This is a genomic window from Aeromonas sp. 604282 (assembly GCF_049170575.1).
In the GTDB taxonomy this organism is placed as follows: Bacteria; Pseudomonadota; Gammaproteobacteria; order Enterobacterales; family Aeromonadaceae; genus Aeromonas; species Aeromonas veronii_A.
Window position 1 is genome coordinate 171,350 of the sequence record NZ_JAAKMV010000003.1, and the last position, 115,343, is coordinate 286,692.

At 57.3% G+C, this 115,343-nt stretch carries 102 protein-coding genes, 1 tRNA gene, 1 other RNA gene, 1 pseudogene and 2 riboswitches (2 of these 107 running past the window's edge); of the genes and pseudogenes, 64 read left to right on the plus strand and 41 right to left on the minus strand.

Translation table 11 applies throughout. The features are described from left to right. The 7 genes from dndD to smpB all read right to left on the minus strand — a co-directional run. A protein-coding gene (gene dndD, locus G5367_RS06120) for a DNA sulfur modification protein DndD (RefSeq protein ID WP_201989033.1) crosses the window boundary here: on the minus strand, positions 1-822 show its 5' end (the start). Its footprint begins 1,197 nt before the window's first position; only the first 822 of its 2,019 coding nucleotides appear in the window; the start codon lies at positions 820-822; its stop codon lies off the left edge, out of view. Further along, positions 812-2,446 (minus strand): DNA phosphorothioation system sulfurtransferase DndC, encoded by a 1,635-nt coding sequence (gene dndC / locus G5367_RS06125; protein ID WP_201989043.1) that lies wholly within the window; start codon positions 2,444-2,446, stop codon positions 812-814. The genes dndD and dndC overlap by 11 nt, the downstream gene beginning before the upstream one ends. Beyond that, positions 2,443-3,528, minus strand: coding sequence for a DNA sulfur modification protein DndB (gene dndB, locus G5367_RS06130; RefSeq protein ID WP_041209432.1), 1,086 nt, complete (start codon positions 3,526-3,528; stop codon positions 2,443-2,445). Before dndB ends, dndC begins: the two co-directional genes overlap by 4 nt. A 134-nt stretch (positions 3,529-3,662) precedes the next feature. Then, positions 3,663-5,687: a DNA phosphorothioation-associated putative methyltransferase gene (locus tag G5367_RS06135; protein ID WP_421244111.1), complete on the minus strand. Its 2,025-nt coding sequence runs from the start codon at positions 5,685-5,687 to the stop codon at positions 3,663-3,665. Next, complete coding sequence (locus G5367_RS06140) at positions 5,687-6,226, minus strand: hypothetical protein (protein WP_421244110.1); 540 nt, start codon at positions 6,224-6,226, stop codon at positions 5,687-5,689. The genes G5367_RS06135 and G5367_RS06140 overlap by 1 nt, the downstream gene beginning before the upstream one ends. 163 nt (positions 6,227-6,389) lie before the next feature. Then, positions 6,390-6,749, minus strand: a transfer-messenger RNA (tmRNA) gene (gene ssrA / locus G5367_RS06145). Between the two features lie 162 nt (positions 6,750-6,911). Next, the gene (gene smpB, locus G5367_RS06150) at positions 6,912-7,400 is read right to left on the minus strand and encodes an SsrA-binding protein SmpB (protein ID WP_005344095.1); all 489 of its coding nucleotides are present in this window, start codon (positions 7,398-7,400) and stop codon (positions 6,912-6,914) included. A gap of 169 nt (positions 7,401-7,569) precedes the next feature. Between smpB and G5367_RS06155 the strand changes: the two genes are divergently transcribed. Then, positions 7,570-8,004 (plus strand): SRPBCC family protein, encoded by a 435-nt coding sequence (locus G5367_RS06155; protein ID WP_005344096.1) that lies wholly within the window; start codon positions 7,570-7,572, stop codon positions 8,002-8,004. After that, positions 7,997-8,359 (plus strand): RnfH family protein, encoded by a 363-nt coding sequence (locus tag G5367_RS06160; protein ID WP_005344097.1) that lies wholly within the window; start codon positions 7,997-7,999, stop codon positions 8,357-8,359. The genes G5367_RS06155 and G5367_RS06160 overlap by 8 nt, the downstream gene beginning before the upstream one ends. 97 nt (positions 8,360-8,456) lie before the next feature. Here the strand turns inward: G5367_RS06160 and G5367_RS06165 are convergent, their stop codons facing one another. Both G5367_RS06165 and fadE read right to left on the minus strand, forming a co-directional pair. Continuing rightward, positions 8,457-9,731 carry an amidohydrolase gene (locus tag G5367_RS06165; RefSeq protein ID WP_421244109.1) on the minus strand — a complete coding sequence of 425 codons (1,275 nt, stop codon included), beginning with the start codon at positions 9,729-9,731 and terminating at the stop codon, positions 8,457-8,459. 156 nt (positions 9,732-9,887) lie between these two features. Then, on the minus strand, positions 9,888-12,344 hold the full coding sequence (gene fadE / locus G5367_RS06170; protein ID WP_421244108.1) for an acyl-CoA dehydrogenase FadE: 2,457 nt from the start codon (positions 12,342-12,344) through the stop codon (positions 9,888-9,890). A gap of 256 nt (positions 12,345-12,600) precedes the next feature. Here fadE and lpcA point away from each other — a divergent pair, with 256 nt between their 5' ends. The 3 genes from lpcA (at position 12,601) to G5367_RS06185 (ending at position 14,774) form a co-directional block, all read left to right on the plus strand. After that, a complete protein-coding gene (lpcA, locus tag G5367_RS06175; protein ID WP_005334485.1) occupies positions 12,601-13,179 on the plus strand; it encodes a D-sedoheptulose 7-phosphate isomerase in 579 nt (192 codons plus the stop codon). Positions 13,180-13,337: 158 nt separating this feature from the next. Next, positions 13,338-14,147 carry a class II glutamine amidotransferase gene (locus tag G5367_RS06180; RefSeq protein WP_201995912.1) on the plus strand — a complete coding sequence of 270 codons (810 nt, stop codon included), beginning with the start codon at positions 13,338-13,340 and terminating at the stop codon, positions 14,145-14,147. 291 nt (positions 14,148-14,438) lie between these two features. Then, a complete protein-coding gene (locus tag G5367_RS06185; RefSeq protein WP_337072673.1) occupies positions 14,439-14,774 on the plus strand; it encodes an Hpt domain-containing protein in 336 nt (111 codons plus the stop codon). Positions 14,775-14,813: 39 nt separating this feature from the next. On the opposite strand, the gene G5367_RS06190 is transcribed toward G5367_RS06185, so the two are convergent. After that, complete coding sequence (locus G5367_RS06190; protein ID WP_047438497.1) at positions 14,814-15,728, minus strand: gluconeogenesis factor YvcK family protein; 915 nt, start codon at positions 15,726-15,728, stop codon at positions 14,814-14,816. A 113-nt stretch (positions 15,729-15,841) separates the two neighbouring features. Here G5367_RS06190 and G5367_RS06195 point away from each other — a divergent pair, with 113 nt between their 5' ends. Further along, a complete protein-coding gene (locus G5367_RS06195; RefSeq protein ID WP_421244107.1) occupies positions 15,842-17,026 on the plus strand; it encodes an FIST signal transduction protein in 1,185 nt (394 codons plus the stop codon). A 31-nt stretch (positions 17,027-17,057) separates the two neighbouring features. Then, the gene (locus G5367_RS06200) at positions 17,058-19,154 is read left to right on the plus strand and encodes an ATP-binding protein (protein WP_421244106.1); all 2,097 of its coding nucleotides are present in this window, start codon (positions 17,058-17,060) and stop codon (positions 19,152-19,154) included. Between the two features lie 249 nt (positions 19,155-19,403). Here G5367_RS06200 and G5367_RS06205 read toward each other — a convergent pair whose 3' ends face one another. The 3 genes from G5367_RS06205 to narQ all read right to left on the minus strand — a co-directional run bounded on the left by G5367_RS06205 (position 19,404) and on the right by narQ (position 22,433). After that, positions 19,404-19,979, minus strand: coding sequence for an LON peptidase substrate-binding domain-containing protein (locus G5367_RS06205; protein ID WP_005334473.1), 576 nt, complete (start codon positions 19,977-19,979; stop codon positions 19,404-19,406). 103 nt (positions 19,980-20,082) lie between these two features. After that, entirely contained in the window at positions 20,083-20,721 is a 639-nt protein-coding gene (gene narL / locus G5367_RS06210) for a two-component system response regulator NarL (RefSeq protein WP_005334471.1), read from the minus strand. Further along, positions 20,721-22,433 (minus strand): nitrate/nitrite two-component system sensor histidine kinase NarQ, encoded by a 1,713-nt coding sequence (gene narQ / locus G5367_RS06215; protein ID WP_421244105.1) that lies wholly within the window; start codon positions 22,431-22,433, stop codon positions 20,721-20,723. Before narQ ends, narL begins: the two co-directional genes overlap by 1 nt. Before the next feature lie 78 nt (positions 22,434-22,511). Beyond that, positions 22,512-22,652, plus strand: a riboswitch (molybdenum cofactor riboswitch). On the opposite strand from narQ, the gene moaA reads away from it, so the two are divergent. The 16 genes from moaA (at position 22,640) to G5367_RS06295 (ending at position 35,555) form a co-directional block, all read left to right on the plus strand. Further along, positions 22,640-23,635: a GTP 3',8-cyclase MoaA gene (gene moaA / locus G5367_RS06220; RefSeq protein WP_421244104.1), complete on the plus strand. Its 996-nt coding sequence runs from the start codon at positions 22,640-22,642 to the stop codon at positions 23,633-23,635. It overlaps the preceding riboswitch by 13 nt. Before the next feature lie 239 nt (positions 23,636-23,874). After that, the gene (gene napF, locus G5367_RS06225; protein WP_421244103.1) at positions 23,875-24,417 is read left to right on the plus strand and encodes a ferredoxin-type protein NapF; all 543 of its coding nucleotides are present in this window, start codon (positions 23,875-23,877) and stop codon (positions 24,415-24,417) included. A gap of 29 nt (positions 24,418-24,446) precedes the next feature. After that, positions 24,447-24,710 (plus strand): chaperone NapD, encoded by a 264-nt coding sequence (locus G5367_RS06230; RefSeq protein ID WP_421244171.1) that lies wholly within the window; start codon positions 24,447-24,449, stop codon positions 24,708-24,710. Positions 24,711-24,802: 92 nt separating this feature from the next. After that, positions 24,803-27,292 carry a nitrate reductase catalytic subunit NapA gene (napA, locus tag G5367_RS06235; RefSeq protein ID WP_421244102.1) on the plus strand — a complete coding sequence of 830 codons (2,490 nt, stop codon included), beginning with the start codon at positions 24,803-24,805 and terminating at the stop codon, positions 27,290-27,292. 16 nt (positions 27,293-27,308) lie between these two features. Then, positions 27,309-28,046: a ferredoxin-type protein NapG gene (gene napG, locus G5367_RS06240; RefSeq protein WP_236319247.1), complete on the plus strand. Its 738-nt coding sequence runs from the start codon at positions 27,309-27,311 to the stop codon at positions 28,044-28,046. After that, positions 28,043-28,918 (plus strand): quinol dehydrogenase ferredoxin subunit NapH, encoded by an 876-nt coding sequence (napH, locus tag G5367_RS06245; protein WP_421244101.1) that lies wholly within the window; start codon positions 28,043-28,045, stop codon positions 28,916-28,918. Before napG ends, napH begins: the two co-directional genes overlap by 4 nt. Beyond that, the gene (locus tag G5367_RS06250; RefSeq protein ID WP_421244100.1) at positions 28,918-29,373 is read left to right on the plus strand and encodes a nitrate reductase cytochrome c-type subunit; all 456 of its coding nucleotides are present in this window, start codon (positions 28,918-28,920) and stop codon (positions 29,371-29,373) included. Before napH ends, G5367_RS06250 begins: the two co-directional genes overlap by 1 nt. Positions 29,374-29,384: 11 nt before the next feature. Then, positions 29,385-29,978, plus strand: coding sequence for a cytochrome c3 family protein (locus G5367_RS06255; protein ID WP_216979206.1), 594 nt, complete (start codon positions 29,385-29,387; stop codon positions 29,976-29,978). Positions 29,979-30,219: 241 nt separating this feature from the next. Further along, complete coding sequence (moaB, locus tag G5367_RS06260; RefSeq protein WP_331378060.1) at positions 30,220-30,726, plus strand: molybdenum cofactor biosynthesis protein B; 507 nt, start codon at positions 30,220-30,222, stop codon at positions 30,724-30,726. 9 nt (positions 30,727-30,735) lie between these two features. Continuing rightward, on the plus strand, positions 30,736-31,260 hold the full coding sequence (moaC, locus tag G5367_RS06265; RefSeq protein WP_421244099.1) for a cyclic pyranopterin monophosphate synthase MoaC: 525 nt from the start codon (positions 30,736-30,738) through the stop codon (positions 31,258-31,260). Then, positions 31,257-31,502, plus strand: a complete 246-nt coding sequence (moaD, locus tag G5367_RS06270; RefSeq protein ID WP_323914774.1) for a molybdopterin synthase sulfur carrier subunit — start codon at positions 31,257-31,259, stop codon at positions 31,500-31,502. The genes moaC and moaD overlap by 4 nt, the downstream gene beginning before the upstream one ends. 2 nt (positions 31,503-31,504) lie before the next feature. Beyond that, positions 31,505-31,978, plus strand: coding sequence for a molybdopterin synthase catalytic subunit MoaE (moaE, locus tag G5367_RS06275; protein ID WP_139407100.1), 474 nt, complete (start codon positions 31,505-31,507; stop codon positions 31,976-31,978). Between the two features lie 91 nt (positions 31,979-32,069). After that, a complete protein-coding gene (modA, locus tag G5367_RS06280) occupies positions 32,070-32,798 on the plus strand; it encodes a molybdate ABC transporter substrate-binding protein (RefSeq protein WP_421244097.1) in 729 nt (242 codons plus the stop codon). Positions 32,799-32,909: 111 nt separating this feature from the next. Further along, on the plus strand, positions 32,910-33,590 hold the full coding sequence (modB, locus tag G5367_RS06285) for a molybdate ABC transporter permease subunit (RefSeq protein ID WP_421244096.1): 681 nt from the start codon (positions 32,910-32,912) through the stop codon (positions 33,588-33,590). Continuing rightward, positions 33,587-34,687: a molybdenum ABC transporter ATP-binding protein gene (gene modC / locus G5367_RS06290; protein WP_421244095.1), complete on the plus strand. Its 1,101-nt coding sequence runs from the start codon at positions 33,587-33,589 to the stop codon at positions 34,685-34,687. The genes modB and modC overlap by 4 nt, the downstream gene beginning before the upstream one ends. A gap of 91 nt (positions 34,688-34,778) precedes the next feature. Then, positions 34,779-35,555 (plus strand): alpha/beta fold hydrolase, encoded by a 777-nt coding sequence (locus G5367_RS06295; RefSeq protein WP_421244094.1) that lies wholly within the window; start codon positions 34,779-34,781, stop codon positions 35,553-35,555. A 70-nt stretch (positions 35,556-35,625) separates the two neighbouring features. Here the strand turns inward: G5367_RS06295 and moeB are convergent, their stop codons facing one another. Continuing rightward, positions 35,626-36,381, minus strand: coding sequence for a molybdopterin-synthase adenylyltransferase MoeB (gene moeB, locus G5367_RS06300; protein ID WP_421293986.1), 756 nt, complete (start codon positions 36,379-36,381; stop codon positions 35,626-35,628). Further along, complete coding sequence (moeA, locus tag G5367_RS06305; RefSeq protein WP_421245131.1) at positions 36,378-37,604, minus strand: molybdopterin molybdotransferase MoeA; 1,227 nt, start codon at positions 37,602-37,604, stop codon at positions 36,378-36,380. Before moeA ends, moeB begins: the two co-directional genes overlap by 4 nt. 309 nt (positions 37,605-37,913) lie before the next feature. Here moeA and folE point away from each other — a divergent pair, with 309 nt between their 5' ends. Together folE and G5367_RS06315 are read left to right on the plus strand one after the other, a co-directional pair. Then, positions 37,914-38,570 carry a GTP cyclohydrolase I FolE gene (gene folE / locus G5367_RS06310; protein WP_182969390.1) on the plus strand — a complete coding sequence of 219 codons (657 nt, stop codon included), beginning with the start codon at positions 37,914-37,916 and terminating at the stop codon, positions 38,568-38,570. A 411-nt stretch (positions 38,571-38,981) separates the two neighbouring features. Continuing rightward, positions 38,982-40,637, plus strand: coding sequence for a methyl-accepting chemotaxis protein (locus G5367_RS06315; RefSeq protein WP_421245130.1), 1,656 nt, complete (start codon positions 38,982-38,984; stop codon positions 40,635-40,637). A 72-nt stretch (positions 40,638-40,709) separates the two neighbouring features. Here G5367_RS06315 and G5367_RS06320 read toward each other — a convergent pair whose 3' ends face one another. Continuing rightward, a complete protein-coding gene (locus tag G5367_RS06320; protein WP_421245129.1) occupies positions 40,710-42,440 on the minus strand; it encodes a formate--tetrahydrofolate ligase in 1,731 nt (576 codons plus the stop codon). A 67-nt stretch (positions 42,441-42,507) separates the two neighbouring features. Between G5367_RS06320 and G5367_RS06325 the strand changes: the two genes are divergently transcribed. Further along, positions 42,508-42,936: a hypothetical protein gene (locus tag G5367_RS06325; RefSeq protein WP_019445938.1), complete on the plus strand. Its 429-nt coding sequence runs from the start codon at positions 42,508-42,510 to the stop codon at positions 42,934-42,936. Between the two features lie 3 nt (positions 42,937-42,939). Here the strand turns inward: G5367_RS06325 and G5367_RS06330 are convergent, their stop codons facing one another. Then, positions 42,940-43,881 carry a LysR family transcriptional regulator gene (locus tag G5367_RS06330; protein ID WP_421245128.1) on the minus strand — a complete coding sequence of 314 codons (942 nt, stop codon included), beginning with the start codon at positions 43,879-43,881 and terminating at the stop codon, positions 42,940-42,942. A 109-nt stretch (positions 43,882-43,990) separates the two neighbouring features. On the opposite strand from G5367_RS06330, the gene G5367_RS06335 reads away from it, so the two are divergent. From G5367_RS06335 to G5367_RS06350, 4 genes are all read left to right on the plus strand, one after another. After that, positions 43,991-44,551: a YceI family protein gene (locus G5367_RS06335; protein ID WP_005334411.1), complete on the plus strand. Its 561-nt coding sequence runs from the start codon at positions 43,991-43,993 to the stop codon at positions 44,549-44,551. Next, entirely contained in the window at positions 44,551-45,288 is a 738-nt protein-coding gene (locus G5367_RS06340) for a hypothetical protein (protein ID WP_421245127.1), read from the plus strand. The genes G5367_RS06335 and G5367_RS06340 overlap by 1 nt, the downstream gene beginning before the upstream one ends. A gap of 182 nt (positions 45,289-45,470) precedes the next feature. Then, entirely contained in the window at positions 45,471-46,595 is a 1,125-nt protein-coding gene (locus tag G5367_RS06345) for an adenosylhomocysteinase (protein ID WP_421245126.1), read from the plus strand. 76 nt (positions 46,596-46,671) lie between these two features. Then, on the plus strand, positions 46,672-46,980 hold the full coding sequence (locus G5367_RS06350) for a SelT/SelW/SelH family protein (protein WP_043821170.1): 309 nt from the start codon (positions 46,672-46,674) through the stop codon (positions 46,978-46,980). Positions 46,981-47,094: 114 nt separating this feature from the next. Here G5367_RS06350 and G5367_RS06355 read toward each other — a convergent pair whose 3' ends face one another. Then, a complete protein-coding gene (locus G5367_RS06355) occupies positions 47,095-48,804 on the minus strand; it encodes a lysophospholipid acyltransferase family protein (protein WP_421245125.1) in 1,710 nt (569 codons plus the stop codon). Between the two features lie 212 nt (positions 48,805-49,016). Beyond that, positions 49,017-50,240 (minus strand): peptidase T, encoded by a 1,224-nt coding sequence (gene pepT, locus G5367_RS06360; protein ID WP_421245124.1) that lies wholly within the window; start codon positions 50,238-50,240, stop codon positions 49,017-49,019. A gap of 978 nt (positions 50,241-51,218) precedes the next feature. Here pepT and speA point away from each other — a divergent pair. Both speA and G5367_RS06370 read left to right on the plus strand, forming a co-directional pair. Beyond that, positions 51,219-53,120: a biosynthetic arginine decarboxylase gene (gene speA / locus G5367_RS06365; protein ID WP_421245123.1), complete on the plus strand. Its 1,902-nt coding sequence runs from the start codon at positions 51,219-51,221 to the stop codon at positions 53,118-53,120. A 269-nt stretch (positions 53,121-53,389) separates the two neighbouring features. Then, positions 53,390-53,578, plus strand: coding sequence for a hypothetical protein (locus G5367_RS06370; protein WP_033115019.1), 189 nt, complete (start codon positions 53,390-53,392; stop codon positions 53,576-53,578). Between the two features lie 50 nt (positions 53,579-53,628). Here G5367_RS06370 and G5367_RS06375 read toward each other — a convergent pair whose 3' ends face one another. From G5367_RS06375 to G5367_RS06385, 3 genes are all read right to left on the minus strand, one after another. After that, positions 53,629-53,919 carry a hypothetical protein gene (locus G5367_RS06375; RefSeq protein WP_156853344.1) on the minus strand — a complete coding sequence of 97 codons (291 nt, stop codon included), beginning with the start codon at positions 53,917-53,919 and terminating at the stop codon, positions 53,629-53,631. 276 nt (positions 53,920-54,195) lie between these two features. Beyond that, on the minus strand, positions 54,196-56,202 hold the full coding sequence (locus G5367_RS06380) for a methyl-accepting chemotaxis protein (RefSeq protein ID WP_421245122.1): 2,007 nt from the start codon (positions 56,200-56,202) through the stop codon (positions 54,196-54,198). 192 nt (positions 56,203-56,394) lie between these two features. Further along, positions 56,395-57,690, minus strand: coding sequence for a hypothetical protein (locus G5367_RS06385; protein WP_421245121.1), 1,296 nt, complete (start codon positions 57,688-57,690; stop codon positions 56,395-56,397). 251 nt (positions 57,691-57,941) lie between these two features. On the opposite strand from G5367_RS06385, the gene G5367_RS06390 reads away from it, so the two are divergent. From G5367_RS06390 to G5367_RS06415, 6 genes are all read left to right on the plus strand, one after another. Beyond that, positions 57,942-58,325, plus strand: coding sequence for a Rid family detoxifying hydrolase (locus G5367_RS06390; protein WP_101530446.1), 384 nt, complete (start codon positions 57,942-57,944; stop codon positions 58,323-58,325). 22 nt (positions 58,326-58,347) lie between these two features. Continuing rightward, entirely contained in the window at positions 58,348-59,637 is a 1,290-nt protein-coding gene (locus G5367_RS06395; RefSeq protein ID WP_128815871.1) for a serine dehydratase subunit alpha family protein, read from the plus strand. A 64-nt stretch (positions 59,638-59,701) separates the two neighbouring features. Further along, positions 59,702-60,355, plus strand: a complete 654-nt coding sequence (locus G5367_RS06400; RefSeq protein ID WP_368192310.1) for a transcriptional regulator — start codon at positions 59,702-59,704, stop codon at positions 60,353-60,355. Between the two features lie 154 nt (positions 60,356-60,509). Continuing rightward, positions 60,510-61,106, plus strand: coding sequence for a histidine phosphatase family protein (locus G5367_RS06405; protein ID WP_421245119.1), 597 nt, complete (start codon positions 60,510-60,512; stop codon positions 61,104-61,106). A gap of 141 nt (positions 61,107-61,247) precedes the next feature. Beyond that, entirely contained in the window at positions 61,248-62,441 is a 1,194-nt protein-coding gene (gene fabV, locus G5367_RS06410) for an enoyl-ACP reductase FabV (RefSeq protein WP_219276821.1), read from the plus strand. Between the two features lie 162 nt (positions 62,442-62,603). Further along, a complete protein-coding gene (locus tag G5367_RS06415; protein WP_127005744.1) occupies positions 62,604-64,079 on the plus strand; it encodes a YfcC family protein in 1,476 nt (491 codons plus the stop codon). A gap of 63 nt (positions 64,080-64,142) precedes the next feature. Here G5367_RS06415 and G5367_RS06420 read toward each other — a convergent pair whose 3' ends face one another. Beyond that, positions 64,143-65,357, minus strand: a complete 1,215-nt coding sequence (locus G5367_RS06420; protein WP_005334367.1) for a pyridoxal phosphate-dependent aminotransferase — start codon at positions 65,355-65,357, stop codon at positions 64,143-64,145. 387 nt (positions 65,358-65,744) lie between these two features. Here G5367_RS06420 and G5367_RS06425 point away from each other — a divergent pair, with 387 nt between their 5' ends. Together G5367_RS06425 and aqpZ are read left to right on the plus strand one after the other, a co-directional pair. Beyond that, positions 65,745-65,957 (plus strand): DUF1653 domain-containing protein, encoded by a 213-nt coding sequence (locus tag G5367_RS06425; protein ID WP_005344176.1) that lies wholly within the window; start codon positions 65,745-65,747, stop codon positions 65,955-65,957. A 270-nt stretch (positions 65,958-66,227) separates the two neighbouring features. Next, positions 66,228-66,917 carry an aquaporin Z gene (gene aqpZ / locus G5367_RS06430; protein WP_005361747.1) on the plus strand — a complete coding sequence of 230 codons (690 nt, stop codon included), beginning with the start codon at positions 66,228-66,230 and terminating at the stop codon, positions 66,915-66,917. Positions 66,918-67,009: 92 nt separating this feature from the next. Here the strand turns inward: aqpZ and G5367_RS06435 are convergent, their stop codons facing one another. Continuing rightward, the gene (locus G5367_RS06435; RefSeq protein ID WP_421245118.1) at positions 67,010-67,759 is read right to left on the minus strand and encodes a lytic transglycosylase domain-containing protein; all 750 of its coding nucleotides are present in this window, start codon (positions 67,757-67,759) and stop codon (positions 67,010-67,012) included. A 324-nt stretch (positions 67,760-68,083) separates the two neighbouring features. On the opposite strand from G5367_RS06435, the gene G5367_RS06440 reads away from it, so the two are divergent. After that, a complete protein-coding gene (locus tag G5367_RS06440) occupies positions 68,084-68,524 on the plus strand; it encodes a GNAT family N-acetyltransferase (RefSeq protein ID WP_005344181.1) in 441 nt (146 codons plus the stop codon). 5 nt (positions 68,525-68,529) lie between these two features. On the opposite strand, the gene G5367_RS06445 is transcribed toward G5367_RS06440, so the two are convergent. Next, a complete protein-coding gene (locus G5367_RS06445; protein ID WP_005344183.1) occupies positions 68,530-69,072 on the minus strand; it encodes a DUF1439 domain-containing protein in 543 nt (180 codons plus the stop codon). A gap of 95 nt (positions 69,073-69,167) precedes the next feature. On the opposite strand from G5367_RS06445, the gene cls reads away from it, so the two are divergent. Both cls and G5367_RS06455 read left to right on the plus strand, forming a co-directional pair. After that, positions 69,168-70,649, plus strand: coding sequence for a cardiolipin synthase (gene cls / locus G5367_RS06450; protein WP_421245117.1), 1,482 nt, complete (start codon positions 69,168-69,170; stop codon positions 70,647-70,649). Between the two features lie 107 nt (positions 70,650-70,756). Next, a complete protein-coding gene (locus G5367_RS06455) occupies positions 70,757-72,019 on the plus strand; it encodes a DUF945 family protein (RefSeq protein ID WP_236344447.1) in 1,263 nt (420 codons plus the stop codon). 79 nt (positions 72,020-72,098) lie between these two features. On the opposite strand, the gene purU is transcribed toward G5367_RS06455, so the two are convergent. Continuing rightward, on the minus strand, positions 72,099-72,935 hold the full coding sequence (gene purU / locus G5367_RS06460) for a formyltetrahydrofolate deformylase (RefSeq protein WP_115544112.1): 837 nt from the start codon (positions 72,933-72,935) through the stop codon (positions 72,099-72,101). A gap of 264 nt (positions 72,936-73,199) precedes the next feature. After that, positions 73,200-73,356: riboswitch (FMN riboswitch) on the plus strand. A gap of 104 nt (positions 73,357-73,460) precedes the next feature. On the opposite strand from purU, the gene ribB reads away from it, so the two are divergent. Then, complete coding sequence (ribB, locus tag G5367_RS06465; protein WP_421245116.1) at positions 73,461-74,114, plus strand: 3,4-dihydroxy-2-butanone-4-phosphate synthase; 654 nt, start codon at positions 73,461-73,463, stop codon at positions 74,112-74,114. Between the two features lie 225 nt (positions 74,115-74,339). Beyond that, positions 74,340-74,582 carry an Lpp/OprI family alanine-zipper lipoprotein gene (locus G5367_RS06470; RefSeq protein ID WP_005334342.1) on the plus strand — a complete coding sequence of 81 codons (243 nt, stop codon included), beginning with the start codon at positions 74,340-74,342 and terminating at the stop codon, positions 74,580-74,582. Positions 74,583-74,738: 156 nt separating this feature from the next. Here G5367_RS06470 and G5367_RS06475 read toward each other — a convergent pair whose 3' ends face one another. Both G5367_RS06475 and G5367_RS06480 read right to left on the minus strand, forming a co-directional pair. Beyond that, positions 74,739-75,587, minus strand: a complete 849-nt coding sequence (locus G5367_RS06475; RefSeq protein ID WP_421245231.1) for a tetratricopeptide repeat protein — start codon at positions 75,585-75,587, stop codon at positions 74,739-74,741. Beyond that, entirely contained in the window at positions 75,584-76,306 is a 723-nt protein-coding gene (locus G5367_RS06480; protein ID WP_421245230.1) for a 4'-phosphopantetheinyl transferase family protein, read from the minus strand. Before G5367_RS06480 ends, G5367_RS06475 begins: the two co-directional genes overlap by 4 nt. Before the next feature lie 275 nt (positions 76,307-76,581). Between G5367_RS06480 and G5367_RS06485 the strand changes: the two genes are divergently transcribed. The 4 genes from G5367_RS06485 (at position 76,582) to G5367_RS06500 (ending at position 80,820) form a co-directional block, all read left to right on the plus strand. Beyond that, complete coding sequence (locus G5367_RS06485) at positions 76,582-77,070, plus strand: C40 family peptidase (protein WP_005334331.1); 489 nt, start codon at positions 76,582-76,584, stop codon at positions 77,068-77,070. 148 nt (positions 77,071-77,218) lie between these two features. Next, positions 77,219-78,190 (plus strand): 23S rRNA (adenine(1618)-N(6))-methyltransferase RlmF, encoded by a 972-nt coding sequence (gene rlmF, locus G5367_RS06490; RefSeq protein WP_421245232.1) that lies wholly within the window; start codon positions 77,219-77,221, stop codon positions 78,188-78,190. 244 nt (positions 78,191-78,434) lie between these two features. Next, entirely contained in the window at positions 78,435-79,160 is a 726-nt protein-coding gene (locus G5367_RS06495) for a MaoC family dehydratase (protein ID WP_064339778.1), read from the plus strand. 244 nt (positions 79,161-79,404) lie between these two features. Next, positions 79,405-80,820, plus strand: coding sequence for an SLC13 family permease (locus G5367_RS06500; protein WP_421245134.1), 1,416 nt, complete (start codon positions 79,405-79,407; stop codon positions 80,818-80,820). A gap of 66 nt (positions 80,821-80,886) precedes the next feature. Here the strand turns inward: G5367_RS06500 and G5367_RS06505 are convergent, their stop codons facing one another. Together G5367_RS06505 and G5367_RS06510 are read right to left on the minus strand one after the other, a co-directional pair. Continuing rightward, positions 80,887-81,876: a DUF481 domain-containing protein gene (locus G5367_RS06505; RefSeq protein WP_421245135.1), complete on the minus strand. Its 990-nt coding sequence runs from the start codon at positions 81,874-81,876 to the stop codon at positions 80,887-80,889. 39 nt (positions 81,877-81,915) lie between these two features. Continuing rightward, on the minus strand, positions 81,916-82,872 hold the full coding sequence (locus G5367_RS06510; RefSeq protein WP_421245136.1) for a L,D-transpeptidase family protein: 957 nt from the start codon (positions 82,870-82,872) through the stop codon (positions 81,916-81,918). Between the two features lie 527 nt (positions 82,873-83,399). On the opposite strand from G5367_RS06510, the gene G5367_RS06515 reads away from it, so the two are divergent. The 7 genes and pseudogenes from G5367_RS06515 to G5367_RS06545 all read left to right on the plus strand — a co-directional run bounded on the left by G5367_RS06515 (position 83,400) and on the right by G5367_RS06545 (position 94,179). Further along, positions 83,400-83,489, plus strand: a tRNA-Ser gene (locus G5367_RS06515). Between the two features lie 204 nt (positions 83,490-83,693). Beyond that, positions 83,694-84,844: pseudogene (locus tag G5367_RS06520) on the plus strand (IS3 family transposase). Between the two features lie 1,077 nt (positions 84,845-85,921). After that, a complete protein-coding gene (locus G5367_RS06525) occupies positions 85,922-88,177 on the plus strand; it encodes an inverse autotransporter beta domain-containing protein (protein ID WP_421245137.1) in 2,256 nt (751 codons plus the stop codon). Positions 88,178-88,245: 68 nt separating this feature from the next. After that, positions 88,246-88,950 (plus strand): ZirU family protein, encoded by a 705-nt coding sequence (locus tag G5367_RS06530; RefSeq protein ID WP_270906224.1) that lies wholly within the window; start codon positions 88,246-88,248, stop codon positions 88,948-88,950. A 243-nt stretch (positions 88,951-89,193) separates the two neighbouring features. After that, a complete protein-coding gene (locus tag G5367_RS06535) occupies positions 89,194-90,870 on the plus strand; it encodes an Ig-like domain-containing protein (protein WP_421245138.1) in 1,677 nt (558 codons plus the stop codon). Between the two features lie 349 nt (positions 90,871-91,219). Next, positions 91,220-91,966, plus strand: a complete 747-nt coding sequence (locus tag G5367_RS06540) for a hypothetical protein (protein ID WP_421245139.1) — start codon at positions 91,220-91,222, stop codon at positions 91,964-91,966. Continuing rightward, entirely contained in the window at positions 91,963-94,179 is a 2,217-nt protein-coding gene (locus G5367_RS06545; protein WP_421245140.1) for an EAL domain-containing protein, read from the plus strand. Before G5367_RS06540 ends, G5367_RS06545 begins: the two co-directional genes overlap by 4 nt. A gap of 24 nt (positions 94,180-94,203) precedes the next feature. Here the strand turns inward: G5367_RS06545 and G5367_RS06550 are convergent, their stop codons facing one another. Both G5367_RS06550 and G5367_RS06555 read right to left on the minus strand, forming a co-directional pair. Continuing rightward, positions 94,204-94,635 carry a hypothetical protein gene (locus tag G5367_RS06550; protein ID WP_421294013.1) on the minus strand — a complete coding sequence of 144 codons (432 nt, stop codon included), beginning with the start codon at positions 94,633-94,635 and terminating at the stop codon, positions 94,204-94,206. Then, on the minus strand, positions 94,601-95,362 hold the full coding sequence (locus G5367_RS06555; protein ID WP_421245142.1) for a winged helix-turn-helix domain-containing protein: 762 nt from the start codon (positions 95,360-95,362) through the stop codon (positions 94,601-94,603). Before G5367_RS06555 ends, G5367_RS06550 begins: the two co-directional genes overlap by 35 nt. A gap of 914 nt (positions 95,363-96,276) precedes the next feature. Here G5367_RS06555 and G5367_RS06560 point away from each other — a divergent pair. Further along, on the plus strand, positions 96,277-96,654 hold the full coding sequence (locus tag G5367_RS06560; protein WP_421245143.1) for a winged helix-turn-helix domain-containing protein: 378 nt from the start codon (positions 96,277-96,279) through the stop codon (positions 96,652-96,654). Positions 96,655-96,836: 182 nt separating this feature from the next. Next, entirely contained in the window at positions 96,837-98,477 is a 1,641-nt protein-coding gene (locus tag G5367_RS06565) for a methyl-accepting chemotaxis protein (protein ID WP_421245144.1), read from the plus strand. Positions 98,478-99,370: 893 nt separating this feature from the next. Here the strand turns inward: G5367_RS06565 and G5367_RS06570 are convergent. Beyond that, the gene (locus tag G5367_RS06570; protein ID WP_421245145.1) at positions 99,371-99,484 is read right to left on the minus strand and encodes a hypothetical protein; all 114 of its coding nucleotides are present in this window, start codon (positions 99,482-99,484) and stop codon (positions 99,371-99,373) included. Positions 99,485-100,310: 826 nt separating this feature from the next. Between G5367_RS06570 and G5367_RS06575 the strand changes: the two genes are divergently transcribed. The 3 genes from G5367_RS06575 to tsgA all read left to right on the plus strand — a co-directional run bounded on the left by G5367_RS06575 (position 100,311) and on the right by tsgA (position 103,138). Next, positions 100,311-100,892, plus strand: coding sequence for a DUF1349 domain-containing protein (locus G5367_RS06575; protein ID WP_421245146.1), 582 nt, complete (start codon positions 100,311-100,313; stop codon positions 100,890-100,892). A gap of 327 nt (positions 100,893-101,219) precedes the next feature. Next, positions 101,220-101,921 carry a purine-nucleoside phosphorylase gene (gene deoD, locus G5367_RS06580; RefSeq protein ID WP_005303072.1) on the plus strand — a complete coding sequence of 234 codons (702 nt, stop codon included), beginning with the start codon at positions 101,220-101,222 and terminating at the stop codon, positions 101,919-101,921. 53 nt (positions 101,922-101,974) lie between these two features. Then, on the plus strand, positions 101,975-103,138 hold the full coding sequence (gene tsgA, locus G5367_RS06585) for an MFS transporter TsgA (RefSeq protein ID WP_421294002.1): 1,164 nt from the start codon (positions 101,975-101,977) through the stop codon (positions 103,136-103,138). Between the two features lie 97 nt (positions 103,139-103,235). Here tsgA and G5367_RS06590 read toward each other — a convergent pair whose 3' ends face one another. Continuing rightward, entirely contained in the window at positions 103,236-103,913 is a 678-nt protein-coding gene (locus G5367_RS06590; RefSeq protein ID WP_421245147.1) for a Crp/Fnr family transcriptional regulator, read from the minus strand. 163 nt (positions 103,914-104,076) lie between these two features. Beyond that, a complete protein-coding gene (gene rimO, locus G5367_RS06595) occupies positions 104,077-105,405 on the minus strand; it encodes a 30S ribosomal protein S12 methylthiotransferase RimO (protein ID WP_201951934.1) in 1,329 nt (442 codons plus the stop codon). A gap of 292 nt (positions 105,406-105,697) precedes the next feature. On the opposite strand from rimO, the gene G5367_RS06600 reads away from it, so the two are divergent. Continuing rightward, positions 105,698-106,822 carry an HD-GYP domain-containing protein gene (locus G5367_RS06600; RefSeq protein ID WP_106842517.1) on the plus strand — a complete coding sequence of 375 codons (1,125 nt, stop codon included), beginning with the start codon at positions 105,698-105,700 and terminating at the stop codon, positions 106,820-106,822. A 164-nt stretch (positions 106,823-106,986) separates the two neighbouring features. Here the strand turns inward: G5367_RS06600 and G5367_RS06605 are convergent, their stop codons facing one another. From G5367_RS06605 to G5367_RS06630, 6 genes are all read right to left on the minus strand, one after another. Then, positions 106,987-107,172 (minus strand): hypothetical protein, encoded by a 186-nt coding sequence (locus G5367_RS06605; RefSeq protein ID WP_005338109.1) that lies wholly within the window; start codon positions 107,170-107,172, stop codon positions 106,987-106,989. A 42-nt stretch (positions 107,173-107,214) separates the two neighbouring features. Continuing rightward, positions 107,215-107,796 (minus strand): NifB/NifX family molybdenum-iron cluster-binding protein, encoded by a 582-nt coding sequence (locus G5367_RS06610; protein ID WP_421245148.1) that lies wholly within the window; start codon positions 107,794-107,796, stop codon positions 107,215-107,217. Continuing rightward, positions 107,793-108,107, minus strand: coding sequence for a DUF134 domain-containing protein (locus G5367_RS06615; protein WP_005338107.1), 315 nt, complete (start codon positions 108,105-108,107; stop codon positions 107,793-107,795). The genes G5367_RS06610 and G5367_RS06615 overlap by 4 nt, the downstream gene beginning before the upstream one ends. 223 nt (positions 108,108-108,330) lie before the next feature. Beyond that, complete coding sequence (locus G5367_RS06620) at positions 108,331-109,512, minus strand: dicarboxylate/amino acid:cation symporter (protein WP_421245149.1); 1,182 nt, start codon at positions 109,510-109,512, stop codon at positions 108,331-108,333. A 192-nt stretch (positions 109,513-109,704) separates the two neighbouring features. Continuing rightward, entirely contained in the window at positions 109,705-110,268 is a 564-nt protein-coding gene (locus G5367_RS06625) for a hypothetical protein (protein ID WP_421245150.1), read from the minus strand. A gap of 105 nt (positions 110,269-110,373) precedes the next feature. Beyond that, positions 110,374-111,012 (minus strand): TetR family transcriptional regulator, encoded by a 639-nt coding sequence (locus G5367_RS06630; protein ID WP_337072713.1) that lies wholly within the window; start codon positions 111,010-111,012, stop codon positions 110,374-110,376. A gap of 140 nt (positions 111,013-111,152) precedes the next feature. Here G5367_RS06630 and G5367_RS06635 point away from each other — a divergent pair, with 140 nt between their 5' ends. Continuing rightward, complete coding sequence (locus G5367_RS06635; RefSeq protein ID WP_421294006.1) at positions 111,153-112,346, plus strand: efflux RND transporter periplasmic adaptor subunit; 1,194 nt, start codon at positions 111,153-111,155, stop codon at positions 112,344-112,346. A 17-nt stretch (positions 112,347-112,363) separates the two neighbouring features. Beyond that, on the plus strand, positions 112,364-115,343 hold the 5' portion of the coding sequence (locus G5367_RS06640; protein ID WP_421245151.1) for an efflux RND transporter permease subunit. 170 nt of this gene lie beyond the right edge of the window; the window shows 2,980 of its 3,150 coding nt (coding positions 1-2,980); its start codon is at positions 112,364-112,366; its stop codon lies off the right edge, out of view.

A 115,343-nucleotide genomic window follows, 5' to 3' on the forward strand; every position in this document is an offset into this window, starting at 1 on the left:
CTGCTCCTGATTTTTTGTCCGCGCAAATGCACCACCTTGTGCTGCCAGCATGGCTTCATATTTCTGAATATCCTGGGTAATCAGGCCAATCCTTGCCATCACCAAGTCAGCTTCAAATCGATAATGCTCGGCCTGTTTGGCAAACTGCTTTTTATTCTGCTCCAGCTCGGCTAATTTGTGCTGTTGTTGGGTACCCAGCTCTTTGGCTCCTTGCTGCTTTAAATAGATGCCAAGGTCGGTGCGCAGTTTGGCGATCAGGTCAAGGCCCAGCAGGCGGCGTACCGCGGTCTGCAGAATCTTGCCCGATTCATCTTCTGCCAATGAGGCTATCTTCTCGCCATCAAAAAAGAAGAGATCAGCAATACCGTGCGGGATTAACTCATTGAGAAAACCCTGGCACTGCTCATAGTTAAGCTCGTCCAGCTCGACCCCGTTTTGCAGCAGTTTTAGCCTATCTTTTTTATTGCGATTCCAGCTGCGAATAACGGTAAATTCAGACTCAGTGCCCCCTTGGTTATAGGTAAACACGAGTTCAATCGAGGCATCTTTAGGTTGCTGAGAGACGCTGACGCCGTTATGGATCAGTGCAGTAAGTTGGTCAATATAGTCCTGATTGTGGATGAGGTTATCAAAGGCCAGACGTCCATATAGTGCTAAACGGATGGCTGACAAAATCGACGTTTTGCCTGCGCCGTTGAGGCCACCAAACAGCACGATAGGCCTATCATGTCGCTCATATTCGCGTTTTTGTGGGGTCAGCTCTATTTCGTGGTGACCACGAAATACACGAAAGTTATGCAAGACCAACTTCTTAATGATCATTTTTTACTGCCTCACTAAACAGTGCTGCCATATCGTCGGCTTGTGCCAATTGCTTTTGCAATTCAGCAAGCGACTGTTCAATTTGTTCCACTTCTTCTTGATAGAGATCGCGCTCATTGCGCTTTTGTAATTGTGCCTGTTTCTGCTCTATGGCTTCGAGGCTGCCCCAATCCTGTTTCAGGATGGTTCCTATTTTGGCGAAGACGCCTTGGCGGCGGCTAAGCCCTTCAAGGGATATTTCGAGCTCTATCAGCTTCATCACCATCTCGGGCTCGACATCATAGCCCTGGCTTAGTTGCGCCAGCAGCTCAGCATCGCTGGCGTTAAAGCGTGACTGATCGTCGATTAGCCAGTCGAGGTCTTCGCCATACACTTCCCGATATATAGCTGGCAGTGAGTCATTCCAATCCGGTTCGTTAGGGTCAGTTAACCACTCTTGGCGAATCGCATGCAGCTCCGGCTTGGTGATCAGAGTAATGGTGTGGCCACGCAGGTTGAGGTCACGTTCCATCTCGAGCAGCTCTTTAAGCCACTCTTGGCGGTATTTCAGCCAATAAGGGCCGGGGACGTGCTTGCGTTCTGCGCTAAGCTCTTCACCCTCTTTGGCGTATTGGTAGCTCACCTTGCCGGTGCGGCGCTTGTAGTTACGGTAGGTATCTTTTTGCGCAGGGTCTGTCGTCAGAGCTAGCTGATTACGAAACTTGAGCAGGGGGAGCATCCAGTCTTCGCCGTTTTGGATCAGGCTCTCCATGGCTCGGTCTTTGGTGACCACGGTACAGGTCCAACACCCAAAGCGTGAATTACCACAAGAGGGGGTGCTGTCATCAATGACCAATGGACACTCACCCTGACCTGAGGAGTCCATATAAAGAGTCCAGAGCGGGCGGTTATTGCCGCCCCAGGGATTTTCCCACTCCTCCACATCATCTGGCGCGTATTTGAAGGCGCCGCGCAGCAGTTTCCAGACATCCTCAACATCCCAAGTGTCGATAGGGGTGTAGATGAAGGCATTAGCCAGCGTGGTATGGCGGGCAAGACGGGTTCCATCAATCTTGTGCTTGGCAATGACCTGGGCACGGGAAGCACTCTCGCTGCTGCGAGAGCCGAGCACAACGATCACCTCTTCAAACTGGCTGACCTTGTCTTTGATAAAGTCACTGACCGGGTTGATCTTCATTCGCTCGGTACACCAGCGAAAGCTGCGAGTCGGGGCAGGGTAGCCTTTGCCGAGCAGGTTTACCCAAAACGTCTCATGGGTTTTGGGTACGACAGGGTGAGAGGTAATGGGTAACGCATCGCGTTTGGCGCCCTTTTCGATTTGATCCATGGTCCGAATGATCAAATCGACGACAACAGGGGTCTCGACCAGGGTGTCTGATGACACGACAAAGACATCTTTGTGGCGCATTTCGGGCGGTAACCCCAGCAGTGCCAGATAGACCAGCGTCAGCACAGCAGAAGAGTCTTTACCTCCGCTATAACCAATGACCCAGGGTCGTTTGTCAGCGCAGTAGATACGTTGTACTTCAGCTACATACTCGGCCAGTGGGCGGCCGGCAAAGGGCTCGGTATTGATGAAATCTTCGTAATCGGCCAGATCATGGGCCTGAATCAAGGGGTTCATTGAGAGACAACCTGAGCTTCAAGTACCTTCTCCTCGGGGGTGAGGGGAAGGTTGAGTGATGTTTTAAGGGCGTTACAGGTAAGCTGGAGCGCTGTGGTGGATTTGCTTAGCTTGCCATGTGACATGGTTCTGCGAATCCATTCCGGGTTGGTTTTGCGCCAATCAATGGTCTTGAGCTTACCAAGGTCTGCTTGCCAGGTATCAGGATGCTCGCTTATCAAAAAGCGGCCGAGCATACCGAGAGCTTGCAGGCCGACGCCGTGAGCATGTACATACTCCTGCCGGAGTTGGGCTGGCGATACTTCTTTGCGACTGGCCATCTGCCAATCCGGCATCTGGTCGTAGACCGCTTTCCAATAGAGAGCCGCCAGCTTGGCCTCTTCATCTGTGCAGCCCTCTTTAGGTCCCTTGCCCAGTAGGGCTCGGGTTGCCTGCTTGATGCTACTTAAGGTGAAGAGCTTGCTGGAGAGCTGGGAGATGCTCGACTTTTCCATCTCAGTAAGCCCGACGAAGGGCTCCATGCTGGTAGCTAGATGGCGAGCAAGCTCAGAGCCTTGATCTCTATGGTCATAGAGCGTTGACAGTGACGGACTGGGTTTGACCGCGTACTTGTTGAGATCAGCAAACATTTGCTGGCTTCGGGTTAACCCTTCGTCGACAAAGAACAAGACAGGGATGTTGTCCTGACCCAGTTCGGGGCGCTCTACCAACGCCTCTTCGATAGCTTTGCGGCGGTGCTGACCATCGTTGATCAGGATCTGTGCATCCATGGGCACCCGTAAAGTGCCCAGATTGTTGGAGCCGGGGTGCTCAGCAAACTCGACGTCAACAGCTATTGACGCAGTTAAGGCAGAGAAGACGTAATCCTTGGGATTCTCCAAGAGGTATCGCACCATTTCCGGGATCCGGGATTTGTTCAATGTGCGTTGCGCCCGCAATTCAGGGGGGACTTCGCTCTCATCGAAGTTGAAAATTTTGGGGATGATGCGCATCGGGCAGGTCGCGATATAGAAGGGGCGACCGGCTTGTATCCCACGCACTGCGGGGAATGAGTAGCAGTAGTCAGCGTCGAAGTGGTTCATGATGATGCTCCTGGCTAGTCCTGTTTTAAGTCTAGGGTTACGTCAAAATTAACGTAATCACATATTTTCATAAGACTATTGATTGGGTTTTAGCGAGGAATAAGTGGTTTTTACGTTATTTTGGGGCGCTAATTTTACTCTTTTACGCTACAAATACGAAAGCCTGAAATTCGCCTTTTTTGCTCTTTGAGAGCTGATTCATATTGTTGGCGACTCAAGTGATGCTCTGTTTCCAGGTCCATCCCAAGCAGTTTGCTCAATCTTTGCTCCAGCGCTCGTTGTGCCTTGAAGCTCGGATCATCCGGTGTCATCAGATAGCTTTTGTTGAGTAGTGGTGGCCGGGTCTGCTCATTGATGTAGTCAAAGAAGTCGACCTCCTGCTCGGCCATCTTGATCTTGACCCGCTCCACCAGATGGGGGATGGGCTTGCTGAAGTCGTCATACCCCATCAGGCTCACCTTGCCGGAGCGGATGTGCAGCTTGATCACGTCGATATCGGTCAAGTCACCATAGAGCTGGCAAGCCGCTCCTAGGTAGACACGCAGCAGCGGCGGTAATTGTGCAATAAAGCATTTGTGCAGCAGCAGTGAATGGTTGGGATAGAGTAGGCTGTTGGGTAGCTGTTGATGGGCCAGCTCGCAGGCCTGGTTGATAAGGGCGATATCCGCAATCTGGTAGAGCAGTGCTTTGGCTGTCTGTTGTGCCTGCGGGTTGCCACCGAAAAAGGCTTTGATATCCCGCTGCAGCTCGCTGGGGTATTGGGTATAGGCTTGGCGTTTGCCAAACAGGTTGAGCGCCAGGTAGACCTGCAAATCTTGCTGCCGCTCCAGCTCGGCCTGCTTTAACTGGGCAAGGTCAAAATGCTGGCCAAGCAGGGTCATGGCTTTGCGATGACTGCCAGCGATCTCTCTTAGCTCGTCGCTTTGTTCAAATTCGTCATTGGCCGGGATTCGGCCAAGGGTCAGCGCCCGCTGCCAGAAGGCTTCAAACAGCGGTTGATGGCGAGCGATCAGCAGTGCTGCAGTAGCCTGATGGTTGGGGGTGGGCGAGGTCAGCTGCTGCCAGCTGTGGCTTCGGCGTTGGCGCTGCGCCAAAAAGCGCTGCTCTTCGAGCTTGTCTTTGAACACATAGAAGATGCCTGGCCCCACGGCGATGGCATTTTCATCCAGTGTTTTGTCTATGTAGTGCTTGAGCTCGCTTTGGTTGTAGTAGCGCTGAAAGGTGTTGCGCGAGGTGATAACGCCATCTTTATAAGGGGTGAACTGGGCAATAAAGCTGTCGTTGGCCAGCATGGCCGAGACGACCAGCAGGGTTTGGGTCAGCTCCCAGGCGCCGAGCAGTGCCTCCATTCGCTCATCTTGATCCTCAATCACGTTGATCACAAAACCGAGATTGACCAGATGGGAGACCACCTTCTCCCCATCCGGGCGAAAGTTCGGGTCCCAGCCCAGCGTGTCAATACCGTGTGCTTCCAGCTCCCGCAGGTCATCCCCCCGGCCGCAACCGTAATCAAACAGCGCATAGTCGCCGTTGAGATAACCATGGCGTGCCAGCATCTTCATGGGGGCTGAGAGTTCATGGCGAACCAACGCGGTTTTATGGCGATCAATTTGTGGGCCCCCCTCTTCGGGCGGCAGGGCGGAGGTGCGAAACAGGCGCCCATCAACCAGTTGGTATCCATGTCTTGCGATAAGCCGCTCCCACGATGCTTTGAAGCCAATCATGCGGGGATGATCGTAAAGCCCTGCCAACACCCCCTCTTCGGTGATCTGGCGACAGCTCTCTGCCTGTGGGTGATCGGGGGTCAGCATGCACTCTTTGCGATGCAGAATGGGCGGATTGTCCAGGCTGTCGTAGCGGGTAACGGTATGGCTTAGTTTGGCCAGATCAACGGTCACGCTCTGCTTGAGGCTGGGGTAGGCCTCTTCGAAGAAGGTGGGGTAGTTGAGCAGTGACAGCCGAAACTCCTGCTTTGCCAACTTGACCAGATCCCATTCACACTCCGGGAGTTTGAGCGCTTGTGCCACCGCACAGACAAAACGGTAGAGCTGTGGGCTGGTCGTGGCCAGGGTCTCTTTGTGCAGATAGACCGCGTCGGGCAGTACTTTTTTGTATGGCAGAGCAGCGACCAGTTGCGTGAAGCGCTCGGGGGTCAGCATCAGCACATTCCTTTGAGTTGGGTGAGTGTCAGCCGCTTGGGCATTCGTCTTCCATGGTGAGTGGTGAGTTCGACCAAGACGCGGTTTTGTTCGGGCCCATAGCTGATATGCAGTGGCCGGTCTGGGCCATAGAGATAGAGACGATCAAACGGGGTGTGCTGCGCCAACCAAAGGGCTACCTGATAGCTGTTCTTCCCTGGGTATATCAGATCAACCGCGGCCCCTTGCCGAGGACAGACAACTCTTCCTCGCTGATTGAGTTCACAGGCCGCATGTTGATCCAGTGTGGGGGCTATACCGGGGGAGGCGTTGGAAAGAATAGCTTTGCGCAGTGTTACCCCACAAAACCCATAGGTCAGCAATGGGTGACCAAATGTTTCTACTAGCGGATCGAGAATATGCGTTGCCAGTTCACGGTAGGCCAGCCAGCTCTCGGTTTGTTCAGGCAAGTTTGGGCATTGGATGCGTTGCCAAGTTTCACCACAGTGAAACAGCATCTCGAAGGTGAAATGTTGGCTGCAGGCATCCTCTAAGCGCATGACGAATCCTTATGAACCAGTGCGTTATATTACTGGTTTTGCCTCCACAGTAGAGCCGTCAATCCGTGAGAGTGATCGCGAAAAGCCAACAGGTTGGATCTTTGTGAACCAGATGAACAAATAAAAAGGGCCACCTCTTGCGAGGTGGCCCTTTCCAAACGTTTGGTGGAGCTGGGGGGATTTGAACCCCCGTCCAAAATTACTACATCCTTGGCACTACATGCTTAGTCACTCTTTACATTCGCCAACCCGCTGCGGAGAGACACGCCACGAATTGACTAGCTCGATTGGTTTTAATGCTTCCGCCCCGAGCAGGACTTCCACACGATCCTGTGAAGGATGACCTTCCGATTCCCTAGGACACAGGCAAGCTAGGGTAGAAGGGCTCAGCGCAGGTTATTAAGCTGCGAGTGCGTAGTTTTCGTCGTTTGCGACTATTTTTTTGCGGTTTATTAACGAGGCCTACCGCACCTCGGCATGCACCTTGGGTTTCGTGAATCTTGTCGAATCCAGAATCAGCCCCAAGTTGTTAAGAGCGATTGTACGCAAAAATGCTGGTATGGCAAGGCGTTGATGGCTATTCCCGCCAGCTGGTCGTCTGTTTGCCGATTTATTGTGCGCAGTGGCCGGGGGAGGGGAACCGGAAGTGAGGTGTCCGGACGGGAATCGTCCGGACATCAGAGGGTTAGCCGCGGTACTTGTTCTTCATGATGCGGGCTTTTTCCCGATCCCACTCGCGGGCCTTGGTATCTTCGCGCTTGTCGTGCTCTTTCTTGCCCTTCACCAGACCGATCTCGACCTTGACCCAGCACTGTTTCCAGTAGAGGGCGAGGGGGACGACGGTATAGCCCTGACGGGCAATCAGGCTTTCGAGTTTGTCGAGTTCACGACGGCTCAGCAGCAGTTTGCGGGTACGGGTCGGGTCACACACCACATGGCTGGAGGCCGCTTGCAGTGGCAGGAAGCTGGAGCCGAACAGGTAGGCTTCGCCATCGCGGAAGATGACATAGGCTTCGCTGATGTTGGCCTTGCCCGCCCGCAGGGATTTGACTTCCCACCCTTGCAGGGACAGACCCGCTTCGATCTTCTCTTCGATGAAGTATTCGTGGCGCGCGGTTCTGTTGAGTGCAATGGTGCTGGACCCGGCTTTGTTTTTACTGTTTTTTTTGCTCATGACGGGCGATTTCCGGCAATGACTAGGAGGCTCGTATTATACGTAGGCGGGGGCGGCTGTAAAACGCACGACGGGTCAAGTGGCCGCTTTCTGAGCAGTTTGGCCGAGGTTTTACCTCCAAAAGCGCCAACATGGTGATAAAATCGCGGCGATTGGATGAGGAAAAGCCATGCCCCGTATTACTCGCAGTGCCCTGGTAATGTTCAGTGCCGAACAGATGTTCAAGTTGGTCAACGATGTGAATGCCTATCCGCAGTTTTTGCCCGGCTGTGTCGGCAGCCGCGTGCATGAGGCAGGTGACGATTACATGATGGCGTCGGTCGATGTGGCCAAGGCGGGCATCGCCAAAACCTTTACTACCCGCAACCAGCTGGATGTAAACCGCCAGATCAGGATGGAGCTGGTGGACGGCCCCTTCAGCAAGCTGGCAGGCTGGTGGACCTTTACTCCCCTCGACGTGGATGCCTGCAAGGTGGAGTTTGACCTCGATTTCGAATTTACCTCCAAGCTCATCGAAGTGGCCTTTGGCCAGGTGTTCCGCGATCTGGTGAGCTCCATGGTCTCCGCCTTCTCCAACCGGGCCAAGGTGGTGTACGGTGCCTGATCAGCTCAATATCGAAGTGGTCTATGCTCTGCCGCAGCGCCAGACGGTGATTGCGCTGCGGGTTTCTCCCGAGACCTGCGTACAGGCTGCCATCGAGCAGTCCGGCATCGTGCAAAAACACCCCGAGATCGACTTGTCGGTCAACAAGTTCGGCATCTATAGCCGTCCGGTAAAAGGGAGCGATCTGCTGCAGGATGGCGATCGCATCGAGATCTATCGTCCGCTCATCGCCGATCCGCGCGAGATGCGCAAAAAGCGCGCCGAGAAGGCCAAGGAGGAGGGGCGTGCCGATGCTGTGACCGGCGGTCGTCCCAATACCAACCGCAAGCGCGGTGATGGCCAACCGGCTGAGTGACATTGCGCCGCGGCAAGCGGTTAGCAAATAAAAAGGCGCTGATAGGCGCCTTTTTTGATCCTGTTTGCTCAGGTTTCCGAGCTGATAGCCACCGGGTTTATCCCTTGATATGAGCGGAATTCCCCAGTCTGGCGTGGGCCCACGCCGCCAGCAGATCAACCCCGCTCTGCATCACCCGCTCGTCGAAATCGAAGGCGTTGTGGTGGTGCGGCGCTGCCAGATCGGCGCCAAGGATCAGGTAAGCCGCTTCGCCACCCTGCTTTTGCACCCGCTCCATCAGAAAACCGGCATCTTCGCTGGCGCCAAAGCGGCGAGTCTGGATGGTGGCGAGCCCCTGCTTGCGAGCCAGCGCCGCCAGCTCGGCCTGTAGCGCCGGGCTGTTGTCGAGCGCGATGGCCTCACCCTGCTTGATGATGCGGTAGGTGACGCCGTGGGCAAGGGCAGTGCCTTCGACGATGCGTTGCACCTGGCTGAACATGTAGTCGTTGAGGGCGCTGTCGGCGCCGCGGGTTTCACCGTGCAGTTCGGCATGATCGGGGATGACGTTGCGCCCGCTGCCGGCGTGGAGCTGGCCGATGTTGATGCGGGTCATGCCGTCGCGGTGGCGCGGAATGCCGAGCATGGCGGTGGTAGCCATGCAAGCGGCAGCCAGCGCATTGCTGCCGGCATTGGGCTCGAGCCCGGCGTGGGCGGCGGTGCCCATGAAATGGACGTCGAACTTGGTTGAACAGAGGAACTCGGTGGGGTTGATCACCAGCTCGCCGCTGCCGGCGTGAATGCCGATATGGAGCGAGAGCAGGGCATCCACATCATCGAGGGCCCCGCCTGCGGCCAGCGCCTTGCCACCGCGGCACCCCTCTTCTGCGGGTTGGAAGAAGAGCTTGATGCGCCCGCACAGCTCCTTTTTCATCGCCATCAGGCGGCTGGCCAGCCCCAGGCCGATGGCAGTATGGCCATCGTGGGCGCAGGCGTGCATCCACCCCTTGTTGTGAGAAGCAAAGCCCTCCTGCTGCGGCAGGTGCTGCTCGGCGGCAGACTCCTCCACCTCGACTGCGTCGATATCGAAGCGAAAGGCCAGAGTCGGGCCGGGGCGGCCGGTATCCAGTTCTCCCATCAGCCCGGTCACGTCGCCAATGCGCTCCAGCCAGTCGGGATGGGCTCCCTGACGGCGGGCGCGGGCTTTCTCGGCGGCCACATCGACATCGCGCCCCATCATCAGATTGCTGGCCAGCAGCTTGTCGCCAAGCACGATGTGATAGCCAAGTTCATTCAGATGGTGGGCAATCAGGCTGGTGGTACGAAACTCTTTCCAGGCCGCTTCCGGCAGGCGGTGCAGGTCACGGCGCCACTGGATCAGGTGCTCAAGGGTCATCCTGGCTTCCTTTGTGATTCGGTTTGCCGGCTATTGTGCACTGTTTTGCGGGCGAGGACACGGGGAAGGGCGCTGGTCGGGGGAGCTGGCCAAGCTGTTGCAGCCATGAAATAAAAAACGCCTCCACAAGAGAGGCGTTGTCAGAATGCCTTGATATCAGGCGGCGCGATGGTAAGCCGAGGCTTCAAACAGCTTCTTGTTGGCCACCAGCTCGATGGGGTCAAAGTCATCGACGTTGATGGTGCGCAGGCGACTCACTTCGGCGCGGCGCAGCAGCTCCGCTTCGCTCTGGCTCAGCACGCCAGCCGCGAGGCCGATGTCGGCCACCTTGTCCAGTGCCAGGAAGGGGCGCTTGACGCCGTCAGCCTTGCACACCTTGTCAAACAGCGGTTCGGCGGCCAGCACGTCCTCGAGCGCCTGCTCTAGTAGACCGAAGGGGTTACCCTCTTCGCGGGTCAGGTACTGGCCCTTGGCCAGGCGGCTGCGGGTCTCGCTCGGGGTTTGCAGCAGGCGGGCAACCTGGTTGTCCAGTTTGTCGCTCGGACGCTTCATGTCGCGACCCAGCGGCAGCACCACGGCGCGCAGGGCAAGGCCAATCCAGCGGTTCGGGAAGTTACGCAGCAGCTCGTCGATCGCCTCTTGGGCCTTGAACAGGGCATCTTGCAGTGCCCAGTGCAGCAGCGGCAGGTCGGCCTGCTGGCGTCCCTCATCCTGATAGCGCTTGAGGGCGCTGGAGGCCAGATAGAGCTGGCTCAGCACGTCGCCAAGGCGGGCGGAGACCCGCTCCTTGCGCTTGAGCTCGCCACCCAGGGTGCCCATCGCCATGTCTGACAGGAACGCCAGGTTGGCCGAAAGGCGGGAGAGCTGCTGGTAGTAGCCCTTGGTCTGATCCTTGTACGGTGAAGCGGCAAAGCGTGCGCCGGTGATACCGAGCCAGAAGCTGCGCACCAGGTTGCTGATGGCAAAGCCGACGTGGCTGAATACTGCCTTGTCGAAATCTTTCAGCGCCTGCTCTTTATCCGGGTGGCTGGCAGCCAGCATCTCCGGCAGTACATACGGGTGGCAGCGGATAGCGCCCTGACCATAGATGATCATGCTGCGTGTCAGGATGTTGGCCCCTTCTACCGTAACGGCGATGGGCGCACCCTGATAGCCACGGGCCAGATAGTTGTTGGGGCCCATGCAGATGGCTTTGCCGCCGTGGATGTCCATGGCATCGATGATGCACTTCTGGGCACGGTCGGTGAGGTGGTATTTGACGATGGCGGAGACGACCGAGGGCTTCTCGCCAAGGTCGATGCCGGTCACGGTCAGGTTGGCTGCGGCGCCCATGATGTAGGCGTTGCCACCGATGCGGGCCAGCGGCTCTTCAATCCCTTCCATCTTGCCGATGGGCAGCTTGAACTGGCGACGGATGCGGCTGTAGGCGCCGCTTGCCAGGGCCAGCATCTTGACGCCACCTGTGCTGTTGGAGGGCAATGTGATACCGCGGCCAACCGACAGACACTCGACCAGCATGCGCCAGCCCTGACCAGCCATGGCCGGGCCACCGATGATGAAATCGAGCGGGACGAACACATCCTTGCCCTGGGTCGGGCCGTTCTGGAACGGCACGTTGAGCGGGAAGTGGCGACGGCCGATGCCGACCCCCTTGATGTGAGTGGGAATGAGGGCGCAGGTGATGCCAAGCTCTTCCTCATCCCCCAACAGGTGTTCCGGATCACGCAGTTTGAAGGCGAGACCCAAGACGGTGGCGATAGGGGCGAGCGTGATGTAGCGCTTGTTCCAGGTGAGGCGCATACCGAGCACCTCTTTTCCTTCCCACTCACCCTTGCAGACGATACCGAAGTCGGGGATGGAGCCAGCGTCAGAGCCCGCTTCCGGGCTGGTCAGGGCGAAGCAGGGGATCTCTTTACCTACCGCCAGGCGGGGCAGGTAGTAATCTTTCTGCTCGTCGGTGCCATAGTGCTGCAGCAGTTCGCCCGGGCCCAGCGAGTTGGGCACGCCGACGGTGGAGGCGAGCACGGCGCTGGCTCCGCACAGTTTTTGCAGGACGCAGGACTGGGCGTAGGCCGAGAACTCCAGACCGCCATATTTCTTCTTGATGATCATGGCGAAGAACTTGTTGTCCTTCAGGTATTGCCACACCTCGGGGGAGAGATCCGCGCGCTCGTGGGTCACTTCCCAGTCGCTCACCATGCGGCACACTTCCTCGACCGGACCATCCATAAAGGCCTGTTCTTCGGCAGATAGGGTGCTGACCGGAATGGCGTGCAGTTTTTTCCAGTCCGGGTTGCCCGCGAACAGATCGGCTTCCCACCAGGTTGTGCCCGCTTCGATCGCTTCTTTCTCGGTGCGGGACATCTCCGGCATGATCGATTTGTAGATCTTGAACAGCGGCTTGGTTATTTGATTGCGGCGAAATTCCACCAGATTGAGCGGGATGGCGATCACCGCGAACAGCGCCCATACCAGCAAGGGCACATGACCATAGATGGCGCCAAGCGCCAGGGCGGCGCCGGTGACCAGGGTGGAGATGAACAGGGATGCCCGGCGATAGGCCAGGGCTCCGATAACCAGGATCACCCCGAGCAGAGTGAGGGTCGTCGTCATTGCTTGCTCCTTGCGTGTATAAATGTGCCAACTTGGTGTAACTCATCCAGAGGTCTGACCTGTTGGATATGGCCCCTGTTGTAATTCATACGCACAAAGTTATCAAGCTGTTTACATCTTCATTACCTTCTCTCTGTGATCCCCATAACGCTCACGCGCCGCCAGCGCTGTGGCTCGCAGGGGGGCGACTGTGCGATTCGCTTGTGCGAGAATAGCTGCGATCTACACGCACACTAAAAACAGTGGAAGAGACATCATGTACCAAGAATTGATCCGCAATGAACTGACCGAAGCTGCCAGCGTGCTGCAGGCCTTCCTGGCTGATGAGCAGAACCTGAAAAACATCGAAGCGGCCGCCAAACTGCTGGCTGACTCTTTCAAGGAAGAGGGCAAGGTGCTCTCTTGTGGCAACGGTGGTTCCCACTGTGACGCCATGCACTTTGCCGAAGAGCTGACCGGTCGCTATCGCGAGAACCGCCCGGGTTACGCCGGTATCGCCATCTCCGATCCGAGCCACCTCTCCTGCGTCTCCAACGACTTTGGCTATGACTATGTCTTCTCCCGTTACGTAGAAGCGGTCGGCCGCCGTGGCGACGTGCTGCTTGGTATCTCCACCAGCGGCAACTCCGGCAATATCCTGAAAGCCATCGAGGCTGCCCGCGCCAAAGGGATGAAAGTGATCGCCCTGACCGGCAAGGATGGCGGCAAGATGGCAGGCCTGGCGGATGTCGAGATCCGGGTTCCGCACTTTGGCTATGCCGACCGTATTCAGGAAGTGCACATCAAGGTGATCCACATCCTGATCCAGCTGGTCGAAAAAGAGATGGCCAAGTAATCAGGCCACGCTACCGGACAAGGGCATCACAGGTTAATGGTTTGTCATCGACCGGTTGCTGCCACAGGGGAAGGAATTGCGCTTTCCCCTGCTGTCTGTCGAACCAGTGTGCTGGTCGAACATGACACAAGCCAAATCATGAAAGGAGTCTGCCGGATATGTGCGAACTGCTCGGCATGAGTGCCAATGTGCCGACCGATATCTGCTTCAGCTTTACTGGGTTGATGCTGCGCGGCGGCAAGACAGGGCCCCACAAGGATGGCTGGGGGATCACCTTCTACGAGGGGAAGGGCTTTCGCACCTTCAAGGATCCCGAGCCCAGTGCCCAATCTCCCATCGCCAGACTGGTACAGGCGTTGCCCATCAAGAGCTGCGCCGTGGTCAGCCACATTCGGCAGGCCAACCGTGGCTGCGTGTCGCTGGAAAATACCCACCCCTTTACCCGTGAGCTGTGGGGCCGTTACTGGACCTTCGCTCACAACGGTCAGCTGACCGGTTACAAGAAGCTGCCAACCGGTCGCCACCGTCCGGTAGGGGATACCGACAGCGAGCACGCCTTCTGCTGGCTGCTCGACCGGCTGGAGCAAAAATATCCCAAGCGTCCGGCCAACTTTCCCGCCATGTTTCGCTATCTCGCCACTTTGTGTGACGAGCTCAGAGCGTTCGGGGTATTCAACATGCTGCTCTCGGACGGGGAGTATGTGATGAGCTACTGCACCAACAACCTGCATTGGCTGACCCGTTGTGCGCCATTTGGCGAGGCGAGCCTGCTGGATGAGGAGGTGGTGATCGACTTTCAAAGCGAGACCACCCCCAACGATGTGGTGACCCTGATCACCACCCGTCCGCTGACCGGCAATGAGAATTGGGTCAAAATGGCGCCCGGCGAATTCAATCTGTTTCGCATGGGGGAGCGGGTGGCGACCAATCGGGTTGCGCTTGAGCAAGATAAAAAAATACCAGGGTAGATACCTACCCTGGTTCTTCGCAGCAGCCATAAAAGGCAAAAGGGATGAGAGGTGTTGCTGAGCATCATCACTCTGACGGCATTGAGTGTTGATCAATTGTTAATTTGTGGCAATCAAGTTGTTGTCTTGACGGGCGTTTTAGCATCGCTATTTCGATACTGATCACGTTTTTTGCCATTTTATTCCCTGAGCCATCCAATCGGGTGCTTCATCACAGCCTGGTCGTGCGCCACGACATCGAAAACTATCTATAGTATGGTCTGTTTGAATACCGTTCAGGAGGAGCCTCGCATGGAGTGGGTGGATCGCAAGGTGTTGCAGCAGCTGGCAGAGGATATCGGTCCGGATATGCTGCCCGTGGTCATCGCAGTCTTTATTGAAGAGGTGGGCGAGCAGCTGAGTCAGCTCAGGCCCCTCTATGAGCAGGGGGAGTGGGAGGCGCTGGCTCGGGTGGCGCACAGCATGAAATCATCCTGTGGCAGCTACGGCGCCATGCCGAGCTATCAGCAGGTGATGGCACTTGAGATGGCCAGCAAGCAGGCGGATGTGGCCGAGGCAGAGCGCCAGTTGCAAATGCTTGAGGCCTCCTTGCCTCAGGTGCTCGCGTTTCTTGCCGATTATCAGTAACGGCACCATGCAGGGATGCCGGGGCGCCGTGACCGTTGCCTAACGCTGGTTGAGCAGTTGCTGGATGATCCGGTCCAGCGCCAGTTTCAGCTTCAACCGATCGTGCCGATGGGGCAGCTCAAGCTCGCCCAGCTCGGCTTCGATCACTCGCCCTTGCCAGTCCCCCGCATCACCTGCGCCCTGTGGGGCCAGGATGGCATCCAGCCGACCCTGGCCGACCCGGGATTCCAGCCAGCGACACTGACTCATCAGATCCAGCTGGCTGGCAGGGCCGTTTTCCGCCACCAGATTGCAAACGAAAACCAGCATGGCGCTGCTCTCGTTGATGGCCTGGGCGATCTCGGCCAGCAGCAGTGGCGGCATGATGGAGGTGAGAAAACTGCCCGGCCCAAGAATGATCATGTCCGCTTGCTGCAGTGCCAGCACCGCTTCGCGGGTCGCTTGCACCTCCGGCATCAGGCCGAGAGAGAGGGGCGGTGTTGCAAGTTGATCGATGGATACCTCTCCCAGGATCTGGGTGCCACACTCCATATGGGCGCAGAGATCGGTGGGAAATTCAGACATGGGTAGCAATTGTGACTCGATTTTGAGCATGTCACTGATCAGCTTGATAGCATCAAGAGGACGGACACAGAGATTATCGAGCGCCAGCAGCATCAGGTTGCCAAGGTTGTGGCCCGCCAGCTCGCCTTTGCCGGCGAAGCGGTACTCGAACAACAGGCTGCCGATGCTGGGATCGGTCACCAGCTGGTTCAGGCAGTTGCGCAGATCGCCCCAGGCGATGCACTCCTGACTCTTGCGCAGGCGTCCGGTCGAGCCACCATCATCTGTGGTGGCGACGATGCCGGTGAGCCGTTGACCGAGAAACGAGAGGGACGAAAGCACTCGCCCCATGCCGTGGCCACCACCGATGGCAACGACCCGATCGAAGTCATTGATGTTTTTTTGCCACATATGGGCGTCCTGTTATTGGTCTCAGTTGACCGCTATGTTAGCAAGCGAAGCGAGATAATTGTTTGATAAAGGTATGATTTTTGCTTGAGGCTGCCATTCGATAAAACAAGGAGATGGTGTTGAAATTTCTGACCGTTCACTCCCTCGCCCAGAATTCATCGCTGGCGGCCCAAGATATCTGCGCGCAGCTGCGCCACCATGCCGATCAGGCCCCCTCCCTGCTGTTACTCTATTTTACCCAAGCCCATGACGGGGCGATACTGCGCGAAGCGCTCAAATGCCAGTTCCCGACGACCCGTCTGTTGGGTTGCAGCTCTTGCGGTGGTGTCATGACCGAGATGGGACACCACGCCCGAGACGGATATGGGCTGGCGGTGGCGGCTCTGTATGACGAGAAAGGGGCCTTCGGGGTAGCCGGTGCCAGCGGTGACGGGGTGGATGTGCGGCAGTTGCTGCGCCGAGCCATGAGCGACTGTGGTCGGCCGGGCGAGCTGCCCCAGTTGATCCTGTTTCATGCCAGTCCCGGCAAGGAGGAGGGGCTGCTGGCCGGAATCGAGGCAGAACTCGGTGCCTCGGTGCCGGTGGTCGGTGGATCCGCGGCAGATAACAGTGTCAGCGGTGACTGGCAGCTCTGCTGGGATGAGGCGGTGGCTCAGGATGGCATCGGTCTGGCGGTGCTCTATCCCGATTGCCAGCTGGCTTTTCAGTTTCACTCCGGTTATGTGCCTGCCGAATTCAGCGGCGAGATCACAGCCTGCAATGGGCGGGAGGTACTCACCATCGATCACCAGCCTGCTGCCGAGGTCTATGCCCGCTGGTGCGGGCGCGAGCAGCCCTGGCCGGTGGGGGCTATTTTGCGCGAGACCACGCTCACCCCGCTGGCTCGTCAGGTGGGGGCGCTGGATGGCATTCCTTACTACAAACTCTCCCATCCCGAAGCGGTGACCGAACAGGGCGGGCTGCGGCTCTTTACCGATGTGGTGCAAGGGGAGCGTCTGCTGTTGATGTACAGCAGTCAGGAAGGGTTGTTGCAGCGCAGCCTCAATGCCATGCGCGTCGAGCCCGGGTATGGGGTCGATGTGGAATTGCAGCCTATCGGCGCGCTCATCATCTTTTGTGCTGGTTGCCGTTTGGCGCTAGGTGATATGTTGTGCCAATTTGCCGAGCAGAGCCAGGCTCGCCTCGGCAAGATCCCTTTTATTACCCCCTTTACCTTCGGCGAGCAGGGGCGGCTGCCCAATGGCGAGCTGGCCCACGGCAACTTGATGGTATCGAGCGTGATTTTCCTGACCCGTTGAGTCGGCAGAACATAACAGAGCAGGCAACAAGATGATTGGCAACAGTGAACTGGAAGCCCTCGGCGACAAATTGCAGACCACGCTGGTCGACCTTATGCGTTGCCGCGAGCGCGAGGCCAAGTATCGTCACGAGTCCCAGACCCTGCTGGGTGGGGTTGCCACCCTCGCCGATGCCAAGACGCTGGAGCAGGTGTTGGAGAGCCTTATCCAGGTGCTCAAACCCTTTATCGGCTTTGAGCACGCGGATGTGGTGGCCTGGGAAGGGGAGCTGGGAAGTACCCACCTCAGTACCGAACTGATGCGCGCTGCCCGCAGCTGGCACATGACCCCGGCCTTTGCCCGCGCCATCGCCGGTGAAACCCTGGTGATTTACGATCCCGCCCAGCTCCCTGAGCTGGCGCCGCTGGCGAGCGAGCCGGGCTGGGCCAGCGTGATGTTGACCGGGCTGCAGGCCCCCGGTTTTACCGCCACCCTCATCTGCCGACACGCTCGGGCGGGCACCTTCGATCTTACCAGCAAGGCCGCCATGGAGCGTTGCCGTCCGCTTATCGCCCAGGCGCTGGTCAACATCACTTATCGGGCCCGGTTGCAGGAGCAAGTCGCGGTAAAAACCGAGGCGCTGCAGGCCAGCGAACGCCGTTTTCGCAGCTTCGCCGCCATGGCCTCTGACTGGTTCTGGGAGACAGATGCCGAGCATCGCCTCAGTTATGCCTCAGAGCCGGGTTATCTGGATGAGATGACCCCGCAAGCGACCCGGCCGACCCTCTATGACTACGTCTGCAACAAGCAGAGCTGCGATGCCCAGAAATATCTGCAGCTTTTGGAGCTGCGCCAGCCGGTGCGAGGGGTGCGGATGCTGGTTGCGCTGCAACACGGCCCCTGCTGGATGGAAGTGAGCGCCGAGCCCTGTTTTGACCATGATGGCCTGTTTATCGGTTATCGCGGCACAGCCCGGGATATCAGCAACCAGATCCGTAGGGAAGAGGAGCTGGCGCGGGCGCGGGATGAGGCCGAAGCGGCCAACCGTGCCAAGTCCCAGTTTCTCGCCATGATGACCCACGAGATCCGCTCGCCCATGAATGCGGTGTTGGGGATGCTCGATCTGGTGCAGCATGCCGAGCTGGCGCCGGAGCAACAGAGCCTGCTGCGCCATGCCACCCACTCGGCCAGATTGCTGCAAACCATCATCGACGACGTGCTCGATTTTTCGAAAATCGAGTCGCAAACCCTGGTGTTTCACTGCGAGACCCTGCAACCCGTCCAGCTGTGCCAATCTCTGGTCGAGCCGCTGCAAGCTCGCGCGACCGCCAAGGGGATCGCGCTGGTTTATCGGGTCGATGAGTCGGTCCCCCGGGAGTTGCAGGGGGATCCGATGCGTCTGTCGCAGGTGATGGGCAATCTGCTGGACAACGCCCTCAAATTTACCGAACAGGGGCAGGTGACACTGCACCTGGGTTGGCAGGATGAGAGGCTGCTGATCTCGGTCTCCGACACCGGGATCGGGATCGCTGATGCGGATCAGGCGCTGCTGTTTGAACCCTTCTCCCAGGTCGACAACTCGGCCACCCGGCGTTTTTCTGGTACCGGCCTCGGTCTTGCCATCAGCAAGCGTCTGGTGACGCTTATGGGGGGAGAGATCCACCTGAAGAGCGAGCCGGGCAAGGGAAGCTGTTTTTGGTTCGAACTGCCCGGTATGGCGTTGCCTTGCCATAGCCAGCCGCAGCGGGAGGAGGGGGCTTCGGCACTGCTGCCACTGGATGTGCTGGTGGTGGAGGACAGCCCGGTGAACCAGCTGGTGGTGTCGCTGATGCTGCAAAAACTGGTGGGCAAGGTACGGCTGGCTGCCAATGGTCTGGAGGCGCTGGCGCAGGTGGATGAGCAGCTCCCGGATCTGATCCTGATGGATATGCGGATGCCCCTGATGGACGGACTGGAAGCCACCCGGCGCTTGCGTGAGTTGGGATGCACCATGCCTATCGTCGCCCTGACAGCCAATGCGATGGCGGAGGACAAGGCCTGCTGTCTGGCGCAGGGGATGGATGACTTTCTCGCCAAGCCTATCACCTTGTCACGGTTGAGAGAGTGTTTGCAGCGTCACTTTGGTCAGCGATTGCCGACGCGCGGATAAAAAAAATGGTCAACTTTGTGGGTTGACCAGTTCTTCAGCAAATACTGAAGAGAGCACGGGATAAATCGGGTTGTATCAATCTATATGAAAAATCTGTGCCAACTTTTTTAGGACTCTTTTGTGTTCAATTTTGGCCGTTTAGCGCAGCGGCTCTCTCTTGTTATGGCGTTTTGCGTTCCTACTCACTCGCAAAATGCGAATTTCAAATTTTCATTGTTGGAATAATTGCATTTTGCAACGCTGTTTTTGTCATTGTGAAATCAGGCGATGCAGGAATTTACGGGCCGCTTCGCTGTTTTGTTTGGCAATCAGCATCTGCTTTTCATAAATCGGCATCGGCAATATCTCGAGCCAGCGTTGGCAGAGCCAGGCGGCATCTTCAAAGCGCTTATCCGGATAGAGCTCATCAAGCTCCGGATACTGCTCGAACACTTCCCGCAGGCGATTGACCAGCAGCTTGTCGTTGAAATCTGAGTGGGTGCTCGGCCAGTTGGGCAGCATCTCCACCTTGGCCCGGCGCAGGCCCATCTCGTCTGTTTCCATCTCGTGGATGCAGAAGCGCTCCAGTCCCAGCACCGTCACCCCCAGCAGGCCATCATTGAGGGTGTAGAAGTCGGTCACCTTGACCCGGGTGCCCACCGGCAGAATGCGGCCGGATTGTCCCGAGGTGGTCGACTCTTCCATCACGATGCCAAAGCCCTGATCGTTGATGAATGACTCCTTGAGCATCTGCAGGTGGCGTGGCTCGAACAGACGCAGAGGAAGCTTGCCGCCCGGCAGTATGTGGGAAGGCAAGGGGAACAGTGCCAAAGGTTGTAGTTTCATGTTCCATCCTCCATTGAGTAGTTGCTGAATATGACAATGCAGCGACTGTGCCAGAGAATGAAAAAAGCCACCGGAGGGTGGCTTTTCGGGCGGTTGAGGGCGCTTAGTTGCGCTGCTCCAGATACATGACAGCCGCTTCCACGCGGCTTTGTGCCTCGAGTTTCTTCAGCAGGCTCTTCACGTGAACCTTGACCGTTCCCTCGGAGATATGGAGTACCGAGGCGACCTGTTTGTTGGAGAGGCCTTTTGCAATTTCGCGCAGGATTTGCATTTCGCGACGCGTTAAGCTTTCCAGCTTCTGCTGCAAGTGATCCAGCTCGTAGATGTTTTCGAGATAGGGGCGCAGCGGTTCGCTCAGGATCTGCTTGCCGGTCATCACGTCGGCCAGCTGTGCCAGCAGCAGATCAGGCTCGGTATCCTTGAGCAGGTAGCCGTCAGCACCTGCCTTGAGCAAAGCCACCACATCTTGACGGGCATCGGAGACGGTGAGGATCACCACCCGGGAGGTGATCTCTTCGGCCCGCAGCGCCTTGAGGGTATCGAGGCCGGAGAGCCCCTTCATATTGAGGTCGAGCAGGATCAGGTCCGGCTCGGACTCTTTGGCCAGCGCCACGGCATCTGTGCCGTTGGAGGCTTCACCGGTCACCTCCATGTTCTCTTCCAGAGCCAGCAACTGCACAATCCCTTTGCGCATGAGGGGATGGTCATCTACGACCAGAACTGTGTATTTCATCTCGTCCATCAGGCGTCTCTCGCTAGACTGGTGGGAAAGGTCAGATGCACGCAGGTGCCTTGTGGTTGCTGCTCGTTGATGGTCAGCAGACCGTGCAGTTTGCTGGCGCGCTCGTTCATGATGCTCAACCCGTAATGGTTGATCGCCGAGCTGGCGAGTCCGATCCCGACACCGTCATCTGAAATCTGAACCTCAATGTTACCACTGGCGAGGGTCTCACAGCTAACATCAATCACTTGCGCATTGGCATGTTTGATGGCATTGAGCACTGCCTCACGGATCAGCTGCAAAATGTGGATATGCTGGCCCGCCTCCAGGTCGTTGTCGGCCAGCCCGTAATGGAACCGGATTTCGGCCTGGGTCTGAGGTTGCAGTTGATCAAGCATGACGCGGATCGCTTCCCCCAGATTGGCATCGCCAATGGTGAGACGGAAGGTACCGAGCAGTTCGCGCAACTGGGTATAGGCATTGCTAAGCCCCTCGTCGATCTGCTGCATCGCCTCCTGCGCCTTGTCATGTTGCCCCTTGGCGTAAGAGCGCTTGAGCAGGGTGGACTGGATCTTGAGATAGGAGAGGGCCTGCGCCAGCGAGTCGTGCAGCTCGCGGGCGATCACCGCCCGCTCCTCCATCAGCAGCAGTCGCTGCTGCTGCAGCAGGGTCTGGTCTTTGTGCAGCACTTGAGCCAGCAGCATGGTGAAGTTTTTAATCAACCGCTCATCGATGGGGTGTTGGCTGATGATGTCGAGGCGACCAAACTCCTGCTCATCCATCTGCAGATAGAAGCTGGCGACCGCATCGAGATCGCCGGGCCAGCCGGTACGCCCCGAGATATAGACCGGCATGGCATTGTGCTCGAAGCGGGTCAGCCGGATATGGTCGATATGTTGGTGGGCGGCGGCGCGGTCCAGCAGTTTGATGAGGGTGCGGGTGCTGAGCGGGGCGGCGTGCAGCTTCTGGGCGGTCGAGTAGAGAAACGAGAGGGTGTCGTTGGCCTGTTGCAGCTTGGCGGTTTTCTCTTCCACCTTGTTTTCCAGCTCCCGATAGAGCTTACCCAGCTCGTCTGCCATGGTGACGAAGGCGCGCGAGAGCTCCCCCAGCTCGTTTTCGCCGTGGGCGGGCAGCTTAAGATCGAAATCCTGCCGCTGGATCTGGCGGGCACAGTAGACCAGCTGGTTGAGGGGGGCGACCACCTGCTGACGGGTGAAGCGCACCGTGAACCAGGCGATGGTGATGATGGCCAGCAGGCCGAGCCCCTCCGCAAGCGCCAGCATCCGCACCTTGAATTCCACGTGGTACTGCATCTGATTGACGAAATTGTCGATGGCCGCCACAAACTGCTCGGTGTTATCGGTGTACCGTCTGGGGGTGCGATCCTCGATGTGCTGGCGCATCACCTGCCACTGGCCGAGCACCTCGCCATAGGTGCGACGCAGGGAGGCAGGCGTGATCCAGCGTTGGGTCTCCTGTAGCTCCGCAGCATGAAGTGTCTCTTCAAACTGGCTCAGACGGCCCAGTACGCTGTCGCCCCGCTCGATTTCGTAGGCCATCCGGTAGGCCTGCATCCGCAGCGAACCGGAGAGGTTGATCGCCTTGGCATCGGGTACCGAGTAGAAGAGGGTGACCATGGCGACCAGCGCGATCAGGCTGGCCATGAAGAGGATCAACACCATGGCGCGGCCAATGGCACTGCTGACCGAATGGACCCTGAACCGTTTTCCCATACTGATGCGCACCTCTGAATAGTGATAAGGACCCCGCAAGATGCGTGGGAGTGTACTCCAACTTGTGTTAGCATCGAAAAACTAGATGAACTCCGAGCGGTTTTGCCTAAGTCCTAGCGATAGGGGGAAACCAGCCGTCAGCCGACGTTCGAGCTGTAAGGGTCAGGAAAGAAATGCCCTGGCCTCCCGTATTTGGAAAGGTGTTTATGTTGCCACTTGAAGATGGTTTTTCCCGTCGTTTTTACTATTTGCGTCTGTCAGTGACCGATGTGTGCAATTTCCGTTGCACCTATTGCCTGCCTGACGGCTATCGCCCCCCCGAAGGTCACAAAGCGGGGCGTCAACCCTTTCTCTCGATTGACGAGATCCGCCGTGTGGTCAGCGGTTTTGCCGCCATGGGCACCCGCAAGGTGCGCATCACGGGGGGCGAGCCCTCCCTGCGCCGCGATTTCACCGAGATCGTCAGGGTGATTGCCTCTACCCCGGGTATCGAGAAGGTCGCCATGACTACCAACGGCTATCGCCTCAAGGAGCGGGCCCAGGAGTGGTTTGATGCCGGACTCAACGCGCTGAATGTCAGTGTCGACAGTCTCGACCCGCGCCAGTTTCACCAGATCACCGGTGAGAACAAGCTGGCGGAGGTGATGGAGGGGATCGAAGCGGCACTGGCCGCCGGTTTCAAATCGGTGAAGATTAATGCGGTGCTGCTCAAGGGGCTCAACGACTACCAGCTTGATGCCTTTCTCGGCTGGATCAGGCACAAGCCCATCGAGTTGCGCTTTATCGAACTGATGCAGACCGGCGAGATGGATACCCTGTTTCGTGACCACCATGTCAGCGGCGAACAGATTAAACAGCGCTTGCTGGAGAGCGGCTGGGTGCAGCAGTTGCGGGGCACGGATGACGGTCCGGCGCAGGTATTCATGCATCCGGAATCGCAGGGTGGGGTGGGGCTTATCATGCCCTACAGCAAGGATTTCTGTGCCGGTTGCAACCGGCTGCGGGTCTCCTCGCTGGGGAAGCTGCATCTGTGCCTGTTTGGCGACAACGGCATCGACTTGCGGGATCTGCTCGATGCAGATGCACAATCCGATGAGCTGCAACAGCGCATTCGCGCGGCACTGGCGGGCAAGAGTGCCACCCATCGGCTTCATGAAGGCAATGCCGGCATCACTCCTCATCTCGCCTCGATCGGTGGATAAACGCAAAAAATCGCCAACGATTAAATAGCAATCCTCACATGGAGGTATTTTAACCGATACCTCCATTTTTATTGCGCTGCAAGGCTTTGATCTGGCGCAAGAATCCCCCCTGTTTATCTCCCTGGTGGTATATCCCTTACCTTGTCAGGGCCGCAATATACACCCACTCTTATAATTGGTATCAAGAATGCCAATCATGGACTCGCACTGTCCCCTTCTTCACCAGAACAGGAGTCAACATGCCGGATGAGATCGATCTTGCCCGCCGCGGCCTGTTCCGGGGGCGGCTGAGAACCGCCGAACCGCCGGTACAGTTGCCCTGGTCAGTCAACTGGTCGGCATTTGTCGCCGACTGCACCCGCTGCGGGGACTGTCTGGCCGCCTGTCCGGAGCAGATCCTGGTGAATGGCGAGGGCGGTTTTCCGGTGGTCGATTTCCAGCGTGGCGAATGCACCTTCTGCACCGAGTGCGTCACTGTCTGCAAGGCGCCGCTGTTTCGCCCGACCAGCGAGTCTCCCTGGCACTACAAGGCCCATATCGAGGCCAACTGTCTGGCCAATGGTCAGGTGTTCTGCCAGCGCTGTCAGGACAGCTGCGAGCCCAATGCCATTCGCTTTATTCCGGTGCTGGGGCGCGTGCCCACCCCGACGGTCGAGCCGGATCGCTGTAACGGCTGCGGCGCCTGTGTGCAGGATTGTCCGGTTGGCAGCATCAAGGTCGACGGGCGAGCCGCCCCATCCGGTGGTGCGAGCCAGTACACCCTCAAGCAGGAGTCAGAATGAGTCAGAAGCCGTGTGACACAGAAGCAACAATGGATCAGGAGTTCCATGTATCGAGTCTGGTGGTGCTGACCCAGCCCCCCTTGCGCCATCAGCTCGCCGGGCAGATTGGCGCCTTGGAAGGGGCCGAGATCCACGCCGTCAGTGACGAGGGCAAGCTGGTCGTGACCCTGGAAGGTCCGAGCCAGCGACCGATCATGGCGGCCATTGATGCGATACAGGCGATGCCGGGTGTGCTCTCAGCCGCCCTGATTTACCACCAGTTCGATGAACTGGGCGATCACCGAAAAGAGTGATGGGATGCCGGGCGTGCCCTCTACTGCTGATGGCTGGCTCCCGTTCGACAGATTCGACAACTATTACGCGATAAGCAATGTGAGGATATGCCATGAAGCTGAGTCGACGCGACTTTATGAAGGCCAACGCGGTAGCAGCTGCTGCTGCCGTGGCCGGTGTCAGTGCCCCCACGCTGGCAGCCAATCTCATCACCAGTACCGACAAGACTGCCATCCATTGGGATAAGGCTCCCTGCCGCTTCTGCGGTACCGGCTGTTCCGTGCTGGTGGGCTCTCAGGATGGTCGGGTCGTGGCGACTCAGGGCGACCCCGATGCACCGGTCAACCGTGGCCTCAACTGCATCAAGGGCTACTTCCTCTCCAAGATCATGTACGGCCAGGATCGCCTGACCCAGCCGATGTTGCGGATGAAGAACGGCCAGTTCGACAAGGATGGCGACTTCGCCCCCATCAGCTGGGATCAGGCGTTCGACATCATGGCCGAGAAGTTCAAGGCAACTCTGAAAGAGAAGGGGCCGACCGCTGTCGGCATGTTCGGCTCCGGCCAGTGGACAGTCTGGGAAGGCTATGCCGCCGCCAAGCTGATGAAGGCCGGTTTCCGCTCCAACAACATTGACCCCAATGCCCGCCACTGCATGGCATCTGCGGTTGTCGGCTTCATGCGTACCTTCGGTATGGATGAACCGATGGGCTGCTACGACGATATCGAGCAGGCCGATGCGTTCGTGCTGTGGGGCTCCAACATGGCCGAGATGCACCCCATCCTCTGGTCGCGGATGTCTGATCGCCGTCTCTCCAACCCGGACGTGCAGGTGCACGTGCTCTCGACCTTTGAGCACCGCAGCTTCGAACTAGCGGACAACGGCATTGTATTTACCCCCCAGACCGATCTGGCGATCCTCAACTATGTCGCCAACTACATCATCCAGAACGACAAGGTGAACTGGGACTTCGTCAACAAGCACACCGTGTTCAAGAAAGGTGTCACCGACATCGGTTACGGTCTGCGTCCGACCGATCCGCTGCAGCAGAAAGCGAAGAACCCGGACAGCGGCGATGCCACTCCGATGACCTTCGAGGAATTCGCCAAGTTCGTGGCGGATTACGATCTGGAGTCCGTCTCCAAGCTCTCTGGCGTACCCAAGGACAAGCTCGAGAAGCTGGCACAGCTTTATGCCGATCCAAGCAAGAAGGTGGTCTCCTACTGGACCATGGGTTTCAACCAGCATACCCGTGGCGTCTGGGCCAACAACCTCTGCTACAACATCCACCTGCTGACCGGCAAGATCTCCGAGCCGGGTAATGGTCCTTTCTCACTGACCGGTCAGCCCTCTGCCTGTGGCACCGCCCGTGAAGTGGGTACCTTTGCTCACCGTCTGCCTGCCGACATGGTGGTGACCGAGCCCAAGCACCGCGCCATTGCCGAGCAGATCTGGAAACTGCCGGAGGGGACCATTCCCGACAAGGTGGGTTTCCACGCCGTGCTGCAAGACCGAATGCTCAAGGACGGCAAGCTCAATGCCTACTGGGTGATGTGTAACAACAACATGCAGGCCGGCCCCAACATGAATACCGATCGCCTGCCTGGCTATCGCGATCCGCGCAACTTCATCGTGGTCTCCGACCCGTACCCGACCGTCACTGCCCAGGCCGCTGACCTCATCCTGCCCACCGCCATGTGGGTGGAGAAAGAGGGAGCCTACGGCAACGCCGAGCGCCGTACCCAGTTCTGGCACCAGCAGGTGAAAGCGCCGGAAGGGGCCAAGTCCGACCTGTGGCAGCTGATGGAGTTCTCCAAGCGCTTCAAGGTCGAGGAAGTGTGGCCAGCTGAGCTGATTGCCAAGATGCCGGAAGTGAAGGGCAAAACCCTGTTCGACGTGCTCTATGCCAACGGTCAGGTCAACCAGTTCCCGAAAGAGCAGAGCAAAGGGCTGCTGAACGACGAAGCCGAGCACTTCGGTTTCTACGTCCAGAAGGGTCTGTTTGAGGAGTACGCCACCTTTGGTCGCGGCCATGGCCACGATCTGGCGCCGTTCGATCAGTACCACGAAGCGCGCGGTCTGCGCTGGCCGGTGGTGGATGGCAAAGAGACCCTATGGCGATATCGCGAAGGGTTTGACCCCTATGTGAAAGCGGGCGAGGGGGTGCGTTTTTATGGCAAGCCCGATGGCAAGGCGGTCATCTTCGCCCTGCCGTTCGAGCCCGCCGCCGAGTCGCCGGATAAAGAGTACGACCTGTGGCTCTCCACCGGCCGCGTGCTGGAGCACTGGCACACCGGCACCATGACCCGTCGGGTGCCCGAGCTCTATCGTGCCTTCCCGGATGCGGTGCTCTTCATGCACCCGGACGATGCCAAGGCCCGTGGCGTGCGTCGTGGCGAAGAGGTGATCGTCTCCTCCCGCCGTGGCGAGGTGAAGACCCGGGTCGAGACCCGTGGTCGCAACCGTCCGCCGAAAGGACTGGTCTTCATGCCCTTCTTTGATGCGAGCCAGCTGGTCAACAAGCTGACCCTGGACGCCACCGATCCGCTCTCGAAAGAGACCGATTACAAGAAGTGCGCCGTCAAGGTGATGAAGGCTTAAGGCGGGGGAGTGCGAGATGAGTCGTAGTCGTCGCCAGTTTCTGGTCGACATGGCCAAGGGGGCCTGCGGTGTGGGCCTGCTTGGCGTGGGGCTTGGTGGCGTGGCCCGCCAGCAGGCACAAGCTGTGCCTGCCCAGGCGCTGCGTCCGCCCGCCGCCCTCGATGAAGCGGAGTTTCTCGGTGCCTGCGTGCGTTGCGGGCTCTGCGTTGAGGCCTGCCCCTACGACACCCTCAAGCTCGCCCGGCTGTTTGACCCTGTGACCACTGGTACCCCTTATTTCAAGGCGCGTGCCGTGCCCTGCGAGATGTGTGATGACATCCCTTGTGTGGTGGCCTGTCCGAGCGGGGCGCTGGATCAGCAGATGACCGACATCGATCAGGCCCGGATGGGGGTGGCAGTGCTCATCGATCACGAGACCTGTCTCAACTATCTGGGTCTGCGCTGCGATGTCTGTTATCGGGTCTGTCCGCTGATTGACAAGGCGATCACTCTTGAGCTGCAGCATAACCAGCGTACCGGCAAGCACGCCATGTTCCTGCCCACGGTACACAGCGATGTCTGTACCGGCTGTGGCAAGTGTGAGCACGCCTGCGTGCTGGAGAAGGCCGCCATCAAGGTGGTGCCACGCCAGCTTGCCAAAGGTGAGCTGGGTCATCACTACCGGCTCGGCTGGGAAGAGAAGGCCAAGGCGGGGAACAAGTCGATCATCGGCGACAGGCTCACCCTGCCCACCCGCAAACCGGAGGGACTATGAGTCGTTATCCGGGAGAGGAGGCTCGTATCAAGCTGGGGTGGTGGCGTTCCCACCGCTTCCTGTTGCTGCGTCGGCTCAGCCAGTTCAGCGTGCTCGGGCTGTTTTTGCTGGGGCCGCTGGCGGGCATCTGGATCCTCAAGGGCAACCTCTCCAGCTCCCTGTTGCTGGAGACGGTGCCGCTCACCGATCCCCTCACGCTGTTGCAGTCGCTGGCGGCGGGTCACTGGCCCATCACCACTCTCTGGCTGGGGGCTGCCATTGTGCTGGCCGGTTACTGGCTGGTCGGGGGGAGGGTGTTCTGCTCCTGGGTCTGTCCGGTCAACCTCATCACGGATGCCGCAGCTTGGCTCAGGGGGCGACTTGGCCTCAAGGGCAATGGCCAGTTCAGCCGTGCGACCCGCTACTGGCTGCTGGCCATGGTGCTGGTGGTGCCAGCGGTGGTCGGGGTGATGGCGTGGGAGTTGGTCAATCCTGTGTCCTTGGCCATGCGCGGTTTGTTGTTTGGCATGGGGGCGGGCTGGGCTCTGCTGGTGGCGCTGTTCCTGTTCGATCTTTTCGTGGTTGAGCGGGGCTGGTGTGGTCATCTCTGTCCAGTGGGGGCTTTCTATGCCCTGGTCAATCGGGTCGGATTTATCAAGATTTCTGCCAAGGGGCGCGAGCGGTGCAACAACTGCATGGATTGTTATGCGGTCTGCCCGGAGCGTCCCATCCTGCGCGGGCCTGTTCACGGTGCCAAGCGCGGTCACGGGCCCTTGATTGCGGCTCAGGAGTGTACCAACTGTGGCCGCTGCATTGATGTTTGCGCGGAACAAGTTTTTGAAATCACTGTAGGTTTTGCCGTCAAGGCAGAAAAAACGTCGGAGAAAAAATAATGAAAAAGCTGATTGGAGCAATGCTGGCCTGCCTGATGGCGGGATCCTTGATGGCAGCGGCCCCCGAGATCACCAACAGTACCGGTGGCCTCAAGTCCGAGCGGGGCGCCACCGATCTGGTGACCGATTCCACCACTGCGCCGCTGAAAAACTTCCGCAAGGATGGCGCGCCCTACGACCGCCAGTACATGCATCAGCCGCCGCTGATCCCCCACGACATTCGCAACTACGAAGTGGATACCAAGGTCAACAAGTGCCTGGCCTGCCACAGCTTCAAGAATGCCAGCGCCATGAAGGCACCCAAGATCAGCCCGACTCACTTCGAGACCCGCGATGGCATGACGCTGGGTGAAGTCTCCCCCCGTCGTTACTTCTGCTTGCAATGCCACGTGCCGCAAACAGATGCCAAGCCCTTGGTGGAGAATACCTTCAAGCCCGTTGAAGCGCTGAACTAAGGAGCCCATAGATGAAATTACCCGGTTTTGTGCAGCGTCTGTGGACCACCTTCAAGTCACCGTCGAAGGCGGCTCTCTGGGTCATTCTGCTGATGGGCTTCTTCGGCGGCGTGATTTTCTGGGGTGGTTTCAACACCGCCATGGAAGCGTCTAATACCGAGGCCTTCTGTACCAGCTGTCACGAGATGAAAGACAATGTGTTCGAGGAGTATCGCGATACCATCCACTACGCCAACCGCTCCGGTGTACGGGCCAGCTGCCCGGATTGCCATGTGCCCCATGAGTGGACCTACAAGATCATCCGCAAGGTGCAGGCTTCTAAGGAGCTGTGGGGCATGATCACCGGAAAGGTGGATACCCGCGAGAAGTTCGAGGCACACCGACGCGAGATGGCGGAGCGGGAGTGGCAGCGGATGAAGGAGAGCGATTCGCGCGAGTGCCGCAACTGCCACAACTTCGAGTACATGGACTTCTCCCTGCAAGGACAGCGTGCCGTCCAGATGCACTCTGCCAACCTCGGCAAGGAGGGGCAGGCTACCTGTATCGATTGTCACAAGGGGATTGCTCACCAGTTGCCCGACATGACCGGGGTGAAAGGGTTCTGATCTTGCAAAGACAGGCCGGGGTTCCCCGGCCTGTCTTTGCTCATATATGGGACAAGCATCAGATTTGTGCGTCTTTTAAATCCCATATCTCGTGAAACCTTTGATAGAATCAGCCCGCCGTCACATGCTTGAGCAAGTTGGTCACCCCTGTCTGCGTCCGTTTTTGCGCCCTGACAGCTGGCCTCTCATACCCCTTCTCTTCCTGCCTCGTTGACGGCCCATAGCCACAAGGAGCTGCCCGATGGGACAGAAAAACAACGTATTTATTCCCCTCAAGATCGCCGTGCTGACGGTCTCCGACAGCCGCACTGCCGCCGATGACAGCTCGGGTGACTATCTGGTCTCGGCCCTTACCGATGCAGGCCATCAGCTGGCCGATCGGGCGCTCTGCCCGGACAACTTGTTTCGCATCCGGGCACGGGTGAGCGAGTGGATCGCTGATGAAGGGGTGCAGGTGGTGCTGATTAACGGCGGTACCGGCTTCAATGAACAGAACCGGGTACCGGAAGCTGTCGGTGTGCTGTTCGAGCGCACAGTACAGGGTTTTGGCGAGATGTTCCGTCAACTCTCTTTTGCCGAGATTAAAGGCTCCGCCATGCAGAGCCGTGCGCTGGCGGGACTCGCCAATCGCACCCTGATCTGCTGCCTGCCCGGCTCCACCGGCGCCTGTCAGCTGGGTTGGGAGCAACTGATCCGCGATCAGCTTGATGCCCGCACCAAGCCGTGCAACTTTGTCTCCCACCTCTGAGAGCAAACGATGAACCAGACCGATCCCAAGCAGACCCAGCCCAGCCTGACGCATCTTAACCAGAGCGGCGAAGCCCATATGGTGGATGTGACCGACAAGCATGTGACCGAGCGCGAAGCCCGCGCCGAGGCGTTTGTTGCCATGGCCCCCGAGACGCTGGCGCTGATCCTGAGCGGCCAGCACCACAAGGGGGACGTGTTCGCCACCGCCCGTATCGCCGGCATCATGGCCGCCAAGAAGACCTCCGATCTCATCCCCCTCTGCCATCCGCTGGCCTTGACCAAAGTCGAGGTGGAGATAGTGCCGCTGCCCGAGCAGAATCGGGTGCATATCCGCACTCTCTGCAAGCTCTCCGGCAAGACTGGTGTCGAGATGGAGGCGCTAACCGCCGCGTCGGTAGCGGCGCTGACCATCTACGACATGTGCAAGGCGGTACAAAAGGACATGGTGATCGAACAGGTGCGGCTGGTAGAGAAAAAAGGCGGCAAGTCTGGCCATTTTCAGCTGGGGTCAAATAGCGGGGAGCAAGCATGATCAAGGTACTGTTTTTTGCGCAAGTAAGAGAGCTGGTGGCCTGCGATGAGCTGAGCCTGCCCTGCGACTATGCCACTGCCGAAGCGCTGCGTGCGGCGCTCTGTGAACGCGGCGACAAGTGGGCGTTGGCGCTGGAAGCAGGCAAGCTCTTGGTCGCGGTCAATCAGACCCTGGTGTCCCTCGATACCCCCATCAATGATGGCGATGAGGTGGCCTTCTTCCCGCCGGTGACCGGAGGTTAAGGATGAGCGAGGCAACCATGACCGATCGCATTATGGTCCAGCGGGAGGATTTCTCGCTGGCGGACGAATATGCCCGTCTCGCCACCCGCCCCGACAGTGGCGCCATCGTCACCTTCGTTGGCAAGGTGCGCGACTTCAATCAGGGGGAGGAGGTGAAGGGGTTGGCCCTCGAGCACTACCCCGGCATGACCGAGAAGGCGCTGGCAGATATCGTGCAGGAGGCCCGTCGCCGCTGGCCGCTGCAGGAGTGTACCCTCATTCATCGTATCGGCGAGTTGTGGCTTGGCGATCAGATCGTGCTGGTGGCGGTGAGCAGTGCCCACCGCGACGCCGCCTTTGACGCCTGTCACTTCATCATGGATTTCTTGAAAACCCGGGCGCCGTTCTGGAAAAAAGAGCTGACCGCCGAGGGTGTGCAACGCTGGGTCGAGGCCAAGGAGAGCGACAACGCCGCCGCTGCCCGCTGGCAAGCCTGACCTACCTGTTCATCACGAGGGGCGCAGGTTCAACGGGAACCACGGCCCCGCCAAGGGGCGCGGATGTGCGGGCCCCATCAGGAGAAAGGGAATGAAACCGCTGTTATCTGTTGTCATCGCCGGCGTCTGCGCCGCCACCTTGCACACTGGTGCCGTGCAGGCCGATGAAGTGAAAGTGGCCGTGGCGGCCAACTTCAAGGGCTCCATAGATCGTATTGGCAAGGAGTTCACCGCCAAGACCGGCCATACCTTGGCCATCTCGTCTGCCGCCACCGGAGTGCTCTACACCCAGATCAGTCACGGCGCGCCGTTCGATCTCTTCCTCTCCGCCGATGCGGCGACCCCCGAGAAGCTGGAAAAAGAGGGCAAGGGGAGCGATCGCTTCACCTACGCCATCGGCCAGCTGGGGCTGTGGAAGAAGGGGGGCCCGGCCCCTGACGAAGCGACCCTGCGCAGCTGGAAAGGCAACCTCGCCATCGCCAATGCCCGCACCGCCCCCTATGGTGCGGCCGCCATGGCGACCCTCACCCATCTCAAGATCGATCCCAAGCAGTACCGGTTGCTGACCGGCGCCAACATCGGCCAGACCTGGCAATTTGTCGACACCGGCAATGCTGAACTGGGCTTTGTCGCCTGGGCCAATCTGGTGGAAGCGGGCAAGACTGGCGAAGCCTGGGCAGTGCCTGCGAGCTTCTATCCCCCCATCGAGCAGCAGGGGCTGGTATTGAAGAAAGGCGCCGCGGTCGAGGCTCTGGTCGCCTGGCTCAAGGGGCCGGGTCAGGCGCAGATCAAGGCGGCGGGTTATGCCTTGCCCCAATAAGGGGATGGGCCTTATGCGATACCCTGAGTGGTCGGCCTTCGGGTCGGCCACTCTTTGCAATAAGGATGGATACCATGCCGTTGGGGGCATTTATCAACCGGGAGGTCGGCAATGAGTGAAGGGGATCTGCTGGCGGTCTGGCTCACAATGAAGCTTGCGGCCTGCACCACAGCGATTTTGCTGTTGCTGGCACCGCCGCTGGCCTGGTGGCTGTCGCGCAGTCAGAACCGGCTGCGGCCGCTGGTGGAGGCGCTGGTGGCGCTGCCGCTGGTGCTGCCCCCCACTGTGCTGGGTTTTTATCTGCTGCTCGCCTTCTCCCCCGAATATGGCTTCGGCGCCTGGTGGCGCGACACTTTTGGTGCCCCCCTTGCCTTCAGCTTTCCCGGCCTGCTGTTTGCCTCCATCCTCTATTCGCTGCCGTTTGTGGTGCAGCCGCTCACCTCCGCCTTCGTCAACATGGGCAACAAGGAATTGGAGGCCGCCGCTACCCTGGGGCTAGGCCCGCTGGAACGCTTCTTCCACATCATCTTGCCGATGACCCTGCCCAGCTTCGTGATGGCGGCGGCCCTCGGCTTTGCCCACACCCTGGGGGAGTTTGGCGTAGTGCTGATGATTGGCGGCAATATCCCGGGTGAGACCCAGGTACTCTCCATCGCCCTGTTTGATCATGTGGAGGCGATGGATTACCGACAAGCCCACTATCTGGCGGGCGGTTTGATGGCCTTCTCGCTGGTGATGCTGGTGCTGGTCTATGGTGTGCTGCAGCGTAGACAGCGGAGAGTGTTTGGATGAACCAGCCCGCCACTATGCCGCCAGTGAACGAGCCGCACCGCCATGCCCTGAACCTCTATGTTCGGCGCGAGTTTGGCTCCTTTACCCTCGATTGCGCACTGACCCTCGAGCTGGGGGGGATCCTCGGCCTGTTCGGCCCCTCCGGCTGCGGCAAGAGCACACTGCTGCGCATCATCGTCGGACTCGATCGCCGAAGTGGGGATCGCTTGCGGTGGCGCGATCGGGAGTATGCTCAACTTCTGCCCGAAGCGCGCCGGATCGGATTGGTGTTTCAGGACTCGCGCCTCTTCCCCCATCTGACGGTGCTCGGCAATCTGCAACTGGCGGCCCGCAAGGGGCGAGGGCGCTGGCAGCCCGAAGCGCTGGCGGCGCGACTCGGTTTTGCCGATCTGCTGGGGCAGCCTGCCCATGCGCTTTCTGGCGGTCAACGCCAGCGGGTATCGCTGGGGCGGGCGCTGCTGGCCGAGCCTGATCTGCTGCTGCTCGATGAGCCTTTCTCGGCGCTCGATCGGCGCAGCCGCATCCATCAGGCCCATGTGCTCAAGGGGTTGCAGCAGGAGAGCGGCATCCCGATGATCTTCGTCAGCCACGCTATGGAGGAGGTGAGTTTGCTCTGCGATCAGCTGGTGCTGCTGGAAGGTGGCAGGGTAGAGGCGCAAGGCAGGCCGAGGGAGATTTTCGCCCGCACCGATCTCTCGCTCGCCAGTCGCGACGATGCCGGGGTGATGCTGGCGGCGACCCTCTCTCACTACGATGAAGAGGAGCAGATGGCGACCCTGCAGCTTGGTGAGCAGCAACTGCGGGTCACCATGACCCATGTGCCGGACGAGAGCGGCCCCTTGCAGATCAAGGTGGCCGGGCGCGATGTGGTGATCGCCACCGCCCCCATCGAGCACTCCAGCCTTTCCAACTGTCTCGTCACCCGTCTGCTGGCGGTGCGCGAGGTGCGCCCCGGCCAGACCCTGTTGCAGTTGGCGCTGGGTGAGCAGATACTGCTGGCCCGGATCACCAGCCGCTCCGCCAGGCGGCTGGCGCTGGTGCCGGAGCAGCAGATCTACGCTTACATCAAGGCGGTGAGTCTGGTCAGCGAAGGCTGATTGGGCGCCGTGCTGATAACGTGGCAGGATGACCACGGGCAATATAACAACGAGAGATGGTTCAGGTGATGAGTCGAGAGGCAATACACTGATGCGCCGCAATCAGGTGATGAAATTCAACGGTCTTGCCCTGCGCAGTGCGGGGGAGGGCCCCTTACTGTTGCTGCTGCACGGGCTGGGCTCCTCCAGCCTCGACTGGCAGGCGCAGATCGAACGGTTTTCCGAACAGTACCGGGTGGTGGCGCTGGACTTGCGCGGCCACGGCCAGAGCATGCAGGAGGGGCCGTTCGATGTGGCGACCCTGGCAGCCGATGTGGTGAACTGGCTCGATGCACAGCAAGAACCCGCCTGGGTGGTGGGATTGTCACTGGGGGCCATGGTGGCGCTGGAGCTGGCGCTGCAACTGCCCCACAAGGTGCAGGGGCTGGTGCTGGTCAACGGTGTTAGCGAGTTTCTGCTAGAGACCCCCAAAGAGCAGGAGCGTTACGCCCAGCGCCTCAAGTGGCTGCGCTGGTTTGGCATGCGGCCGCTCGCCTGGTGGCTGGGGCGCGAGCTTTTTCCCGGCCCGGAGCTGGCTCAGGTGCGCCACACCTTCCGGCTGCGTTTCGTGCGCAATAAAAAGAAAACCTACAAGGCGCTGCTGGAGGCGTTACCCGGCTGGTCGGTGCGCGCCCGGCTCGGCTCAATCTGGCAGCCGGTGGCCATCATCTCCACCAGTCACGACTACCTGCCGCTGGCCAAACGGGTAGAGCAGTTTGCCGCCTTGCCCAACGCCACCATCCACACCCCCAACGGCCACCACGCCTGGCCTGCTGAAGACCCCTCGGGCTTTAACCACCTGTTGCAACGGATCCTCACGACCCATTAAAGAAGGGGTTGTTAGGTGCAGATACCAAAAAGCCGAACCACAGGGTTCGGCTTTTTTGATCCCGTTTGCGTCAAGGATGGGAGCAGACCGGGCAGTCGGGGCGCTTGGGCAGCTTCATCTCGCGGAAAGTGCCGCTCAGGCCATCGATCATCAGCAGGCGGCCGCTGTAGCTCTTGCCCATGCTGGCCAGTAGCTTGATGGCTTCCAGTGCCTGCAGGCTACCCACCAATCCCACCACGGGGGCGAGTACGCCCGCCTCGACGCAGGTGAGGGCCTGCTCGCCAAACAGGGCGCTGAGGCAGGCGTAGCAGGGCTCATCTTCCTGCCAGGTGAAGCTGCAGAGCTGGCCCTCCAGCCGGATGGCGGCGCCACTGACCAGCGGCACCCTGTGCTGGCGTGCTTTTTGATTCAGCAGGTTGCGAATGGTCAGGTTGTCGGTGCAGTCGAGAACCAGCTGATGCCGTGGCAGTAGGGTATCGAGCAGTGCCTCATCGGCCACGGCAGCGTGGGTCTCGATGTTGAGCCAGGGATTGAGGGCACGTAGCGACTGGGCGGCAGAGTCTACTTTGTAGTGGCCAATGCGCTCATCGTTGTGCAGCACCTGACGCTGCAGGTTGGAGAGCTCCACCTTGTCGAAATCGACCAGGGTGAGCTGGCCAACCCCGGCCACCGCCAGATACTGGCTGGCGGCGCAGCCAAGGCCACCGGCGCCGATCACCAGCACACGGGCCTGCTTGAGCGCCTCCTGTCCCTCGAAGTCGAAGGATTTGAGGATGATCTGGCGGTTGTAGCGCAGCAGTTCGGCGTCGCTGAGGATCTTGCTCACAGCAGCAATCCCCCGAATGGCTCCACGGTTACCGTCTCGCCTGCGGCGACGCGGCCCCGTTCCCGTTCAAGAACGATGTAGCAGTTGGCTCGCGACAGGGAGCTGAACACGGCAGAGTCCTGCGAGCCGGTGCTGCGCACCTCGAGGCCGTTCGTTCCCTGACTCAGAATGCCGCGCTGGAAGTCGAGTCGGCCCGGGCTCTTTTTGAGTGGCTCGGCCGCAAGGGCTTGCAGCTGGAGCGGGCGCTCGAAGTGCTGGCCCGCCAGCTTGGCCAGCGCCGGTTGCACCAGCTGATCGAAGGTGACCATGGCGGAGACGGGGTTGCCCGGCAGGCCGAAGAACCAGGCGCGGGGTAGGCGACCGAAGGCAAACGGCTTGCCCGGCTTGATGGCCAGCTTCCAGAAGCCAATCTCGCCGAGCTCGTCCAGCAGCTGTTTGGTGAAGTCCGCTTCCCCTACCGAAACGCCGCCGGTGGTGATCAGCACATCGGCCTCGTCATCGGCACGGATAAAGGCGGCACGCAGCTGGGCGGGATCGTCCGGGATGATGCCAAGGTCGAGGCAGTCGCAGCCCAGCCGTGCCAGCATGGCCCGCACGCCGTAGCGGTTGGAGTCATAGATATCGCCGTGGGCAAGCGGGGTGCCGACCGGTTTGAGCTCGTCACCAGTGCTGAAAATAGCCACTTTCAGCGGGCGGCGCACCGCGACGGTAGCCACGCCAAGGGAGGCCAGCAGTGGCATTTCGCGCGGGGTGAGGCGAGTACCGGCTGGTAGCACGCAGGCGCCTTTGCCGATATCGCTGCCGGCGCGGCGGATATTCTGGCCCGGTTCGGGTTGTGCCAGAAAAGTGATCCGATCGCCATCGGCCTGCGTTTCTTCCTGCATCACCACTGCATCTGTCCCTGCGGGTATCGGGGCGCCTGTCATGATCCGCACGCAGTGGCCAGCGGGCCACTCGCCCTGATAGGGCTGACCGGCAAACGCCTTGCCCGCCATGATGAGCGGGGTGCCGCTGGCGAGATCCGAAAGGCGCACGGCGTAACCGTCCATGGCGGAGTTGTCGAAGGGGGGCACGGCGAGGGGAGAGGCGATATCACAGGCCAGTACCCGGCCAAGGGCCTCTGGCAGGGGCAGCTGCTCGCTGTCGCAGCAGCAGGCGAGTTGTTCCAGCATCCCTTGCAGGGCATCGCTTAAGGGGAGTAGTCCGCTGGTATCAAATCCCATCGTCATGACCTCTTTCTATGATTGAAGGCGGGATTATCACAAAAATCCCCGGGTATGGGCAGGTTATCTCGAGGGAATCTCGAGGTAATCGGCGCTGAAACGGGGTGAGATGGTCATAAAGTATGAGGTGACGCACAAGTTGACTTGAATCTTGGTGGCAATGGCCGTTTACTATGCCGCCATAACAGATGGCCACCACATCTCATGTGGCTACCATTACAGCGATGCCGTCGGCCCTGTGCGCCGCCATAACATAAGGGGTTGCTCGATGAGCTGCCCTCACCGTCCCTGAGCGTGGGAGAGAAGATAATGACAACCTTAAGTCCGGAAGCCTTGCTGGTCAGGGCTGCCCTCGAAGCCCAGGGACTGGAAACCCCCCTGGTCGCCAACGAGCTGAACAGCCAGCAGAAGCGGGAGAAGATCGAAGGCCATATGCGCTCCATCATGGAGACGCTGGGGCTCGATCTGACCGATGACAGTCTGGCTGAGACGCCGCACCGCATCGCCAAGATGTACGTCAACGAGATTTTCTCCGGACTCGATTACTCCACCTTCCCCAAGGTGACGGTGATCGAGAACAAGATGCAGGTGGACGAGATGATCATGGTGCGGGACATCAGCCTCACCAGCACCTGCGAACACCACTTCGTCACCATCGACGGGATGGCCCATGTGGCCTATATCCCTCGTGGCAAGGTGATTGGCCTGTCGAAGATCAACCGCATCGTGCAGTTCTTCGCTCGCCGTCCCCAGGTGCAGGAGCGGCTGACCCAGCAGATCCTGCTGGCGCTGCAGACCCTGCTAGGTACCAAGGACGTGGCTATCAGCATCAAGGCGACCCACTACTGCGTCAAGGCGCGCGGAGTGATGGACTCCACCTCCTATACCACAACCACCTCCCTCGGCGGGGTGTTCAAGACCCAGCCCGATACCCGGGCCGAATTTCTGGGTGGCCTGCGCGGATAAGATGGCGGTTGTTTTGTAACCGCCATGCTGAATAAACGAGACGCCAGCTGCCATTGCTGGCGTTTTTCATTGGTTCAGGATGAGAGTGGCGGTCTGCCACTGCTTGGCCCGCGTGGCTTGCCCTATGCAAACGTTATGCATTTTTTCGATTTATTCATCTGAGCGATATATTTAATCGAACACGAAAAAAACCTCGCTTTCACCTTACAAAAAGTAACCGGACAGACTCTTTCCGAACCGCCACGATCCGGTTACTCTAGCGCCCCCTCACGGCTCTCGCTGCCGCTCATGGAATTCAGAGATATTCATCAAGGTTGGATGGTGCGCCACTGAACAAGTGGCCAGATAGTTCATGCCAGAAGTGCGTGAACCGGACGAGTGCTACGAATTTAACGACCACCAGGATATCCCATGAATACCAGTTCCATGACCATAGGCAAAAAACTCACCGCCGGCTTTGCCGTGCTCGGTTTGATGGTCGCCTTTATCGGCGGCTTCTCGTTGCTGGAGTTCAGCAACATGAACCGGGCGGCTATCGGTTTTACCGACAGCATCCTGCCTGCCGTCAACCGCACCAATGACATTGGCGACAGCATCAGCGAGTTGCGTCGTTATGAGCTTGGTCTGTTTCTGGTCGCCGCTGATCCCCAGAAGCGTGCCGAGTACCGCACCATGGCCGCGCAGTTGGTGGAACGACTCAAACAGCAGATGATCGACCATGACAAGACCATCTGGGCGCAGGATGTTGAAGAGCGTCGCACTTTCGATATCGTAAAGTCCGACTGGGCAAGCTACCTGGCCCTGCACCAGCAGGTTAAGCAGTTGCAGGATAGCGGCCTGATGAGCGAGGCCCAGAGCGTCTTCATGGAGCAGGGGATCCCCCTCTACAACAACCTGCACAAGTCGGTGGCGGATCTTATTCGCATTAACCACGGTTATGCGACCGAGTCGCGCAAGGTTGTGGTTGCCTCCTACGACTCCGCCAAGCTGAGCGTTACCATCGCACTGGTGCTCGGTTTGATCCTGGTGGTGGTGCTCTCAGTGGTACTGACTCGCCAGATCCGCGACCCGCTGATCATGCTGGCCCGTCAGGCCCAGCGCATTGCCAATGGTGATCTGGGTCAGGGCGAACTGCAGGAGTGGATCCGCGACAGCCGCTTCAACCGCGACGAACTGGGCCAGCTGGGTTCCGCCATCAACCGGATGCAGGGCTCCCTCTCCGATCTGGTGAGCGAGATCGCTGGCTCCGTGAGCCAACTCAGCAGTGCGGTGGAGGAGGTGAGCGCCATCTCCAGCCAGTCTGCCAGCGGCATGGCTATCCAGCAGAACGAAGTCTCCCAGGTGGCGACTGCCATGAATGAGATGCAGTCCACCGTCAACGAAGTAGCCCGCAACACCACGGATGCCATGAGCGCCGCCAAGGATGCCTCCCGCACCTCCGCTGCTGGCAGCGAAGTGGTGCGCAGCTCGATTACCAGCATCGAAGAGGTGTCGGTCAAGATTGAACAGGCAGGCACAGTGGTACAGCAACTGGAGGCCGACAGCGCCAACATCAGCGTGGTGCTGGATGTGATCCGCGATATTGCCGGTCAGACCAACCTGCTGGCCCTTAACGCGGCCATCGAAGCGGCCCGTGCCGGTGAGCAGGGTCGTGGTTTTGCGGTCGTCGCCGATGAAGTTCGCTCCTTGGCACAGCGTACCCAGGACTCCACCGCCGAGATCAGCAAGATGATCGAGCTGTTGCAGAGCCGCGCCGCCGAGGCGGGCAACGCCATGCAGCTGAGTCGTCACCAGATGCAGGAGAGCGTCGGTCTGGCGCGGGACGCCGGCACCAGTATCGAGACTATCAATGGTGCCGTGGTGCGCATCACCGACATGAACACCCTGATCGCCACCGCCACCGAAGAGCAGAACGCGGTGACCGAAGAGCTCAATCGCAGCATCGTCAACATTCACAATGCCGCTGACGAGAATGCCCAGGGCGCTCATCAGATCGCCCAGGCTTGCGTCGAGCTGAGCAAGCTGGCCAACACCCTGCACCATATGACCCAGCGCTTCACCCTCTAAGGGTTGATGCATGGGTAACAGAAGGCCCCGCCAATTGGCGGGGCCTTGTTGTTTCTGTCGTTGTGGAAGGGCTCAGCTCAGTCCGACTATCTCGCCGTTCTCATCGATATCGATATGGCGATAGGCAGGCAAACTGCCCAGCCCCGGCATGGTCATGATGGGGCCCGCCAGCGCATAGACGAAGCCTGCACCGGCGCAGAGCTTCACCTCGTCGATGGGCACCTCGAAATCGGTCGGCACCCCTTTGAGGGCGGGGTCGTGGCTGATGGAGAGCGGCGTCTTGGCCACGCAGATGGGCAAGTGATCCCACCCTTCGGCAGAGAGTTGGGCCAGCTGCTGGCGGGCTTTATCGGAGATCTGCACCCCGCGACCGCCGTAGCCGCACTCCACCAGGGTCGCCAGCTTGGCGTCGAGGCTCATCTCGTCGGGGTAGAGCAGTTTGACCTTGCTTGGCTGCTCGCAGGCGGCCACCACGGCGCGGGCCAGCTCGCTGGCGCCTGCACCGCCCTGGATGAAGGCGTTGGAGATGGCCGCGCCACAGGCGCCGGCTTGCTGCGCTTCATGGGCCAGCAGCGCCAGCTCGGCCTCGCTGTCGGTGGGGAAGCGGTTGATGGCGACCACCACCGGCACCCCGTAGCGGCGGGCGTTCCTGATATGCCAGGCGAGGTTGGCGCAGCCTTGCTTGAGGGTTGGCAGATCTTCCCCCTGCAGGCTGGCTGGCAGTGGCTGGCCCGGTCGGATATCGAGCAGACCGCTGTTGGCTTTGAGGCCGCGCACCGTGGCCACCAGCACCACGCAGGCGGGGGTAATACCGGATTGGCGGCTCTTGATGTTGAAGAACTTCTCCAGCCCCATGTCGGAGCCAAAACCCGCCTCGGTCACCACATAGTCGGTCAGGCCAAGGGCGATGCGATCGGCGATCACCGAGGAGTTGCCGTGGGCGATATTGGCAAAGGGACCAGCGTGCACCAGCACCGGCGTCTGCTCGGTGGTTTGCATCAGGGTCGGCTGCAGCGCGTCTTTGAGCAGCACCGTCATGGCGCCCGCCACTTCCAGCTGCTCGGCAGTGATGGGCTTGCCGTGGATATCGCGGGCCAGCTGGATGCGGCCGATGCGCTGACGCAGGTCTTTCAGATCGCTCGCCAGCGCCAGAATGGCCATCAGCTCGGAAGCGGCGGTGATGACGAAATGATCGCTGCGCTCCACCCCATCACTTACGCCGCCCTGACCTATGGTGAGGTTACGCAGGGCGCGGTCATTCATGTCGAGGGTGCGCGGCCAGAGGATGTTATCGGCATCGATATCAAGCCGCGGCAGGCCGGTTTTGGCGGTGAACTCTGTACCCAGTTTCTGTTCGTGGAACAGGCGGGCATCGAGAGCTGCAGCCGCCAGATTGTGGGCCGCCGTCAGGGCGTGAAAATCGCCGGTGAGGTGGAGGTTCATCTCCTCCATCGGCACCACCTGGGCGTGGCCGCCACCGGCTGCGCCCCCCTTGACCCCGAATACCGGGCCGAGGCTCGGCTGGCGGATAGTGGCGATGCTGGGCTGGCCGATATGGTTGAGCCCCATGGAGAGGCCAAGGGTGGTCACCGTCTTCCCTTCACCGAGCGGGGTCGGGGTGATGGCGCTCACCAGTACCAGCTTGCCGCTCTGCTTGGGCTGAGACGTGAGCAGGTCGAGGCTGAGTTTGCCTTTGTAGTGGCCATGAGGGCTGAGCTGGTGCTGGGGGATGGCGAGGCGTTCGGCCAGCGCGAGGATTGAGAGACGGGGGGACTGGCGGGAGATCTCGATATCGCTTAGCATCAGCACCTCGTTGGCATATCGGGGTAAAATATGCGGCGCAGTCTAGTGGAATATAACGGGTAATCCAATGACGAAAACGATTTTATTTGGTGAGGGTGAGGTTCGTCAGAATCCTGTTCGGCTGGATCTCAACGCACTCTATCATCCCCCCAAGCAGCCGATGACGGCGCTGGGGATTGTCAGCGCGCTGGTGCCGTTGTTCGGTTTCGGCTGGCAGGCGATGACCCAGGACCCCGAAACCCAGCTGCGCCACGAGATCCGCAAACGGGTCAACAAGCACAAGACCGACGAGGCAAACCTCATTTTGATCCTGCAGCTGGCCGCCATGTTTGACTGCCCCGAGATTGAAGTGGCGCTCCCCTATGCCCTCAGTGAGCAGCAGTTGTCGGTTGTCCGCACCCGACTGCCACGCTGGCAGTTGCACCCCGAGCAGGAGCGTCTGCTAGCCAAGCTCACCCCTGTTGCCGCATCCACCACCGCATCCGGCCAGCGTTAGGTTTCAAGCCGGACTAGCAGGCCGGACCCACAGCTCTGGCAATCTGGTCGGCGCATCCCACTGCTGCGGGGCGAGATAGCGCTCCTGCACGAACTCGATAAAGCAGCGCACCTTGGCCGAGACGAAGCGGCGGTGCGGATAGACCGCATAAAGTCCCACCTCTCCCTTGTCCCACTCTGGCAGCAGGCTGACCAGCTGTCCTGACCGCAGGGCCTCCCCCACGATAAAGGTAGGCTGCAATATGATGCCCTGATCATCACAAGCGGCGCGGGTCAGCGCCACCCCGTTGTTGGCCCGCAGCGGCCCCTGTGGCCGGATGCTCTGCTGCTCGTTTCCCCGTTTGAAGTGCCACTCCGGCTGGGTCAGGGTGTAGATCAGACAGTCGTGCTGCTTGAGATCCTCGGGTTTTTCCGGTCTGCCCTTGCGCGCCAGATAGGCGGGGCTGGCGCAAAGCTCGACCCGAATGGTGGCCAGCTGGCGCGCCACCAGCGAGGAGTCGCTGAGGTGGCCGATCCGCAGCGCCAGATCGAACCCCTCTTCCACTAGCGCGACCCGCCGGTCGCTGTACTCGATATCGAGCTTGAGATCGGGAAAGCGCTGGCGAAACAGCGGCAGGGCGGGGGAGAGGTGCAGATAGCCAAAATCCATCGGCACCGAGAGCTTGAGGGTACCGTTCGGCTGCTGGTTGTGGTGGGTCAGCTGGCTGTGGGTCTCTTCCAGCTCCGCCAGCAGGGCGAGGGAGCGCTGGTAGTAGAACTGGCCCGCTTCGGTGGGATTGACCTGGCGGGTAGTGCGCGACAGCAGCCGGGTGGCGAGGGATTCCTCCAGCTGTTGCATTAGTTTGGAGGCCATGGCGACCGAGATGCCGAGCTGGTTGGCGGCCTTGGTAAAGCTCTGGCACTCCACCACCTTGATAAAGGTGCGCATGGCGGCGATCTGGTCCATTTTCCATCCTCAGTAAATAATGAATTTAATAAATCACTGATTATTCATCTTCAGAACGAGGTTAGCATTTTAACCACTGATGTGAACCCCAAGATGAAGGAACGAACGGATGAAAATGACCAAGGCTCTGCTGGCCTCCTGCCTGTTTATGGCTACCCCTCTGATGGCGGCGGATTACGATGTGGATGCGGCGCACACCACAGTGCAGTTCAAGGTGGGTCACCTGGGCTTCTCCGAGCTGGTGGGTCGCTTCAACACCTTCAGCGGCACCTTCAGCATGGATGACGCCAACCCGGCGGCCGCTAAGGCGAGCTTCGAAGTGGATGCCGCCAGCGTCGACTCCAATCACGAAGCCCGCGACAAGCACCTGCGCAGCCCTGATTTCCTCGACGTGAAACAATATCCCAAGATGACCTTCGTCAGCTCCGCTTACGAGGGCACCAAGGATAAAGGCGTGCTGAAAGGGACCCTGACTTTGCACGGTGTCTCCAAGGAAGTGGCCTTCGATCTGGTCAAAATTGGCGAAGGCAAGGATCCCTGGGGCGGCTACCGCAGCGGCTTCAACGCCTCCACCACCATCAAGCGCAGTGACTTTGGCGTGAGCTACATGCTGCCCGGCATCCCGGACGAGATGAATATCAACCTGTTTGTCGAAGGCGTGCGCAAGTAATGGGCGCGGAACTTCTGCTGCAAACCCTGGCGGCTCCTCTGGGAGCCGCTTTGCTATCGTGGCGCTGGCCGCGACTGGGGTATCTGTGGGGCGCGTTGGCGCTCTGGCTAGTGGGATCCTGGCTCGGCGGCTTCTATGGCATGCCGGAAAAGGCGTGGCAGTGGCTGCCGCTGACCTTGCTGGTGCCCGCCATTGGGGCTCAGGTGAACGATCTGCGCGGTTCACTGCTGCTCTTTGCGGTGTTCAGTGCGCTGGTGTGGTGGCAGGGATTGGCCTCGGTACTGGCGAGCGAACCCGGGATCTGGCTGGCGCTACTGCCCGCCATCCTCTGGTTTGGTTGGAGCGGTCTGCGCGGTGACAGCCGCGAAGGGCTCGGGTTTGCCCTCGGCTTTATCTGGTTGGCACTGGTGATCGGCATCGATGGCAGTCTGCTGATTGCCCAGCTGGCCGGTGCGCTGGCGGCTTTCGCCGGTTTTCGCGCCCTGCTTGCCACCTTTGTTGACATCAAGGTAGCACCCGCCGGTCTGGCGCTGGCCCTCGCCTTCGTCCAGATGCTGGCCTGGCAATATGTGGAGGTGCCGCTGGTGGTGTTGCTGCCGGTCTGGTTGCTGCCGCTGCTGGAGTGGGCGTTACGTGACAAACCCTGGCCAGTGCGTTGGAGTGGGCTGATCCTGCTCGCTGCCGCGGGAACCGGGCTCAGCCTATGGTGGGTCTGGCCTGCTGCTTCTTTGTACTGACACTTGTGTGGAAAATGGTCAAATGGCGCCATTTTTGCATACCTGCTCATACTCTTGGCAGATAATGATTGAGCCCCCTATGTGTTTCAGATAAAAAGGATTTTCATTTTATTTGGACACACACAGAACCCGGCCGCGCCGGGTTCTGTTTGCCTGCTTTGCGGCACATAAGGAGGCCACAGTTGCGCAGTCAAGGATCTGAGCATCTGTTTTTTCGCCATTTCACCGGACAGGGACGTATCGACGGTCTCTGCATTCTGCTGGTCACTCACCTGCTTCCCGATCGCCCCCGTTTTATCGACGCTCTCGGTCAGATTGGACGGATTGGTGCCATTTTGCCCAAACCGAAATCGGTACACGGCCCGACCCTGGAGTGGGTATCCCAGCACTATCCGGTGCTGCCCCTCAACCGACGCTGGACCAATGAACCCGACAGCCTCATCCAGCAGATTGCGCCGCTGGTGGCCCCCCACGAGCGGTTGCTGATCCTCGATATTGGTGGTTACTTTGCCAAAACCCAGGTGATCTTGAGTGAATACTTCGGCCCCCGTTTCCTCGGGGTGGTGGAGATGACCGAGAACGGCCATCAACGCTATGAGCAGGAGGTGCTGGCGACCCCTGTGGTGTCGGTGGCGCGCAGCCCCCTCAAGCAGGCCGAGGATATCCAGATTGGTTTGAGCGTGGTCTACTCCGCGGAGTCGCTGGCGCGCAACCTCAACCGTACCTTCAACGTCTGCGAAGCCGTGCTGTTTGGCTATGGCAAGGTGGGGCGCAGCATCGCCCGCGACCTGCGTTGTCGCAACCTCCATCTCGGGCTGGTGGAGACCGATGTGCTGCGACAGGTCGAAGCGCTCTCTCACGGCTTTCGCTTGATCACCAAGGCCGAGGCCTTGAGCCGCGCCGAGCTGGTGATCTGCTCTACCGGCAACGGCTCGTTGGATTTGGCGGATCTGCAGGCGCTGCGCCCCGGCACCATGGTGGCCTCGGTCACCTCGGCCGACGACGAGTTTGCCTTCTCGCTGGCCCAGTTGCCGTGGCCGAGCGAAGAGGTGTGCCCCCATGTGCTGGCCCTCAACCGGCCGGATGGCTCCCAGATCTACCTGCTCAACCGGGGCGAGGCGGTCAACTTCGTCCATGGCGCCGTGATTGGTGAATATGTCTATCTGGTGCTGGCGGAGATCATGGAAGGGATCCGGATGCTGGCGGCAGGCCCTCTTGCACCCGGCCTGTTCGAGCTGCCAGAATCGGCGATGCGTACCATTGCCCGCCATTGGCTGGCCGATTTTCATGGGGTTGATCAGCACTGATTTGACCAAACCGGGAGCGGCCATTGGGCGGCAGTACGCCACTTCCCGCCATTGTCGCTTTTTTATGGAGTCACTCATGACCGAGTCTGAAACCCTGATCAGCAAACCCCGCATCGAAATCCGCTACTGCACCCTCTGTCGCTGGATGCTGCGCGCCGCCTGGCTGGCGCAGGAGCTGCTCTCCACCTTCGACAGCGATCTGGGGGAGGTGGCGCTGGTGCCGGCCAGCAAGGGGGAGTTCCGCATTCTGGTGAGCGGGGTGCAGGTGTGGGATCGGGTGGTCGATGACGGCTTCCCCGAGGCCAAGGAGATCAAGCAGCGGGTGCGTGACGTCATCGCCCCTGAGCGGGATCTCGGCCACTCGGATCGCAAGGCGGCCGAGTAACGCCAGATGGGCCGAGCGCCTCGAAAAGGTGCTGAGCATGAGAGCGAAAGGAGAGGGAGGCGATGGCCTCTCTCTCCTTTTTTGCATTTGGCTGTTTGCCTGGCTCCAGCAGGGTTATAAGCGCGGCTCGGCCAGATGACTGCCGATATAGCGGGCACGCTTGTGGGACTTGATGCGGCTCACATCAACCCACACCAGCCCGTCGATGCAGTGGTTGAAGTCGGGGTCGATACCAAAATCCATGAACTGGACGCCGCCCGGCTCGCACAGCTCGGAGTACTGCTTGTAGAGGGTGGGGATGGCGCAGCCCAGATTGTCGAGGCGGGCCTTGAGTGCTTTGAGGTCGGCGCCGTAATCCACCCCTTCGAACAGAGGCTGCGTCTCGGGATAGGGACGGCGGGAGGGGGCCAGCGCCAGCTCGGGGGCAAAGTGCTGGCGGTAGAAGCTCACCAGCAGATCCTTGGCAGCCGGCGGTAGGCTACCGGAGAGCGACACCGGGCCAAACAGGTAGCGGTAGCGGGGATAGCGGGCCAGATAGGCACCGATGCCGAACCAGAGATAATCGAGCCCCCGCTTGCCCCAGTAGGCGGGCTGGATAAAGCTGCGGCCAAGCTCGATGGCCTGCTCCAGCCGGGGCAGCAACTTATCCTCAAAGCCGAACAGGGTGTGGCTGTAGAGGCCATCCTTCCCCTTGCTGGCCAGCAGCTCCGCCACCGGGGCAAAGCGGTAGGCGCCGATAATGTCGAGTCGGGCCGGATCCCAGAGGATCAGGTGGTGATAGTCGTTGTCAAAGCCATCGAGATCCCGCCGCTTGCCAGACCCTTCCCCCACCGCGCGAAAGGCGATCTCCCGCAGTCGCCCCAGCTCGCGCAGGATCACCGAATGGCTCAGTTCGTGGCGGCGGTAGAGGTAGATCCCCTGACCATCCGGGGTGGTGCCGAGCTGTTCGCAGCTTTCGATGGCCTGTTTGAGCTGGCGGCGATCCTCCGGCAGGGCGATGGGAGCCTCGGTCTGCAGCCGTCCCGCCTTGCCACGGCTAATCCGGTAGAGGTGGTTGCGCACCAGCCGCGCCGCCGTCTTGGCGGGTAGATCCTGAAAACTGCCGAGTGGAATGCGCGCTCCTATGGTCACCGGCAGGGTCTGCCCCTGCTGGCGAAACAGCTGGCGCACCAGCAACAGGGCGGAGGCGGGCTTGTTGAGCCAGGAGGCGAGATAGAACCAGAGGCTGTTGCGCCCCCCCAGATGGATGGGCACCAGCGGGGTGCGGGTGCGCTGGGCCAGCTTGATAAAGCCTGCCTGCCAGGGGCCGTCTTTCACCCCCTTGAGGCCAAGCCGCGAGACTTCACCTGCGGGGAAGATCACCAGTGCCCCTTCATGGGCGAGGTGTTCGTTCATGGCGAGGATGGCCTGTCGATCGGTTTTGCCCTCCATGTTGTCCACCGGCAATAGCAGAGGGCGCAGCGGCGCGAGCTGGGCCAGCAGCTGGTTGGCGATGATCTTCACATCGGGGCGGATGCGACCGAGCAGTTGCAGCAGCGCCAGTCCATCCAGCGAGCCGATGGGGTGGTTGGCAACAAGAATGACCCGGCCGCTGGCGGGAATATGCTCCAGTTGCGCCTCGCTGACCCGATAGTCGAAATCGAGCTGGGTCAGCGCCTGCTCGACAAAGTCGAGGCCGCGCAGGTGCGGGTAGCGGGCGGCAAAGTCGGCAAAGGCACGTTCGTTGAGCAGCCAGCCCAGCAGCCGCTTGAACAACGGGGTAAGCAGGGGGTAGCCAAGCAGGCGGGGGAAGTGCTGGGTCAGCAGGGTATCGATAGTGAACATCTGGAGGGCTCCGGCGATCCGTTGCTCCCAGCATGATGTGACACTGTTCCCGCAACATGTCAGCGGGATGACAGTTTGATGGCAGCGGTAGCGTGTTGCTCCTGAGCGACCCTCCCCGGTTTCCCTTTCCTGATGGGTGATGGCCAGATAGCAAGGGGGGAGCCGGTTAACCGGCTCCCCCCTTGGTGGTCATGGTCATGATAGCGACCCGATTAACCGCGCCAGGCTGCGGTGAGGCGCACCAGCTCCACCAGGGTGGCGACCGATTTCTCCATGGATTGCAGCGGGATGAACTCGTGCTTGCCGTGGAAGTTGTGGCCACCGGTGAAGAGGTTGGGGCAGGGCAGGCCCATAAAGGAGAGGCGGGCGCCATCGGTACCGCCGCGAATGGGCTTGATTTTCGGTACCACGTCGGCGGCTTCCATGGCGGCCTTGGCCAGCTCGACGATATGCATGTGCGGCTCTATTTGGCTGCGCATGTTGCGATAGCTGTCGGTCAGGGTCAGCTCGATGCGGGCCTTGGGATACTCGGCCTGCAGGGCTGCCACCCGGCTTTGCATCTCGGCTTTGCGTGCGGCGAAGTGCTCGTCGTCGAAGTCACGGATGATGTAGTGCAGTGTGCTCTCCTCCACGGTGCCGCTCATCTGGGCCAGATGGAAGAAGCCCTCATACCCGTCGGTGCACTCCGGGGTCTGCTCGGCAGGCATGGCGGCGTGGAAGCGGGCGGCCAGGGTCTGGCTATTGATCATGTTTCCCTTTGCGGTGCCGGGGTGGACGTTGTTGCCGATAAAACGAATTGTGGCGCTGGCGGCGTTGAAGTTTTCATACTCCAGCTCGCCCAGTTCGCCGCCATCCACGGTATAGGCCCACTTGGCCGGGAATCTCTCCAGCGGGAACAGGTTGGCGCCACGGCCAATCTCTTCATCCGGGGTAAAGCCGACCCAGATATCGCCGCGCGGGATCTCGGGGTGGGCCTGCAGGTGGTCGATGGCGGTGAGGATCTCGGCGATGCCCGCCTTGTCGTCGGCGCCAAGCAGGGTGGTGCCGTCGGTGGTGATGAGATCCTGACCCAGATAGTTTTTCAGGAAGCGGTAGTCACGGATGGCGAGCACCTCGTCACCCTTGCCAAGGCAGATGTCGCCGCCCTGATAGTTTTCGATGATTTGCGGTACTACGTGCTCCGCCTCGTAGTCGGCGGTGTCCATGTGGGCAATCAGGCCGATAGCGGGGGCGTCCGGCTGGTTGCCCGGCAGGTAGCCGGTGAGGTAGCCGTGTTCATCCAGGGTGACCTGGCTCAGCCCCAGCGCCTTCATCTCTTCTTGCAGGGCACGGGCAAAGATCAGCTGGCCTTCGCTGCTGGGGCAGGCTGGATTGGTCTCATCGGAGCGGGTATGAAAAGTTACGTAACGCAGAAAACGCTCAAGCAGGGTATCCATTAGTCAGCCTCTAACCGATTGTGAGCGGTCATTGTGGCCAATCCGTGCGGGGCACTCATTGCGTCAGCGCAGGTTTTTCCCATTTTTTGACGCAAGGGAAGAGCGGCGAATGTGCGGCGCGCGGGGCAACTTCGGCGAGGGGAGGCGCATAAATTTTGCATTTATTACGATATTTAGGCGCTGGCGGTGGCGACCAAATTCCCCTCAGCTACCGCACTGCAAGGCGCCAGCCCAATCATGGCGTTTTCACACACTTTTCAAGGGGAAACCGGGCTGTCGCATAACCTGCGCCATCCCAGAGCCCGCCTGCCCGCCAGCAAGATTTGAGTGGCTTATTAAAAGAGGATTTTGAGCACTATTTTTTATTGTCACCGCCCGCGGTAAGTGTGTACACTCCGCGCCGATCCGAAGGTAACCCTGAAGCAGGCAGAGCCGCCAGAAACCGGAAGGATCATACGCCTATAGGGCGAGGCACGCAGAAACGACAGACACTGCTGGGGAATGGTTTCTTTAATACCGGTTAGGCTCCGGTATCAGGGAGAACAACAGACACTCATCTTTCTTTTGACCGAGTGGGCCAACGGCTCATCATCTTCCCTTGTCATGGGCGGTCACTGGATATGAGCTGGGCTGTGGTTGTTGTCGTCTATCAACACGCATGCGTGCTGGCGCCTTCGCTTCTCTTCCTTGGAACCCTCTCCTGCTGTCGTGATAGCTGCCGAATGATGAACGGACGACGTGGCTGATGTCGTCTGTCATCAAAGTACCGCGGCGCTACGGCATAGTGGCACCGCATACCGTTGAGCTTGATGTAAAGCCACCAGCCCCACATCAAGACTCGTTACTTCCCAAGATCCACCAGGCAGCCTCTGGCTTGCCGCGATGTGCAAAGCGCAACACTGCTTTGCACAAGATGGTCTGGATGTGATTGAGGGTAACGAAGGCGACTTCCCGTCGCTCATTTGCGAGGCATAGCCCATGACTAACTGGTCCAGCAAGGACTCCTTGAAGGTCTACAACGTTCCCTACTGGGGTGCGGGTTTTTTCAATATCAATGACGCCGGTCATGTGACCGTTGCTCCCGACAAGTCACGCCCTGACGCACAAATCGTGCTTTCTGACGCCATCGAACAGTTGCGTCAATCCGGGCTGACCACTCCGGTACTGCTGCGTTTCCCCGACATCCTCAAGAGCCGGGTCGATGCGCTGTTCAACGCCTTCGGTCAGGCCATCGAGAAGTCAGGCTATGAAGGGGACTACCTCTGCGTTTACCCGATCAAGGTAAACCAGCAGCGTCGCGTCATCGAGACCATCAGCCAGTCCTACAGCGACAAGCCCCGGCTTGGCCTGGAAGCTGGTTCCAAACCGGAACTGCTGGCCGTGCTGTCCCATCACCATGAGCAAGGCTCGGTGATCGTCTGCAACGGTTACAAAGACCGCGAATATATCCGCCACGCTCTGCTCGGCAACCTGATGGGCCACAAGGTCTACATCGTGGTAGAGAAGCCCTCCGAGCTGGAGATGGTGCTGGACGAGTCAGCTCGTCTCAACATCAAGCCCAATATCGGCGTGCGCGCCAAGCTCGCCTCCACTGGCTCCGGCATGTGGGAATCGAGCGGCGGCTCCATGTCCAAATTCGGCCTGTCAGCCTCCCAGATCCTGGCGCTGATCGAGCGTCTGCGCAGTGTCGGCAAGCTGGATTGCCTGCAACTGCTGCACTTCCATCTGGGTTCCCAGATCGCCAACATCCGTGACATTCAGGGCGGTATCCGCGAGTGCGGCCGTTTCTACGCCGAACTGCGTCGCCTCGGTGCCAACATCGAAGTCGTTGACGTCGGTGGCGGCCTGGGGGTGGACTACGAGGGAACCCGTTCCCAGAGCCACTGCTCCGCCAACTACAGCCTCTCCGAGTACGCCAACAACGTGGTCTGGGGTATCGGCGATGTCTGCCGCGAGTTCGACCTGCCGCACCCGACCATCATCAGCGAGTCCGGCCGTGCCCTGACCGCTCACCACGCCGTACTGGTCACCAACATCATTGGTGCCGAAGGGGTGGAGATGAACGACATCAGCGCGCCGGACGAAGATGCACCGACCATTCTGCAAAACATGTGGAAAGGCTGGCTGGATCTGCGCAGCGAAGATCCCTCCCTGCTGGAGATCTTCCACGACTCGGTTGCCGATCTGGCTGACGTCAACACCCAGTACACCATGGGGCTGCTCAACCTCGAACAGCGTGCCTGGGCCGAGATGCTGCATCAGAACACCTGTCTGGCGCTCAAAGAGCTGCTCAATCCGGTCAACCGCAACCACCGTGCGCTGGCTGACGAACTGAGTGAAAAGCTGGCTGACAAGTGCTTTGCCAACTTCTCCCTGTTCCAGTCCCTGCCGGATGCCTGGGGTATCGGTCAGGTATTCCCGGTGATGCCGCTGGCCGGTCTCGAGCGTCCGCTCAGCCGTCGCGGCATCCTGATGGATATCACCTGTGACTCCGACGGTCAGGTCGAGCACTACGTCGACGGTCTGGGGGTCGAGAGCACCCTGCCGATGCCGGTTTACGGCGAGAACGAAGAGTGCCACGTCGGCTTCTTCCTGGTGGGTGCCTATCAGGAGATCCTGGGCGATCTGCACAACCTGTTCGGTGACACCCACTGCGCAGAAGTGTGGCTGGACGAAGAGGGCAAGATGGACATTCGCAACGTGGTGCGCGGCGATACCGTCGACCAGCTGCTGCGTTACGTCAACATCGACCCGTCCGTGATCCGCGAGAACTATCAGCGGATCGCTTCCCACCCGGCGCTGGACGACGCAACCCGTAAAGCCCTGCTCGACGAGCTGGAGCTGGGTCTGCAAGGCTACGCCTATCTGGAAGACGAATAAGCCTTTTGGCTTGCCCCTCGCTTTGGCGGGGAGATGAAAAAACGGCGCCTGCGGGCGCCGTTTTTGTTGTGGAACGCCCGCAATGCTGTCGCGGGGCTTTCCCCATCTTCATTCGGATAGCAATGGGCCACTCCGGGCCGTGCAGGCCACAGATCCGGCAGATATCTGCGGTTGTCAGCCGCTTCTCTTGATCTGCATCAAGTGTGATCCGCGGCGGTTACTTTACGGTCAGAAGTGATGTTGTGGAGATGTAACAAAAGGATGTGAATATGGAACTGGAAAGGGATCCGAGATGCTATACCGACGTCTGCATCAATGGTAAGTGGTATCACTACGACCACTGCAGCACCAATGTCTACATGTTGATGGGGGGCGCGGCCCCCTGTCTGCAGCTTGCTTATGAGCCGAGCAGCGAAGAGGAGCTTATCGAGATGCTCCGCCAGCTGGCCTGTTGTTAAACCAGTGGCCATCGCGTCTGTGGGCGAGATGGCCAATCCTTCTTTAACGATTAATGGCCCGAGTTGCGGCCAAACACTCTCTTGCCCATCTCCAGCAGTGCGACGGCAAAGGCGTAGCTGCTGTCTGATTTGCCTATTTCATCGGCCACGTAGAGAAAGTTGGAGCGGTATTTCTCCACCGCCTCTTGCGGACTCCGGGCATCGATAAAATCCTCCTCGACTTCGAATCCCTGCGCCAGTAGCGCCTCTTTTTCGGGCAGAAAGGTGGGGGAGGTCATGTCGATAAAGGTGTAGTGCTGCCGGTTGGAGTCCGGCATGGTGAAAAACTGGTACTTCGCCATCTGCGATACCTCGCCTGAACGGGTTTGTCGTGATGTGACCTTCCGCGGGTTGAACTGCTTTTCCACTTTCTTGCCGGTATCTTGTACTTGTGCAGGAAAGAGGTAGCGTTCGACTCTTTTTATTGCATCCGAGCTTACTCTGGCTGCACTCTCGCACGCAACAACGATGGCGGTTTTTACATCACCCCGCTCGGGGTTAGCGGGGTAGAAGCAGAGCATTAAAAAACCAGCCCGACGGGGCTGGTTTTAACTGATGGCTGACCCGATCAGGCTGGTTTAGAGGACGAAGCTCTGCACCATGCTGCGTAGCTGCTCGGTAAGCTGGTGGATCTGGCGAGCGGCATCGCGCGCGGCGTTGGCGACCTGCAGCGCCTCGTCACTGCCATCGGAGATTCGCACCACATTGCGCTCGATCTCGTTGACCACGGCGCCCTGCTGTTCGATGGCGCTGGCGATGATGGCATTGGTATCGACCATCCGATCCACCTTCTCAGTGATGGCGCCGAAAGCGTGCTGGGCTTCCTGGGCGAGACCAACCCCCTCCTGCGCTTCGCGGCTGGCTGCCGACATGGCATTGACCGAGGCGCGGGCGCCGGATTGCAGCTGTTCAATCATCTGCTGGATCTCGACAGTGGCCCCCTGAGTGCGACTGGCCAGCGAGCGTACTTCATCGGCCACAACGGCGAAGCCGCGCCCCTGTTCACCCGCCCGGGCGGCCTCGATGGCGGCGTTGAGCGCCAGCAGGTTGGTCTGCTCGGCGATACCGCGGATCACGCTGATGACGCCGCCAATCTGGCTGCACTGCTGCTCCAGTTGACCAATGCTCTCGGCGGTGCGCAGTACTTCGCGGTTGATATGGTCGATCGCCTTGATGGTGCGATCGACCACGGCCTCGCCCTGACCCACCACCTGCTGGGCTTCCTGAGTCATGCGGGCAGCCTGCAGGGCGTTGCCTGCCATGTCTTGTGAAGTCGCAGCCAGCTCCTTGATGGCGGTGGCCACCTGATGGGTCTCCCCTTGCTGGGCGGCGATCACCTCCTGCGAGCGGCAAGTGCGATCCTCGATCTCGGTGGCGCTCTCCACAACGGTGACGCCGTTTTCCCGTACCCGCCGCATCAGGGTGCGCAAGGTCTCCAGGGTGATGTTGTAATCCCGGCTGATGGCGGCCAGCTCGTCCTGACCAACGATCTCGATGTGCTGGCTGAGATCCTGGGCGTTGACCCGGGCGGCGATCTCCCGTACCCGGCCAACGGTGTCGCGCAGGGAGAGATAGGCGCCGATCATCAGGTAGATGTAAAGCAACAGGATGGCGGTCAGTGGCGCCGTTACCCACCAGAAATGGCGTTGGTTGGCTGCCATGCGTTGATGCAGGTCGGCTTCCAGCCGCTGGCGCACCTGGCTTGCCAGCTTGGTGATGGTGTTGTCGAGCCCATCTCCCAGCGCCAGCACCTCCTTGGTTGAGAGCTGCACCAGCTGATCCTTCATCATCTTGTTTTCCATGGTATCGACCCCCTGACGCACCTGTTGCAGCAGGGCGTCGGTCTGCTGACCTAGCTCGGCGCGATAGGCGGGTTCAATCTGGTAGAGCAGGGTCAGATCGGCTTCCAGCTCCTGCAGGGTGGCGTTGATGAGGTCGAGGCGAAAGCGCAGGCCGCTGTATCCTTCCGCCTGAAACAGGCCGAAGTCGGCGATGGTAGCGGCGCGATCCCGCACCTGAGCCAGCAGGTCGCGCAGTTGTGGCAGCCGTTCGCTGGTGAGGATCACCATGTAATAGGTGCCGAGCGCCGGATCCTGGATCAGGCTGCTGGCGGCGGTGATGTTCTTGTAGAGGTGGCGCACTTCGGTCAGTAGTTTGTCGTGGCGCAGATTGCTCTGATCAACTTCCAGCTTGCTCCCTTCGCTCTGCAGGGCAGCCCACCCCTGTTGGAGGGCGTCGAAAGCGGGATTCTCCTGACGGGTATCGGCAAAGGCGCGCAGACTATCCTCCACCGCTTGGGCGGCGGCTTTGACCTTATCCTCTCCCACCGGGTTCTGCTCGTAGGCGTGCTGGGTGACCAGATTGCGGTGGGTCAGCAGCGCCTGCTCGATGGCGGGCACCGGGGCCAGATTGATGACGCCGGCCAGCTCCTTGCGGGCCTGTTCGTTGTCATCCTGCAGCCGTCCCAGCAGATTGGCCATGCTGTAGGCCAGCGGCAGCAGCATCAGACAGGACCAGAGCAAAAATTTGTATTTGAAGGAGAGCTGGTTGCCCAGCCTGATAGCCGGGTTGAAAATCCATTTCATATGAGGCCTCGATACCCGAAAAGACGGGTGCATGCGGTTATGTCTGAATATTACTCTTCGCTGCAGTACTTCGGTCAGGGAGAGGGGGAAGTTGTGATCCCCTTGGCTTTTTGTTCTGTTGCCAGCGCAATAGCAATGAAAACGGGCCACCCGAAGGTGACCCGTCTGTTGGCTGTCTGGTTATCTGGCTACTCAGTTGAACGCCAGGAAAGGCGAGACACAGAGCAGCAGGCCGGTGACGATGATGATGTAGAGGGAAGTGCCCTTGTACTTGTGCAGCGCCGGTACCTGATAGACCAGATAGGCCGGGATGAGGCAACCCACCATACCGAAGATGGGGCTGCAGATGGAGGTGAAGCTCAGCACCGGGGCGTTGAGCACGATTGCCCCCCAGGAGAGCATGACGGTGAACACCATGATCCCTTTGCCCACCAATCCCTTGTTGATGCGGTTTTCCGGCAGCACCCGGCGCAGCAGGTTCATCGCCAGCCCCTGACAGGCTTCACGAAAGCCCAGATAGACGCCGAAGTAGGCAGTCATTACCGCAAAGATGTTGAGGGTCAGGCTGAGCAGCTTGAGAGTCTGGCCGGGCATCCCCTGGGCCACCATCGCCAGCGCGGAGATGTTCTCCTCGGAGGCTTTGACCGCCTGATCGTGACCCATGGCCAGGGTGAAGGAGACTGCGTAGAAGAACACCACCACAAACAGGATGCCGAAGGCGATATTCATGGCGCGCATCGCCTTGAAGCGGGCCACTTCCAGCGACTTCTCCCGCGAGCGGTAGGAGATCACCATGGGGCTCAGGCTCTGGATAAAGAGGATGGAGGTGAGGGTGAAGGGCAGCATGATGATGGCATCCTTCATCCAGTCTCCGGCGGCGGGCATGGCGGTGATGTTGGCCGCATCCCACTTGTCCACCATCATCAGGCCGAGCACGGCCACCACGCTGATCTTGGTCAGCACCATAAAGGTGGAGATCTTGAACAGCAGGTTTTCGCCGCGCGAGGCCAGGGCCACCAGACCGCAAATAAGCACCAGACCGTAGAGGGGATTTTCCGAGAGCAGGCCGTCGGTGACGCCGAAGCTCTGCAGGAAGGAGGCGCTGTCGTTGGTGATGGCGGTGGAGTAGACAAAGACCCAGATCACCAGCATCACGAAGTAGAGGGCGCCGAGCAGCATGCCCCAGTTCTTACCAAGGTAGCCGGTGATGACGCTGGGATAATCCTTGCATTCGGGCGAGGTGGCCAGGGTATTGATAAAGAGGCGCTGGAACATGTACATGGCGGGGTAGCCGATCACCGCAGAGAGCAGAAAGACCCACAAACCCATCAGACCCACCTGTACCGGCAGGAAGACGATCCCCGCGCCGATGGCCATGCCGATGCTCATGATGATCCAGCCCCAGTCGGTGCTGTCGAAGCGAACCGCTTCTTTCCATTCCAGCGTGCCCATCACGGGGCTGGCGAGTGTAGTGCTATGCGCGTCCATTAAAACCTTCTTTTTTGTAGGGATGTGGGAAGGTGGCGCAAATATAGTTGAATAAAACTGTCATAAACAATGCCCATAAGAGTACTTTTGTTCAAATCAGGATGGTGATCACGGTTTATATTGAGGCCGAAAGGTGTCTTTAAACGCCATTTTTGTATCTTTTTGTTGAATGGATAAAATAAAAAGCAAATAATGTTGAACGAAATGAGATTCATGATTGCAAAAAAAATTGCACAAACAGGAGTGGCTATATGAAACGCATCATCACGGCAACAGCGGCACCTGACGCTATCGGTCCCTACAGCCACGGCACTGCCTATGGCGACCTTATCTTTACCTCCGGTCAGTTGCCGGTCTGCAAGCAGCAGGGTGGTGTGGTGGAAGGGGGGATTGCCGCCCAGACCCGCCAGTCACTGGAAAACCTGAAATCCGTGCTGGAAGCCGCTGGCGGCTCGCTGGATACCGTGCTCAAAACCACCTGCTACCTCGCCGAGATCAGCGATTTTGCCGCGTTCAACGAGGTCTATAAAGCCTATTTCCAGAAAGATTGTCCGGCGCGCAGCTGCTTCGCAGTGAAGGATCTGCCGATGGGCGTCAAGGTTGAAGTGGAAGCGATCGCCCATATCGCTCGTTAATGCTGATAAAAAGGTTCAAGTGATGAAACAAGCGTGGCAGCAGTATCTGCAGATTATTCAACAGGTTGTCAAACCAGCGCTGGGTTGTACCGAGCCAATCGCCGCCGCCTATGCCGCGGCTGTCGCCGCTCGGCAACTGGGGTGTGAGCTCGGTCGCCTCGAGGTTGCGGTGTCGGACAATCTCTATAAAAACTCGATGGGTGTCTATGTGCCGGGCACCGGCAAGATCGGTCTGGCCATTGCGGCCGCGGCCGGTGCCATCGGCGGCAACGCCGATGCCGGGCTGGAGGTGCTGGCCGCGATCCAGCCAGCACAGGTGGATCGTGCCCAGCAGCTGATCGATGCCGGCAAGGTGCAAGTGAGCCGCACCGCCGCCCCCGAGTTTATCTTCTGCCGCGTGACCGTTTATGGCACTGATGACAAGGGTGAAGAGCACAGCGCCGAAGTGACCCTGTGCGGCGGTCATACCCGCATCGTCGAGCAGCGCCGCGATGGTGAAGTGACCTTCACCGCCGATCAGAGCCAGGGCGGTGCCACCGGTTCCATCTGCGATGGCGTCGATATCAGCATCGCCGCCATCTACGAGTTCGCCACCCAGGTGGAGTTCGAGCAGATCAGGTTCATCCTCAAAGCCTCCGAGCTCAACGGCAAGCTCTCCGCCGAGGGGATGAACAACCCCTATGGCCTGGAGATTGGCCGCACCATGCAGCAGAACATCAATGCCGGTCTTATCGGCGAGGATGTGATGAACCGCATCGTGATGATGACGGCGGCTGCCTCCGATGCCCGCATGGGGGGCGCGACCCTGCCAGCCATGAGCAACTTTGGCAGCGGCAACCAGGGCATTGCCGCCACCATTCCGGTGATGGTGATTGCCGAGCGCTTTGCGGCCAGCGAAGAGCAGCTGGCTCGCGCCCTCATCATGAGCCATCTGGGCGCCATCTATATCAAGTCCCACTATCCGCCGCTGTCGGCCTTCTGTGGCAATACCGTGACCAGCGCGGCCGCCTCCATGGCCATGGTTTATCTGGCGGGCGGCAGCTTCGAGCAATCCTGCTTCGCCATCCAGAACGTACTGAGCGACAGTGCCGGTATGGTATGTGACGGGGCGAAAGCCTCCTGCGCCATGAAGGTCAGTACCTCCTCCGGCGCGGCGGTGCGCGGTTTCCTGATGGCCCTCAACAGTCACTCGGTGTCGGGGCAGGGGATCGTCGCCGGCGACGTGGATCAGACCATCCGCAACGTCGGCCAGATGGTGAAGGAGGGCATGTCTGCCACAGACAGCACCATTATTGATATCATGTCCGCCTGATGTCCCTGTCGGTTGCTGCCCGGCGCACATTGCCCGGCAGCAACCCTTGCAAGAAGGTCCCATTGTGAAGCTGCAAGAGTTGAGTCCGAGCGATTTTGAGATCCTCAAGTCGATGGAGAACATAGTGGATGGCATCGCCGCCATGTATGGTCAGCACACTGAAGTGCTGCTCCACAGTCTGGATGCGCGCAATCCCTCGATCGTCAAGATTGCCAACGGCCATATCACCGGTCGCAGTGTCGGCGCTCCCATCACCAACCTGGCGATGATGAAGCTCAAGAGCGGGCAGGATATCTCCAGTCCCTACATGACCAAGTGCGCCACCGGCAAGACGCTGCGCTCCATTACTACCGTGATCCGCAACGGGGAGCACAGGGCCATCGGGTTGCTCTGCATTAACAGCGACATGGATGCCCCGCTGCAATCCGTGCTGCGCACCATGATGCCGGAGTGCATGCATCCCCACGAGAGCCATCCCACCCCGGAGGTGTTCGCCCGCAACATCGACGAAGCGCTCAACAGCACCATCGACACCGTCAGTGCCGAGGTGCGCGGCAATGAGGCGGTGCCCCCATCCCAGAAGACCCGGGTCATCGTCAACCAGCTGCACGACATGGGGATCTTCGAGCTAAAAGACAGTGCCCAGATTGCGGCGCGCCAGCTCGGCATTTCGGTCCACTCCATCTACCGCTATCTGCGGGAGATCAAGAAGGGCTGAGCCAGTTCACTCTGGCCAAATTGGCAGCAAACGGGTCAGCCTTGACCCGTTTTTTACGCCCGTTTTAGCCTCTCTATTTGGGCCATCCTTCGGGCTCATCTGCTATCATCTTCCCCCTTTGTTTTTCTATCTCTCTGAACGTGCTGGAGAAATCATGTCTCGACTCATCTATCTGCTGCGCCACGGCCAGACCCGCTTCAATGCAGAGCAGCGTCTGCAGGGGCGTTGCAACTCCGATCTGACCGACAAGGGTGAGGCGCAAGCCATCGCTATGGGGCGGCGCCTTGCCGACGAGTTGGCGGATCCCGCCCGCTGGATCGTCTATGCCAGCCCGCTTGGCCGTGCCCGTCAGACTGCGCTGCTGGTGTGCGAGCAGCTGGGCTTTTCAGCCGATCGTATCATCTGGGATGAGAGGCTGATGGAGCTCGGCATGGGGGAGTGGGAGAGTTGCCGGATCCCGGAACTCGGCCTCGCTCACCCCGAGCTCGATACCGGCAAGGGGGACTGGTATCTGCAGGCACCGGGGGCCGAGAGCTTCGAGAGCATTCAGCGCCGGGCACACCAGTGGTTGCAGGATCCCGCCATCGCCGAGCGGGCCATCGTTATCTCCCACGGTCTGCTCGGTGCCATGCTGCGTGGCGTCTATGCCGATCTCGACTATGAGGCGACCTGGTCACAGGAGTTGCCGCAAGATGCCTTCTATAAGCTGCAGGATGGCCACATCACCCGCATTGCCTGCTCGTTGCCGTGAGGTGGCACCATGGCATGGACCATGATTGCCACCTTCGGATGCCCATTTTTGCCGCAGTTCAACACATCAGAGCACCTTATCGCGGCAAGATGAGGTATCTTATGCCCCGATTTCATCCATTAAACGGATCCGAGACCCCATATGATCATCAAACCCAAGGTTCGCGGCTTTATCTGCACCACCACTCATCCGGTCGGTTGTGAAGCCAATGTTCGTCGCCAGATCGCTTATACCAAGGCCAAGGGCACCATCGAGAATGGTCCCAAAAAGGTGCTGGTGATCGGCGCTTCCACCGGTTATGGCCTGGCCTCCCGGATTGCGGCTGCCTTCGGTAGCGGCGCCGCCACCCTCGGCGTCTTCTTTGAAAAAGCGGGCACCGAGTCCAAGACCGGTACCGCTGGCTGGTACAACTCTGCCGCCTTTGACAAGGCAGCCAAAGAGGCGGGCCTCTACGCCAAGAGCGTCAACGGCGATGCCTTCTCCAACGAGTGCCGCGCCAAGGTGATCGAGCTTATCAAGCAGGATCTGGGTCAGATTGATCTGGTTGTCTACTCCCTGGCCTCTCCGGTGCGCAAGATGCCGGAAACCGGCGAAGTGGTGCGCTCTGCCCTCAAACCGATCGGTGAGGTCTACACCACCACCGCCATCGATACCAACAAGGATCAGATCATCACCGCCACCGTCGAGCCGGCGAACGAGGAAGAGATCCAGAACACCATCACAGTGATGGGCGGTCAGGATTGGGAGCTGTGGATGGCAGCCCTGCGTGATGCCGGCGTGCTGGCTGACGGCGCCAAGTCCGTGGCCTACTCCTACATCGGTACCGATCTGACCTGGCCAATCTACTGGCATGGCACTCTGGGCCGCGCCAAGGAAGATCTGGACCGCGCCGCTGCCGCCATCCGTGGCGATCTGGCAGTCAAGGGCGGCACCGCTCACGTGGCCGTGCTGAAATCCGTGGTGACCCAGGCCTCTTCCGCCATTCCGGTGATGCCGCTCTATATCTCCATGGCTTTCAAGATCATGAAGGAGAAGGGCATTCACGAGGGCTGCATGGAGCAGGTGGATCGCATGATGCGCACCCGTCTCTACGCGTCCGACATGGCGCTGGACGATCAGGCTCGCATCCGCATGGATGACTGGGAACTGCGTGAAGATGTGCAGCAGACCTGCCGCGACCTGTGGCCATCTATCACCAGCGAGAATCTTTCCGAGCTGACTGACTACACCGGCTACAAGCAGGAGTTCCTGCGCCTGTTCGGTTTCGGTCTGGATGAGGTCGATTACGATGCGGATGTAAATCCGGATGTGAAATTCGACGTGGTCGAGCTCTGAGTCTGACTCAAGTGAAGACAGGGCCCCGCGGGGCCCTGTTTTTTTGGCAAACATTCCGCTAATTTGCGGAATTTTATTATCAGCGATCACCTTTTTCCCATATCAAACCCGCTAGTCTTGCGCTGATCGGATCACAGACGGCATTGCCGAGGTACGGAAGCTATGACCACTCCAAACGAGGCGCCCAAGAAGCGCCAACTCCCCACTGTCTATACCCTGCTTTTCATCATCATCGCCCTGATGGCGGCCCTCACCTGGGTGCTGCCAGCGGGCAAATATGACTATGTCACCGCCAAGACCCAGCAGCCGGTGGCGGCAGCGGCCGTGGCCGATTACAGCGGCGACGAGCGGCTGTTGCCTGTACCCGGCAGCTACACCGAACTCCCCTCCCACCCGCAAGGGGTATTCGAGGTGCTCAAGGCCCCCATCCAGGGTTTTCACAAGGCGGCCGATGTGGCGCTGTTCGTGCTCATCATCGGCGGTTTTCTCGCGGTGACCATGCAAAGCGGTGCGCTTGATGCCGGGGTTGGGGCCATTGTGCGTGGCTTTGCCGGCCGTGAGCGGTTGCTAATTCCTGTGTTGATCGCCCTGTTTGCCCTCGGCGGCTCCACCTTCGGCATGGCGGAGGAGACGGTAGCCTTCTGGGCGCTGATCGTGCCGGTCATGATGGCGGCTGGCTTCGATCGCATGGTGGCTGCGGGCATTATCCTGCTCGGCTCCGGGGTCGGGGTGCTCGCCTCCACCGTCAACCCGTTTGCCACCGGTATCGCCTCCGGTTTTGCCGGCATTCCCATCGGTGAGGGGATCGGTTTGCGGGTCATCCAGTGGCTGCTGCTGGTGATCTTTGCCTCCTGGTTCGTGATGCGCTACGCCAAGCAGGTGCAGCAGGACAAGTCCCGCTCCGTGCTGGCCGATATCGTCTATGACGACGAGTTCTCCCAGATGAAGAGCGGCAACCTCGCCTTCACCGGCAAACAGAAGCTCACCATGCTGGTCTTCTTCGGCACCTTCCTGCTGATGATCTATGCGGTGGTGCCCTGGTCGGACTTGGGGATCGATGTGCTGCCCACCTTTGGCTGGTGGTTTGACGAGCTCTCCACCCTGTTTTTCAGCGCCTCCATCCTGATCGCGCTGATCAACCGGATGCCGGAGTCCAACTACGTTGCGACCTTCCTGAGCGGCGCTCGGGATCTTATCGGGGTGGCCTTGGTGGTGGCGGTGGCGCGCGGCATCTATGTGGTGATGGAGCAGGGCGTCATCATCGACACCATCTTGCACTGGGCCGAGGGGCTGGTGAGCGGACTCTCCTCGTCGGTATTCATCCTGATGGCCTATCTGGTGCACATCATCCTGAGCTTCTTTATCCCCTCCACCTCGGGACTGGCGACCGTCTCCATGCCGCTGATGGGGCCGCTGGCGGATTTCTCTGGCATCTCCCGGGATCTGGTGATCACTGCCTATCAGTCCGCCTCCGGCTGGATCAACCTGTTTGCCCCCACCGCCGCTCATCTGGTGGCCGGTCTGGCGCTCGCCAAGATCCCCTACGATCGCTTCGTGCGTTGGGTGCTGCCCTTTATCATCGGCGTAGCCCTCATCACCATGGCGGTGCTGGTAGCCGGTGCCCTGCTGCACGGCTGATGGCACGGATAAAACCACAGATAACAAAAAGGCTCCCGCGGGAGCCTTTTTCATGAGCCTTGCTTACTGCTTGTAGCCCTTGAGGAAGCGGGCGAGGCGGCCGATGGCATCCTCCAGCTCCTCTTCGCGGGGCAGGAACACCAGCCGGAAGTGATCCGGCGCCGGCCAGTTGAAACCGGTGCCCTGCACCAGTAGCAATTTTTCTTGCTGCAGCAGGTCGAACACCATCTTCTGGTCATCGCGGATGTCATACACCTTGGGGTCAAGGCGGGGGAACATGTAGAGCGCCCCCTTGGGCTTGACGCAGGAGACCCCCGGGATCTCGTTCAAGAGCTCCCATGCCTTGTCCCGCTGCTTGCGCAGGCGGCCGCCCGGCAGGATCAGCTCGTTGATGCTCTGGTAGCCGCCAAGCGCAGTCTGGATGGCGTGCTGCATCGGCACGTTGGCACACAGCCGCATGGAGGCCAGCATCTCCAGCCCTTCAATGTAACCGCGGGCACGGCCTTTTGGACCGGTGATGACCATCCAGCCCTGACGGAAGCCGCAGGCGCGGTAGGCCTTGGAGAGGCCGTTGAAGGTCACCACCATCACATCGTCACATAGGGTGCAGACGCTAGTGTGGGAGATATCGTCGTAGAGGATCTTGTCGTAGATCTCGTCGGCGAAGATGATGAGGTTGTGCTGGCGGGCGATCTCGATCACTTCCAGCAGGAACTCGCTGCCGTAGACGGCACCGGTCGGATTGTTGGGGTTGATCAGCACCAGGCCGCGGGTACGCGGGGTGATGCGGGCGCGGATGTCGTCGAGATCGGGATACCAGTCAGCCCCTTCATCGCAGCGATAGTGCACCGCATGGCCACCGGAGAGGGTGACGGCAGCAGTCCAGAGCGGGTAGTCGGGGGAGGGTACCAGCATCTCGTCGCCATTGTTGAGCAGCGCCTGCATCGCCATCACGATCAGCTCGCTGGCGCCATTGCCAATGTAGATGTCGTCTATATCGACCTTGCGCATCCCTTTTTGCTGGTAGTACTGCATCACCGCTTTACGGGCAGAGAACAGCCCCTTGGAGTCGCAGTAGCCCTGGCTCAGCGGCATGTTGAGGATCACATCCTTGATGATCTCTTCCGGCGCATCAAAGCCGAACGGGGCCGGGTTGCCGATGTTGAGCTTGAGAATGCGGTGGCCTTCGTCTTCGAGACGGCGAGCCTCTTTATGCACCGGGCCGCGGATGTCATAGCAGACATCGTCGAGCTTGTGCGACTTGTCGATTGTGAACATGGTGAGTGTGATTCCTTCCCCACAGGGACGCGTTGGCGAAAAATGCGGTTTTTAGTATCAAATATCTTTTCCCCTATTCTTCACAGAATTGAATGCTATAACAATCCTCTTTTTAGTAGAAATTCCTGATTTTTAGCCCCAAAACAGAGTTATTAAAAGGTTAAATTCAGCACGATCGTTTGTGCTTGGCAAGGTTCACCAGTGAAAGATGGGGGAGTGATTAACAAAGCTACTCTACTATGTTGAAATCTTCACGCTCTCTGGCACGATTGGCTTGTGTAAAAAAGCCTCCTCATCGCCATTTCCGACGAGAAAAAGCTGATACAACTGGCACTGGCCAGCCCATATTTCCCCTTTCCCGTCCTGTTCCATCTGCAGAGGTATTCCATGCATGCACCCACACCCGGTCGCTATCGTCACTTCAAGGGGGGTTACTATCAGGTGCTGACCCTGGCCAGCCATACCGAGACAGGCGAGCAGCTGGTGATCTATCAGTCGGAACAGGATGGCACCGTCTATGCCCGTCCCGTCGCCATGTTCATGGAGTGGATTGAGCATCAGGGGCAGGTTGTCAGCCGTTTTGCCCCTGCAGGAGACTGACCACGCCTCCGTTTTTATCGTTCAAGGGATGATTACTCGAGCTAAACGGTGTCACAAGTTGTCGCATGACGCCCTTGGGTATGAGATGTGCAGTCAGCTGTCTTAATGATAAATCTCTTATCTAATCAACTAGTTGTGACGAATGTCACATTGAGTGAGCCCCACCTGCCGGGTTCGCAATCTGGGCTCACACTCCCATAATGCTGCGCTTGTTCAAGCATGGGCCCTTCTCGGGTCTTGTTCGGTGTTATCTCAAATGGGAGAAATAATGTGAAACCTGTTGCTGCTGAGTTTATGGGCACTTTCTGGCTGGTATTGGGCGGGTGCGGCAGTGCCGTGCTGGCTGCGGCCTTCCCTCACGTCGGGATTGGTCTGCTGGGGGTCTCGCTGGCTTTCGGTCTGACCGTGCTGACCATGGCGTTTGCCATCGGCCATATCTCCGGTTGCCACCTCAATCCGGCCGTGACCGTTGGTCTGTGGGCGGGTGGTCGTTTTCCGGCATCCGGTGTACTGCCTTATATCGTGGCGCAAGTGCTGGGCGGCATTGCCGCTGCTGCCGTGCTTTACGTGATTGCCAGCGGTCAGGCCGGGTTTGATCTCTCTGCCGGTTTTGCTTCCAACGGCTACGGTGAGCACTCTCCGGGTGGTTATAGCCTGACTGCCGCACTGGTGTGTGAAGTGGTGATGACCGGTTTCTTCCTGTTCGTCATCATGGGCGCCACCGATAGCCGTGCGCCTGCCGGTTTCGCGCCGATCGCCATCGGTCTGTGCCTGACCCTGATCCACCTCGTCAGTATTCCGGTGACCAATACCTCGGTCAACCCGGCCCGCAGTACCGGTGTTGCGCTGTTTGTCGGTGACTGGGCTATCAGCCAGCTCTGGCTGTTCTGGGTTGCCCCGATTGTCGGTGCCATTCTGGGTGCGCTGGCTTATCGCCTGGTGGCGACTGAGCAGAAGTAATCATTTGCGAAACAAAGTGTGGTATCGACACGCCTGTGGGCGTGTTTTTTGTTTCTGGAAGGGTGAGATAAGAGAACTCACCAAGCCAAACGTCAGAGTCCCTTGGCCTGCAGCATCTCTTTGTAGCGTTGATGGAGCAACTGGACGCGCTCCACATAAGCGCGCGTTTCCGCATAGGGCGGAATGCCGCCATGTTTTTGCACTGCGCCAGCCCCGGCGTTGTAGGCCGCAGTTGCCAGCGCAATGTTGCCGTCATACTGCTTGAGCAGTCCTGCCAGGTATTTCACCCCGCCGAAAATATTCTGCTCCGCCAGCAAGGCATTGCCGACCCCCAGCTCCCGCGCTGTGGCTGGCATCAGCTGGGTCAGGCCCATCGCCCCCTTGCGGGAGACCGCCAGCGGATTGAAAGCGGATTCCGCATGGATCAGGGCTCTGATCAGCGCAGGCTCAACCTGATAGGTTTTCGCGGCTGCCTTGATGGTGCTGGCATAGTCATAGAGAAACAGTCCTGTGGTCTGCCAGTTGACGCTGGATTTGGGATCGCAGGCGAAGCAGTCGTTGAACAGCAGCAGTTCGTAATGGCCCTGTTCGGGCGCCATATCGGAGTAACGAACCACCCCGTTTTGCTGCACCGATTTATAGACCTGGATCTGCTTCTTGCTGCCAGCGGCGGTTGCCGCCGTTTGAGCGGTTTCGGGTTGTGGGGCGGGCGCAGCATGACCGACCGAGCGTAAGGGAGAGGGGGCTACGGTCAGGAAGACCACCTCCGCGGGAGGGGGCGTCTGGCTCCATCCGCTCAATGGGATCAACACCATCTGGCCTGCCAGCATCCATGCTTTCAACCGTCACACTCCTTCCAGGGATCATCATGTTGAGTAAAGCACCATGGCGAGTGCAGAACAAGCGTACAAACAGGGAGTTGTGAAGTTGAAGGGGGATTTGGCCGAGGGATGGGGGGATGCCGGAGTATGGCCAGGAGAGGATCTAAACGGTGGAACTTTCCGGTAGCCAATGGTCATAATCGCCTTATGGAAGTGCTCTAGGATGTTCGCTTTTTTGTTAACAAAATGCGTGCTATCTTGCTTATGTCAGCTGGTCTGGCTAGTTAGTCTTTATCTATTTTTATAATTGATTATAAAGGTATTTTTGTGTCAGGAATGCTGGCGATGGAACTCATCTTCGAGGAGTACTGTGACGCCGATCTCTCCCTTATCAAGGACTATTACGAGACGACTTTTTCCCACTATGTGCCGGATCTGGCCGAGCGGGTCTTTGTCGTACGTGATGCTCACTGGCTGGTAGGGGCAGTTCGGTTGCGGGACGAGGAGGAGTTTTATCATCTGTGCGGCTTTCGTCTGTTGCCTCACTACCAGTCGCTGGGATTGGGTTCACGGCTGTTGCAGCACGCCTGTCACGGCCTGGAGGACAAACCGGTAGTCTGTCAGGTACTGCCTTTCGAGAAACCCTTCTATCTCAAGGCCGGTTTTGCCGATATCTCCCTCACCCAATTGAGCGGGTCACTCTTCTCCCTTTATGAGCAACAGCAGCAGCAGGGTTATCAGGTGGAGCTGCTGGTACGGGATACCACCCAGCCCCTCCTGAATTGAGCGGGCTAGCGGGGTCTGGTCAGTAGGTGGATTTTACCCGGTGACAGCTCCAGCCCCAGCAGGTTCTCTTTCAGCCAGGCTTGTTGCGGATCCTTGTCATCCAGTCGGTAAACCGGTTTGCTCTCAAGACGCTTCTCCATGCTCTGCAGCAGCATGCCGAGCATCATGCCGAACTTTCTCTCTGCCGCCTCCGGTTCCAGCTTGTACTCCACCAGTTTCATGTTGTCGAGAAACAGCGCGCTCTGACTCTTGTCATAGCGGGGCCTCGCCTCATAGGTCATCTGCAGGCGGGCGTCATATTCGGTATTGTCGGGCAGGGCGATCTTGAGCTTGCCCTTGCCATAGACTCGGGCGGTGTCTGGTTGTTGACGGCCAATCTGGACATCGCTCTGCTCCAGCTTCACATGGGCCTTGATGATGCCCGGTAGTTCCAGCTGTTTGTCGACTTGCACTTGGGATTGCAGGTACTGATTGATCTGCTGCTCATTGATGTCATATGAGCCTTGGCCTAGCATGGCCAGGCTGAGCAGCATGGATTGCAGAATCATGGGGGCAACCTGATAGAATGGATTTGCCTTACAGCATACCATTCCTGACTGGCAGGATCTGCCGACCACTGTTTGTTGATGAGAAGGAGTTACCGTTGCTAAACGGTCTGGAACATGATCTTCACCTGCTGTTCTCCCGCTTTCTGGGCTGGCTGCTACTGCTTTTTCATACCGTTATCGTCGCGGGTGTGTCGTTTCGGGTGGTGATGAAGCGCCGTCCCATCGGGGTGTCGCTGGCCTGGCTGGCGCTGATCTACGCCATTCCGTTTGCCGGTGTCGGCTTTTACTTGCTGTTTGGTGAAATCAAGTTGGGGCGTCGACGTGCCGAGCGGGCACAGGCCATGTACCGCCCTTATGCTATCTGGATCCGTCAGTTGGCCCGCCTTTTCCCCCAGCATTGCTGCGAGGTGGGGGAGAAGGCCCAACCATTGCACGATCTAATCCAGGGGCGGCTGGCTATGCCCATGCTCTCAGGCAACCGGATGACTCTGCTCAGCCAACCTGACCAGATCCTGCATGAGATTGCCCAGGATATTCGCCGTTCTACCCTCTCCTGCTATCTGGAGTTCTATATCTGGCACCCCGGCGGTGATGCCGACGAGGTGTGCGAGGCACTAATGGACGTCGCGCTACGCGGCGTGGATTGTCGTTTGTTGCTCGATTCGGTGGGTAGCAAGCACTTCTTCCGCTCCGGGTGGCCGAAAAAGCTGCGCAAGGCGGGGGTCAAGCTGGTGGAGGTGCTGCCGGTCGGCGCCTGGCGCATCCCGTTCCAGCGGCAGGATTTACGGATGCACCGCAAGCTGGTGGTGATCGACGACAAGGTGGGCTATACCGGCTCCATGAACATGGTTGATCCGCGTTTCTTCAAGCAGGATGCCGGTGTTGGCCAGTGGGTCGACATCATGATCCGGGTGCAAGGTCCCATGGTACCGCTGATGTGGTCGATCTTCGTCTGGGACTGGGAGGTGGAGACCGGCGAGCGGCTGCTCGACAGTCTGCAGCATGAGCCGGAAGCTTGGCCCCAGACCAACTACCGCGCCCAGTTGATCCCGTCAGGCCCTTTCGTTGGTGGTGACTGTATTCAGCAGAGCCTGCTGCTGGCCATCTACCAGGCGCGCAGCCATCTGGTGCTGACGACCCCCTATTTTGTCCCGGACGATCCGCTGGCCGCCGCACTCAGTTCGGCTGCGGCGCGTGGGGTGCAGGTGCAGCTGGTATTGCCGGCACGTAACGACTCCATCATGGCCAACTATGCCTGCAACGCTTTTATGGAGGAGCTGCTGGAAGCGGGAGTGGAGATCTATCGCTACGATGCCGGCCTGCTCCATACCAAGAGCGTGCTGGTAGATGACGACTTTGCTTTGGTGGGCACGGTCAATCTCGACCGGCGCAGCCTCTGGCTCAACTTCGAGGTGACCTTGCTGGTGGACAACCCTTCTTTCGTGGCCCAGATGACCCGGCTGGTGCAGGGGTATATGGCGGAAGCCACCCCCATGACCCTTGCCAAATGGCAGGCGCGCCCCTGGTACAAGAAAGCGATGGAGAACATCTTCTATCTCTTCAGCCCCTTGCTGTGAGGTGATTACGAGCCACAAGAATGTTGGCTCGTCCTCTGATTGGACTTGCCTAGTCCCGAGTCCGCCCCGTAGAGTGCAGTGACAACTCCCTGGAGACACATGGATATATGAAAAAGATAGTGGCCCTCGCCGTGGGTGCGGCACTGGTTGGTGGTGGTCTGGCCGCGTGCTGGTACACGGGCAGCAGTTTCGACAACATCATGGCGGAGCAGATCGCCAAGGTGGAGGACGAAACCGGCATCGACATGCAGTGGCTGCCGGGCAGCAGTAACCTCTTTACCCGTGATGGCATCCTGAAGGTGGTGATCACGCCCGAGGAGCTGGCCTCCATCGACAGCGAGCTGGAAGGCAGCCAGCCCATCGAGTTACAACTGCTGGTCAAGAGCCGGATCCTGCCGCTCTATATCAAGAGCCACTTCCAGCTTGATACCCATAATGGCACCCTGGCGCCAGTTTTCACCGCACTGGGCATGGAGCAGTGGCAACTTGGTCTGGAGTCGGCAACCAGCCTCTGGACCCAAGCCAACAGCAGCCGATTCTGGGCCAATGAGTTCAAGGTAAAACAGGGGCTGGACGAGTTCAGCTTCCTGCCTCTGAACGGCGAGTTTCACGGCAATCTGGAGGGCAGTGGTCACCTCACCATGACCTGGCAGGGGATGACGGTTCATGAAGAGCAGAGCAAGATGGACTTGGTGCTGGCCGACCTGAAAGGGAGTGCCGATGTTGCCGAGATCAGCGGCGTCTTTCTCTCTCCACAGAGCGAGATGAGTCTCTCCGCCCTCACTCTGCAACTGCCTGACAGTGTTCGGGTTGCCCTGAAGGGGATGACGACCGAGACCCGTCTTACCGGCGATGATGCCCAGACTCTTTCCAGCAGCTATCAGATGAGCATTGCCAAGCTGGATCTGGAGAACGAGACCGACACCCTGGCGGTGACCGACAGCAAGTTGGCGCTCAACCTCAACGGTCTGGATCTGGAAGGGTATCAGGGGCTGCAGGCCGCTGGTGGCAAGGGAGTTGAAGATGCCGCTATTCAGCAGGCGCTGGATAAGATGCTCAAACGTGGCGCGACCCTTGAACTGGCCGATCTCAGCGCCAAGCTCAACGGTGAGGTGGTGACCATGAAGGGGGACGTGAAGCTGGCCTCCACCTCGCTGGAGCAGCTGTTCAACAGCGACACAGGGATGCAGGCCCTCAGCGGCGTGCTGCATGCCAGCCTCAGCGACAAGCTGGGCAAGGCGGTACCGCAATTGGCCCCCATGCTCGATCAGCTGACCCTCATGGGTTATCTGAAGGCCGACAAGCAAGCGCTGACCTCCGAGCTGAAGCTGGAGAAGGGCGCGGTGACGGTAAACAATCTGTCGCTCTGATGCATGGTGTAGAAACAACAACGGCTCCCGCGGGAGCCGTTGTTGTTGCTGGCGTTTGCATACGTGCCACGTGGACGGATTACTTGAAGACTACCGTCTTGTTGCCGTAGACGAACACCCGCTCGTTCAGTACCAGCTCCAGCGCGCGGCTCAGCACCGATTTCTCTACATCCCGGCCCGCCTTGGCCATGTCGTCCGCACTGAAGGCGTGACCGACGTGGATCACGTCCTGTTCGACGATGGGACCCTCATCCAGATCGTCAGTCACGAAGTGGGCGGTGGCACCGATCAGCTTGACCCCGCGATCGAATGCCTGCCGGTAGGGGCGGGCACCGATGAAAGCGGGCAGGAAGGAGTGGTGGATGTTGAGGATCTTGCGCGGGTAGGCCTCGACGAAGCTCGGTGTCAGCACCCGCATGTACTTGGCCAGGATCACATAGTCAGGCTCATAGCCGTCGATGATGGCGCGAACCTGCTCCTCATGCTCTGTCCGGCTCAGACCCTCGTGACTGACGGTGTGGAACGGGATATCGAATTTACCGGTGAGCTCGGCCAGGGTGTCGTAGTTGCCGATCACCGCGACGATATCCATATCCAGCGCGCCCGCGTAGTTCTTCATTAGAATATCGCCGAGGCAGTGGGTCTCCTTGGTCACCAGGATAACGATACGCTTCTTGCCCGCCTTGACCAGACGGCGCTGGGCTCCGGTGGGCAGGGCATCATCAAGGTCGGCCAGCAGGGTCTCGTCGTTGAAGCGCCCTTCCAGCTCGGTACGCATAAAGAAGCGGCCATTCTCGTGATCCACAAACTCATCGTTCTTGATGATGTTGAGCTGATGCTTGTAGCAGATGTTGGTGATCTTGGCGATGAGCCCTTTGGCATCCGGGCAATCCGTGAGCAGTATTTTCTTTTCCATCTCTGTCATTTTCCGTTTGTGGTGTTGGCGCTACTGTCTGCGCCGGCAGCGTTGTTCAGGCTCTCTTTTCGGGCCCTGTTTTTTGTTTCGGGAACTATGCCATAAACCGATCCGCGCCATAAAGAAATTCGCCAGTCGCCAGTCACAGTCTTTCGCGCTGGCGAACGGGTTGAAGAGCGCGATCCTGGGCGCAATGTTGAAACGCTTTTCAGCCAGCGGGGATTTTGGCTGGTATCTGCAACCGTTTTTCTTTAGGCTGTCTGCGCTTATTCTCAGGGCGGGGTGCAATTCCCCACCGGCGGTATCCTGATTGACTCGGGGAGCCCGCGAGCGCCCGACTTGGCTGATTGCCGGGTTGGGGTCAGCAGATCCGGTGAGATGCCGGAGCCGACGGTCATAGTCCGGATGAAAGAGGATAAGACAGACATTGCCGCGTTGGCCCTAGTGGGCTGGCCGCTGCATGCTCATCTCTGTCTGCCTTTCCATGCCCTGATTCTGGTCCTTGTCTTGTTTAGGAGTTTTACCATGAATCAGTCTCTACTCAGTGAATTCGGTGATCCCATTGCCCGCGTCGAAGCTGCCCTAACGGCTTTACGTGCCGGAGGCGGCGTGCTGGTGGCCGACGATGAAGATCGGGAGAATGAGGGTGACCTCATTTTCGCAGCACAATCCATGACCAATGAACAGATGGCGCTGATGATCCGCGAGTGCTCCGGCATCGTTTGCCTCTGCCTGCCCGACGAGCGGGTTCGCCAGCTGGAACTACCGATGATGGTGGAGGCCAACTCCAGCCACTACCAGACCGCGTTTACTGTCACGATAGAAGCGGCGCAGGGGGTCACGACCGGCGTCTCGGCTGCTGATCGCATCACCACTATCCGCGCCGCCATTGCCGACGGTGCCAAGCCCGGTGATCTGCACCGCCCGGGTCACGTTTTCCCGCTGCGGGCGCGAACCGGTGGGGTGCTTACTCGCCGCGGTCACACCGAAGCCACGGTCGATCTGATGCAGCTGGCCGGCCTCAAACCGTTCGGTGTGCTGTGCGAACTGACCAAGGAAGATGGCTCGATGGCCCGTCTGCCGGACCTGGTGGCATTTGGCCGCAAACAGCGGATGCCAGTGCTGACCATCGAGGATCTGGTGCAATATCGTCAGTTGTTGTCAGAACGTACAGCCTGAGCTTCATACGAAATTGTAATAAGGCAAAAATTTGGTTAACCTTTGTCCGTGTCCTCACCATGTGGCACTCATTTTTTAGACGAGTCTGGACAAAAAATGTCCGCTCAAAAAAAAATGAGGGTTTTAATGCATTTATCTGTGGTGAGGGCTATGCAAAGTATTATTTTTTTGTGCCATAATCACGCCGCTTGCTAAACGTCTGGCGAGTTCAAGGGAGCTTTAAAAATGAAAAAATTGTTGTTGGTAGGTGTTGTTGGTCTGTCCGCTCTGCTGGGTGGTTGTGCAAACACTAGCGAACTGGAAACTTCCGTTCAGAATCTGTCTAACAAAGTTGACCAGCTGGCTCAAGATGTTAGCGCAGTTCGTGCTGATCAGTCCAAAATCGCTGCTGATGTTGCCGAAGCCAAGCAAGAAGCTATGCGTGCTAACCAGCGCATCGACAACATGGCTACTTCCTACAAGAAGTAATCCATGCGAAAAAAATGGCGCAGTTTTGCGCCATTTTTTTTTGCCCAAAATTCACCGTTTCTACACTATACCCACAGCGCCTTCTTCGTACTTGACCCATGAGGTCATGCCGGTCTCCCGGCACTCCCCCATCATTACCAGACAGTTACTATCCGATCAGTAGAGCAGACTATAGAGTTTGCGACGATAGCTCTGCGCCGCCGGTGTGCTGCCCATGGTCGCCAGAATATCAAGATAGGTCTTTCTGGCATCGCCGAATGCTAAGTCCCGTTTGAGGATCGCTAGCAGCAGTTCTAATGCATCTTCCTGACGGCCAGCCTGGTTGTATTGCACCGCCAGTTCTTGTGCCAGGCCAAAATCATCGGGTTGTTCTGCATGGCGGGCTTCCAGCGCACGCAGTTCCGGGCTGTCTGCTGCTTGCAGGGCCAGCGCCAGCCGTGAGCTCAGGGCATGGAAGTGACCATCCTGCGCTACCATCGGGATGGTGCCGAGGCGCTCCTGCGCTTCATCCAGCAGGTTGAGGTCGAGCGCAGCTTGAATGAGCCACAGGCTGATGTCGTGGCGTTCAGGGGCCAGCTGGTGTGCCTTGGTCAGATGGGCATAGGCGATGCTGGGCTGCTCGTCAGCCAGTGCCTGTTGCCCCTTGGCCAGCAACTCTTCCTCTTCTTTGGGGGCGAAGGCGGAGAAATACTGGCGCAGGGTGGCTTCATCCTGCGGCCCTTCGATGATCCCCTGTTCGTCAGGGCGACCCTGATGGAACAGCACCAGCGCCGGTAGGGCGCGCAGGCCGAGCTGACTGGCCAGCGGTTGCAGCTGGGGATCGTTCATATCCACCTTGGTCAGGGTGACCTGCTCATTGGCGGGCCCAACCAGTGATTCGATCAGCGGTGTCATCCCCTGGCACTCCGGCATCTGCGGAGCATGGAAATAGATGACGACCGGTTTCTTCATGGACGCATCGATAAGTTCAGCGTGAAAATTCTGGGGAGTAATGTCGACGATCATGAGTTGGACTCTTCAGAAAGGGTGTTGAGTAACATGGGGTTAAGCGAGTGGCAATTCAAGCGCTCATCCAGCCGGTAAAAGGTCACGGGGGCTGCCGTCGCCGCGAGACTGAGCCAGCCGCTGGCAAAGGGCCAATCCTGTACCTGATAAGGGGTGTCATCGAGTCGGTTGTCGAGTCGCCATCCTTCCTCCGGGAGAAACCGTACCTTCTCCAGTCCCGCCGCTATGCCGCCACCGTGGGCTTTCAGTACCGCCTCCTTGCGCGACCAGAGCCGGTAGAAGGCACTCTCCTGCTCTTGGGCAGGCAGTGCGCAGAGCCACTCATATTCACTCTGTGCATAAAACCGGCGGGCCAGGGGGAGGGGATGATGCCGCCGTTTGCCCAGTTCGATATCCACCCCAAGCGGCCCATGCGGGCAGAGCGCCAACACCAGCCAGCTGCCACTGTGGCTCAGATTGAACTGCCAAGCATCATCATGCAGTCGGGGCTTGCCGTGGGGGCCGTTGCAAAATTGCAGACTGGCGGCAGGTTGTTGCAGCCGCTCAGCCAATAGCTGGCGTAGCAGGGCGCGGCTCACCAGATATTCCTGACGCCGTTCAGGATGGGTCATGGCTTGCCAGATATGCTGCTCATCGGTTGACAGCCATTCAGGCAATTGAGCAAGCAGTTCCTGGCATACCCTGGCCGGTTTTAACAAAAAAAGATCGGTTTCGATCATGATTTTTCACTTTAAAAAGGTGCTGAAGCAGGGATAAAAGCCAGTTATCTATGAGGCTCAAGGCTCTTTTTGCGATTGTATATTGTTTGGGCATGATCACATTAATTATGAAAAATCGTGCATTTCCTTGCAAAAATGTGAGCTTGATAGGGATTTTCACTTGCCTCGATAGAATTCTTGGATATAGTCGGGTGCTGTTGCCTTATAAATTGCCCTTTGGGGCCGTATTTTAACAAGATTTACTATTTAGCGGGGATAAAGGATTGCGCCACCTGATGCTACTGCTGGTCGCGCTCGGAATGGTGGGTTGTGCCTCGGCACCCCAACCCGAGGTCGCGAGCAAGATCGAAGTTTCCATGGTTGAACCTGTCATCGAACCGGAAGCTTCCCAGACACCCGATGTGAATGAAATCCTGACTGTATATAAAGAGTGGCGTGGTGTTCCGTACCGTATGGGTGGCAGCAGCCAGCGCGGTATCGACTGTTCCGCCTTTGCCCGTGAAGTGTTCCGCAATGCCGTCGGTATCGAATTACCCCGCGATACCCGCTCCCAAGTCCACGAAGGGACGCGCGTTTCCAAGCAGGATCTGGTCGAGGGTGACCTAGTCTTCTTCAAAATCAATCGTCGTCTCAACCACGTTGGTATCTATGTCGGCAATGGTGAATTCATCCACGCCTCGACTCGCGCCGGTGTGACACGCTCCAAGCTGGATAGCCAATATTGGCGCAACAAGTTCTGGCAAGCTCGCCGGATCGATATCTGAGTCAGGCTGGACAAACGGCTCGCAGTACGGACTGTTTTTCCAACCTCACTTGAACCGGGCTCGATAGCCCGGTTTTTTATTGCCCTCGTTTAGACTTTCCCGAGTCAAATCACTATAGTGTGGGCCCGTTTTCTTCGGCAGGCTCAGCATGAAACCCCGCATCCCATCAGCCGGTGGCCCCAAGTCGGGCGACCGCAAATCCGGACTTCACTCCCGTAATCGCCATCAGGCGGGTTACGACTTTGAGGCGCTCTGCCTGCGAACTCCCGAGTTGGCTGCCCACGTCTTTATCAATGACTACGGCACCCGCACCATCGATTTTGCCGCTCCCGATGCAGTGAAGACTCTCAATCGCGCCCTGCTGGCCCATCACTACGGGATTGCCCACTGGGACTTGCCTGCCGGTTACCTCTGCCCACCCATCCCGGGACGGGTGGACTACCTGCACTGGGCGGCCGACCTGCTGGCCGAGAGCGCAGGCCAGCTCCCTACCGGCAAGGGGGTGAGGGTGCTGGATATCGGGGTAGGGGCAAACTGCATCTATCCGCTGCTGGGGGCCCGCGAATATGGCTGGCGTTTTGTGGGATCGGATATCGATCCGGTCTCGGTCAAGGCGGCCACCCTGCTGGCCAGGAGCAACGGACTCGGCAGCCAGATTGAGTGCCGCCTGCAGGGTAACCCCAACCATGTGTTTCGCGGCATCATAGGGCCAAAGGAGCGCTTCGCCCTGACGCTGTGCAATCCGCCGTTCCATGCGTCGCTGGAGGAGGCAAGCAGGGGAACGGAGCGCAAGCTGCGCAATCTGGGCAAGGAGGTGACAGGCGCCCCTGTGCTCAACTTCGGCGGCCAGAAGGCCGAGCTCTGGTGCGAAGGGGGTGAGGCGGCGTTTCTGGCCAATATGGTTGCCCAGAGCAAGGAGTTTGCCACTCAGTGCCTCTGGTTCAGCTCGCTGGTGTCGAAAAAAGAGAATCTGCCGGGGGCGAAAAAGGCATTGAACCGGGTGGGGGCGCGTCAGGTACGGGTGATCGACATGGCGCAGGGCAACAAGGTGAGCCGGATCCTCGCCTGGTCCTTTCTGGATGAAGAGGGATTGCGTAGCGGCTGGTCGAGCGCGCGCTGACCTACACCACAAGGCCCGACGAGGGCCTTTTTTCATAACGACCCCGATGAATTTCCCCTGCTGGCGGCATCTCTGGCAATCGTTTTCCTCATTGGCAGATCGTGCTGGTTTACATTGTGTAAGTAGTTACTTCCGCCTTGGTACAGGTGTGCGCCGAGATTTTTTTGCACTTACAGCTGAAACTTTAATAAAATAGGACTGGTTAGACCTCTTTACAGGCAATGAATCACATAGGGATCGGAACATGAAAGTTGTCGATTTTCTGAAGCGCAAGCGCGAAATTCTGGCGCAGCACCCCTTTGAGCTCAAGGATTGGCTCTCACCGGCGATCCGCGACTACTGGCGTGAGTTTCAGCAAAAGGCACATCTTCATCCTTTGCTGGGTCGTGTACTGGACTTGCAAACCGAGACCCAGAGCGAGCAGCAACAGGATGCTGCAACCGTGGCTCGGGTTGCCAACGGTCAGCCTGCAGTCGCTCAGGAACCCGCAGTTGAGCTGGGGGCCGAGGCGGCCGAGCTCTATGCCGCCCTGCAGGCCCGCATTGGTGAAGAGACCCATGTCGGCGAGTGGCTGCACGTCAGCCAGCAGATGATCGATCAGTTTGCTGCCGTGACCGGGGATCACCAGTGGATCCACACCAATCCGGAGCGTGCTGCCGCCGAGTCCCCCTTCAAGACCACCATCGCCCACGGTTTCCTGACTCTGGCGTTGCTACCGCAGTTGACCGGCTCGGTCGATGAGTCCACCCCCGAGTTCCCGACTGCCCGTATGGTGGTGAACTTCGGGCTGGATCAGGTACGTTTCCCGTACCCCATCAAGGTTGATAGCAACATCCGCGCCCGCACCAAGCTGGCCCGTGTCACCCCCATCAAGGGTGGGTTGGAACTGCTCAAAGAGATCAAGGTAGAGATCGAAGGGATCCGCCGCCCGGGTTGCGTCATCGAATCGGTGACTCGCATCTACTTCTGAGCCCCCTCATTGGCATCACTGTGAAACGGGCTCGCTGTCGTGTTCAACGAACAGCGGGCCCGTTTTTTTGCCTATTTGTTGCCAGTTGTGAGGAGCCAGCCATGGTGTGCCGACTCCAGCTTGATATGACTCACAAAACCGTGCGCCGTGCAGTTAGCCAGCTCTCATTTTGGCGAGTTGGCCGCGTGAGGCGATAGCATGTTATGCCACTATTGGCTTCTTACTCCCGATCCTGGAGACAATAGTGCCCATCAATCACAAGATTATTCTGCCGTTGCTGCTTAGCCTCGCCATCCTGCTGATCCCGACCAACTGGATCCCGCTGGAGGGGATCACCGTCATCGAGCAGCGGGTCGTGGCTATTTTCGTGCTGGCTGCCCTCTGCTGGATCCTGGAGCCCATCCCTATCTTTGCTACCTCGGTGCTGATCATCGTGCTGGAACTGCTGCTGCTCTCCGACAGGGGGCTCTGGTTCATGACTGCCGACAAGGCCGAGCCGGGCTTTGGGGAGCTGCTCAAGTCCACCGAGGTGATGGCGACCTTTGCCTCTCCGGTTATCATGCTGTTTCTCGGTGGCTTTTTCCTCGCCATTGCGGCGACCAAATACCATCTGGACGTCAATCTGGCGCGGGTATTGCTGCGCCCGTTCGGTCAGGATCCCCGGATCGTCATGCTGGGGCTGATGTTGATCACCGCCACCTTCTCCATGTTTATGAGCAATACCGCCACCACCGCCATGATGTTGGCCATCCTTACCCCGGTGCTGGCGGCGTTTCCCGACAAGGACCCGGCCAAAATCGGCTTTGTGCTGGCCATTCCGCTGGCGGCCAACCTCGGCGGGATCGGCACCCCCATCGGCACCCCGCCCAACGCGGTGGCGCTCAAATACCTGACCGGCGAGCATGCCATCTCGTTCGGCCAGTGGATGGGATTTGCGGTGCCCTTCGTGGTGCTGCTGTTGCTGCTCGGCTGGTTCTTGCTGGGGCGTTTCTTCCCGAGCTCCCTCAAGCGGATGGATCTCAAGATTGAGGGGCGCTTTATGCAGACCCCTCGCGCCTGGGTGGTCTACCTCACCTTTATCACCACCATAGTGCTCTGGCTGCTGGGGGATCTGCACGGCATGAGCTCCTATGTGGTCGCCATGATCCCGGTGGCGGTGTTCCTGACCACCGGCATCATCACCAAGGACGATCTGCACAAGATCTCCCTCGACGTGCTCTGGCTGGTATCGGGCGGTATCGCGCTGGGGCTGGCGCTGGAGGACTCCGGGTTGGCCGAGCGGCTCATCACCCATATTCCGTTCCACGAGTACTCCACGCTGGCGGTACTGGTCGGCGCCTGTCTGCTGGCAGTGGTGATGGCCAACTTTATGTCCAATACCGCAACCGCCAATCTGCTGCTGCCACTGGTGGCGGCACTGGCGGTCAGCATGCCGGAGTTGGCCGAGTGGGGCGGCAGTCACACCCTGATCCTGGCGGTCACCATTTCGGTCTCGCTCGGGATGTCGCTGCCCATCAGTACCCCGCCCAATGCGCTGGCCCACGCCACCGGTCTGGTGGAGAGTCACCAGATGGTGCGCATCGGCGTCATCATGGGGTTGGTCGGTACCCTGTTGGCGATGGTATGGATCTACCAGATTGCCGCTTGGGGGCTGATCTAGCGAGCCTGTCTGCTTGAAGCAAAGAGGAGCCGATTTGGCTCCTCTTTGCGTGTTGGGGTGGGGGGGCTAGAAACTGGCGCCAAGGCTGAGCAGGTGTCTTAATTCGCTCTCCCGGGGTTCCGGGCTGCCTGTGTCGACAAGGATGTCAGCATCTTCCCAATCCAGTTCACTCGACCAGGAGAGTCGCAGATGGTCGTTGAAGTAGTAGCGCAATCCTATGCTGCCTTTCAGGTCCTGATTACGGGTGAAATAGGGGGAGGCTTGTGCCAGATATTTCAGATAGCGCCCCTGGCTGAACAGCTCCATTTTCTCCTGCCAGAGGGAGAAAGGTTGGCGATAATCCCAGTTAAAACCGGCGAAGGGGTAGTCAATGACCCGTTCACCCAGAAAAATCTTGGGAACCTCGCTATCTTCACGGAAGTAGAGTCGGCTTAATCCCCCTTGGGCCATCAGCTCCAGTCGGCGGCGTTTATCGTTCCAGAAGCGATAGCCAGGCCCCGAGCCATAGTCCATGTAGAGATAGCGATCTTTATCCAGCATGTCATATTCGGCATCGAGTGAGGTGCGCAAGAACCACTGCTGGTTGAAGAAATAGTCCAGCGTAGGGTTGAGCTGATAATCATGGCTGTCGGTGACGTTGTCAGCAGTCTCATAGGTATATTCACCGGAGAAGCTGTAACGCCAGTCCAGATTGGCCAGCTCGCTTTTCCACTTGAGGTTGACGTTGTTGGTCTGCTTGTCATTCTGTTTGAGTTTGACATTGAGATCGCCGCTGCCGGTCCAGAGCCAGGCGTTGCGTTCATCCTGGTCATCCTCGAACAGCTTGAGCCCACCCTTTGCCGTTGCCTTGGGTTTGTCCTCTTTATCGATGCGCCAGCGTTTGATGGCCTCCCGCTGGACGGTGACTGCGCCGCTGTAGGGCAGGGCGATGCGCACCGACTGTTTTGTCACCTCCTCTATGTTGCCGGTCAGACGATCGCCATTGTTCATCCAGAGGATGTCCTGGGCCCACAAGGCGTGACAAGCCAACAGGAGTAGGAGAGGCAGGAATTTCATGAGGTAAGGTGACTCCGGTGCGACTCGGGCGCTGATGACTTAACCACTGACAAGTTGGCTGCTGATGGGGCGGGGCAGGCCATTTTTGCGCTCCAGCGCCGCCGTCACCTCATCCTGCATTACGTCAGGTGCGCTGATAAAGCTCTCTATGGCCGGAGATAGTACCAGCGGGGCGCCATTTTCAAGCTCCTCTTCGGTGCGGGAGAGCGGGGAGTGCACCTCCAGCCAGCGCCGACCATCCGGTTCGATGGCGACCTTGACCGGTTGATTAATGACCCGCACCGGCGTGCCGATCGGCACAATCTTGAACAGGGCCTCGATATCGTCAGGTCGCAGCCGGATGCAGCCTGCACTTACCCGCAGGCCAACGCCAAAATCCTTGTTGGTGCCGTGGATCAGGTAGTCGCGCTTGCCATAGCCAAGGCGCATGGCGAACTTGCCGAGGGGATTCTCCGGGCCGGGGGGCACCACGGCGGGCAGGGTGATCCCTTTTTGTTCCAGCCAGGATTTGCGCACCATGGGGCCGGGCACCCAGGTCGGGTTGGGATTCTTCTCGATGACCGTCGTGGTCATCTCCGGAGTCTCACGGCCGATATCACCAATCCCGATGGGCAGCACGATGACCTCGTTCTTCCCTTTGGGGAAGTAGTAGAGGCGCAGTTCGGGCAGATTGATGACGATCCCCTCGCGAGGCACATCGGGCAGCAGCATCTGGGTGGGCAGCGTCAAGCGGGTACCCGGCTTGGGTAAATAGGGATCTACACCAGGATTTGCCTCAAGTAGCGCCAAAAATCCAATTTGCGTATTTTTGCCAACCAGTTCCAGATGTTCATTCTGCTGGATGATGTAATCCTCCAGCTCACCGATAAGGCGACTCCCGACAGGTGGCAGCGGGTAGCGTTTGGCCTCTGCCGGCGTGGCGCAGAGCAGGATCGCAGCCAACAGCAGGGACAGTGTGGGCGTTATGGAGAGAGGCATGATTTTTGGCAATCGCATAGGGGGATCCATCGGTTCAATCGGGGCGGCATCTCATCAACACTGCCGCCAGGATGGCGCGATTGTTCCTCAATCAGCCCATGATTACCAGCGATCTCATGTGCCATCAGGGGGGCAGGGATACATAAGAAACCGGAAAAAATCGGCAGTAATACGCTTTTTGGCGCTCAAAAAGGGAAAAGAGGGATATAGGGGGGTATACGACAGCTTCGACAATAGTCATGGTAGCTGGTAAGCGGATTATCGTCTGGAATGAAAGCTGAACGATGGACGACATGGACAAGTGTCTTGCGACTTGGTCGGGGTGTCAGGCAAGTGAAGGACACAAACAATAGGAGCTGGCGGTCAGCGAATACTCACTCTCAATGAGAAGCGCGGGCAGGCGTATTGGAAGGGGCTAATGGTACTCAGGGGATTCGCAGGGGGTCACAGGCTGAACCTACTTCCAGATAACAGATCCAGCCACTTGATATCTAACAAATTTTTATTGCATCCTCGGCACAGCTCGGGTAAAAATCTCTTCCCACGGAGAGATGCCGGAGTGGCCGAACGGGATTGACTCGAAATCAATTGTGGCAGCAATGCCACCCAGGGTTCGAATCCCTGTCTCTCCGCCAAACACTGAGCTCAACCTTTTGATTAGATTGGGCTTTTCATTTTTTTCTCTTTTCTTGGTATGCCATGCGCTATGCCATTGTGCGTTGGCTGTCCTACCCCTTGATCACACCGTTTGGACAGGTCATTACTACTACTGTAGTGGTCTAATCATCACGGACACCATTTTAGGTGGTACAAGTCACCACCATGACCTGAGGTGTTCAATGACAAGGTCACGTCGCTCATTTACTGCCAAATTCAAACTCGATGCCGCATCCCTGCTATTCGACCAAGGATATTCTGTCCCCGAAGCAAGCCGTTCACTGGATGTCGGTGACACTTTGCTTCGTCGCTGGGTTCAGCAACTGCAATCCGAACGCTGTGGTACAACCCCAATTAATAAAGCACTGACTCCAAAGCAGCAGAAAATTCAGGAGCTGGAAGCCCGTATCCATCGACTCGAACGTGAAAGGATATTCTAAAAAAAGCTACTGCTCTTTTGATGGCAGACGAGTTCACACGTACGCGCTGATAGACCGATTAAGGTAGCAAGCCCCCATCACCCTGGTCTGCTGCGCTTTCGATGTTCCCACCTCCTGTTTTTACGATTATCTGGCACGCAGGTGGACGATTAACCGTGAACGCATGCAGCAGCGTTGTGAGTGGTGCCGTTTGTTCAAAGAGAGCCGGGATTCCGCAGGCTGCCGCGCCTTGATGTCGATGATGCGAGAGCTGGGATATCAGATTGGCCGGTTCAAAGTCCGTAACCTGATGAAGGAACCCAGGTTGGCATCCAAACAGCTGGGCATACACCGTTATAAGCTGGCACTGTCTGAACGACCGGACATTCCCAATCTGCAGGCCCGCGAATTTGATGTCCAGCAATCCAATCAGGTGTGGTGTGGCGATATCACCTACGTCTGGTCAGGTGGTCGTTGGCATTACCTGGCAGGGGTTCTTGACCTGTACACCCGATGGGTTGTTGGATGGGCGATGTCAGATAAGCTCTGATGCAGAGCTGGCCATCAAAGCAATGGAGATGGCGTATCAGCAGCGGGGTTGCCCATCAGGAGTGTTGTTTCACTCCGACCAGGGCAGCCGGGCATTTCGGCAACGACTGTGGCGCTATCGCATGACCAAGAGCATGAGTCATCGTGGTAACTGCTGGGATAACGCCCCGATGGAGCGGTTGTTCCGAAGCCTGAAGTCAGAGTGGCTTCCTGCGACGGGTTACGTGAGTCTGCGGGAAGCGAAGCGGGATATCAGTTATTACCTGATGGATTACTACAACTGGCAGCGTCCACATCGCCACCATGATGGGATACCGTCAGCAAAAGCCGAGATTCGACCTAACCAAGAGTCCGGATTTAGTTGACCACTACAGTTTTCTATTTTCTGGCGATGCACGCCCTTTTCATAGGAAGCCCGATAATTACTCGCGCTTTGTTTATAAAGTTTCTTTTCCGCGAGTAAGTCACTGCTGATGTATTGTTCAATCGGAAGCGTTTACCAGAGTGGATCAATATCCGATTAGTGGTGACACAGAATTATACTAAAGTGAAGTAGCATGCTGATAAAACTTGAAATTATTTGTTAGTATTTTTTTGATCTTAAAAATATATTAGGGGTATAGGGGCGCTCATGGACTGATATCGCAGCAAACCTGAACTCAAACTGTATTATGAACAGGTTGAACTGTGATGACCATCGCATTTTTGAGTGCTGGTTAAATAAGTATGCCTGATGTAGCGGGTCTCGATTTGGTCTATTTTTATTATTTTTATAGCTTGCATGAAGAGAAATATTATATATATCAGGCTGATACCATGGATGGGGATTTAAATTAATTAAATTTATTATTTATTTATTGCGATTTTAAAACTTAATATATAGATCTCAAATGCAGCCCCTCATATATAGTCCTGCCGCTAAAGATATACTCAAGGGTCTATTTATGAGTTTCACACCAAGTAAAGTCCATCAACGCGTCTGGACTTATCTCTTTTTAGGACAGCAGGCATTATTTCCTGTGGCTTATGCGGCTGGGCAACTCTCCATGTACGCCGCCGAGCAACCTGAACTTATCCGCTATCAGATCGCAAAGGGAGATACGCTTGGTTCAGTCTCACGCCAGTTTGGCACAACCCCTCACCAACTGTTGGCATTAAATGGCAACCTGACGCTAAACGGCCCTCATTTGCCGGTAGGTGACACTATCAGTTTACCGCGTCCGTCCGTTTTGCCTGCGCTGTCAGGCACCAATCCACTGCATTTGACGGCGCATACGCCAACCCCTGTGGATGTCGAGCAGAAGGTGGCCGAGCAGGCTGCCCGCTTGGGACAGCTGTTTTCGCCTGCCGAGTCAGATATGTCGGTAGATCAGGAAAACCACAGTGAATTGGTTAAGGGGTTTAAACGAAGTCTGCGACATCTACCGCCTTCCGCACAGAGCGTGACACAGGATTCGACTGCACCGCATCATGGGCCAGAACAAGAGAAGCAGTATTGGCGTCAACAACTGGTCACCCATTTTGAAGAGGAGGCCAATGCCTATGCATCATCCTTGCTAGGGGCGGTGGGTACAGCCAGAACCCGGGTGACGCTGGATGACGATTTCAATATGGTCACTGCCGAGGCTGATCTCTTGTTGCCGCTTGCGGAAGAGCAGCAGACCCTGCTGTTTACCCAGTTTGGTCTACGCCGAAATGGGCAGGCGCGCACCATTGCCAATCTGGGTGTGGGCCAGCGTCATTTCCTCGACCGCTGGATGCTGGGTTACAACCTGTTTGCTGATTATGACCTGACCAATCGGCACTGGCGTGCGGGAGTCGGGGCTGAGGCGTGGCGTGACTATCTCAAGTGGGGCGCCAACTTTTATACCCCGCTGAGCAGTTGGCGTGACTCCCAACGGTTTGAGGGGATGGAAGAGCGCGCAGCCCGCGGCATGGATGTGCGTCTTGAGGCCTTTCTGCCGGCCTATCCGCAATGGAGTGCATCGCTCACTGCCGAGCAGTATTTGGGGGAGCGGGTTGACTTGCTGGGCGCAGATCAGCTTGAGCGCGATCCGCATGCCATCACTGCCGGTCTGCACTATAACCCCTTCCCGTTACTCAAGATGGATGTCGAGCAAGTTGAAGCGAGCGGCAGGCAACATGACACCCGCTTTACGCTGGGGCTGGAGTGGAAGCTGGGGGCAACGCTCTCGGAAATGCTGAATCCGTCCCGTGTCGACAAGTCGCTGGCGGGTATGCGCCACGATCTGGTTGAGCGTAACAATGACATGGTACTTGAGTATCGCGACAAGGTACTCCTCAAGGCCTCTCTCAACGACCAATATTCTGCGGGAGAGGGGCAAGCCCTGACCTTGACGCTCAACATTCAGCATTCCCGCCAGATAGCCTCCATCCAGTGGTTTGGCGAGATCCTGGGGCTCAGTGGACTTGGCCCTGCCGATACGGTTGGGCAGGACAAACGTTCCCTCACACTTCCAACCTTACCCATCTATCGCATTGGTCAATCCAATCAATATCCGATCGTTGCCATCGTCACCGACATTGATGGCCATGAAGCCATTGCGGAAGGGGTTGTTGCCGTTTCGGAAGACTCAGGGCTGCAACCAGCTATCCAGTTGGCAGAACACTTTGTTCAACTTCGCCCCGGTGCTCACTACCAAGTTGATTGGGGGGTTGTTGACCCCCGTCAGAAGCCCTCCAAAGCACGCAATGCGATCCCGATTGAGAGTATTGAGGGGGATGTTGAAGCGGACCGCGATGGTTATCAGTACCGCTATCGCCTGACATTTCAGGGGCCTGCACAAGTACTGAGGGGGCGTGAGCTGGTTGCTCCCGGGCAACCCAACCCCGGCACTCGTTATCGCCTGGATGTCGAGGTCACCTTCCCCAGTGGCCATGTGGCGAATGACAGCATGGAGTTTGAGTTTATTGATGACGCAAAGGTGCCGGGGGCCCCGACGTTGACCGCGACCGACAGCAATGGTGACGACAAGCCGGAAGTCAGTGGCAAGGCAGAGCCGGAGAGCACGGTGACCATTACCTGGCCGGATGGCTCGACCAGCACAACGACCGCGGACGTGGATGGCAACTACAGCCTGGAAGCCCCGACGGTGCAGGGGAGTGGCACCATTACCGCCACGGCTACCGACAAGAACGGCAATACGGGGCCGGCTACCAGCGTGAACTACACCGACTCAACGGCGCCGGGGGCCCCGACGTTGGCTGCGACAGATCGCAACAGCGACAACAAGCCGGAGGTCAGTGGCAAGGCAGAGCCGGAGAGCACGGTGACCATTACCTGGCCGGATGGCACGACCAGCACCACGACCGCGGACGTGGATGGCAACTACACCCTGGAAGCTCCGACGGTGCAGGGGAGTGGCACCATTACCGCCACGGCTACCGACAAGAGCGGCAACACGGGGCCGGCTAGCAGTGTGAATTACCTCACGAGCTTGATGGGAGTGACGATTACCGGGCTGGTTAACGGCTTCCCTCAGGTGGGCTCTGTACTGACGGCCGTGCCTGACTGCGGCTCGAGCGCGTGCCGTGCAGGACTGACCTGGCAGTGGCAGGTCGAGGAGGGGGTCGGTACTGGACGTTTTGTGGATATCGCTGGGGCGACCAGCGTGACCTATTTACCCGTGCGAGAGGATCAGAAGAAACGGGTGCGCGTCATTGTTGCGGCGCTGTGAGCATCCGGAGTGGCGTTTATCGACGCCATGTAAGTCATTTTTTGTAGCCAAAAGGAAGAGAGCAAGTGATGAGAAAGCAAAAAATCGCGGTATCGATCGCAATGGTAATGTGGGGGGTAGCCAGTGGCGCCAGCGCGCTGACGTCGGCTCCAACCGATACCGTGAAGGGGCGACCCCCAACGTTGACTGGAGTGTCATTCAACTATGTCGATGTCAACAACAACGGTCGAGTGGATGTAGGTGACAGCCTCAAAATTGAAGAACAAGGTTTTGATGATCCGGATATGGATGCTCAAGCACCGAGTGAGTACAAGTGGTATCGCGATGGCATTGATATGGGGGTAACCGGTGATAGTTATACCCTGACTTTGGCAGATCTTGGTACCCAAATCACAGCAGGAGTAATTCCGCAAACCGATGCAACCACGACAGACCCTTATCAGGGGAATGAAGTTGCGGCGGCGGGGGGCTCTCCTGATGGCGATGGTTCTGTTGATGTGGTTGATCCCAATGAGGTGGATGCCGTCGAGATCGTCATTGCGGCCACTGACGCTGCGCTTGGTGGCAATCCGATTGTCTCGACCGAACTCAGGGCCAAGGTCACTACCAGTGCCGGTGGGGTTGGGGTGGCGAGTGATTACAACTACACATGGCAAATTGAGGATGGTGCAGGTGGCAACTACATCAACATTCCTGGGGCTGTCAGTGAAACCTACACCCCAAGCAAGGATGATCAGAAGCGCAAGCTGCGGGTTGATGTCACCAAGAAGTAAAGCCATCACCAGCCCCGGCTGGATGGGCATGATATTCGGACCATCGCCCGCAGCAAGAGGTTGATGGTTATCGGATGGATAACGGGTTGTCCTGCCTTGCCAGGGAAGGTGGGGTGGGCACATCAATCAGTAATACAGGGCGCCCGCGGGCGCCCACCATTTTAATCAGCTTGGCCTGTAAAAATGGCGAGGCTGGCTAGTTACAGCAGGTGATGGTGCTGTCGTAAACCGGAGAGTGTTTGAATGAAGGTGATATCTCGTTATTTGTCATATCTGGCACTGTGGCTGGTGCTGGGGCAAACGACAGGAGCAATGGCCGAAAGTGCCAACACCCTGTCGGTGCAGGGGCGTGCGCCAGTGGCATCTGGCGTGACACTGACTGGCCCGGCGGCGCCCTTGGTGGGGGATACCCTGCTGGGAACATATACCTTTAATGACCAGGATACTGATGAGGAACAGGGCAGTGTATTGCGCTGGCTGAATAATAGTGACATCGAACTCGCCAGAGGTGATCGCTATCTGTTGACCGATGCCGAGCGTGGCAAACAGCTTCGCTTTGCGGTCATCCCGGCCACCAATCCGGCGGTGACCGATCCGTCCGAGGGGGTCGAGACAAGCAGTTCGCTCTCTGCGGTGGTGCAGGGGCGGCCAGACCCCGCCAAATCCACCTTCAGTGTCGACAAGTCCACCATAGTGGCGGATGGGGTTGATAACGCAGTTTTGACGCTGACCCTCAAAGACGACAATCAAACACCGGTAATCGGCATCAGTGATCGGGTGGAGCTAGGTTATAGCGGTGTGGATACAGATGTTATCTCCCTGATGGAAAACGACCGGGGCAATGGCATCTATGAGTACATCCTGACGGGGACCAAGTCTGGCGTTGTCACCCTGACGCCACAGCTGGATGGCGCTCCCTTGACCACTCTTCCTCCATCACTGCAGGTGACTCTGGCCGCCAACCCTGCCACCGCGAGAGTGGCCCAGCTGGTGACCACCACTGACAATCAGCCTGCGGATAACGTCAGCGCTGACCTGCTGACTGCGACTGTGCATGATATCGAGGGGAACCCCATGCAGGGCGCTAGCGTGGTATGGTCGCATGGCAGCACCACGGCAACCTTGGGCGCAGCGACAAGTGTGACCGACAGTAATGGTCTGGCAACAGTGACCCTCATCAACACCCGGGCTGAGACGGTCGCCGTGACGGCAAGGGCTGAAGCCAATTCCGGTGACACGGGCATGACCAGTGATGCCAACTTCGCACTCTACCCGGTGCTCGATAGATTAGCCGTGGGCACCAATAATCAGCCCGCCAATAATAAGGCCTTGAACACAATAGTGACCAAATTCAAAGACCTTGCTGGGTCGGTTCTGACAAATGTGCCGATCACTGTGCAGTTCAGTGCTGACAAGGGCACCGCCACGTTCGATAACGAGTCGCCATGGACGACCACTACCAATGACGTTGGTGAGGTGATCGTGTCACTGCGCAACAGCGTGGTTGAGGATGTGGAGGTGACGCTATATGCGAAAAATAGCGATACCGTGCAAAAAGCGGCAACGGTCAGCTTTACAGAATTGATGATAACAAGATTCCTCAAGCCGGATCCGGCAACCATGAATTGGCTGGATGCCGACAACTACTGCAATAGCATCGGACGCCGTCTACCGACGGTAGCTGAATTGCAGGCATTGTTTGTCGAGATATCTCCTTCTTCTGGTGAGAATTATGCCTTGTGTCATGTTCATGGATGGCCACTGGCTAACAAGTGTGGTGGCTCTTTCGATGACTATTGGACGAGTGAGACGTACGACCCTCTTGCTGTTAGTGCACATGCCGCCGTCTATATGCACACAGGTCTCGTTGGTGGATTCGGTGACTCACAGCCTAGCCAGGTGGTGTGCATACGTCGTTAAGGATGCCTTGTTTCCCAGAACGATGCGTATTGGATAGAACTAACAGGGGGTAGTGGACCACTACCCCTTCAAATGCTGCACCAGATTTACTCCACGCCATCACAACTGAACAACAAGAGCTACTGACATGTGCTGCAAGTCGTTAAGCGATCTATTTCAAATTTATTGCATGATTTTGATGTGTTTGAATATTTATTATCAACTCATTGAAAATTAAAGAGTTACCTCAACATCTATCTTGAGTGGGTTACATTTATAATTTTATTAATCATCATTCTTTTTGCTGGTTCAACTTAAAATCTCAATCTACCTTATTTAAAACATCATAGAGCGGTAGATAGAGGGTGTAATGGAACAAAATAACAGCTGGAATATAGGTGAGTATGATATTGAGTGGTGGAATAGCTATACTCGATTGTATGTGCAGGATATTTATAGCAGAGACCCTAAAAAAAGAATGGCGGGATTCTATTTCAGACCAATCAGTATGGAGACTGCTTCATTCTATAATTCCTGTGATCACGATTTGCTTTTGATGATCACCTATGTACAAATGTCACTTCTTGAAGAGTGTTGCAAGGCATATCATCGAGCAGGACGTCGGCCATGTCAGTTATTTTTTAAAGCTGAACAAAGAATATTATCAAAAATATCTGATCAGCTAATTGAATTAATGGGTGAACTGCATTCTCAAAAAATAGAATTGATTCTTGACTTGAATTTACCACAGCATGAAAACGATAAGGAGTGGCAAAAGTCACTTTTTAAAATTGTAGATAGTGGCCATATGGTTTGTCTGGGAGGTTATAACTGGAAAGATAATGAACCCCATAATTTTCAGATGGTTAAAGAGCTATTTAAATATGTCAGGTTAGGGCCTCCTCCATCCAATCTGGCTGAAGTTAATCACTTTATTGATACCTGTTTCCATATTAAAGAAAAACTGTCAATGCAACTTATATTAGACAGAGTGCAAAGCCAGACGGATCTTGATATAGCCTGCAGGACACCCTTTTTTGCACTGATGGGCGATTATATTTCAACTGCTCACTTAGCAAAAAACTTGGAGGATGTCTCCTATGAGGTCATGTTATGAGTGTAATTAAGAATACTACACTTATTATTGCATTGTGTGCATTAACACTCTGTAATATGCTTTATCAAGCAGTATTCCATACATTGACAAATGATGGGCATCATCATTCTGAGTACAGCATTATTTGGGCGCCTAATGCTTATCTGGTTTTTTTTCTATGGGCATTTTGGCGCTACATACCTAAGACAATCTCACTGATATCAATTTTCATGACAGTAATAGGGTTCAACTTACTCTATTTTAGTAGCCAAAATTATCCTATAGGAATGGGGTCTTATTGGTCATCTTTGATAATGTATGCTGTCAATAACACTGTATTTATCATTGGATTTCTACTTGTGTTGAATTTTTGGCAATCCTCAATATGTCTTTTTTCAAAAGACAATGAAGTGCGCTCATTTTTATGGCTCCATTTTGGTGGTGCTTTATGTACTCTCGTTGCAAGTGTATCTGTTCTGGTTTTCCCTAGTTCCTCTGAAAAACTGGTATATCAGCTTTTTGCAGCAAATCTTATGGCATTCACCTTTTTCACATCATATCTTTTTTTGTCAGAGCAATTCATTCCTGACAACAAAAACATTAAGATAATGAACTTTAGTTTATTGGTGTCACTATCCTCAATCGTTTTTTATATAGTGAATGAGTTTTTTCATACCTTATCAAAGGAAACATTTGCATTAATCTTGATGGCATCATTCATTTGCCTTTTTATTAAGTCAAAACCTTATGTGAGAATTATTTTTGCGGCGTTGGTCTCAGCTCTTTTCGCTGCTGTAAATGTAGCCTTGGATTTATCTCTTTATGATTTCATTCTATTTTACAGTATATGCATTAGTACCAGCATTATCTTGATTATGCGGAAGAAAGAAACACTGATCATACATGCGTTGCAGAAAACGGTAAATGAACTTAGAGAAAGTAAATTAATAGATTCTTTGACGGGCTTGCTTAATAGAGAGGGATTCAAGAACACACTGCATGAAAAATGCAACTCTAATAAAGAGTTTTTGGTTGCTTATGCAGATCTTGATAAATTTAAAGAAATTAATGACTTTATGGGCCACGCTGCAGGTGACCTTGTATTAAAAATATCCTCAGCAAGGATGTCATCAATTTTAGGTATGAATATCCCTGTCGCACGTCTTGGTGGTGATGAGTTTGCCTTCATTATTCCGGGTGAGAAAGGTGTAGCCCTGCAGCGTTGCCAGGAACTAATCGAAAAAATAACGCAGCCTATCGTACTCGGGGAACGCACATTTTCAATCGGTATTTCCATTGGAGTTAGTTCTTATCCCCATCAAGCAACAGCAGTTGAAGAGTTACTTGATAAAGCAGATATGGCCATGTATGCAGCCAAATGCTCTCATGAACGTGCGCCAGTGTATTTTGAAGAAAAAATGGACTGCCGAAAAAGTCATGAAACATTTTATTTGCAAAGAGCATTTAATATAGACTTGATATTGGATGAGTGCTATGCGGTATTTCAGCCGTTACATGACATTCAGCAGGGGGGAATTAAGTCATTTGAAACATTATTGCGACATCCTAATTTAAGCGCGATTGATATAATTCAGTGGGCAGAAGATTATGGCCATATGAATGCATTGTTTGAACTTATGGTGCAATGTGCAGCAAAATTTTTTCTAAAGTCAGGTTATCCCGTTACAGTGAACATATCTCCATCTCAGATCATCTTCAATGGTGAAATGATTAGAAACTATATGGAAAAAGTAATCATAGAATATAAATTGCCACGTAATACATTAAATTTAGAAGTTACTGAATCGGTGCCAATCGTTGAGCAGTCTGTTTTCATGAATGCTGTTGGCCAAATCAAGGAACTCGGAGTAGAGGTTTACCTTGATGACTTTGGTACTGGCTACGCCTTCTTTTCTACATTAAGTATGGGGGCATTTGATGCAATCAAGATTGATAGAGAGCTAGTTTCAGGAATTAATAAATCACTATCAATGCAACGCCTTTTAAACTCCATATTAACGTATGCGAACGAAGCAGGTATGTACGTAATCGTTGAGGGGGTTGAAGAAGAAGAGGAGCTTTTGGTGTTAAAAAATCTGGGGGTAAAATATGTACAAGGATACTATTTTTCAAAACCAATGAAAGACGATGTCATGTTAAGCTACATAGAAAATTGGCATGCAACCAATAAAGAAGGCATCAGTCGATATAAGATCAATAGCTACGCCACTTAAAATTATTGGATAGCCGGAATAGCATTACCAAAAGCCCAGCTTGCCAGCCATATTCACTTTGTAAACACGATACGATGGGTTTCTTAAAAGAACCCAATCGTATTGCCCCGCATGAATTTGCTTCGCTGAGTATATATGAGCATCGGTAAACCTGACATTTAGACCATCATCAAAGTCGAATAAAGGTTTGGAAAGTTCCTTTGAATAAATTACAAAAAAAAACAAGTCATCGTTCTTTTTTGCCAAGAGCCCTTTAAAAAGTTTTTTTTCTCCACTAATCTTGTTCCATGCAATTGTTTCTACAATGCCGAATCGGCATGTACTTATATATTTCATCTTTACGTCATTTGCCTCTGAGTTATAATTGCACCCCATACCATTGATAACTGGGATAACAATATAAATATGGAGTAGCATAAAACTAGTTAATGCTATGAACTTTAATGTCTTGATCATTGTTGTCATACCCATAAAGATAAATTCCAGATTTTTTTGGTATATTTTCTGCTATTGACTGTTGCTTGCTTTTATTTAACTCAAAAACGCCACATATCTTTGTTTTTTCGTTTAACTGATAGCAGTAAAGCTCACCTGAGGAAAAAAAATAAATAATACTCAATGACAGGATCGCTGCGCAATACAGTAAGGACAATGTGTTGATAAATATTTTTTTAAAATAACTGCTACCTCTTTCTTGCGCTATACTCTTTGCATTAACCTTAGCCATATAAATAATGGCCTCATCTACATTATCTGAACATGACTCGGTTGTTTTACTCTCTGTATTTATCTCATTGTTATTTTCTGATGAGTCAACAGGCGATTGCTGAGCAATCATGTTAGATTGGATCTTGTCTGTTTCTCCATGCAATATATAACCTCTCCGGTGAACGGTTTCTATATTAAAGACACCATCCGTTTCTTGTAGTACTTTTCTGATGTTTTTGATAGCAACTGCCAGCGAGTTGGGAGAGACGAACTTGTTAGGCCACCCTTCTTCAATCAACTCCTCTTTACTGGAAAACTGATTCAATTTTTTGAGTAGAGCGGCAAAGATGAGCGTCTCGCTTTTGCTTAATCGAGCAATCACCGCCGAGTTCCATTTGACGTCACCTGAGACAGCATTGTAGTCTAACATGCTAAAACCACCAACGATTAAGTTAAAAGTTTGTTTCTCATCCAATGAAAGCTACTCACCTTCTGCGATAGCCCTACCTCTTATTAGATATTTTATATGTTCCTTTATGGTGTTTGCAATAGCATGATCTTGGTATTCTATTGATTATTACAATGTCACTTAGTGCTCACAGATATATGCATTATAGGATACTGTTGACAGTATGCATGCTTACATTATCTTGTCTTAAAAACTTGAAATCACTCTTTATTAAAACTCTTTAGGAAAATAAGCACTAAATTGATAATTCTCGTGTTTGTATGAGTGTATAGAGATGTGTTATATCACGTTCATTTTATTTGTGTTGTTCAAATAGAAGAACAGGGGCTTACTAAATATAGGTTATAAAATACGAATTAGATATAATTGGTTATTCGATGCAATTAATTACTGTTGTTAGTATAGTAAATTGCCATTCTAAAATGGTATTTAGCCGGGTAGCTAAAGGGATAATGTGTACCTATGGTTAGTTCATTGTGTTTCGATTTGACCCTAATGTAGTTATCTTCTGATACTATAAATAGATGAGTTGTCAATTTAATGTTTAATTAGATGCTGTATTACGCCGTCATTCAAAATTAAAGTAATTTATTTTTTAATAACAATTTACATTATGTGGCGGTGATTTTTTTCGTCTATAAAAGAGATTGAACCAGGCTGGATAGAGCTTACCTAATATGGTTTTTACGTTAGGTGACACGACCACTACCTCCCAATCATTCGTTAGTTTTGATAATGATGAAGAAACAATGAAGTTGCCATGCAAAAAGAACCTCGCCATCACGTAATGCATTGATATGTATGGATTTTTTATTTTATAAATTTATTATTTTAGTATCACTACATTTTGATTAAAAAATAAGATTATTGTTTCGTTAGTTATCGTAAAAATAAATCTTTATGTATGGAGGTGACGTGGTATGTATTTAAAGATGGTTAATAGAGACAAGGGGGTTGCCTTTGATCTTCAGCATGGAATTGTCGAATATAAAACACTGGGGGGATTGGTTGTGCAGTCTAGACTAGGCAAAAAAGACAGAGATGTATTGATGTATTTGATAAATAATGTAGGGCGACTGATCTCCAAAGATGAGATCCTGCATAATGTCTGGGTTAATCGGATCGTATGTGAAAATACGGTTTCAGTTGCATTGTCAAATATCCGGAAGTTTTTAAAAAAAGCAGATGAGGATTGTTCATGCTTAACAAATGTATCCGGTTCTGGTTATATTTTTAACCCAGCTAAATCAGGGTTTAAATTAGAGAAGGAACAGAAAGTGAAGGATCTCGTTGTGTAAGGTGTCATTGGTGATTTTTCCTGAGAGCTTAGTGAAAACACATCTTCTGCAAGTTTATTAAAATGACAAAGCTTTTAAGGTAATTACGATACGAGGTTTGTCAAATTGTGCGATGAAGAGGGACATCGCTCTAGCCATGATAGAAAGTGAAGTGTTGATATAAGAGCTAAGTGAGGTAGTAAATGCTGAAATCAATGTCAATAGGAAAGAAGTTCGTAACGGTATTTTTAGCCCTTGTAGTACTTATGCTAAGTTTTGCCTGGTTTTCAGTCGCTCAGCTATCAAATATATATCTTGATACAACCAAGATCACCAATAACGTCATCCCATCAATACGAGCCTCGAGCCAAATGCATACAGCGTTACTTGATGCTCGTCGGGCTGAGTTGAGCATACTGATTGCACTACAGGACAATGACCAAAGTGCGGTGAATATTAATAAGAAACGTTTTGATAACAGCAAACGAGATTTTGAAGCTGCACAGCACCAATATTCCAAGATGGATTTTGTCTCTGAGAGAGACAAGCAATACTTCGAGAATATTACGGCGGCTGCATCGGATTATTTTTCTGACCATAAAATCCTGTTAACAGCGATTGACCAAGCTGACATTGAAAAAGCAAAGTCAATTATCAATAATGAGTCAAAAAAAGCCTTGGAGAAAGCTGGTCAGGATTCTTTTAATCTTCGAGCGGAGAATGATCGGATCGCCCATGAGATGACTGCTCATGATGAACTTGTTTATAACAACGCCAAGATGCTTAGTATTTCAATTGGCGGCGGCACAGTGCTATTTGTTATCTTTGCTGCCTTGGCACTTATCCGCCAGATACATAATCCGATAATGGTCCTTTTAAGGCAGATCCATCAGGTATCTGCAGGTAACCTCACGACTAAACTCGATATGAGAGTTTTTTCTCATGATGAGCTGGGTATGTTAGCCAACGGTATTAATGAGATGCAGGATAACTTGCGAATGCTTGTCAAAGAAGTTTCAGGTTCGGTGATTCAACTCGGTTCTGCGGCTGAAGAGATAACGGCTGTTGCACTTCAGTCTGCTCATAACATGGAAGGGCAGAAGCACGAGCTGAACCAGTTGGCCACCGCGATGCACGAAATGCAGGTGACTGTGCAGGAGGTGGCTCGTAATACCAATGATGCGGCTAGCGCGGCAACTCTAGCAAGTACAACGGCAGTTCAGGGAAGCGGTATAGTGAACGAGTCAATTATGAATATCGAATATGTTGCCGATGCTATTGAGAATACTGCCGCGGTGATACGCCAGCTGGGTGACGATAGCCATCATATCGGTATTGTACTGGAAGTGATCCAGGCGATTGCTGAACAGACTAACCTTCTAGCACTAAATGCTGCTATTGAGGCGGCTCGAGCTGGTGAGCAAGGGCGTGGGTTTGCTGTTGTTGCCGACGAAGTCAGAACGTTGGCGAAACGAACACGGGATTCTACCTCCCAGATAAACGACATCATCTCTAAACTACAGCACCGAGCCAATGAGGCTGGTGTAACAATGCAACAAAGCCAAGCAATGATTATAGAAACCGTGAGCGCAGCTCGGGAAGCTGGCGTATCGATTACCGAGATAAGCAGTGCTGTCAATAGTATCTCTCATATGAATATCCAGATCGCAACAGCTACAGAAGAGCAGAGCGCTGTGAGTGAAGAGCTGCATCGTAATGTGGCCAACATCAGCCATGCCTCAGAAGAAGTGGTCGAAGGCGCTAAACAGATGTCCTCTGCATGCTATGACTTGAATCGCTTAGCTATTCAGTTGAAAGATGGAGTTAGGAAATTTCGAATTTAATTTTTGAATAGGAGCTTGTGCAACAAAATTGTCTGCGTATATCGTGAGAAAAGGCAATAAAAGAACAAAACCACAGAAGGACGCGGCCTCGGTAGGGCGCTTCTACCTTGTTTTGTACGGTATGGGCTAACACTCGTTCAGCAAGATCCCTTGCATAGCCCTGCTCACTGCACCAGTCTCGAAAACTCGCACGAAAGCCATGGGCTGTTGCGACTCGCCCAGGGGGTGTACTTTTTGCATCCAAACACCTGAGCAGGCTGGTCATTGCCATATCCGTGAGCGGGACCTGTTTCCTAGGAGAGGGGAATACCCATTCATTGTGTAGCCCTTGTACCTTTTCCAGAACGGTGATGGCTTGAAGAGATAACGGAACGCGGTGTGTGACTTGGAATGGGCCTAGATCTAGATGGCTGAATTCAGGTCTAGTTCTTTCCTGCGCATATACCTCACTTCTCCGGAGCGGCAGGCTGTCAGGATAACGAATGAAAGCAGGGCACGGCTAACATCAAAACGCTCTACGTTTGCCAAGCGCTGCTGTTAGAAGGTTGGTAGTGTCCGCCAATCCATAGCTGGTTGGTGCTGAGTCCGAATTGTTTTACTGGGCTGCATTGGCAGGAGCTAATCCACGACATCGACAGGGTTTGCTTGGCAGAAACCATGAGCCCGCGCCCAAGTCATTACAGCATGCAGGCGTTGTTTTACGTTCCGGGATAGCCAGCCATATAGGCTGCAGTACACTGGCGATATGTGCTGGGGTTGTGATGTTGATAGGCTGCCGACCGATGACCGGGAAGGCGCATTGCTCCAAGGTACCATGTTTGGGATTACGCCAACCAGGGGGGAGCAGTTGGTGCGCCTGGAGAGCCGCAATTCCGACAGTGGGTATCGCTGGTTTAGTGGCTGCTTTTCTTCATTTCCAAGGGGTCTGGCTCTTTGGACAGTTGCTCACGCATCAAACGAGACTGGTTACCTGCATCTGCAACCGAGACTTCTGGGTAGGAACCCAAGCCAGCATTGCTGCGTTTGCCGATGACGGGACTGATATATCATAACACCTATTTTCCCTTTCCTTTTATCGTTGATGGATGAAGCGCCAGGCCGATGACCCCACCATGGGAGAGGGACTTTTCTCCGTGCTTCAGATTGCGGGTTTTGGTGTCAGTGAGTGTTGCCATGATGCCACCTCTTGTTGAAACCTGTATGCCATTCAGCATGCCATTTCATGTGGAATTTAGTTGTATGGCATTGAAAGGGGGGGACGGGGTTTGATTATAATACATTGATATTAAAGTGTTATTTTGATTGTTTCGAGTGGGGTTAGACAGTTTTATGGCGGGCTGCATCTCCGCCACATACCAAGCCCAAGCAATTAAATTACTTGGGCTTTTTCGTTTGACGCCTGACATGTTAACTGTGGCTGCTACGACATGCTCTCACCTTCCGTTGGCCCCCCGTTTCTACCGATAGCCTGCTTGTCGACGTGAGCCTATGTCGAGCTCGGCAATAAGGGGCGAGAGCGCAAAACGGGGTGGGGCAAGGCACGCAGCTTTCGATACACCACTGAGACCATAATGTTGTCCAAAAAAGAGCAATTGACGGTGGCACAGTGTGCAATAGAGGGATGCCCCCCCTTTTACTTGCCCGAACGCCTATCGGTTGCAAGGTTGGCCCTAATGGCTTGCTCGCCAGTCATGATGGCGACACAATAGAGTCCCTTTTGTTGGCCGCTCGCAGCCGGGGCTCATGGCCGAATGGCCAAGGATAATATGAGCGAGCGCAAGTCTTATGGGCAGGTGACAGCGGGAAACATGGCGAGAACAGGAGCAAAAGAGGATGAGGGAAGGGCTTGAATGGTGCTGGCTCAATGAACCGGCCGAATGGCACAAAACAAGCGACGGCTTGCTGGTGGTAACGGACAAGCAGACCGATTTTTGGCGCAGCACCTGGTATGGTTTCGAGCGCCACAGTGGGCATCTCTATGGCTGTGAGGTCGAGGGGGAATTTACCTTTCAGGTCTGTGTCGAAGGGGTGTTCACGACCCTCTACGATCAGGCGGGGCTGATGTTGCTGCAAGACGAGGCGCACTGGCTCAAAGCGGGGATAGAGTACAACGATGCCCAACCGATGATCGGCAGCGTGCTCACCAATCTGCGATCTGACTGGGCCACCGGTATTTTCAGCGGCAATCCGCGCCGTTTCTGGCTGCGCCTGACCCGGCTGGCCGATTGTCTGCGTCTGCAATACTCCACCGATGGTGAGGTGTGGCCACTGCTGCGGCTCGCTCCGTTCCCGCCAGGCGAGCGCTGCTTTATCGGAGTGATGTGCTGCACCCCCGAGCGACAGGGGTTGGTGGTGCGTTTTTCGGATCTGCGCCTCACGCCGCCCCTTGGCAAGGCACTGCATGATTTGAGCTAGCCAGCCCATGGCTGGCATTGCGTGTCAACCGGCAGAGTGAACAATGCCGTCGACCTGTAGCGTCATTCGCAGGGCCTATCGAGCGGGAGGGGCGTTGCCCTCCCGCTTTTTTACACCGGTAGGTCGGGAATGGCGGGTGGCTGTGATGGGCAAGCCTTGGCAAGCAACGTCGAAAAGCATGCGGTATGCGATGTAGCAGACAACAAGTTACCGGAACTGGGATCTCGATCGGGACAACAGGACTTTTGTCCTGCAAGGGGAGGTGGGGTGGCGGCTAGGATGGCCACATCAAAACAATAAAACGAGTCAAACTGGAGCACAACAATAATGACCGCTCATATCAATGCCAACCCGGGCGATTTCGCCGAGACCGTCATCATGCCGGGGGACCCGCTGCGGGCCCGCTATATCGCCGAGACCTTTCTGACCGATGCGCGCGAGGTGACCAATGTGCGCAATATGCTGGGCTACACCGGCTATTACAACGGCCAGCGTATCTCGGTGATGGGCCACGGCATGGGGATCCCCTCCATGGTGCTCTACGCCCACGAGCTGGTGAACGACTTCGGGGTCAAGCGCATCATCCGCATCGGCAGTCTGGGGGCTACCCAGCGCCACGTGCAGATGCGTGACGTGATTCTGGCGCAGGCGGCGGGCACCGACTCCCCGACCAACGCCAAGCGCAGCGCCGGTTACCAGATGGCCACCTCGGCCGACTTCGCTCTGCTGCACAAGGCCTTTACCAAGGCGCAGGAGAAGGCGATTCCGGTCAAGGTGGGCAATATCTTCACCGGCGACCTCTATTACGATCCGGACGAAAACCTCATTCCGGCGCTGGAGAAGTTCGGCGTGCTCGGCATCGACATGGAGGTGGCCGGTCTCTACGGGCTGGCCCATCAGCAGGGGATCGAGGCGCTCGCCATCCTGACCGTCTCCGACCACTGTCTGACTGGTGAAGAGACTACTGCCGAAGAGCGGCAACTCTCCTTCAACCAGATGATCGAGCTGGCGTTGCACACCGCGCTGTAAGCGCCGCGGCCCGCCCAACCCTGCACGCACCCTGACCCCAAGAGAGATCCAATATGAACAATAAGCTCTCCCTCACTGCCATCAGCTTCTTGGCCAACTTCGTGATGGCCGGTTTTGCGACCCAGTTCGGCATGCTGATTGACCCCATCGCCGCCAAGTTCGGCGCCGACGTCAATCAGGTGGCCTCCATCTTCTCCCTGCTCAACGGCGGGGCACTGGCGGGCACCATTGCCGCCTTCTTCCTCATCGAGAAGGTGGGCCTCAAGCGGATGACGCTGCTCTGCTATGGCCTGATCGCGCTGGCGGCGGCCTCGCTCCATCTGACCGGCTCGCTCTATGTGGTGATGACGGCCATGACGGTGATAGGCCTGTGCGGCGGGGTGGGGCTCTGCATTGCGGGGACGCTGGTGGTGAGCGTCTGGCAGGCGCGAATGCAGAGCACCATGCTGGTGGTGCAGGATGCCACCTTCAACGTGGCTGGGGTGGTCTTCCCGCTTATCACTACCTACACCCTGACTCACGCCATGGCGTGGAGCTGGAGCTATCTGGCGGTGGGTGTGGTGGCGCTGGCGACCATGCTGGTGGCGGTGCTGACCAACTTCCGCAGCTGCGAGGCGGGCGGCGAGAGCGCTGGCAACGAGCACTCGGAGTGGAACCTCGGCATCATCAGCGGCGGGCTTGGGCTCTTTCTGGGCATGCTGGCGCTCTACACTTTCCTCACTTGGGCGCCCATGTTCGTGAAGAACAAGTTCGGCATCCCCTTCGAGGAGGCGGGCAATATCATCACCCAGTACTGGACGGCGGCCCTGCTCGGCGCGCTGGTCTCGACCGCTATCGTGACCCGCATTGCGATCCGCACCTTCCTCTTGGTGATCATCACGCTGGCGATGGGGATGACGGCGCTTATCGTCACCACTGACAACCTGAGCCAGCTGCCTTACCTCACCTACGGTTACGGCTTTGTTTGCGCGGCGCTCTACAACGCCTTTATCGCCTACGGGGTGTCGTTTGTGCGTCAGGCGTCGAGCAAGAACGTCTCCTACATCCTCATCAGCGGCAGCGCGGGGGCCATGTTCAGCCCGGCCATCAGCGCCCTGTTCGAGCAGGTGATCGGCCTGCAGGCGGTGATGTACGCCATCCCGCTTATCTACGGCGTGATCCTCGCCATGCTGGTGGCGTCGCTGCGCATGGCCCGGCCCCAGCCTTGTCTGGCCTGAGCGGGAGAGTAAACAGCAAGAGGGGCGGTATCGACCGCCCCTCTTTTTTGTTGCTGTTCCGCTTGTTGCTGTTCAGGCGGCGACTGATACCCGCGATTTATGGCTGCTCCAGAAAGGCCTTGAGCCCCGCCAGATCGCGGATCTGCAACCCCTCCTCGCCGCGCTCCACCAGTCCCTTGTCCATCAGATCTTTCACCGCCCGCCGGTAGACCCTGTCCGTGGTGCCGAAGCGTTCCGCCTCCTGATACCCCTTGCGAAAGCCGCTCACCGGGTTGTCGTGGCAGTGGCTGTGATAGAGGTCGAGGGCGACGTTGTAGCTGATGGGGTAGAGCATGCGGCAGGTGAAGATATCCACCGTGTCCTGATAGTCGATGGCAATGGCGGTGGCAAAGAAAAGCGCCACCTTGGGGTGGGCGACCAGCGCCTGCTCCAGCTGCTCGCCATCGATGCGGGCCACTTCCAGCGGCTCCTCGGCGATGATGTCGAGCTGGCAGCGGTAGCCGGTGAAGAACTCCATCTCGCCAAAGAGCTGGTTGTCGCACTCAAGGGTGCCGAGCTGAAAGCGGCGGCCATTCATGGCGGTGTGGCCCATGGCGATGCGGCCACTGGGCACCAGCACCAGATCCCGCAATAGCTCCCCCTGACGCATCAGGGGCTCCCCCTCGGGGATCAGGCGCCGCTCAGTGATGCAGGAGATGACCACCTGTTCGATGAGATCATGGCTGGCCTGCCAGTGGGGCTGAAAGCGCCCCTTGAGAAGGGGTTTGAGTTGCATGGGGTTTCGAGTCGTCGCCAAACACAAACGACTATTACACACCCTTGCATACGGATATGCCAGTTTTGTACCGCAAAGTGGGGCTTACAGGTGTAGAAGTACAATTTGGAAGCATAAAAAAGCGCCCGAAGGCGCTTTTTCATTGAGCGGTGGTCAGCAACGATTAGCCAATCAGGCTGGCCCACAGATCATATTCGTCGGATTCGTCGATCCGCACCTTGACCATGTCGCCCGGCTTGAGGCCGGTTTCGCCGTTGAGGTAGACCAGACCGTCGATCTCCGGTGCATCGGCAAAAGAGCGGCCAGTGGCACCCTCTTCATCCACCTCGTCGATGATAACGGTCATCTCCTGACCCACTTTGCGGGCCAGCTTGCGGATGGAGACCTGCTGCTGCAGCTCCATAAAGCGCTGGAAGCGCTCTTCCTGAATCTCTTCCGGTACCGGATCCGGCAGCTCGTTGGCCAGCGCCCCTTCGACCGGGCTGTATTTGAAGCAGCCGACCCGGTCCAGCTCCGCCTTGTCGATAAAGTCCAGCAGCATCTGGAAATCTTCCTCGGTCTCGCCCGGGAAGCCGACGATAAAGGTGGAGCGCAGGGTGATCTGCGGACAGATCTCGCGCCACTTCTGGATCCGCTCCAGGGTGCGCTCGACGGTACCCGGGCGCTTCATCAGTTTCAGGATGCGAGGGCTGGCGTGCTGCAGCGGGATGTCGAGGTAGGGCAGTACCTTGCCATCGCGCATCAGCGGGATGACGTCATCCACGTGTGGGTAGGGGTAGACGTAGTGCAGACGTACCCAGATATCGAGCTTGGCCAGCTCTTCGCACAGGGCGACCATGCTGGTCTTGACCGGCATGCCGTCGTAGAAACCGGTGCGGTGCTTGACATCGACGCCGTAGGCGGAGGTGTCCTGGGAGATCACCAGCAGCTCCTTCACGCCCGCCTCTTTCAGGCGCTTGGCTTCTGCCAGCACGTCGCCGATGGGGCGGCTCACCAGATCCCCGCGCATGGAGGGGATGATGCAGAAGGTGCAGCGGTGGTTGCAGCCCTCGGAAATCTTCAGATAGGCGTAGTGGCGCGGGGTCAGCTTGACGCCATGGGCCGGTACCAGACTGGTGAAGGGATTGTGCTGTGGCTTCTCCACATATTTGTGGACGTGACCCAGCACCTCTTCATAGGCGTGGGGGCCGGTGATCTCGAGCACCTTGGGGTGGATCTCGCGGATCTGATTCTCTTTGGCGCCAAGGCAGCCGGTGACGATCACCTTGCCGTTCTCGGCCAGCGCTTCGCCGATCGCTTCCAGCGACTCTTGCACCGCGCTGTCGATAAAGCCGCAGGTGTTGACGACGACCAGCTCGGCATCGTCATAGCTGGGCACCACATCGTACCCTTCGGTACGCAGCTGGGTCAGGATGCGTTCTGAATCGACCAGGTTTTTGGGGCAACCCAAGGAGACGAATCCTACTTTGGGGGCCTGTTTTGTGTTGGACATCGCTCAATCACTCTTAGGTGGCTCTTATTCAAGGGCGCGGATTTTACCGGAATGGTTAACCAAAAACTATACAGCCAGCATGGCAGAACCGAACAATATCTCCGACCAGGCAAGATTGTGCCGCACCAACAGCCGTTGATGGCGCGCCCTTGGTAGGGCTATTGCCTCTGCCATGCCGGCTTGTTGTGGGGACGCTGCTTTGTTGATTTTCCTCTCAATATTGATTTGGTGACAGAGAGGAGAACACCGGGAGTCACTATACTCCCGGTACGGGAACCCGTTGGAGAAGGCGATGGAAAGTTCATTTGGCGAAAAAATGCAGAGCGTACATGCCACGCTCAGGCAGCGCTTTGACAAGCTGAGTCGGGTGGCCATCGCGATTTACGATCCCCATACCGATCAGCTCAAGACCTTTGCCCACAGCACCGAGGGGCCCTCGCCACTGGTGCAATATGAGGTGAAGCTGAGCGATGTTCCCTCCCTGAGTTATCTGGCGGAGCACAAGCAGCCCCGGGTGCTCGGCAATCTGGATGCCCTGCGTGGCTCGGCGTCGGAGCACAGCCGCAAGGTGCTGGAGGCGGGTTATGCCTCCAGCTATACCGAGCCGCTGCTGTTCAACAGCAAGCTGTTTGGTTTTCTGTTTTGCGATGCCATGGAGCCGGGATACTTCGAGGAGCCGATCCGCAGCGAGCTGTCGGCCTATGCCCAGGCGCTCTCGGCCATCATTGCGGTTGAGTTTTTCTCCATCCAGACCCTTGGCGGCGCGCTGACCACGGCGCGGGAGTTCAGCCGTTATCGGGATGAGGAGACCGCCAACCATCTGCACCGGATGTCGGCCTACTCCCGGCTGATTGCCAAGACGCTGGCCCCGACTTGCGGGCTGAGCGATGAGGAGGTGGAGTTTATCTACCTCTTCTCCGAGCTGCACGATATCGGCAAGATTGCGGTGCCGGATGCCATTTTGCTCAAGCCGGGCAAGCTGACCCCGGAAGAGTTCGAGATCATGAAGATCCACCCCGGCAAGGGGCGGGAGATGATCAGCCTGATGATCAACGAGTTTGGTCTCGATGGCATTCATCACACCGATATGCTGACCAATATCATCGCCAGCCATCACGAGCGCTTTGACGGCACCGGCTATCCGCTAGGGCTGGCGGGTGAGGCGATCCCGCTGGCAGCACGCATCGTGACGGTGGCCGATGTGTTTGATGCCCTGACCAGCGAGCGCCCCTACAAGAAGGCATGGCCGTTCGAGACGGCGTTTGCCTATCTGGAGGAGCATGCCGGCAGCCAGTTTGATCCCGCCTGTGTCGCCGCGGCCCTGCACAACAAGGCCGAGTTTTATGCCATCTATCAGCAGTATCAGGATCCGGCCTGCACTCCGAGTGCTGCGGCCAGCGGCGCAGAGCCGGGTTGAGCGCGTGTGATGAGCGTAAGGGGGGAAAGAGGCGGTTCAAGCATGACGAGGGATAAAAGGGAGGGGGCACCAGCAGGTGCCCCCTCCCTTTTATGCGCCTTTTCTATTTCATGCGCCCTTTTTTTGCCGACCTTCTATCTGCGGTTATGGCGTGTGCGGTCAGGTTATTTTTTGGGCGTCGGCTCGCTGATCTGGTAGAGGTGATCCGCGCAGGCGCTGGAGCAACCACAGGGGCGTACCTCTTTATCTTCCCGTTTCTGGGCAAGCTGGTATTGGCGCCACCAGATGATGGTGCCCATGGCCAGGATCAACACGAACGAGGCGAGCAGGCTCAACAACCAGATGGACATGATCTCTTCTCCTTGATGGTGATGACATGCACGGCGATGGCATCAGTGATGATGGCAGCAACCACCCTGCTGGTTGGCTCCTTCACTGCCGTGGCAACAAGTATGGCCTTGTCGTGAGCTCTCTGCCTGATTGCCACTACTGGCGCAACAGTGATTGGAGCCACTGTTGCAACCACCGTGACAATTCGCATGGCTGTGGCCTGCGCCGACGGGCTGGATGGCACGGATAGTCGCCTTGCTCTGATGACGACGAGATGGGCGGCCCTGACTGGCCTCGGTGAGAGGTTGCAGATTGGCGGGGGCCAGCAGCGCTGGCAGCGGCAGGCGGGCAGAGCGGCACTGCAGTACCCGGATATTGGCCGCCAGCAGGCGACTCAGCATCCGCTCGCCGATATTGCGCACCACCACCTGACCCACCTGATGATGGGTGAGGGCGTCGAGCAGCGCTTGCTTGCCGTGGCAGCCTTCGGCGGCGGCCGGGTTGGTCAGGGTGGCGATGACGTTCCCTTCGGGGTTAAGAATTTGCAGCTGCTCGGCACGGGTAAAGTGGCCAGCCAGCAGCCCCTGACTCAGCATCAGGGCGCTGTTGCTGTGGTTGGTGGTCATGGTTGTGACAGCATTCATGTCGGCTCTTCTCCACTGGTTGGGTGGTCGGGCTCGGCGGGTTGCATCATCAATGCTTTGCCCAGACTCAGACACTCCACCACCTTGTAGCGCCCTTTTTTCAGGATATTGGCCAGGGTCTGGCGGGAAACCCCCATCACCAGGGCGGCCTCCTGCTGCTGCATTCCTTGAAGGTCGACGAGGCGCAGTGCCTCGAACTCGTCAGGGGCCAGCGTGACCTGCTCCAGCTGATGCATCGGGCGGCCGTTGGGTTTGAAGCAGCTGTTGGCGGGGCGGCCACAGATCTGGCGGGCAATCTTGGGTCTTGGCATGGTGGCTCCTAATTGGCATAAGCCATTTATACGCTCATATGTGGCATATGCCAATAATTTTGTCGAGTGTAGAGAGCTGCGCCAGTGCTGTTTACGGCAGAGAGGGGTAAAGAGAGGGAGGAGAAACACGTATAAAAGCAGTCAAGGTGGCAGAAACGACGCAGGCCCGAACATGGTTCGGGCCTGCGGTTTTGCAGAGGATGGTCGAGCTATCCCGGCGAGCTTACGCCTGTTCGGCATCGGCCACTGGAGCTGCGCTCTCGCTACCGTTGGCGAAGCGATCCGCCCACAGGGCAATCACGCCGTCACCGGTGACGTTGCAGGCGGTGCCGAAGCTGTCCTGGGCCAGGTAGAGGGCGATCATCAGGGCGATGGAGGCTTCACCAAAGCCGAGCATGGAGGTGAGCAGGCCCAGCGCCGACATCACGCCACCACCCGGGGCGCCCGGGGCGGCGATCATGATCACCCCCAGCATCATGATGAAGGGGAGCATGGTCTCGATGCCCGGAATGGCCAGATGCTCGGAGAGGAACATCACCGCGGTGGCACAGGTGACCAGGGTAATGGTGGAGCCACAGAGGTGAATGGTGGCGCACAGGGGCACAGTAAAGTTGGCGATACCGTCGCTCACCCCGTTGTTCTTGCTCGATTGCAGGGCGACCGGAATGGTGGCGGCGCTCGACATGGTCCCCAGCGCGGTGAAGTAGGCGGGCAGCATGTTCTTGATAAGCTGGGCCGGTGAGCGGCCAAGGGCCAGACCGGTACCCACGAACAGTACGGAGAGCCAGATCCAGTGCATCAGGATCGCCATCACCAGCACCACGCCGAAGGTTTTCAGGGTGGCGAATACGGTGCCTTCTACTGTCATTTCGACAAAGACCCCGGCGATATAGAACGGCAGCAGCGGAATGATCACCTTGGCCAGCAGGCGGTCGATGATGTCACGGCCCTGATCGGCGACACGGCGCAGATCGGTGGCCTGGGTGGCGCTGATGCCGATGCCGAACACGAAGGCGGCAGCCAGTGCCGACATCACGCCAAACAGCGGCGGGATCTCGAGATTGACATAGGAGGCGAGCTTGATGGCTGTGGCCGTGGTGGGCTCGGCGGCGGTGGTGAACTGCGGGATCAGGTGGCTCGCCACGGTAAAGGCGAACAGCCCCGCCAGAATGGTAGAGCAGTAGGAGAGGGCCACGGTTTTGCCCAGCAGCTTGCCGGAGTTTTTCGGCAGGCTGGCGATGCCGCTCATGATGAAGAACAGAATGATGAGCGGAATCGTGAAGGTGATCAGCTGACCTATCACTGTCTTGGCCGTAAACAGCACGCGCGCCACCCACTCAGGGGCGTAGAGACCGAGCAAGAGACCGGCAAGGATGCCAGCAATGAGTTTCAGGACAAGTTTCATAAGGAAATCCGGAGTTGGTTGTATTGTCTGTTTTGTTATTAAATTTTGATATTAATCGAACTTTTTAACACGTAAGCCGTGTTATGTCTGCCTTTTATGCGTTAATGCCGAGTTAAATATTGTCGATAGCCAAGATCGCCGACTAGCAGCCGGCTTGGCATTGAAAGGGAAAATCCGTGATGAATTAGCCCGTTAGGTGGCCTGATGATCGCCGCGCAGCAACATGACGTACTGGTTGGCATATTGACTTGCGGAGTCTGAGGTGCTGGCTGATACGGCTTCCATCGAAGCCAGTTGCAGCGTTACCCCGGATGAGGTGACGATTTGCTGAAGATGCGGGAGCTGCTGGTCGTGGCTCATTTCGCCGCTTGGCTGTAGGGGGAAACAGAGCGGAGCGCCCGCTTTGAGCAGGGTCGCCAGCTGTTGCAACAGGGGGACAAGAGTGGCCACGTCGCTATCAAGCGGGCGGCTGAGCCAGATGCCATCGTAAGGGAGCACCGAGTGCATCTTCGCCAGCGGGCAGACCCGCACAGCTTGCCCGGATTGCTGTGAGGCTACTTTGGCGTCAGCCAGTACCGCTTCACAGGCGGTGACTACATACCCTTCTGCACGCAGCCAGCACAGATCCTCCCCCATACCGCACTGACCATTGAGCAGGTGAGCGCCGGGTTTGAGGTGCGCCACAAAGGCAGCTCGAACGTGGGCGTGCTGGTCGTTAAATGGCCGGGAAGCGGGGATGGCGTCAGAGTGTGGCACAGGGGTTACCTCAAGCAGGGGGCGCACAGGGTAACAAATCGGGGCCTGACTGCCAAAACGCGCGGTCAGTCCCCGATTTGGATGTGAGGACGTTGCCGGAGCCTGTTAGCGGCCGCAGGCAGGTCCGTGGGGGTGGGCCAGCATGGTAAACATGCTCTCTATCAGGAAGGCTGATTCGCTCTGCAGGTCGATCCGCTCCGGAAAGTGGAGCCAGTTTATGATGTAGCCATCCAGGGTACAGTGGAGCAGGGTGGCTGCACGCTGCAGGTTAAGGTTGGCAGGCAGCTGCCCCCGGCGTACCGCGTTGGCCAGGGTGGTCTCCAGGTCCCGGAAAAAGTTGGCTGACTCGCTGCGGATATGCTCGCGCAGGGAAATGGCTTCCCCCTCCAGCGATTCGAGATTGAACAGTATGGTGAACATCTGCCGCTGGGCCGGATTGTGAATGAAGCTGTGGAGCACCCCTTCGAAGAAGAGGCGCAGTTGTCCCAGCGGATCGGGCTCATCTGGGTTGAGGCAGGCATCGAGCTGGTGGGCGAGGGGGCTGCAGAGTTCCTCCCAGAGCGAAATGAAGAGTTCATCCTTGTTCTTGAAGTGCCAATAGATGGCCCCGCGGGTCAGGTCTGCCGCCCTGGCGATGTCGGTCAGGCTGGTCTTGGCCAGGCCCTGAGAGCAGAACAGATCCAGCGCCGTGCTCATGATGTGGCAGCGGGTTTGCTGCGCCTCTTCTTTGGTTCGTCTGGCCATCGAAATTTGTGCCTCATGCAAGCAAAAAGTCACTTACATACATTTATGAATGTATGTATATTGCCTCATCTTTCGACTATTTACCAACAGGGCCCATGCGGCCCTGATTGTTCATTGACTGGCAAAGGCTCAGGTGTTTCATGCATAAACATATTCTTGCTCGTTCAGTTGGTCTTGCCTTGCTGGCTACAGGCTTGCTGGCAGGTTGTGGTGACAAGGGGGGCGCACCCCAGGGACAGGGCGGCATGCCCCCCGCGGCGGTCAACGTGGTGACCCTGCAGAGCGGCCCGTTGATGTTGACCACCGAGTTGACCGGCCGCAGCGCCCCGTTGCGGGTGGCCGAAGTGCGTCCGCAGGTGAGCGGCATCATCCTCAAGCGCCTCTTTACCGAGGGGAGCGATGTGAAGGCGGGCGACCTGCTCTATCAGATCGATCCGGCTGTCTATCAGGCGGCGGTTGCCAGCGCCAAGGCCAATCTGGCCAAGGCAGAGGTCAACGAGCAGAGTGCCCGTCTCAAGGCACAGCGCTATCAGGAGCTGCTAAAGGTCAAATCCATTAGCCGTCAGGACTATGACGACGCCGACGCCAGCTGGAAGCAGGCCAAGGCCGAGATCATGGCGAGCAAGGCGGCCTTGCGCACTGCAGAGATCAATCTCGGTTACACCCGCATCACCGCCCCCATCAGTGGCCGCATCGGTAAATCCGCGGTGACCGAGGGGGCGCTGGTGACAGCCCAGCAGGCTGACAGCCTGACCGCCATCCAGCAGCTCGATCCCATGTATGTGGATGTGCGTCAATCCACCGCCGATCTGCTGCGCCTCAAGCGACTGGTCGCCGAGGGCAAGTTGACCCAGGACGAGCAGAAGGGAGCCAAGGTGACCTTCCAGTTGGAAGATGGCAGCACCTATGGCGAAGAGGGCTCGCTGCAGTTCTCCGATGTGACCGTGGATGAGACCTCCGGCATGGTGACCCTGCGGGTGATTGTGCCCAACCCTCACCAGCTGCTGCTGCCCGGCATGTTTATGCGCGCCACCCTGCAAGAGGGAGAGCGGGCACAAGGACTGCTGGTGCCGCAAACTGCGGTGACTCGCACCCCCAATGGCGGCGCCACCGTGATGGTGGTAACCGCTGACAACAAGGTGGAGCTGCGCAACGTGCAGCTGAGCCGTGTCGTCGGCAGCAACTGGGTGGTGGAGTCAGGGCTCACCTCCGGCGAGCGGGTGATCGTGGCTGGCTTGCAGAAAGTGCGACCGGGCGCCGTGGTCAATCCCGCCGAGCAGGGTGCTGATGCACAGTCTGCTCAAGCTGCGTCCAACACCCCGGCCAACAAGTAGGATGGAGTAGTCGCCTCATGGCTCGATTTTTTATAGACAGACCCATTTTTGCCTGGGTGATCGCGCTGGTGATCATGCTGGCGGGCAGCCTGGCCATCATCAAATTGCCGGTCGCCCAGTATCCGAGCATTGCGCCGCCCGCGGTCGGTATTTCCGCCAGCTATCCGGGGGCCTCTGCCAAAACGGTGGAAGACTCGGTCACCCAGATCATCGAACAGAACATGACCGGGCTGGATCACCTGCTCTACATGTCTTCCCAGTCTGACTCTGCGGGACGGGTGTCGGTGACCCTCACCTTCCAGCCGGGGACCGATCCCGACATCGCCCAGGTGCAGGTGCAGAACAAGCTGCAGCAAGCGATGTCGTTGCTGCCGCAAGAGGTGCAGCAGCAAGGGGTTCGGGTACAGAAGACCTCCAGCAGCTTCCTGATGGTCGCGGCGTTCATCTCCAACGATGGCTCGATGAACAACGACGATCTGGCGGACTATGTGGTCTCCAACATCAAGGAGCCCCTGAGTCGTCTGGACGGGGTAGGGGATATCACCTTGTTCGGCAGCCAGTACTCCATGCGGGTCTGGCTCGAGCCCAACAAGCTCAACCGGGTGCAGATGACCCCGGGGGATGTGCAGGCGGCCATCAAGGCGCAGAACGCCCAGGTAGCGTTCGGCAAGCTGGGTGGTACTCCGTCGGTGGAAGATCAGCAGTTCACCGCCACCATCATGGGGCAGACCCGTCTCTCTACCGTGGAGCAGTTCAACGACATCCTGCTGCGGGTGAATCAGGATGGCTCCAAGGTACGGCTCAAAGACGTGGCCCGGGTCGAGCTGGCGGGCGAAAGCTATGACGCAGATGCGCTCTACAACGGTCAGTCTACCGCCGCGGTCGCCATCAAGCTGGCTACCGGCGCCAACGCGCTGGATACCGCCGAGAAGGTACGTGCCAAGCTCAATGAGCTGTCGGATTACTTCCCGGCCAACATGGAGATCGTCTACCCCTACGACACCACGCCGTTTGTGAAGATCTCCATCGAGGAGGTGGTGCAGACCCTGATCGAGGCGATCTTCCTGGTGTTCTGCGTCATGTATCTGTTCCTGCAGAACTTCCGCGCCACCCTGATCCCGACCATTGCGGTGCCTGTGGTACTGCTCGGTACCTTCGGGGTGATGGCGGCGTTCGGCTTCTCCATCAACACCCTCACCATGTTTGGTATGGTGCTGGCTATCGGGTTGCTGGTGGATGACGCCATCGTGGTAGTTGAGAACGTGGAGCGGCTGATGAGCGAGGAGGATCTCTCCCCGCTGGAAGCGACCCGCAAGTCGATGACCCAGATCACCGGCGCGTTGGTGGGGATCGCGTTGGTGCTCTCCGCCGTGTTCGTGCCGATGGCCTTCTTCGGAGGCTCGACTGGTGCCATCTATCGCCAGTTCTCGCTGACCATCGTCTCGGCAATGGTGCTGTCGGTGCTGGTGGCGTTGATCCTGACCCCGGCCCTCTGTGCCACTCTGCTCAAGCCGATGAAACACGGCGAGTTTGGCGCCCAGCGCGGCTTCTTTGGCTGGTTCAACCGCGCCTTTGATGCCGGTACCCAGCGCTATCAGCTCGGTGTGCGCAAGGTGATCAAGCAGGGCGTGCGTTACTGCATTATCTACGGCGCCATGCTGGCGGTGCTGGCAGTGCTCTTTATGCGGATGCCCACCTCCTTCCTGCCGGAAGAGGATCAGGGGGTCATCATGTCCATGGTGCAACTGCCGGTCGGAGCTACCAAGCAGCGCACCGAGGTGGTGCTGGCCCAGATGCGTGACTACTTCCTGGACAACGAGAAGGATAACGTGGATGCCGTATTGACTGTATCGGGCTTCAGTTTTGCCGGTAGCGGTCAAAATACCGGTATGGCGTTTATCAAACTCAGGGACTGGAGCGAACGCAAGAGTCCTGATCGCAGTGCCAACGCCATTATCGGTCGCGCCATGGGCTATCTGTTCAGCATCAAGGAGGCGCAAGTGTTCGCCTTCAACTTGCCATCTATTCCTGAATTGGGGACGGCGACCGGTTTTGACTTCTTCCTGCAGGATCGTGGCGGTATCGGTCACGACAAGCTGATGGCGGCGCGTAATCAGCTGCTCGGTATGGCGGCGCAGGATCCCACACTGGTGCGGGTACGCCCGAACGGGATGGAAGATACGCCGCAACTCGATATCAAGATCGACTACGAGAAGGCGCTGGCGCAGGGGCTCTCCATCGCGGATATCAACAACACCCTGGCTACTGCCTGGGGTTCTTCCTACGTCAATGACTTCGTCGACCGTGGCCGGGTCAAGAAGGTTTACATGCAGGCGGATGCCCCCTTCCGGATGAACCCGGAAGATCTGAAACTCTGGTATGTGCGCAACAGCGCCGGCCAGATGGTGCCCTTCTCCGCCTTTGCCAGCACCGAGTGGAGCTTCGGCTCGCCGCGTCTTGAGCGTTACAACGGTGTGCCAGCGATGGAGATCGTCGGTGAAGCTGCGCCCGGCAAGAGTACCGGTGATGCAATGGCTGCCATCGAACAGATGGTGAAACAGCTGCCGGAAGGGGTGGGCATCGAGTGGACCGGGCTCTCCTTCCAGGAGCGTCAGGCCGGTTCACAGGCACCAGCGCTCTACGCCATCTCCTTGCTGGTGGTGTTCCTCTGTCTGGCGGCCCTCTACGAGAGCTGGAGCATTCCGTTCTCGGTGATGCTAGTGGTGCCGCTCGGGGTACTGGGAGCCATTGTGGCCGCCACCCTGCGTGGGCTGGAGAACGACGTCTACTTCCAGGTAGGCCTGCTCACCACCATAGGCTTGTCGGCCAAGAACGCGATTCTGATCGTGGAATTTGCCAAAGAGCTCTATGACAAGGGGATGGGACTGGGTGAAGCCGTAGTGGAGGCGGCGCGCCTGCGTCTGCGTCCGATCCTGATGACTTCGCTCGCCTTTATCCTCGGGGTGTTGCCGCTGGTGATCAGCTCCGGTGCTGGTG

Excerpts from the sequence above, each read along its gene's own strand:
- G5367_RS06375 (WP_156853344.1), bottom strand. The coding sequence starts at position 53,919 with ATGGCGAAGTACCAGTTTTTCACCATGCCGGACTCCAACCGGCAGCAC.
- G5367_RS06320 (WP_421245129.1), bottom strand. The coding sequence starts at position 42,440 with ATGCTAAGCGATATCGAGATCTCCCGCCAGTCCCCCCGTCTCTCAATC.
- G5367_RS06180 (WP_201995912.1), top strand. The coding sequence starts at position 13,338 with ATGTGCGAACTGCTCGGCATGAGTGCCAATGTGCCGACCGATATCTGC.
- G5367_RS06590 (WP_421245147.1), bottom strand. The coding sequence starts at position 103,913 with ATGCAACTCAAACCCCTTCTCAAGGGGCGCTTTCAGCCCCACTGGCAG.
- G5367_RS06135 (WP_421244111.1), bottom strand. The coding sequence starts at position 5,687 with ATGCTGACCCCCGAGCGCTTCACGCAACTGGTCGCTGCTCTGCCATAC.
- moaD (WP_323914774.1), top strand. The coding sequence starts at position 31,257 with ATGATCAAGGTACTGTTTTTTGCGCAAGTAAGAGAGCTGGTGGCCTGC.
- G5367_RS06445 (WP_005344183.1), bottom strand. The coding sequence starts at position 69,072 with ATGATTCTGCAATCCATGCTGCTCAGCCTGGCCATGCTAGGCCAAGGC.
- rlmF (WP_421245232.1), top strand. The coding sequence starts at position 77,219 with ATGAAACCCCGCATCCCATCAGCCGGTGGCCCCAAGTCGGGCGACCGC.
- G5367_RS06420 (WP_005334367.1), bottom strand. The coding sequence starts at position 65,357 with ATGTTCACAATCGACAAGTCGCACAAGCTCGACGATGTCTGCTATGAC.
- G5367_RS06470 (WP_005334342.1), top strand. The coding sequence starts at position 74,340 with ATGAAAAAATTGTTGTTGGTAGGTGTTGTTGGTCTGTCCGCTCTGCTG.
- G5367_RS06610 (WP_421245148.1), bottom strand. The coding sequence starts at position 107,796 with ATGAATGCTGTCACAACCATGACCACCAACCACAGCAACAGCGCCCTG.
- dndB (WP_041209432.1), bottom strand. The coding sequence starts at position 3,528 with ATGAACCACTTCGACGCTGACTACTGCTACTCATTCCCCGCAGTGCGT.
- G5367_RS06605 (WP_005338109.1), bottom strand. The coding sequence starts at position 107,172 with ATGTCCATCTGGTTGTTGAGCCTGCTCGCCTCGTTCGTGTTGATCCTG.
- G5367_RS06600 (WP_106842517.1), top strand. The coding sequence starts at position 105,698 with ATGGAAAGTTCATTTGGCGAAAAAATGCAGAGCGTACATGCCACGCTC.
- G5367_RS06165 (WP_421244109.1), bottom strand. The coding sequence starts at position 9,731 with ATGACCCTTGAGCACCTGATCCAGTGGCGCCGTGACCTGCACCGCCTG.
- G5367_RS06405 (WP_421245119.1), top strand. The coding sequence starts at position 60,510 with ATGTCTCGACTCATCTATCTGCTGCGCCACGGCCAGACCCGCTTCAAT.
- G5367_RS06185 (WP_337072673.1), top strand. The coding sequence starts at position 14,439 with ATGGAGTGGGTGGATCGCAAGGTGTTGCAGCAGCTGGCAGAGGATATC.
- G5367_RS06425 (WP_005344176.1), top strand. The coding sequence starts at position 65,745 with ATGCATGCACCCACACCCGGTCGCTATCGTCACTTCAAGGGGGGTTAC.
- G5367_RS06480 (WP_421245230.1), bottom strand. The coding sequence starts at position 76,306 with ATGATCGAAACCGATCTTTTTTTGTTAAAACCGGCCAGGGTATGCCAG.
- G5367_RS06230 (WP_421244171.1), top strand. The coding sequence starts at position 24,447 with ATGGATCAGGAGTTCCATGTATCGAGTCTGGTGGTGCTGACCCAGCCC.
- moaB (WP_331378060.1), top strand. The coding sequence starts at position 30,220 with ATGGGACAGAAAAACAACGTATTTATTCCCCTCAAGATCGCCGTGCTG.
- rimO (WP_201951934.1), bottom strand. The coding sequence starts at position 105,405 with ATGTCCAACACAAAACAGGCCCCCAAAGTAGGATTCGTCTCCTTGGGT.
- G5367_RS06155 (WP_005344096.1), top strand. The coding sequence starts at position 7,570 with ATGCCCCGTATTACTCGCAGTGCCCTGGTAATGTTCAGTGCCGAACAG.
- tsgA (WP_421294002.1), top strand. The coding sequence starts at position 101,975 with ATGAACAATAAGCTCTCCCTCACTGCCATCAGCTTCTTGGCCAACTTC.
- G5367_RS06440 (WP_005344181.1), top strand. The coding sequence starts at position 68,084 with ATGGAACTCATCTTCGAGGAGTACTGTGACGCCGATCTCTCCCTTATC.
- G5367_RS06615 (WP_005338107.1), bottom strand. The coding sequence starts at position 108,107 with ATGCCAAGACCCAAGATTGCCCGCCAGATCTGTGGCCGCCCCGCCAAC.
- G5367_RS06505 (WP_421245135.1), bottom strand. The coding sequence starts at position 81,876 with ATGAAATTCCTGCCTCTCCTACTCCTGTTGGCTTGTCACGCCTTGTGG.
- G5367_RS06415 (WP_127005744.1), top strand. The coding sequence starts at position 62,604 with ATGACCACTCCAAACGAGGCGCCCAAGAAGCGCCAACTCCCCACTGTC.
- G5367_RS06635 (WP_421294006.1), top strand. The coding sequence starts at position 111,153 with ATGCATAAACATATTCTTGCTCGTTCAGTTGGTCTTGCCTTGCTGGCT.
- napA (WP_421244102.1), top strand. The coding sequence starts at position 24,803 with ATGAAGCTGAGTCGACGCGACTTTATGAAGGCCAACGCGGTAGCAGCT.
- G5367_RS06205 (WP_005334473.1), bottom strand. The coding sequence starts at position 19,979 with ATGAAACTACAACCTTTGGCACTGTTCCCCTTGCCTTCCCACATACTG.
- G5367_RS06530 (WP_270906224.1), top strand. The coding sequence starts at position 88,246 with ATGAGAAAGCAAAAAATCGCGGTATCGATCGCAATGGTAATGTGGGGG.
- G5367_RS06455 (WP_236344447.1), top strand. The coding sequence starts at position 70,757 with ATGAAAAAGATAGTGGCCCTCGCCGTGGGTGCGGCACTGGTTGGTGGT.
- G5367_RS06475 (WP_421245231.1), bottom strand. The coding sequence starts at position 75,587 with ATGATCGTCGACATTACTCCCCAGAATTTTCACGCTGAACTTATCGAT.
- G5367_RS06510 (WP_421245136.1), bottom strand. The coding sequence starts at position 82,872 with ATGCGATTGCCAAAAATCATGCCTCTCTCCATAACGCCCACACTGTCC.
- G5367_RS06560 (WP_421245143.1), top strand. The coding sequence starts at position 96,277 with ATGTATTTAAAGATGGTTAATAGAGACAAGGGGGTTGCCTTTGATCTT.
- G5367_RS06575 (WP_421245146.1), top strand. The coding sequence starts at position 100,311 with ATGAGGGAAGGGCTTGAATGGTGCTGGCTCAATGAACCGGCCGAATGG.
- G5367_RS06255 (WP_216979206.1), top strand. The coding sequence starts at position 29,385 with ATGAAATTACCCGGTTTTGTGCAGCGTCTGTGGACCACCTTCAAGTCA.
- modC (WP_421244095.1), top strand. The coding sequence starts at position 33,587 with ATGAACCAGCCCGCCACTATGCCGCCAGTGAACGAGCCGCACCGCCAT.
- G5367_RS06545 (WP_421245140.1), top strand. The coding sequence starts at position 91,963 with ATGAGTGTAATTAAGAATACTACACTTATTATTGCATTGTGTGCATTA.
- G5367_RS06395 (WP_128815871.1), top strand. The coding sequence starts at position 58,348 with ATGAAACAAGCGTGGCAGCAGTATCTGCAGATTATTCAACAGGTTGTC.
- napH (WP_421244101.1), top strand. The coding sequence starts at position 28,043 with ATGAGTCGTTATCCGGGAGAGGAGGCTCGTATCAAGCTGGGGTGGTGG.
- G5367_RS06550 (WP_421294013.1), bottom strand. The coding sequence starts at position 94,635 with ATGATCAAGACATTAAAGTTCATAGCATTAACTAGTTTTATGCTACTC.
- G5367_RS06620 (WP_421245149.1), bottom strand. The coding sequence starts at position 109,512 with ATGAAACTTGTCCTGAAACTCATTGCTGGCATCCTTGCCGGTCTCTTG.
- speA (WP_421245123.1), top strand. The coding sequence starts at position 51,219 with ATGACTAACTGGTCCAGCAAGGACTCCTTGAAGGTCTACAACGTTCCC.
- purU (WP_115544112.1), bottom strand. The coding sequence starts at position 72,935 with ATGGAAAAGAAAATACTGCTCACGGATTGCCCGGATGCCAAAGGGCTC.
- pepT (WP_421245124.1), bottom strand. The coding sequence starts at position 50,240 with ATGGATACCCTGCTTGAGCGTTTTCTGCGTTACGTAACTTTTCATACC.
- ribB (WP_421245116.1), top strand. The coding sequence starts at position 73,461 with ATGAATCAGTCTCTACTCAGTGAATTCGGTGATCCCATTGCCCGCGTC.
- G5367_RS06350 (WP_043821170.1), top strand. The coding sequence starts at position 46,672 with ATGACCGAGTCTGAAACCCTGATCAGCAAACCCCGCATCGAAATCCGC.
- G5367_RS06315 (WP_421245130.1), top strand. The coding sequence starts at position 38,982 with ATGAATACCAGTTCCATGACCATAGGCAAAAAACTCACCGCCGGCTTT.
- narQ (WP_421244105.1), bottom strand. The coding sequence starts at position 22,433 with ATGGGAAAACGGTTCAGGGTCCATTCGGTCAGCAGTGCCATTGGCCGC.
- G5367_RS06540 (WP_421245139.1), top strand. The coding sequence starts at position 91,220 with ATGGAACAAAATAACAGCTGGAATATAGGTGAGTATGATATTGAGTGG.
- napF (WP_421244103.1), top strand. The coding sequence starts at position 23,875 with ATGCCGGATGAGATCGATCTTGCCCGCCGCGGCCTGTTCCGGGGGCGG.
- G5367_RS06370 (WP_033115019.1), top strand. The coding sequence starts at position 53,390 with ATGGAACTGGAAAGGGATCCGAGATGCTATACCGACGTCTGCATCAAT.
- G5367_RS06385 (WP_421245121.1), bottom strand. The coding sequence starts at position 57,690 with ATGGACGCGCATAGCACTACACTCGCCAGCCCCGTGATGGGCACGCTG.
- smpB (WP_005344095.1), bottom strand. The coding sequence starts at position 7,400 with ATGAGCAAAAAAAACAGTAAAAACAAAGCCGGGTCCAGCACCATTGCA.
- fabV (WP_219276821.1), top strand. The coding sequence starts at position 61,248 with ATGATCATCAAACCCAAGGTTCGCGGCTTTATCTGCACCACCACTCAT.
- napG (WP_236319247.1), top strand. The coding sequence starts at position 27,309 with ATGAGTCGTAGTCGTCGCCAGTTTCTGGTCGACATGGCCAAGGGGGCC.
- moaE (WP_139407100.1), top strand. The coding sequence starts at position 31,505 with ATGAGCGAGGCAACCATGACCGATCGCATTATGGTCCAGCGGGAGGAT.
- dndC (WP_201989043.1), bottom strand. The coding sequence starts at position 2,446 with ATGAACCCCTTGATTCAGGCCCATGATCTGGCCGATTACGAAGATTTC.
- G5367_RS06355 (WP_421245125.1), bottom strand. The coding sequence starts at position 48,804 with ATGTTCACTATCGATACCCTGCTGACCCAGCACTTCCCCCGCCTGCTT.
- G5367_RS06325 (WP_019445938.1), top strand. The coding sequence starts at position 42,508 with ATGACGAAAACGATTTTATTTGGTGAGGGTGAGGTTCGTCAGAATCCT.
- G5367_RS06190 (WP_047438497.1), bottom strand. The coding sequence starts at position 15,728 with ATGTGGCAAAAAAACATCAATGACTTCGATCGGGTCGTTGCCATCGGT.
- G5367_RS06340 (WP_421245127.1), top strand. The coding sequence starts at position 44,551 with ATGGGCGCGGAACTTCTGCTGCAAACCCTGGCGGCTCCTCTGGGAGCC.
- G5367_RS06200 (WP_421244106.1), top strand. The coding sequence starts at position 17,058 with ATGATTGGCAACAGTGAACTGGAAGCCCTCGGCGACAAATTGCAGACC.
- folE (WP_182969390.1), top strand. The coding sequence starts at position 37,914 with ATGACAACCTTAAGTCCGGAAGCCTTGCTGGTCAGGGCTGCCCTCGAA.
- G5367_RS06485 (WP_005334331.1), top strand. The coding sequence starts at position 76,582 with ATGCTACTGCTGGTCGCGCTCGGAATGGTGGGTTGTGCCTCGGCACCC.
- G5367_RS06380 (WP_421245122.1), bottom strand. The coding sequence starts at position 56,202 with ATGAAATGGATTTTCAACCCGGCTATCAGGCTGGGCAACCAGCTCTCC.
- G5367_RS06295 (WP_421244094.1), top strand. The coding sequence starts at position 34,779 with ATGCGCCGCAATCAGGTGATGAAATTCAACGGTCTTGCCCTGCGCAGT.
- G5367_RS06250 (WP_421244100.1), top strand. The coding sequence starts at position 28,918 with ATGAAAAAGCTGATTGGAGCAATGCTGGCCTGCCTGATGGCGGGATCC.
- G5367_RS06565 (WP_421245144.1), top strand. The coding sequence starts at position 96,837 with ATGCTGAAATCAATGTCAATAGGAAAGAAGTTCGTAACGGTATTTTTA.
- modA (WP_421244097.1), top strand. The coding sequence starts at position 32,070 with ATGAAACCGCTGTTATCTGTTGTCATCGCCGGCGTCTGCGCCGCCACC.
- narL (WP_005334471.1), bottom strand. The coding sequence starts at position 20,721 with ATGGACGAGATGAAATACACAGTTCTGGTCGTAGATGACCATCCCCTC.
- deoD (WP_005303072.1), top strand. The coding sequence starts at position 101,220 with ATGACCGCTCATATCAATGCCAACCCGGGCGATTTCGCCGAGACCGTC.
- G5367_RS06390 (WP_101530446.1), top strand. The coding sequence starts at position 57,942 with ATGAAACGCATCATCACGGCAACAGCGGCACCTGACGCTATCGGTCCC.
- G5367_RS06330 (WP_421245128.1), bottom strand. The coding sequence starts at position 43,881 with ATGGACCAGATCGCCGCCATGCGCACCTTTATCAAGGTGGTGGAGTGC.
- moaA (WP_421244104.1), top strand. The coding sequence starts at position 22,640 with ATGTTGCCACTTGAAGATGGTTTTTCCCGTCGTTTTTACTATTTGCGT.
- modB (WP_421244096.1), top strand. The coding sequence starts at position 32,910 with ATGAGTGAAGGGGATCTGCTGGCGGTCTGGCTCACAATGAAGCTTGCG.
- G5367_RS06535 (WP_421245138.1), top strand. The coding sequence starts at position 89,194 with ATGAAGGTGATATCTCGTTATTTGTCATATCTGGCACTGTGGCTGGTG.
- G5367_RS06335 (WP_005334411.1), top strand. The coding sequence starts at position 43,991 with ATGAAAATGACCAAGGCTCTGCTGGCCTCCTGCCTGTTTATGGCTACC.
- moeA (WP_421245131.1), bottom strand. The coding sequence starts at position 37,604 with ATGGGATTTGATACCAGCGGACTACTCCCCTTAAGCGATGCCCTGCAA.
- G5367_RS06195 (WP_421244107.1), top strand. The coding sequence starts at position 15,842 with ATGGTGTTGAAATTTCTGACCGTTCACTCCCTCGCCCAGAATTCATCG.
- lpcA (WP_005334485.1), top strand. The coding sequence starts at position 12,601 with ATGTACCAAGAATTGATCCGCAATGAACTGACCGAAGCTGCCAGCGTG.
- moaC (WP_421244099.1), top strand. The coding sequence starts at position 30,736 with ATGAACCAGACCGATCCCAAGCAGACCCAGCCCAGCCTGACGCATCTT.
- G5367_RS06140 (WP_421244110.1), bottom strand. The coding sequence starts at position 6,226 with ATGCGCTTAGAGGATGCCTGCAGCCAACATTTCACCTTCGAGATGCTG.
- G5367_RS06495 (WP_064339778.1), top strand. The coding sequence starts at position 78,435 with ATGAAAGTTGTCGATTTTCTGAAGCGCAAGCGCGAAATTCTGGCGCAG.
- fadE (WP_421244108.1), bottom strand. The coding sequence starts at position 12,344 with ATGACGACGACCCTCACTCTGCTCGGGGTGATCCTGGTTATCGGAGCC.
- G5367_RS06630 (WP_337072713.1), bottom strand. The coding sequence starts at position 111,012 with ATGGCCAGACGAACCAAAGAAGAGGCGCAGCAAACCCGCTGCCACATC.